This window comes from Sphingobium scionense (assembly GCF_014197035.1).
Taxonomy (GTDB): Bacteria; Pseudomonadota; Alphaproteobacteria; order Sphingomonadales; family Sphingomonadaceae; genus Sphingobium; species Sphingobium scionense.
Genome location: NZ_JACIEU010000005.1, coordinates 1 through 113,522, shown reverse-complemented (window position 1 = coordinate 113,522; position 113,522 = coordinate 1). Strand labels below are relative to the sequence as shown.

At 64.3% G+C, this 113,522-nt stretch carries 113 protein-coding genes, 2 tRNA genes and 1 pseudogene (1 of these 116 running past the window's edge); 40 read left to right on the top strand and 76 right to left on the bottom strand.

What is annotated here, in order from left to right:
- The 3 genes and pseudogenes from GGQ90_RS07080 to GGQ90_RS07070 form a co-directional block, all read right to left on the bottom strand.
- Positions 1-437, bottom strand: partial view of a CHAP domain-containing protein gene (locus GGQ90_RS07080; protein WP_188081477.1) — the 5' portion only. Its footprint begins 319 nt before the window's first position; only the first 437 of its 756 coding nucleotides appear in the window; the start codon lies at positions 435-437; its stop codon lies beyond the left edge, outside the window.
- A 45-nt stretch (positions 438-482) separates the two neighbouring features.
- Positions 483-786: pseudogene (locus GGQ90_RS07075) on the bottom strand (integrase core domain-containing protein); the annotation flags it as partial.
- Positions 787-1,002: 216 nt separating this feature from the next.
- Positions 1,003-1,092 (bottom strand) — tRNA-Ser (locus tag GGQ90_RS07070).
- A 147-nt stretch (positions 1,093-1,239) separates the two neighbouring features.
- Between GGQ90_RS07070 and hspQ the strand changes: the two genes are divergently transcribed.
- From hspQ to GGQ90_RS07040, 6 genes are all read left to right on the top strand, one after another.
- Positions 1,240-1,611, top strand: a complete 372-nt coding sequence (gene hspQ, locus GGQ90_RS07065; RefSeq protein ID WP_188081476.1) for a heat shock protein HspQ — start codon at positions 1,240-1,242, stop codon at positions 1,609-1,611.
- Complete coding sequence (locus tag GGQ90_RS07060) at positions 1,568-2,344, top strand: GDSL-type esterase/lipase family protein (protein ID WP_188081475.1); 777 nt, start codon at positions 1,568-1,570, stop codon at positions 2,342-2,344. The genes hspQ and GGQ90_RS07060 overlap by 44 nt, the downstream gene beginning before the upstream one ends.
- A gap of 120 nt (positions 2,345-2,464) precedes the next feature.
- Complete coding sequence (locus GGQ90_RS07055) at positions 2,465-4,402, top strand: OPT family oligopeptide transporter (protein WP_223178143.1); 1,938 nt, start codon at positions 2,465-2,467, stop codon at positions 4,400-4,402.
- A 170-nt stretch (positions 4,403-4,572) separates the two neighbouring features.
- Positions 4,573-7,365, top strand: a complete 2,793-nt coding sequence (locus tag GGQ90_RS07050) for a TonB-dependent receptor (RefSeq protein WP_188081473.1) — start codon at positions 4,573-4,575, stop codon at positions 7,363-7,365.
- A 77-nt stretch (positions 7,366-7,442) separates the two neighbouring features.
- Positions 7,443-8,843 (top strand): purple acid phosphatase family protein, encoded by a 1,401-nt coding sequence (locus GGQ90_RS07045; RefSeq protein WP_188081472.1) that lies wholly within the window; start codon positions 7,443-7,445, stop codon positions 8,841-8,843.
- An 8-nt stretch (positions 8,844-8,851) separates the two neighbouring features.
- A complete protein-coding gene (locus GGQ90_RS07040; RefSeq protein WP_188081471.1) occupies positions 8,852-9,925 on the top strand; it encodes a phytase in 1,074 nt (357 codons plus the stop codon).
- A 114-nt stretch (positions 9,926-10,039) separates the two neighbouring features.
- Here GGQ90_RS07040 and GGQ90_RS07035 read toward each other — a convergent pair whose 3' ends face one another.
- The gene (locus tag GGQ90_RS07035; RefSeq protein WP_188081470.1) at positions 10,040-12,688 is read right to left on the bottom strand and encodes a M1 family metallopeptidase; all 2,649 of its coding nucleotides are present in this window, start codon (positions 12,686-12,688) and stop codon (positions 10,040-10,042) included.
- Positions 12,689-12,939: 251 nt separating this feature from the next.
- The gene (gene queF, locus GGQ90_RS07030) at positions 12,940-13,392 is read right to left on the bottom strand and encodes a preQ(1) synthase (protein WP_004210067.1); all 453 of its coding nucleotides are present in this window, start codon (positions 13,390-13,392) and stop codon (positions 12,940-12,942) included.
- A 109-nt stretch (positions 13,393-13,501) separates the two neighbouring features.
- Between queF and GGQ90_RS07025 the strand changes: the two genes are divergently transcribed.
- From GGQ90_RS07025 to GGQ90_RS07000, 6 genes are all read left to right on the top strand, one after another.
- The gene (locus GGQ90_RS07025) at positions 13,502-14,788 is read left to right on the top strand and encodes a hypothetical protein (RefSeq protein ID WP_188081614.1); all 1,287 of its coding nucleotides are present in this window, start codon (positions 13,502-13,504) and stop codon (positions 14,786-14,788) included.
- Positions 14,789-14,855: 67 nt separating this feature from the next.
- On the top strand, positions 14,856-15,704 hold the full coding sequence (locus GGQ90_RS07020; protein WP_188081469.1) for a sulfurtransferase: 849 nt from the start codon (positions 14,856-14,858) through the stop codon (positions 15,702-15,704).
- Positions 15,701-16,909 (top strand): cystathionine beta-lyase, encoded by a 1,209-nt coding sequence (gene metC / locus GGQ90_RS07015; RefSeq protein ID WP_188081468.1) that lies wholly within the window; start codon positions 15,701-15,703, stop codon positions 16,907-16,909. The genes GGQ90_RS07020 and metC overlap by 4 nt, the downstream gene beginning before the upstream one ends.
- Positions 16,906-18,201: a mechanosensitive ion channel family protein gene (locus GGQ90_RS07010; RefSeq protein ID WP_188081467.1), complete on the top strand. Its 1,296-nt coding sequence runs from the start codon at positions 16,906-16,908 to the stop codon at positions 18,199-18,201. The genes metC and GGQ90_RS07010 overlap by 4 nt, the downstream gene beginning before the upstream one ends.
- Positions 18,202-18,472: 271 nt before the next feature.
- Complete coding sequence (locus GGQ90_RS07005; protein ID WP_188081466.1) at positions 18,473-19,225, top strand: TorF family putative porin; 753 nt, start codon at positions 18,473-18,475, stop codon at positions 19,223-19,225.
- Between the two features lie 115 nt (positions 19,226-19,340).
- Entirely contained in the window at positions 19,341-19,841 is a 501-nt protein-coding gene (locus tag GGQ90_RS07000) for a sterol desaturase family protein (protein ID WP_188081465.1), read from the top strand.
- Positions 19,842-19,862: 21 nt separating this feature from the next.
- Here the strand turns inward: GGQ90_RS07000 and GGQ90_RS06995 are convergent, their stop codons facing one another.
- The gene (locus GGQ90_RS06995; protein ID WP_188081464.1) at positions 19,863-20,537 is read right to left on the bottom strand and encodes a DUF2490 domain-containing protein; all 675 of its coding nucleotides are present in this window, start codon (positions 20,535-20,537) and stop codon (positions 19,863-19,865) included.
- Between the two features lie 275 nt (positions 20,538-20,812).
- Here GGQ90_RS06995 and GGQ90_RS06990 point away from each other — a divergent pair, with 275 nt between their 5' ends.
- Positions 20,813-22,918, top strand: coding sequence for a TonB-dependent siderophore receptor (locus GGQ90_RS06990; protein ID WP_188081463.1), 2,106 nt, complete (start codon positions 20,813-20,815; stop codon positions 22,916-22,918).
- 19 nt (positions 22,919-22,937) lie between these two features.
- Here the strand turns inward: GGQ90_RS06990 and GGQ90_RS06985 are convergent, their stop codons facing one another.
- From GGQ90_RS06985 to GGQ90_RS06975, 3 genes are all read right to left on the bottom strand, one after another.
- Positions 22,938-24,908, bottom strand: a complete 1,971-nt coding sequence (locus tag GGQ90_RS06985; RefSeq protein WP_425506104.1) for an alpha/beta hydrolase family protein — start codon at positions 24,906-24,908, stop codon at positions 22,938-22,940.
- Between the two features lie 75 nt (positions 24,909-24,983).
- Entirely contained in the window at positions 24,984-27,107 is a 2,124-nt protein-coding gene (locus tag GGQ90_RS06980) for a sodium-translocating pyrophosphatase (RefSeq protein WP_188081461.1), read from the bottom strand.
- Positions 27,108-27,343: 236 nt separating this feature from the next.
- Positions 27,344-28,303, bottom strand: coding sequence for a 2-hydroxyacid dehydrogenase (locus tag GGQ90_RS06975; protein WP_188081460.1), 960 nt, complete (start codon positions 28,301-28,303; stop codon positions 27,344-27,346).
- A gap of 75 nt (positions 28,304-28,378) precedes the next feature.
- Here GGQ90_RS06975 and metX point away from each other — a divergent pair, with 75 nt between their 5' ends.
- On the top strand, positions 28,379-29,509 hold the full coding sequence (metX, locus tag GGQ90_RS06970) for a homoserine O-acetyltransferase MetX (RefSeq protein ID WP_188081459.1): 1,131 nt from the start codon (positions 28,379-28,381) through the stop codon (positions 29,507-29,509).
- On the top strand, positions 29,506-30,099 hold the full coding sequence (gene metW / locus GGQ90_RS06965) for a methionine biosynthesis protein MetW (protein ID WP_188081458.1): 594 nt from the start codon (positions 29,506-29,508) through the stop codon (positions 30,097-30,099). The genes metX and metW overlap by 4 nt, the downstream gene beginning before the upstream one ends.
- An 8-nt stretch (positions 30,100-30,107) precedes the next feature.
- Here metW and GGQ90_RS06960 read toward each other — a convergent pair whose 3' ends face one another.
- Positions 30,108-30,719 carry a DJ-1/PfpI family protein gene (locus GGQ90_RS06960; protein WP_188081457.1) on the bottom strand — a complete coding sequence of 204 codons (612 nt, stop codon included), beginning with the start codon at positions 30,717-30,719 and terminating at the stop codon, positions 30,108-30,110.
- Between the two features lie 164 nt (positions 30,720-30,883).
- Between GGQ90_RS06960 and GGQ90_RS06955 the strand changes: the two genes are divergently transcribed.
- Positions 30,884-32,494 (top strand): GMC family oxidoreductase, encoded by a 1,611-nt coding sequence (locus GGQ90_RS06955; protein WP_188081456.1) that lies wholly within the window; start codon positions 30,884-30,886, stop codon positions 32,492-32,494.
- Positions 32,495-32,509: 15 nt separating this feature from the next.
- Here GGQ90_RS06955 and GGQ90_RS06950 read toward each other — a convergent pair whose 3' ends face one another.
- Positions 32,510-33,331, bottom strand: a complete 822-nt coding sequence (locus GGQ90_RS06950) for an SDR family oxidoreductase (RefSeq protein ID WP_188081455.1) — start codon at positions 33,329-33,331, stop codon at positions 32,510-32,512.
- Between the two features lie 61 nt (positions 33,332-33,392).
- Positions 33,393-34,319, bottom strand: a complete 927-nt coding sequence (gene bla / locus GGQ90_RS06945) for a subclass B3 metallo-beta-lactamase (RefSeq protein ID WP_188081454.1) — start codon at positions 34,317-34,319, stop codon at positions 33,393-33,395.
- Positions 34,320-34,426: 107 nt separating this feature from the next.
- Between bla and GGQ90_RS06940 the strand changes: the two genes are divergently transcribed.
- A complete protein-coding gene (locus GGQ90_RS06940; RefSeq protein WP_188081453.1) occupies positions 34,427-35,299 on the top strand; it encodes a LysR family transcriptional regulator in 873 nt (290 codons plus the stop codon).
- A 100-nt stretch (positions 35,300-35,399) separates the two neighbouring features.
- Here the strand turns inward: GGQ90_RS06940 and greB are convergent, their stop codons facing one another.
- Both greB and GGQ90_RS06930 read right to left on the bottom strand, forming a co-directional pair.
- Entirely contained in the window at positions 35,400-35,885 is a 486-nt protein-coding gene (gene greB / locus GGQ90_RS06935; RefSeq protein ID WP_188081452.1) for a transcription elongation factor GreB, read from the bottom strand.
- 20 nt (positions 35,886-35,905) lie between these two features.
- Positions 35,906-37,978: a lytic transglycosylase domain-containing protein gene (locus GGQ90_RS06930; protein ID WP_188081451.1), complete on the bottom strand. Its 2,073-nt coding sequence runs from the start codon at positions 37,976-37,978 to the stop codon at positions 35,906-35,908.
- A 99-nt stretch (positions 37,979-38,077) separates the two neighbouring features.
- Here GGQ90_RS06930 and dapA point away from each other — a divergent pair, with 99 nt between their 5' ends.
- From dapA to recA, 6 genes are all read left to right on the top strand, one after another.
- Positions 38,078-38,956, top strand: a complete 879-nt coding sequence (gene dapA, locus GGQ90_RS06925) for a 4-hydroxy-tetrahydrodipicolinate synthase (RefSeq protein WP_188081613.1) — start codon at positions 38,078-38,080, stop codon at positions 38,954-38,956.
- Positions 38,957-39,000: 44 nt separating this feature from the next.
- Entirely contained in the window at positions 39,001-39,483 is a 483-nt protein-coding gene (smpB, locus tag GGQ90_RS06920; protein ID WP_188081450.1) for an SsrA-binding protein SmpB, read from the top strand.
- Positions 39,484-39,486: 3 nt separating this feature from the next.
- The gene (locus GGQ90_RS06915; protein ID WP_188081449.1) at positions 39,487-40,080 is read left to right on the top strand and encodes a DUF2062 domain-containing protein; all 594 of its coding nucleotides are present in this window, start codon (positions 39,487-39,489) and stop codon (positions 40,078-40,080) included.
- An 83-nt stretch (positions 40,081-40,163) separates the two neighbouring features.
- Entirely contained in the window at positions 40,164-42,548 is a 2,385-nt protein-coding gene (locus GGQ90_RS06910) for a hybrid sensor histidine kinase/response regulator (protein ID WP_188081612.1), read from the top strand.
- A gap of 84 nt (positions 42,549-42,632) precedes the next feature.
- Positions 42,633-42,989: a response regulator gene (locus tag GGQ90_RS06905; RefSeq protein ID WP_188081448.1), complete on the top strand. Its 357-nt coding sequence runs from the start codon at positions 42,633-42,635 to the stop codon at positions 42,987-42,989.
- 113 nt (positions 42,990-43,102) lie between these two features.
- Positions 43,103-44,173, top strand: a complete 1,071-nt coding sequence (gene recA / locus GGQ90_RS06900) for a recombinase RecA (RefSeq protein WP_188081447.1) — start codon at positions 43,103-43,105, stop codon at positions 44,171-44,173.
- A 177-nt stretch (positions 44,174-44,350) separates the two neighbouring features.
- Here recA and GGQ90_RS06895 read toward each other — a convergent pair whose 3' ends face one another.
- From GGQ90_RS06895 to aspS, 5 genes are all read right to left on the bottom strand, one after another.
- Positions 44,351-44,536, bottom strand: coding sequence for a hypothetical protein (locus GGQ90_RS06895; RefSeq protein WP_188081446.1), 186 nt, complete (start codon positions 44,534-44,536; stop codon positions 44,351-44,353).
- 89 nt (positions 44,537-44,625) lie between these two features.
- Entirely contained in the window at positions 44,626-45,954 is a 1,329-nt protein-coding gene (locus tag GGQ90_RS06890) for a methyl-accepting chemotaxis protein (RefSeq protein ID WP_188081445.1), read from the bottom strand.
- An 81-nt stretch (positions 45,955-46,035) separates the two neighbouring features.
- Positions 46,036-46,821: a polyphosphate kinase 2 family protein gene (locus GGQ90_RS06885; protein WP_188081444.1), complete on the bottom strand. Its 786-nt coding sequence runs from the start codon at positions 46,819-46,821 to the stop codon at positions 46,036-46,038.
- A gap of 65 nt (positions 46,822-46,886) precedes the next feature.
- Complete coding sequence (locus GGQ90_RS06880) at positions 46,887-47,963, bottom strand: DUF5694 domain-containing protein (RefSeq protein WP_188081443.1); 1,077 nt, start codon at positions 47,961-47,963, stop codon at positions 46,887-46,889.
- Positions 47,964-48,081: 118 nt separating this feature from the next.
- Entirely contained in the window at positions 48,082-49,866 is a 1,785-nt protein-coding gene (gene aspS / locus GGQ90_RS06875; protein WP_188081442.1) for an aspartate--tRNA ligase, read from the bottom strand.
- A gap of 128 nt (positions 49,867-49,994) precedes the next feature.
- Between aspS and rnd the strand changes: the two genes are divergently transcribed.
- A complete protein-coding gene (rnd, locus tag GGQ90_RS06870) occupies positions 49,995-51,161 on the top strand; it encodes a ribonuclease D (RefSeq protein ID WP_188081441.1) in 1,167 nt (388 codons plus the stop codon).
- A gap of 11 nt (positions 51,162-51,172) precedes the next feature.
- Positions 51,173-51,490, top strand: coding sequence for an I78 family peptidase inhibitor (locus GGQ90_RS06865; protein WP_188081440.1), 318 nt, complete (start codon positions 51,173-51,175; stop codon positions 51,488-51,490).
- Between the two features lie 16 nt (positions 51,491-51,506).
- Here GGQ90_RS06865 and GGQ90_RS06860 read toward each other — a convergent pair whose 3' ends face one another.
- The 6 genes from GGQ90_RS06860 to GGQ90_RS06835 all read right to left on the bottom strand — a co-directional run bounded on the left by GGQ90_RS06860 (position 51,507) and on the right by GGQ90_RS06835 (position 55,553).
- Positions 51,507-52,478 carry a PAS domain-containing protein gene (locus GGQ90_RS06860; protein ID WP_246428156.1) on the bottom strand — a complete coding sequence of 324 codons (972 nt, stop codon included), beginning with the start codon at positions 52,476-52,478 and terminating at the stop codon, positions 51,507-51,509.
- 136 nt (positions 52,479-52,614) lie between these two features.
- Positions 52,615-53,028, bottom strand: a complete 414-nt coding sequence (locus tag GGQ90_RS06855; protein WP_188081439.1) for a hypothetical protein — start codon at positions 53,026-53,028, stop codon at positions 52,615-52,617.
- Positions 53,029-53,062: 34 nt separating this feature from the next.
- On the bottom strand, positions 53,063-53,446 hold the full coding sequence (locus tag GGQ90_RS06850) for a hypothetical protein (protein ID WP_188081438.1): 384 nt from the start codon (positions 53,444-53,446) through the stop codon (positions 53,063-53,065).
- Positions 53,447-53,511: 65 nt separating this feature from the next.
- Entirely contained in the window at positions 53,512-54,021 is a 510-nt protein-coding gene (locus GGQ90_RS06845) for a helix-turn-helix domain-containing protein (RefSeq protein ID WP_188081437.1), read from the bottom strand.
- Positions 54,022-54,257: 236 nt separating this feature from the next.
- Positions 54,258-54,941, bottom strand: coding sequence for a hypothetical protein (locus GGQ90_RS06840; RefSeq protein WP_188081610.1), 684 nt, complete (start codon positions 54,939-54,941; stop codon positions 54,258-54,260).
- Positions 54,942-55,166: 225 nt separating this feature from the next.
- Positions 55,167-55,553, bottom strand: a complete 387-nt coding sequence (locus tag GGQ90_RS06835; protein WP_188081436.1) for a PH domain-containing protein — start codon at positions 55,551-55,553, stop codon at positions 55,167-55,169.
- Between the two features lie 147 nt (positions 55,554-55,700).
- Between GGQ90_RS06835 and GGQ90_RS06830 the strand changes: the two genes are divergently transcribed.
- Together GGQ90_RS06830 and GGQ90_RS06825 are read left to right on the top strand one after the other, a co-directional pair.
- Complete coding sequence (locus GGQ90_RS06830) at positions 55,701-56,255, top strand: nuclease (protein WP_188081435.1); 555 nt, start codon at positions 55,701-55,703, stop codon at positions 56,253-56,255.
- A gap of 134 nt (positions 56,256-56,389) precedes the next feature.
- Positions 56,390-57,433, top strand: a complete 1,044-nt coding sequence (locus GGQ90_RS06825; RefSeq protein WP_188081434.1) for an acyltransferase family protein — start codon at positions 56,390-56,392, stop codon at positions 57,431-57,433.
- A 36-nt stretch (positions 57,434-57,469) separates the two neighbouring features.
- Here the strand turns inward: GGQ90_RS06825 and GGQ90_RS06820 are convergent, their stop codons facing one another.
- Entirely contained in the window at positions 57,470-58,240 is a 771-nt protein-coding gene (locus tag GGQ90_RS06820; protein WP_188081433.1) for a CsgG/HfaB family protein, read from the bottom strand.
- Between the two features lie 152 nt (positions 58,241-58,392).
- Here GGQ90_RS06820 and lepA point away from each other — a divergent pair, with 152 nt between their 5' ends.
- On the top strand, positions 58,393-60,198 hold the full coding sequence (lepA, locus tag GGQ90_RS06815) for a translation elongation factor 4 (RefSeq protein WP_188081432.1): 1,806 nt from the start codon (positions 58,393-58,395) through the stop codon (positions 60,196-60,198).
- Between the two features lie 72 nt (positions 60,199-60,270).
- Here the strand turns inward: lepA and GGQ90_RS06810 are convergent, their stop codons facing one another.
- From GGQ90_RS06810 to rpsL, 28 genes are all read right to left on the bottom strand, one after another.
- The gene (locus GGQ90_RS06810; RefSeq protein ID WP_188081431.1) at positions 60,271-60,822 is read right to left on the bottom strand and encodes an SRPBCC family protein; all 552 of its coding nucleotides are present in this window, start codon (positions 60,820-60,822) and stop codon (positions 60,271-60,273) included.
- Between the two features lie 38 nt (positions 60,823-60,860).
- A complete protein-coding gene (locus GGQ90_RS06805) occupies positions 60,861-61,517 on the bottom strand; it encodes an adenylate kinase (protein ID WP_188081430.1) in 657 nt (218 codons plus the stop codon).
- A 46-nt stretch (positions 61,518-61,563) separates the two neighbouring features.
- Positions 61,564-62,910: a preprotein translocase subunit SecY gene (secY, locus tag GGQ90_RS06800; RefSeq protein ID WP_188081429.1), complete on the bottom strand. Its 1,347-nt coding sequence runs from the start codon at positions 62,908-62,910 to the stop codon at positions 61,564-61,566.
- 195 nt (positions 62,911-63,105) lie between these two features.
- On the bottom strand, positions 63,106-63,636 hold the full coding sequence (rplO, locus tag GGQ90_RS06795) for a 50S ribosomal protein L15 (RefSeq protein WP_188081428.1): 531 nt from the start codon (positions 63,634-63,636) through the stop codon (positions 63,106-63,108).
- 136 nt (positions 63,637-63,772) lie between these two features.
- Positions 63,773-63,952 carry a 50S ribosomal protein L30 gene (rpmD, locus tag GGQ90_RS06790; protein WP_188081427.1) on the bottom strand — a complete coding sequence of 60 codons (180 nt, stop codon included), beginning with the start codon at positions 63,950-63,952 and terminating at the stop codon, positions 63,773-63,775.
- 5 nt (positions 63,953-63,957) lie between these two features.
- Entirely contained in the window at positions 63,958-64,677 is a 720-nt protein-coding gene (gene rpsE, locus GGQ90_RS06785; RefSeq protein ID WP_188081426.1) for a 30S ribosomal protein S5, read from the bottom strand.
- A 2-nt stretch (positions 64,678-64,679) separates the two neighbouring features.
- Positions 64,680-65,045: a 50S ribosomal protein L18 gene (gene rplR / locus GGQ90_RS06780; RefSeq protein ID WP_188081425.1), complete on the bottom strand. Its 366-nt coding sequence runs from the start codon at positions 65,043-65,045 to the stop codon at positions 64,680-64,682.
- 1 nt (position 65,046) lies between these two features.
- Positions 65,047-65,580 carry a 50S ribosomal protein L6 gene (rplF, locus tag GGQ90_RS06775; protein WP_188081424.1) on the bottom strand — a complete coding sequence of 178 codons (534 nt, stop codon included), beginning with the start codon at positions 65,578-65,580 and terminating at the stop codon, positions 65,047-65,049.
- Positions 65,580-65,975: a 30S ribosomal protein S8 gene (gene rpsH / locus GGQ90_RS06770; RefSeq protein WP_188081423.1), complete on the bottom strand. Its 396-nt coding sequence runs from the start codon at positions 65,973-65,975 to the stop codon at positions 65,580-65,582. The genes rplF and rpsH overlap by 1 nt, the downstream gene beginning before the upstream one ends.
- 12 nt (positions 65,976-65,987) lie before the next feature.
- Positions 65,988-66,293 carry a 30S ribosomal protein S14 gene (gene rpsN, locus GGQ90_RS06765; protein ID WP_004208708.1) on the bottom strand — a complete coding sequence of 102 codons (306 nt, stop codon included), beginning with the start codon at positions 66,291-66,293 and terminating at the stop codon, positions 65,988-65,990.
- Between the two features lie 51 nt (positions 66,294-66,344).
- Positions 66,345-66,917, bottom strand: coding sequence for a 50S ribosomal protein L5 (rplE, locus tag GGQ90_RS06760; protein WP_188081422.1), 573 nt, complete (start codon positions 66,915-66,917; stop codon positions 66,345-66,347).
- Positions 66,917-67,228 (bottom strand): 50S ribosomal protein L24, encoded by a 312-nt coding sequence (gene rplX / locus GGQ90_RS06755; RefSeq protein WP_188081421.1) that lies wholly within the window; start codon positions 67,226-67,228, stop codon positions 66,917-66,919. Before rplX ends, rplE begins: the two co-directional genes overlap by 1 nt.
- Positions 67,228-67,596, bottom strand: a complete 369-nt coding sequence (rplN, locus tag GGQ90_RS06750; RefSeq protein WP_004208712.1) for a 50S ribosomal protein L14 — start codon at positions 67,594-67,596, stop codon at positions 67,228-67,230. Before rplN ends, rplX begins: the two co-directional genes overlap by 1 nt.
- A gap of 167 nt (positions 67,597-67,763) precedes the next feature.
- Positions 67,764-68,027 carry a 30S ribosomal protein S17 gene (gene rpsQ, locus GGQ90_RS06745; RefSeq protein WP_004208713.1) on the bottom strand — a complete coding sequence of 88 codons (264 nt, stop codon included), beginning with the start codon at positions 68,025-68,027 and terminating at the stop codon, positions 67,764-67,766.
- A 12-nt stretch (positions 68,028-68,039) separates the two neighbouring features.
- Entirely contained in the window at positions 68,040-68,243 is a 204-nt protein-coding gene (gene rpmC, locus GGQ90_RS06740) for a 50S ribosomal protein L29 (RefSeq protein ID WP_004208714.1), read from the bottom strand.
- Positions 68,244-68,246: 3 nt separating this feature from the next.
- On the bottom strand, positions 68,247-68,678 hold the full coding sequence (gene rplP / locus GGQ90_RS06735; protein WP_188081420.1) for a 50S ribosomal protein L16: 432 nt from the start codon (positions 68,676-68,678) through the stop codon (positions 68,247-68,249).
- A gap of 21 nt (positions 68,679-68,699) precedes the next feature.
- Positions 68,700-69,395, bottom strand: a complete 696-nt coding sequence (gene rpsC / locus GGQ90_RS06730) for a 30S ribosomal protein S3 (RefSeq protein ID WP_188081419.1) — start codon at positions 69,393-69,395, stop codon at positions 68,700-68,702.
- A 4-nt stretch (positions 69,396-69,399) separates the two neighbouring features.
- Positions 69,400-69,786, bottom strand: a complete 387-nt coding sequence (rplV, locus tag GGQ90_RS06725) for a 50S ribosomal protein L22 (RefSeq protein WP_004208717.1) — start codon at positions 69,784-69,786, stop codon at positions 69,400-69,402.
- Positions 69,786-70,064 carry a 30S ribosomal protein S19 gene (gene rpsS / locus GGQ90_RS06720; RefSeq protein ID WP_007686576.1) on the bottom strand — a complete coding sequence of 93 codons (279 nt, stop codon included), beginning with the start codon at positions 70,062-70,064 and terminating at the stop codon, positions 69,786-69,788. Before rpsS ends, rplV begins: the two co-directional genes overlap by 1 nt.
- Before the next feature lie 5 nt (positions 70,065-70,069).
- Positions 70,070-70,906, bottom strand: coding sequence for a 50S ribosomal protein L2 (rplB, locus tag GGQ90_RS06715; RefSeq protein ID WP_188081418.1), 837 nt, complete (start codon positions 70,904-70,906; stop codon positions 70,070-70,072).
- Positions 70,907-70,916: 10 nt separating this feature from the next.
- On the bottom strand, positions 70,917-71,231 hold the full coding sequence (locus GGQ90_RS06710; protein ID WP_188081417.1) for a 50S ribosomal protein L23: 315 nt from the start codon (positions 71,229-71,231) through the stop codon (positions 70,917-70,919).
- On the bottom strand, positions 71,224-71,847 hold the full coding sequence (gene rplD / locus GGQ90_RS06705) for a 50S ribosomal protein L4 (RefSeq protein WP_188081416.1): 624 nt from the start codon (positions 71,845-71,847) through the stop codon (positions 71,224-71,226). Before rplD ends, GGQ90_RS06710 begins: the two co-directional genes overlap by 8 nt.
- 3 nt (positions 71,848-71,850) lie before the next feature.
- Positions 71,851-72,603 carry a 50S ribosomal protein L3 gene (gene rplC, locus GGQ90_RS06700; RefSeq protein ID WP_004208723.1) on the bottom strand — a complete coding sequence of 251 codons (753 nt, stop codon included), beginning with the start codon at positions 72,601-72,603 and terminating at the stop codon, positions 71,851-71,853.
- 283 nt (positions 72,604-72,886) lie between these two features.
- The gene (gene rpsJ, locus GGQ90_RS06695; RefSeq protein ID WP_004208724.1) at positions 72,887-73,195 is read right to left on the bottom strand and encodes a 30S ribosomal protein S10; all 309 of its coding nucleotides are present in this window, start codon (positions 73,193-73,195) and stop codon (positions 72,887-72,889) included.
- A 206-nt stretch (positions 73,196-73,401) separates the two neighbouring features.
- On the bottom strand, positions 73,402-74,592 hold the full coding sequence (gene tuf, locus GGQ90_RS06690; RefSeq protein WP_188081415.1) for an elongation factor Tu: 1,191 nt from the start codon (positions 74,590-74,592) through the stop codon (positions 73,402-73,404).
- Positions 74,593-74,729: 137 nt separating this feature from the next.
- Positions 74,730-76,802: an elongation factor G gene (gene fusA, locus GGQ90_RS06685; RefSeq protein WP_188081414.1), complete on the bottom strand. Its 2,073-nt coding sequence runs from the start codon at positions 76,800-76,802 to the stop codon at positions 74,730-74,732.
- A gap of 157 nt (positions 76,803-76,959) precedes the next feature.
- A complete protein-coding gene (gene rpsG, locus GGQ90_RS06680) occupies positions 76,960-77,430 on the bottom strand; it encodes a 30S ribosomal protein S7 (protein WP_093020440.1) in 471 nt (156 codons plus the stop codon).
- 15 nt (positions 77,431-77,445) lie between these two features.
- Complete coding sequence (gene rpsL, locus GGQ90_RS06675) at positions 77,446-77,817, bottom strand: 30S ribosomal protein S12 (RefSeq protein WP_004208728.1); 372 nt, start codon at positions 77,815-77,817, stop codon at positions 77,446-77,448.
- Between the two features lie 357 nt (positions 77,818-78,174).
- Here rpsL and GGQ90_RS06670 point away from each other — a divergent pair, with 357 nt between their 5' ends.
- The 3 genes from GGQ90_RS06670 to GGQ90_RS06660 all read left to right on the top strand — a co-directional run bounded on the left by GGQ90_RS06670 (position 78,175) and on the right by GGQ90_RS06660 (position 82,176).
- Positions 78,175-80,451: an EAL domain-containing protein gene (locus GGQ90_RS06670; RefSeq protein WP_188081413.1), complete on the top strand. Its 2,277-nt coding sequence runs from the start codon at positions 78,175-78,177 to the stop codon at positions 80,449-80,451.
- A gap of 167 nt (positions 80,452-80,618) precedes the next feature.
- The gene (locus GGQ90_RS06665) at positions 80,619-81,809 is read left to right on the top strand and encodes a M23 family metallopeptidase (protein WP_188081412.1); all 1,191 of its coding nucleotides are present in this window, start codon (positions 80,619-80,621) and stop codon (positions 81,807-81,809) included.
- Positions 81,790-82,176: a bactofilin family protein gene (locus GGQ90_RS06660; RefSeq protein WP_188081411.1), complete on the top strand. Its 387-nt coding sequence runs from the start codon at positions 81,790-81,792 to the stop codon at positions 82,174-82,176. The genes GGQ90_RS06665 and GGQ90_RS06660 overlap by 20 nt, the downstream gene beginning before the upstream one ends.
- 4 nt (positions 82,177-82,180) lie before the next feature.
- Here GGQ90_RS06660 and GGQ90_RS06655 read toward each other — a convergent pair whose 3' ends face one another.
- The 3 genes from GGQ90_RS06655 to GGQ90_RS06645 are packed head-to-tail and all read right to left on the bottom strand — an operon-like array spanning position 82,181 to position 85,526.
- Complete coding sequence (locus GGQ90_RS06655; RefSeq protein ID WP_188081410.1) at positions 82,181-83,689, bottom strand: YifB family Mg chelatase-like AAA ATPase; 1,509 nt, start codon at positions 83,687-83,689, stop codon at positions 82,181-82,183.
- A 47-nt stretch (positions 83,690-83,736) separates the two neighbouring features.
- Positions 83,737-84,411 (bottom strand): RlmE family RNA methyltransferase, encoded by a 675-nt coding sequence (locus GGQ90_RS06650; RefSeq protein ID WP_004208734.1) that lies wholly within the window; start codon positions 84,409-84,411, stop codon positions 83,737-83,739.
- Positions 84,408-85,526, bottom strand: coding sequence for a Ppx/GppA phosphatase family protein (locus GGQ90_RS06645; RefSeq protein WP_188081409.1), 1,119 nt, complete (start codon positions 85,524-85,526; stop codon positions 84,408-84,410). Before GGQ90_RS06645 ends, GGQ90_RS06650 begins: the two co-directional genes overlap by 4 nt.
- Before the next feature lie 335 nt (positions 85,527-85,861).
- Here GGQ90_RS06645 and GGQ90_RS06640 point away from each other — a divergent pair, with 335 nt between their 5' ends.
- The 3 genes from GGQ90_RS06640 (at position 85,862) to GGQ90_RS06630 (ending at position 91,593) form a co-directional block, all read left to right on the top strand.
- Positions 85,862-89,335, top strand: coding sequence for an autotransporter domain-containing protein (locus GGQ90_RS06640; RefSeq protein WP_188081408.1), 3,474 nt, complete (start codon positions 85,862-85,864; stop codon positions 89,333-89,335).
- A 123-nt stretch (positions 89,336-89,458) separates the two neighbouring features.
- A complete protein-coding gene (locus GGQ90_RS06635) occupies positions 89,459-91,042 on the top strand; it encodes a Na+/H+ antiporter (protein ID WP_188081407.1) in 1,584 nt (527 codons plus the stop codon).
- Positions 91,043-91,059: 17 nt separating this feature from the next.
- Positions 91,060-91,593 (top strand): nucleotidyltransferase family protein, encoded by a 534-nt coding sequence (locus GGQ90_RS06630; protein WP_246428155.1) that lies wholly within the window; start codon positions 91,060-91,062, stop codon positions 91,591-91,593.
- On the opposite strand, the gene GGQ90_RS06625 is transcribed toward GGQ90_RS06630, so the two are convergent.
- Genes GGQ90_RS06625 through yajC form a run of 4 tightly spaced genes read right to left on the bottom strand, consistent with a single transcriptional unit; the run spans position 91,594 to position 94,941 of the window.
- The gene (locus GGQ90_RS06625) at positions 91,594-91,938 is read right to left on the bottom strand and encodes an MTH938/NDUFAF3 family protein (RefSeq protein ID WP_188081609.1); all 345 of its coding nucleotides are present in this window, start codon (positions 91,936-91,938) and stop codon (positions 91,594-91,596) included.
- 53 nt (positions 91,939-91,991) lie between these two features.
- The gene (secF, locus tag GGQ90_RS06620; protein ID WP_188081405.1) at positions 91,992-92,975 is read right to left on the bottom strand and encodes a protein translocase subunit SecF; all 984 of its coding nucleotides are present in this window, start codon (positions 92,973-92,975) and stop codon (positions 91,992-91,994) included.
- Between the two features lie 21 nt (positions 92,976-92,996).
- Positions 92,997-94,598 carry a protein translocase subunit SecD gene (gene secD / locus GGQ90_RS06615; protein ID WP_188081404.1) on the bottom strand — a complete coding sequence of 534 codons (1,602 nt, stop codon included), beginning with the start codon at positions 94,596-94,598 and terminating at the stop codon, positions 92,997-92,999.
- A 7-nt stretch (positions 94,599-94,605) separates the two neighbouring features.
- A complete protein-coding gene (gene yajC / locus GGQ90_RS06610) occupies positions 94,606-94,941 on the bottom strand; it encodes a preprotein translocase subunit YajC (protein WP_188081403.1) in 336 nt (111 codons plus the stop codon).
- 244 nt (positions 94,942-95,185) lie between these two features.
- Between yajC and GGQ90_RS06605 the strand changes: the two genes are divergently transcribed.
- Positions 95,186-95,262, top strand: a tRNA-Pro gene (locus GGQ90_RS06605).
- A 205-nt stretch (positions 95,263-95,467) separates the two neighbouring features.
- Here the strand turns inward: GGQ90_RS06605 and GGQ90_RS06600 are convergent.
- From GGQ90_RS06600 to GGQ90_RS06550, 11 genes are all read right to left on the bottom strand, one after another.
- Complete coding sequence (locus GGQ90_RS06600; RefSeq protein WP_188081402.1) at positions 95,468-96,013, bottom strand: hypothetical protein; 546 nt, start codon at positions 96,011-96,013, stop codon at positions 95,468-95,470.
- Between the two features lie 114 nt (positions 96,014-96,127).
- A complete protein-coding gene (locus GGQ90_RS06595) occupies positions 96,128-96,310 on the bottom strand; it encodes a hypothetical protein (RefSeq protein WP_188081401.1) in 183 nt (60 codons plus the stop codon).
- A gap of 39 nt (positions 96,311-96,349) precedes the next feature.
- Entirely contained in the window at positions 96,350-96,799 is a 450-nt protein-coding gene (locus tag GGQ90_RS06590; RefSeq protein WP_188081400.1) for a DUF1003 domain-containing protein, read from the bottom strand.
- A 270-nt stretch (positions 96,800-97,069) separates the two neighbouring features.
- On the bottom strand, positions 97,070-97,492 hold the full coding sequence (locus GGQ90_RS06585; RefSeq protein WP_188081399.1) for a nuclear transport factor 2 family protein: 423 nt from the start codon (positions 97,490-97,492) through the stop codon (positions 97,070-97,072).
- A complete protein-coding gene (locus GGQ90_RS06580; protein WP_188081398.1) occupies positions 97,492-98,253 on the bottom strand; it encodes an SDR family NAD(P)-dependent oxidoreductase in 762 nt (253 codons plus the stop codon). The genes GGQ90_RS06585 and GGQ90_RS06580 overlap by 1 nt, the downstream gene beginning before the upstream one ends.
- Positions 98,254-98,280: 27 nt before the next feature.
- Positions 98,281-99,153 carry a sugar phosphate isomerase/epimerase family protein gene (locus GGQ90_RS06575; RefSeq protein ID WP_246428154.1) on the bottom strand — a complete coding sequence of 291 codons (873 nt, stop codon included), beginning with the start codon at positions 99,151-99,153 and terminating at the stop codon, positions 98,281-98,283.
- A gap of 5 nt (positions 99,154-99,158) precedes the next feature.
- Positions 99,159-99,572 carry a nuclear transport factor 2 family protein gene (locus tag GGQ90_RS06570; RefSeq protein ID WP_188081396.1) on the bottom strand — a complete coding sequence of 138 codons (414 nt, stop codon included), beginning with the start codon at positions 99,570-99,572 and terminating at the stop codon, positions 99,159-99,161.
- Entirely contained in the window at positions 99,569-101,245 is a 1,677-nt protein-coding gene (locus GGQ90_RS06565; RefSeq protein ID WP_188081395.1) for a class I adenylate-forming enzyme family protein, read from the bottom strand. Before GGQ90_RS06565 ends, GGQ90_RS06570 begins: the two co-directional genes overlap by 4 nt.
- Before the next feature lie 3 nt (positions 101,246-101,248).
- Positions 101,249-102,232: an acrylyl-CoA reductase (NADPH) gene (acuI, locus tag GGQ90_RS06560; RefSeq protein ID WP_188081394.1), complete on the bottom strand. Its 984-nt coding sequence runs from the start codon at positions 102,230-102,232 to the stop codon at positions 101,249-101,251.
- 42 nt (positions 102,233-102,274) lie between these two features.
- Positions 102,275-102,955 carry a TetR/AcrR family transcriptional regulator gene (locus GGQ90_RS06555; protein WP_188081393.1) on the bottom strand — a complete coding sequence of 227 codons (681 nt, stop codon included), beginning with the start codon at positions 102,953-102,955 and terminating at the stop codon, positions 102,275-102,277.
- A gap of 214 nt (positions 102,956-103,169) precedes the next feature.
- The gene (locus tag GGQ90_RS06550; protein ID WP_188081392.1) at positions 103,170-105,599 is read right to left on the bottom strand and encodes a TonB-dependent receptor; all 2,430 of its coding nucleotides are present in this window, start codon (positions 105,597-105,599) and stop codon (positions 103,170-103,172) included.
- A 246-nt stretch (positions 105,600-105,845) separates the two neighbouring features.
- On the opposite strand from GGQ90_RS06550, the gene GGQ90_RS06545 reads away from it, so the two are divergent.
- Positions 105,846-106,658, top strand: a complete 813-nt coding sequence (locus GGQ90_RS06545) for an SDR family NAD(P)-dependent oxidoreductase (protein ID WP_188081391.1) — start codon at positions 105,846-105,848, stop codon at positions 106,656-106,658.
- A gap of 60 nt (positions 106,659-106,718) precedes the next feature.
- Here the strand turns inward: GGQ90_RS06545 and GGQ90_RS06540 are convergent, their stop codons facing one another.
- From GGQ90_RS06540 to GGQ90_RS06525, 4 genes are all read right to left on the bottom strand, one after another.
- The gene (locus GGQ90_RS06540) at positions 106,719-107,102 is read right to left on the bottom strand and encodes a VOC family protein (protein WP_188081390.1); all 384 of its coding nucleotides are present in this window, start codon (positions 107,100-107,102) and stop codon (positions 106,719-106,721) included.
- Between the two features lie 95 nt (positions 107,103-107,197).
- Positions 107,198-107,665, bottom strand: coding sequence for a VOC family protein (locus GGQ90_RS06535; RefSeq protein WP_188081389.1), 468 nt, complete (start codon positions 107,663-107,665; stop codon positions 107,198-107,200).
- Positions 107,666-107,668: 3 nt separating this feature from the next.
- Positions 107,669-108,820: a sulfotransferase family protein gene (locus tag GGQ90_RS06530; protein ID WP_188081388.1), complete on the bottom strand. Its 1,152-nt coding sequence runs from the start codon at positions 108,818-108,820 to the stop codon at positions 107,669-107,671.
- Positions 108,821-108,948: 128 nt separating this feature from the next.
- Complete coding sequence (locus GGQ90_RS06525) at positions 108,949-109,815, bottom strand: helix-turn-helix domain-containing protein (protein ID WP_188081387.1); 867 nt, start codon at positions 109,813-109,815, stop codon at positions 108,949-108,951.
- A 151-nt stretch (positions 109,816-109,966) separates the two neighbouring features.
- Between GGQ90_RS06525 and GGQ90_RS06520 the strand changes: the two genes are divergently transcribed.
- The 4 genes from GGQ90_RS06520 to cysD form a co-directional block, all read left to right on the top strand.
- Positions 109,967-110,788: an SDR family NAD(P)-dependent oxidoreductase gene (locus GGQ90_RS06520; protein WP_188081386.1), complete on the top strand. Its 822-nt coding sequence runs from the start codon at positions 109,967-109,969 to the stop codon at positions 110,786-110,788.
- 21 nt (positions 110,789-110,809) lie between these two features.
- Complete coding sequence (locus GGQ90_RS06515; protein ID WP_188081385.1) at positions 110,810-111,823, top strand: zinc-dependent alcohol dehydrogenase; 1,014 nt, start codon at positions 110,810-110,812, stop codon at positions 111,821-111,823.
- Positions 111,820-113,079, top strand: a complete 1,260-nt coding sequence (locus GGQ90_RS06510; protein ID WP_188081384.1) for an alkyl sulfatase dimerization domain-containing protein — start codon at positions 111,820-111,822, stop codon at positions 113,077-113,079. Before GGQ90_RS06515 ends, GGQ90_RS06510 begins: the two co-directional genes overlap by 4 nt.
- 24 nt (positions 113,080-113,103) lie before the next feature.
- On the top strand, positions 113,104-113,522 hold a 419-nt coding region (gene cysD / locus GGQ90_RS06505), incomplete at its 3' end, for a sulfate adenylyltransferase subunit CysD (protein WP_188081383.1).

Here is a 113,522-nt window from a genome sequence, read left to right as displayed (position 1 = left end):
GCCGGATAGATGAAGCCGAAGGTAGGATTGGTGCGGGCGCCCATCTGCCCGGTCGGGCTGTGCCAGACGCGCACCTGGCTCCAGTCGCCCGCGTCCGACACGTCGATCGCCAGCACATCCTCCTCGATCGCGCCGGGCGACGACCAGTTGGCATGGCGGATCAGCACGCGGCGATCATCCAATATCCGGCTGACCACGGCGACATGGCCGAGCGTCATCGGCCCAACCGGCCGGAAGGCCAGCACCGCGCCCTTTTTGGGCCTGTTGCCACGCTTGTAATGATCCTGCGCCTGGTCCCACCAGGTCAGCGCGTCACCATAGATGTCGACACCGGAAACGACGCGCGCATAGGGCACGCATTGCAGCGCCGTGGCGGCCATTACAGGGGCTGCCGTCAGACTGGACAGCAAAGCCATCCAGCGAACATATCGAAACATTATTGCGACCTCTAAGCGTCGAGAATCGCCCAACCGCGATCGACCCTAGATGTTTAGTCCCGGCATCTGGTGGATTGGGTTAACGATGAGCCGTTCTGGCTCTGCCGTCCAGATTTTGGTGATGTATTCGTAGAGTGTGAGACCGCTCAGCGTCTTGAGCCGACGGGCAAAGTTGTAGGCGGCCATGAAGTCGGCGAGATGCGTGCGGAGTTGGTCTTGGCTCTCATAGTGGAAGCGCTTGACGGTCGCCTCCTTGATGATCCGGTTCATCCGCTCGACCTGACCGTTCGTCCACGGGTGGTTTGGTGAGCCGGTGCTCGATGCCGTTTGCGTCGCAGACCATGTCGAAGCGCATTTGGCGTGACCATGCGGTGTTCCGGTTGCGCGGCTGCTCGGCGAATTGGATGCATTGTCGGGACGGTCATACGGACCTCGAAACCACCATCTGTGGTCGCCCGGAGATATGTCATCGATCTCATTCTGTAGCACCGTTGTATAGCGATTGAACGCTCGGCAGCCCAGAATCAGGGAAGAACCTTTTTATCTCATAATCTTATGAGATAAGTGGCGGAGAGGGAGGGATTCGAACCCTCGGTACCCTCTCGGGCACGCCGCATTTCGAGTGCGGTGCATTCGACCACTCTGCCACCTCTCCGCAGAAGACCGGAAGCACTGAACCGCAAGGGAAAAATGCCGGACCGATCGGGTCGAGGGGCGCCCATTAGCGAATGATTCTCCGCTTGCCAAGCGCCCTTTTCAGTATTTTTCTTGTCTCCCTGCGCAGGCTCCCTAAATTGGTCATATGAAAGTCACGATTCAGAATATCGGTACCAGCATAATTGCCCCGCCGGTCGTCCATGCCCGCTTCAGCATCGGCGATGTGCTCAAGCATCGCAGCTTCGGCTTTCGCGGCGTGGTGTTCGATATCGATCCGGTCTTCGCCAACAGCGAGGAATGGTATGAATCGATCCCCGAACATGCCCGGCCCGACAAGCAGCAGCCCTTCTATCACCTGCTCGCCGAAAATGGCGAGAACAGCTATGTCGCCTATGTGAGCCAGCAGAATCTGGTGGCCGACGACAGCGAGGAGCCGGTTGACCACCCGGCGATCACCGGCCTGTTCGGCGATTATGCGGATGGCAAATATCAGCTGCGCCCGCGCCACCGGCACTGAGCCGCACTGGCAGGCCGCGATCGGCATTGCCCTGTGGCTCGTTGCGGGAGGGGCGCTGCACGCGGCCCCGCCGCCGACGCAGGACAAGGTCGCGGTACCCAATGCCGATCCGACCTTCCCCTTCTCCAACGAGATCGCCGCCTTTGCCAAAGCCGAGGCGGCCGGCCCGCCGATCGCCGACGCGACATTGTTCCTGGGCAGTTCCAGCATTCGCCTGTGGGACATCAAGGGCAGCTTCACCGATATCGGCACGGTCAATCGCGGCTTTGGCGGTGCGACCACGCCCGACGTGCTGCATTATTACAAGCGCTTGCTGCCCAAGGCGAAGCCGCGATCGATCATCGTCTATGTCGGCGAAAATGATCTGGCTGCCGGTGCCACTCCTGACAAGGTCGCCCAGGACATCCTGACCCTGCTGCGCCAATTGCGCGCCGACTATCCCAGGGCACATATCGCCTATCTCTCGCTAAAACCCAGCCCGATCCGCTGGACGCTCTGGCCCCAGATGGCGGCGGTCAACATGATCGTTTCGGCGCGCAGCAAGACGATGAAATTCGACTATCTCGATGTCGGCCGCCCCTTGCTCGCCACCGACGGCCTGCCCGACGCATCGCTGTTTCGCGCCGATGGTTTGCACATGAATCCGCGCGGTTACGAACGCTGGACCAGACTGGTCGACGCCTATCTGGACCATGCCGTGCTGGCTGACGCCGGCGCTGGCCGCGATTCCTGACCGCCCTGTCGGCCAGTTTAAGATTGATCCAAGCGCCAGCAACATTATTACCGACCGCTTGATCGATCGACTGGCGAAGGGAAAAGAGCAGTGACAACCGATTCGGCCAAGGCCGTGCCGATGGCGGAGCTGACGCTACGCGGCGTCATTCTTGGCGCGCTCATCACCCTGCTGTTCACCGCCGCGAACGTCTATCTCGGCCTCAAGATCGGCCTGACCTTCGCCACGTCGATCCCCGCCGCAGTCATCTCCATGGCGGTGCTGCGCCTGTTCGCGACCGGCACGATCCTGGAAAACAACATCGTCCAGACCATCGCTTCGGCCGCCGGCACGCTGTCGGCGATCATCTTCGTGCTGCCGGGCCTGGTCATCATCGGCTGGTGGCAGGGCTTCCCCTATTGGCTCTCCGCCTTCACCATCGCGCTAGGCGGCATATTGGGCGTCATGTATTCGGTGCCACTGCGCCGCGCGCTGGTCACCGGATCGGACCTGCCCTATCCCGAGGGCGTCGCCGCCGCCGAAGTGCTCAAGGTCGGCGCCGGTTCGCGCGAGGGCCTGGAAGAAAATAAGCGCGGCCTGGCCGCCATCGTCATGAGTTCGCTCGCCGCCGCCAGCTTCTCGATCATCGCCAAGACCAAGATCCTGGCCGAGGAGGCCGCCACCTTCTTCAAGCTGGGTGCCGGCGCCAGTTCGGTCTCGACCAGCTTCTCGATGGCGCTGATCGGTGTCGGTCATCTCGTCGGTATCTCCGTCGGCGTCGCGATGTTCGTCGGCCTGCTCATCAGTTGGGTGGGCATCGTCCCCTATCTCACCAGCCCGCTGCCGGCTGGTGCAGACCTTGCCGACCTGGTCGGCACCACCTTCCGCATGAAGGCCCGCTTCATCGGCGCCGGCACGATCGGCATCGCCGCGATCTGGACGCTGCTCAAGATCCTCGGCCCGATCATCAGCGGCATCCGCTCTGCCCTCAATGCCGCCAAGGTCCGCAAGTCGGGCGATGCCGGCATGCTGGACATCACCGAGCGCGACCTGCCGATCGGCATCGTCTTCGGTACCATCCTCGCCTCGCTGGTACCGATCGCGGTGCTGCTGTGGGTGTTTGCCCAGGGCGGCCCGATCGCCGCCAATCCGGTACCGATCATCGGCCTGACGTTGGCCTATATCCTGGTCGCCGGCATCGTCATCGCGTCGGTCTGCGGCTATATGGCCGGCCTCATCGGCGCGTCGAACAGCCCGATTTCGGGCGTCGGCATTCTCGCCGTGCTGGGCGCCTCGCTGATCCTCGCTGCCATCTACGGCTCGGGTGGCAACCCGGAACAGAGCCAGGCGCTGATCGCCTATGCGCTGTTCACCACCGCCATCGTGTTCGGTGTCGCCACCATCTCCAACGACAATCTGCAGGATTTGAAGACCGGCCAGCTGGTCGGCGCGACGCCGTGGAAGCAGCAGATCGCGCTGGTGCTGGGCGTGTTGTTCGGCGCGCTGGTGATCCCGCCGGTGCTCGACCTCTTGAACAGCGCCTTCGGCTTTGCCGGTGCGCCCGGCGCCGGTCCCAACGCCCTGCCCGCACCGCAGGCCGCGCTGATCTCCGCGCTCGCCAAGGGCGTGCTGGGCGGCGATCTCGACTGGGGCCTGATCGGCTTCGGCGCCGCCATCGGTGTCGTCATCGTTGCGCTCGACGAGCTGCTGGGCAAGGCGGGCAAGCTGCGCCTTCCGCCGCTCGCGGTCGGCATGGGCATCTATCTGCCGATGGCGCTGACCCTGCTGATCCCGGTCGGCGCGGTGATCGGTCATGTCTACAATCGCTGGTCGCTGCGCCAGGCGAACCCCGAATTTGCCGAGCGCATGGGCGTATTGATGGCGACCGGTTTCATCGTCGGCGAAAGCCTGTTCGGCGTCGCTTTCGCCGGTATCGTCGCCTCGACCGACAGCGACGCGCCGCTTGCGCTGGTCGGCGAAAGCCATTGGGCGGTGCCGCTGTCGGTGCTGATCTTCGCCGGCGTGATCGCCGCCCTCTATGCGCGCCTGCGCCGCTGGGCCACCGCACCGCTAGGCTGACAGGCGTCCGGGGCGGCCGACATCGGGGCGCCCCAGCCCGCCCAAGTCATGTGGCCCTTGCGCCACGTCACATAAGTTACATTTTTCAGACTTTTATCTGCAATCATACTGCCATGAAGCCGTAAGGACTCATCGCCAATGGCCTCCCCAACCGAAGGGGAGCATTCACCATGAAGACCTTGTTCCGTGGCGCGAGCCGCGCCGCGATCATCCTTGCCACCGCCATGCCCGCCGCCGCCTTCGCCGGGACGATCACCGGCACCGTGTCCGACGGCACCGGCACCCGCGCGCTGCAGTCGACCCAGTTGCGCATCGTCGAAAATGGCCGCGTCGCCGAAGCCGGTCGCGATGGCTCCTATCGCTTTCCCGATGTTGCGCCGGGCACCTACACGATCGAGGCCCGCTATGTCGGCGCCGATCCGGTCCGCACCACCGTCGTCGTGCCCGCCACCGGTGACGTCGATGCCGATATCCGCATCGGTTCGAACATCGATGCGTCGATCATTGTCGTCGGCCAGGTCGCCAACCAGGCATCGACGCTGTCGCGCCAGCGCGCGGCCGACGGTGTCGAAAGCGTCCTGACCCGCGACGCGATCGGCCAGTTCCCCGACCAGAATGTCGCCGAATCGATCCGCCGCCTACCCGGCGTCAACATCCTGAACGACCAGGGCGAAGGCCGCTTCGTGTCGGTCCGCGGCCTGGACCCGGAACTCAATGCCGCCTCGATCAACGGCACCCGCGTGCCGGCGCCGGAAAGCGACGTCCGATCGGTCGCGCTGGACGTCATCCCTTCGGAACTGATCGAATCGATCGAAATCAAGAAGTCGCTGACGCCGGACATGGACGGCGACACGATCGGTGCCTCGATCGAAATCAACACCACCAGCGCCTTCGACCGCAAGAAGGACCTCTACTCGGTCAAGTTGGAAGGCAGCTATAACGACTATGCCGACGCGCTGACGCCCAAGGGCAGCGTCGATTTCTCGACCCGCATCACCGATCGCTTCGGCATCGCCGGCGGCTTCAGCTATTACAAGCGCAAGTTCGAGAGCGACAATATCGAGGCGGCCGACTGGAACCAGACGGACGATGGCATCGCCTATGCCGAGGAAATCCAGTATCGCGACTATGACGTGCAGCGTAAGCGCCTCGGCGGTTCGCTCAGCCTCGACTGGCTGGCGACCGACACGACCAAGCTCTACGCCCGCGGCCTCTACAGCCAGTTCGAGGATCAGGAATATCGCGGCGACGTGATCTTCATCATGGATGAAGAACCCGCATCGGGCACTGCCACTTCGGCCCAGTTCAGCGATGAGGACGGCCGCATCGAAGTGCGTCGCCGCATGAAGGACCGGTTCGAAAAGCAGCGCATCAAGTCGCTGACCCTGGGTGGCGAAACCAACACTGGTCCCTGGAAACTGACCTATGCGGGCAGCTGGTCGGAAGCCAGCGAACGCGAGAACGGCTCGATCGACCCTACCCGCTTCCGCGCCCGCTTCGACGGCGACGGCGTCAATGTCGGCTTCGACTATTCGAACCCGATGAAGCCGACCTACACCGTCACCGGCAATACCGACGCTTTCTACGATCCGTCGGAATATGGCTTCAACGAGCTGGAACGCACCACGCTGTCGGACTCGAAGGATCGCGAATATACGATCAGGGGCGACATCAGCCGCGCCTTCGCCACCGATGGTGGCACCTTCACCGTCCAGACCGGCATGAAGGCACGCTGGCGCAAGAAGAGCTATAATCTCCAGTCGGACGTCTATGACGGCTATGATGGCGACTATACGCTCGCCGACGTGCTGGGCGGCCAGACCTATCGCATTCAGGATATCCTGCCGCAGGCGAGCCACACCGGCCCGACCAATTTCTTCTACGCCAACCAGGCCAATTTCGAGCGCAACGATTTCGATTCGCTGCTCAACTCGACCACGTCCGATTATTCGGTGACCGAGGATATCCTCGCCAGCTACCTGATGGGCCGCTGGGACAGCGACACGCTGCGCGTCATCACGGGTGTCCGCGTAGAACAGACCCGCAATGACATCCGCGCCTTCCAGACCCTGGCGACCGGCGACGAGGTCGAGGATATCACGATCACGCCGACCCGCTTCGTGCGCAACTATACCAACTGGCTACCCAGCCTGACGGTGCGTTACGAACCCGTCCGCAACCTCGTCTTCCGCTTCGGCGGCTACAAGAGCCTGGTGCGTCCCAAGCTGTCCAACCTGGCCCCGCGCTTCGACATCAACGAAGATGGCGAAGCCACGCTCGGCAACCCGAACCTGAAGCCCTATGATGCCTGGAACATGGACGTGTCGGCCGAATGGTATTTCGGCACCAACGCCGCCCTGACCGGTGGCTTCTTCTGGAAGTCGATCAAGGACTTCGTCGTCGAACAGACGATCGAGGAACCGGGCACCATCTATGGCGTCGACTATAATCAGCTGACCACCTACATCAATGGCGACAAGGCGAAGATCAAGGGCTTCGAACTGTCCTACAGCCAGGTGTTCAGCTTCCTGCCCGCACCGTTCGACGGTCTGCTCTTGAACGCCAACTATACCTACACCGACGCCAAGGGTACGGTGCTGACGGATGGCGACATCGCCGATCCCCGTACCGTCCCGCTGGCCTCTTCGTCCAAGAACACGTTCAACCTCGTCCTGGGCTATGAGAAGGGACCGATCTCGCTGCGCGCGGCGGGCACCTATCGTGACAAATATCTGGATGAGCTGGGCGGCAAGGCCGAGGATGATCGCTATGTCGACGATCATTTCCAGCTCGACCTGAGCGCGAAATATCGCGTCGCGCCGGGCGTCCGGGTCTTTGCCGAGTGGATCAACGCCACCAACGAACCCTATTTCGCCTATCAGAACTATGCCGGTGCCAAGCGCCTGCTGCAATATGAGGAATATAACTGGACCGCGAAGTTCGGCATCACCGCCAGCTTCTGATCCCGTTCGTTTTTCCCCTGCTTGCCGGTCGCGCCCTTGCGCGGCCGGCAAGTCCCGTTTTCCCGGAAAGGACGCCCATGTCCCGACTGTTCCTGACCATGCTGCTGATGGCGAGCGCTGCGCCGCTCTCCGCCCAGCCGGCCGCCGCCCCGTCCGTGCCCCGCTCCGCCGGCACGCCCTATGCGGCGCGCAGCCTGCCCGACCGGATCATGCTGACGCCCGCCGCCGATCCGTCGCGCGGCATGGCCGTCGCCTGGCGCACCGACACCGCCCAGGCCGCCAGCGAAGCGCAGATCGCCATCTCGGTCGACGGCCCGACGCTGGAGGAGAAGGCCAGGACCGTGACCGGCCCCGTCGGCACCGCGAAGGATAGCGCCAATGGCCCGGCCCTCTACCACCAGATCCGGTTCGACAATCTGACGCCCGACACCGTTTATGCCTATCGGCTGAAGGGCAGCGCGGGCTGGAGCGAGTGGCTGCAATTCCGCACGGCGGCGGCTGAAGCCAGGCCCTTCCGCTTCCTCTATCTGGGCGACATCCAGAACGGCATCCTCACCTATGCCAGCCGCGTCATTCGTCAGGCCTTCCACGCCAATGGCGGGATCGAACTGGTCGCCCATGCCGGCGATCTCGCCGCCCAGCGCGACGACCTCGACCATGACGACGAATGGGGCGAGTTCAACCAGGCCGGCAGCTATAACTGGTCTATCGTCCCGCAACTACCCGCGACCGGCAACCATGAATATGTCGATGTGGTGAAGCCCGACGGCAGCGAGAGCCGCAAGCTCGGCCCCTATTTCCCGCTGCAATTCGCCCTGCCCGACAATGGCGTGCCGGGCCTCAAGACCACCTATTTTGTCGATTATCAGGGCGTGCGCTTCATCATCCTCGACGGCACATCGGCCATCGATCTGGGCACCATGGCGCAGCAGACCGCATGGCTGGACGCCACCCTCGCGTCCAGCAAGGCCAAATGGAACGTCGTGCTGTTCCACCAGCCTGTGTTCACATGCGCCCGACCGCAAGATACGTCGGAAGTGAAGGCCGCTTGGAAACCCGTCTTCGACAAGCGCAAGGTCGATCTGGTGCTGCAAGGCCATGACCATTGCTACAGCCGCCTGACGTCCGAGGCCGGTCGCGAAGCCTCCGCGCAGGCGCGCAAGGATGGTGCAATTCAGGGACCAGTCTATCTCGTCTCCGTCACCGGCTCGAAAATGTACGGCCTCAACGACCGCGCCCGCACCCAGCCGGACAAGACGGCCGAGGCGACCGAGCTTTATCAGGTCGTGGACGTGGACGGCGATCGCCTGAAATTCCGCACCTATACCGCATCGGGCAAACTCTATGATGGCTTTGATCTGGAGAAGCGGGCGGACGGCAATCACCTGACCAACACCAGCGAGCCCACCATCGCGGTACGCACCTGCACCGGCAATATCGGCCCCGACGGCGGCAAATGCGTCGCGCGCGGCAAGTGAGGACCATCATGACGAAGCGTCTCGCCCTTTCCCTGACCAGCCTGCTTGCACTTGCTGCCTGCGCCACCGCAGAACAGGAAGTGCCGGTCGCCGTGCGCATCGCCAATGCGACCCCGGCGGTCAACGTCACCGCGCGCGGCGAGACCACCCCGGTCGGCACGCCCAATGCCGATGCGGCCGATGATCCGGCAATCTGGCGCAATGCCGCCGATCCGGCCGCCAGCCTGATCGTCGGCACCGACAAGAAGGCCGGCCTCTATGTCTATGGCCTGGACGGCAAGACCCGCGATTTCCTGGACGCCGGCCGGGTCAACAATGTCGACCTGCGCGATGGCGTGGCGGTGAACGGCCAGACCGGCATCCTGGTCGTGGCGTCGGACCGCAATGATGTGGCGAACGCCAAGCTGGCCCTGTTCCGGCTCGACAGCATGACAGCGAAGCTGACGGCCCTGGGCAAGATCGATGCCGGCAAGGGCGAGGCCTATGGCATCTGCCTGTACAAGGCACCGGAGGCGACCTACGCCTTCATCGTGCTGAAGGACGGCACGATCAACCAGGTCGCGCTCGATGCGTCCGGCGCGACGCCCACCGGCAGGATTGTCCGCACCATGAAACTTGGCACCCAGTCGGAAGGCTGCGCCGTCGATGACCGCACCGGCATTCTCTATGTCGCGGAGGAAGATGTCGGCCTGTGGCGCTTCGACGCGCGCGCAACCGGCTCCGCCACGCCAACCAAGATCGCGGCGGCCGACGGCAAGAATCTGGTGATGGATGCCGAAGGCGTCGCCATCGCCCCGATCGGCGAGAAGGACGGCTATGTCCTCGTCTCCAGCCAGGGGGACAATGCCTATGTCGCCTATCGCCTGTCCGACGACAGCTATGTCGGCCGCTTCCGCGTCGTCGACGGCGCGATCGGCGGGTCGGAGGAAACCGACGGGATCGAGCTGATGCTGGGTGATTTCGGCCCGGCCTATCCCGGCGGGCTGTTCATCGCGCAGGATGGCCATAACGCGGCGGCGGCGCAGAATTTCAAGCTGGTCGCCTGGGACGACATCGCCAAGGCATTGGGCCTGCCCCGATAAACAGCCTTGTTCCCCTCCCTTCCAGGGAGGGGTTAGGGGTGGGTAGCCTCCGAAGGAGGCTCGCTTTCGCTCGCCCCCCCCCGCCCCCTCCCTGGAAGGGAGGGGAGACAGGCGTTACTTCTTGCCCGCGAACCAGGCGGCTGTCGGCGCCTTCAACCGGCTGCGCGTCTCGATCCGGGTCTTGATCGCGGCAATCGAGCGGTCGACCACCTTGCGCGATTCCGGCGTCAGATACTGGGTCGCATAGGCGTCCAGCTTGGTCACCATCGCCGGGTCGGCCGATCCGCCGCCCAGACGGGCCAGCGCCTGGCTGCGCGCCGATACGTCGATCAGCGCCTCATATTGCGCCTTGTGCGCCAGCACATAGTCGACCGCCTGCATCGGATGGGCGACGCCCACCTGGCCGATGATCGCGGCGCTGGTGGTCTTGCCCGGCTCGTCGGTCAGGGCGAGATCCAGGGCTTGCTGGCTGAGCTTCTCGTCCTTCGCCTTGCCGAGCAGCGCATAGAGCGTGCTCTTTTCGAGGTCGCTCTGCGCGCCCTTGGCCATGACGCGCAGCTTGTCCCAGGTCGCCTGATCGGCATTCTGGGCGATGATGCCCAGCCACACATTGCGCAGCGGCCCGTCGAGCGCGGCCGGGTTGGTCGCCAGCGCGGCGAAGCGGCGGTTGGCCTCGGCCACCACGCCCTTGTCGCCCATGCTGCCCAGCGTCGCGACCAGGCTGGTGCGCAGCACCGGCACCTGCGGTCCTTCGCCGGCCTTGGCATCATAGCCGATGGCCGTCAGCGCCGGGGTCAGCTTGGCCGAGGCATAGGCCGCGACCTTCGCCTGGGCGGCGGCATCGCCCTCCAGCATGTCATAGCTGCTCTTCAGGTAACCGGGCACTTCGGCCAGCACGGCCGGGCTGCCATTGACCGGCACCGCGTCGACCAGGTCGAGTGCCAGGCCGATCGGCTGGTATCCACCCAGCGCCAGCTGGAAATTGTCCGCCATCAGGCCGGTCTGGTCCATGCTCGACAGCTGGCTGAATCCCTTGGCCAGCGCCTGGATATTGGCGGCGGGATAGAGCGAGCGATAATAGCCGGTCTGGCCCGCATTGATGACATAGGCGCCACAGCCCGGCAGCGTGATCTGGCCATTGCCCTGCAGGATCAGGCGCTGCGCCTCGCCGCCCTGCACCTGCGCCTTGACCGGCACATTCCACTTGAGCGGCGCCTTGTCCTTGGCGTCGCGACTAAACTCGCCCTGGCTCAGCGTCAGGATGGTGTTGCCGCCCTGGCACTGGGCGCTTTCCACCTTGACCAGCGGGATACCCGGCTGGCTGGTGAAATCATGGGCAATGCTGACCAGGCCCTTGGCACCCGCGCCCTCGACGGCCTTCCACAGGTCGTCGGTGACGGTGTTTCCGTAAGCGTGGCTCTTCATGTAGGACTGGATGCCCGCCTTCCACGCATCTTCGCCGGCATAGCCTTCGAGCATGGTGATGACCGCCTCACCCTTCTGATAGGTGATGGCGTCGAACGCCTGGTTCACCTGATCGACGGTGGTGATCTTCTGCACGACCGGGTGGGTGGTCTTGAGCGCGTCGAGGCTCATCGCCCGCTCGCGGCCATCGACGCGCGACAGCAGGGCTTCCCATTCCGGGTTCAGCTTGTCGGTGACCTTGGTCGCCATCCAGCTGGCAAAGCCCTCGTTCAGCCACAGATCGTCCCACCAGGCCATGGTGACGAGATCGCCGAACCACTGATGCGCCATTTCATGCGCGGCCACTTCATAGATGGCGCGCTTGGTCTCTTCGGAGGTGAAGCGCGGATCGACCAGCAAGGTGCGTTCGAAGGTGAAGATCGCGCCCCAATTCTCCATCGCGCTGAAGAACTGGCTCTGGCCCGGACCCGCGACATTGTCGAGCTTGGGCAGCGGGAAGGGCACGCCGAAATACTCATTATAATAGGGCAGGATCGCCGCCGACGCATCGAGCGCCAGCTGCGCCTTGCCGGTATTGCCCCGGCCGGTGATGACGCCGACTTCGGTATTGCCCGCCATCTTGGTCGCGCGGTCCAGTTCGCCCAGGCCGAAGAAGAGCAGGTAGGAGGACATTTTGGGGCTGGTGCCGAAGGTCACCAGCTTCTTGCCGCTGCCGATGTCCTTGGTCGCCTTGACCGGCATGTTGCCGACCGCCAACTGGTCCGCCGGGACCACAGCGGAGAGGTCGAACGTCGCCTTGTAGCTCGGCTCGTCGAAGCTCGGCACGAAGCGGCGGGCGTCGGGTGCCTCGAACTGGGTGAAAAGCGCGCGCTTCGCGGCGCCGGCATTGTCCGTATAGTCGAGCGCGAACAGGCCGTTCGCCTGTTGGTTGATGATGCCGGCATAGACCATGGTCAGCTTGTAGCTGCCCGGCTGGACCGGCTTGCCGAAGTCGAGGCTGACGGTCTGAGCATCGGCATCCACCTTGGCCGTGCCGGTGATCGCCTTGCCCTTGGCCGGGGTCAGGGTGACGCTGGAGACGGTCAGGTCGGCCGCGTTCAGCACCAGTGCCGGCATGGCAGTGGCGACGGTAACGTCGATCGTCACCTTGCCGGTGAATGTGAGGTTCGCCGCATCGGGCGTCACTTCGATCGCATAATGGCTGGGCGCGGCGCCACGGGGCAGCTGGGTGGTGACGCCGGCGGCGGGGCCGGCAGGCGCGGTCTGGGCCAGCGCGGGCACGGCGATCGCCAGCGGCGCGGCCGCCATCAGGAACGGCAGGATTTTCGACAAGGGCATGGGGGAAGGAACTCCGATACGGCTTGGATGGCGCAATGAGACATAGTCACGCGCAACATGCAAACCGGATCGGCCGTTTCCCCCCAGGGGTCAAGTGAACTATCCGCAAGAGAATGTCGTTGGTCGAAGCCTGTTGTGCGTTCGTCCAACAAGAAGGCGGGCCAGCACCCTCCTCCGTTCGCTTCGAGCCCAGTCGAGAAGCGACAAGCGCCTCCGTTTCTCGACAAGCTCGAAACGAACGGCTGTATGGCTCAGCCGCGGCCGCGATAGCCCGGCACGTCCTGCGGCGGCAGCCACAGGCCGGCGGGCGGTTCGCCCGATTGCCAGAAGACGTCGATCGGGATGCCGCCACGCGGATACCAATAGCCGCCGATGCGCAGCCAGATCGGCTGCATTTCGGTGAACAGCCGCTCGCCGATGCCCACGGTGCAATCCTCATGGAAGCCGGCATGGTTGCGGAAACTGCCCAGGAACAGCTTGAGCGCCTTGGATTCGACGATGGTCGCACCGGGCGCATAGTCGATCACCAGATGAGCGAAGTCCGGCTGGCCGGTCACCGGGCAAAGCGAGGTGAATTCGGGCGCCGTGAAGCGCACCAGATAGGGCTTGCCCGGACGGGGATTGGGGACATAGTCGAGGACGGCGTCCTCGGGCCGCTGCGGCAGGGTGCTGGCGCGGCCGAGATGGAGCGGGGTATCGGTCATGAGGGCGCATGTAGTCGATTACACGCAATTTGTCATCGGTCCGGCGCGCGCGCGCTTCCGTTCATCTGGCGTTCAGCAAAATTTCTGCCTTGGCAGGGCCATGGGGTCTATGCGTCTGTTCCTTTCCGTCCTGCCGCTGCTGGCAGTCACGCCCGCGCTGGCACAACAAGCCACCGGCAGCGATCCGGTCGTCAATCTGCAGCGTGCCGCGCCGCCGCCACCGGCCGATGACCCGCGCCGCCAGGGGCCGGAACTGGATGTGTTCCGTGGCACGACGACGCCCACGCCTACACCGACGCCGTCGCTGCCGCCGATCATCGCGCCGACCGTGACGCCCGCGCCGACCCAGCGCGCGCCCGCGACCACGCCTGCCCCCGCATCGCAGCGCCCGACACCGACGCGAACCGAAACGCCACGCAACGCGCGCACGACGCCCACGCCCGCCCCCACCGAACGCCCGGCCGCGCGCGACACCATAGCAACTCAGCCCAGCCCGGCGCCCGCCGTGGCGGAACCGGACAATGCCGCCAACGCGGTGGAAACGCCGCCGCCGGCCGCCCTGCCCTCACCCGAGCCGGTCATGGCCGACAACAGCGTCACCACTGTCGAACCCTCGCAGGAAGCCGAAGCGCAGGGGTTGAGCTGGCCCTGGATCGCCGCCGCAATCGCCGCGCTGGCGGTGATCGCCGGATTCCTGCTGATGCGTCGCCGTCATGTGGCGAAAGCCCCGCAAGTCGATGCCGCACCAGTGCCGGCAGCACCCCGACCAGCCCAGGCGCCTGTCGCACCGCCTCCGCCCGCCCCCGCAGCAGCAGCGCCACCACCAGCGCCTGCCCCCGAACCCGTGGCATCGGCTCCGGCCAGCGACGCCGGGGACCGCCCCTGGGTCGAGATGGGCCTCGACATCAGCCTCGCCCGCTCCTCGCTGATCGGCGTGACCATCGGCTATACGCTGTTGCTCCACAATCGCGGCGAGCGCCCGGCCCGCGACATCATGGTGCGCGGCCTGTTGGGCAATGCGGGCGCACAACAGGATGAATTGCTGCGCCATTTCTTCGGTGGCGAGACCGGCATGCCGCTGCATTCGATCGTCTCGATCGCGCCGGGCGAAACCGTGCGCATGACCAACGAACTGCGCCTGGCCCAGGACGAGATCGTGCCGGTGACGATGGGCGAGCGGTCGCTGCTGGTGCCGATCGCCGCCTTCGACGCCCATTATCGCTGGGGCGAGGATGAGGAAGCGCCCGAAGGCACCGGCCGCACCGGCCGCGCCTTCATCGTCGGCCAGGAACAGGAACCGCCCGCCGAGCGCCTGTCGCCCTTCCGCCTCGACCAGGGGCCGCGCCAATATCGGCGGCCAGCCGCCCGCGCCGCCGCCGAAGTGCCGCCGGCCTGAGCATTTCCCTTTCCTGTCCGGCAGGCCGCTCCTAAGATAACCGCCTGACAAGGTTAAAAGGGGCCGCATGGATATTCTCGTTTCCACCGACTGGCTGGCCGGCGAAATCGGCAAGGCCGATCTCGTCATTCTCGACGCCAGCCTGTTCCTGCCCGGCACGCCGCGCGACCCGCGCGCCGAGTTCGACGCGGCCCATGTTCCCGGCGCCGCCTATATGGACCTGCCGAGCCTGAGCGACCCCGCCGATCCGGTGCCGGGCCAGTTGCCGCCCGACGCGTTGATGACGCAGCGCATGCAGGCGCTGGGCGTCAACGCCGACAGCCGTATCGTCATCTATGACAACAGCCCGACCCACAGCGCGGCGCGCGGCTGGTGGATGATGCGCGTCTATGGTTTGGGCGCATCCGCCGCGATCCTGGACGGCGGGCTGCCCAAATGGGTTGCCGAAGGCCGCCCGGTCGAAAGCGGCACGCCCGCCATCGTGCCCGGCGATGCCGTCGCCAGGCTCGACCGGACGCAGGTTCGCACCAAGGCGGATATCCTCGCCAATCTCGACAGCGGCACGGCGCAACTACTCGACGCGCGGGGCGCGGGGCGCTTCACCGGCGCCGAGGCCGAACCCCGCCCCGGCATGGCGTCAGGCCATATTCCCGGCAGCCGCAACATCCCCTCCTCCGCCTTCTTCGCCGCCGACAACAGTCTGAAGCAGGGCGAGGAACTGCGCCGCCTGCTGATCGACGCCGGCACCGATCTCGACCGGCCGATCATCACCACCTGCGGCAGCGGCGTGACCGCAGCGATCATCCTCGCCGCCCTCGAAACGCTCGGGAAGCGCGACATCAGCCTCTATGACGGCAGTTGGTCGGAATGGGGGTTCGACCCCGCCACCCCCAAGGCGACCGGACCCGCCGCATGAGCGACGACAGCAGAAGGCCGCTGACCAGGCTGGCCCAGGCCGGCCGCCGCGCCGACTGGACCGGCATGCCGGGGCAACCCGGCGCGATCGTCAGTCCGGGCGTGTGGCGCGCCTCCACCATCCTCTATGACGATGTCGCCCATCTGCGGAAGGCAGCGGGCAGCAGCACCCATGAGCGGCTGTTCTACGGACGCAAGGGCACGCCGACGAGCTGGAGCCTGGCCGATGCGCTGACCGAGATGGAGCCGGGCGCGGAGGGCACGATGCTCTTCCCTTCGGGCGTGGCGGCGATCGCCTGCGCGCTGATGGCGGTGCTGCGGCCGGGCGACCAGTTGCTGATGGTCGACAGCGCCTATGACCCGACCCGCAATTTCTGCGAACAGGTGCTGAAACCCTTCGGCATCGAGACGCTCTATTATGACCCGACCATCGGCGCCGGCATCGCCGATCTGGTGACCGATCGCACCCGCGCCATCTTCCTGGAATGCCCCGGCAGCCTGACCTTCGAGGTGCAGGATGTGCCGGCGATCACCGCCATCGCGCGCGATCGCGGCATCACCACCCTGCTCGACAATACCTGGGCGACGCCGCTCTTCTTCCCGGCGCTGGCCCATGGCGTCGACATCGCGATCCTCGCCTGCACCAAATATATTGTCGGCCATAGCGACGTGATGATGGGGTCGGTCACTGCCACACCGGCGCTGTTCCCGAAGGTCCGCCAGTCCGCCTATCTGTTCGGCCAGATGACCAGCCCCGACGATGCCTGGCTCGCCAGCCGTGGCCTGCGCACGCTCGGCGTCCGCCTGGCCCAGCATCAGGCGAGCGCGCTGGAGATCGCGCATTGGCTGACCGAGCAGCCAGACGTCGCCCGCGTGCTGCACCCCGCTTTGCCCGACTGTCCCGGCCATGAATTGTGGGCGCGCGACTTCAGCGGCTCGACCGGGCTGTTCAGCTTCGTGCTGCAGGGCGGGGACGAGGCGGCCCGTGCCGCGCTGATCGATGGCCTTGCCCATTTCGGCATCGGCTATAGCTGGGGCGGGTTCGAAAGCCTGGCCCTGCCGGTCGATCCGGCCCGCTATCGCACGGCGACCGTATGGCAGGCGGAAGGCCCGGTCATCCGGCTGCAGATCGGTCTGGAGGATCCCGCCGACCTGATCGCCGACCTTGACGCCGGCCTCGCCCGCTTCCGGGCGACACGCGGATGACGCAGATGTCCGCATGGCTGGCCCGGTTGCCGGGCAATGCGGACATCACCCAGCCGCTGATCGCGGTCGGCATCTCGCTGCTACTCTATGCCATTGCCCATAGCGTGGCACGCCTGCTGGCCCCGCGCGTGAAGGACAGCCTACCCGCGCTCAGCGATCTGGTTTCCACCCATGTCCGTCCGATGCTGCGCCATGCGATCAGCGTACCGCTGTTCGCGACGGCGCTGGCGCTCTGGCCGGCGGACAGCATCGCCCATCTGATCCTGGGCACCGCGCTCGCCTGTGCCGTCGCGCTGCTTGCGCTGCATCTGCTGCAAGCGCTCAGCTTCCCCCGCTGGGCGATCACGCCGCTCGCCCTGCTGCTGTTCGTGATGGTGATATCGGGCAGCAGCGGCGGAATCGCGCCGGTCGGGTCGATGCTGGATGACGTCGCGCTGACGCTGGGCAAGCGCCGCATCAGCCTGCTCGACATCCTCTCGATCGCCGCGACACTGGTCGCGCTGCTCGCCGGTATCCGCCTTGCCAACCGGCTGATTCGCCGCAGCATCCAGAAGGCGCCCGATCTCGACCCGACCCAGAAATTGCTGGGGCAGAAGCTGGCCGGAATCGCGGTGCTCATCGCCGCCTTCTTCATCGGCATCGACATATTGGGGATCGACCTTACCGCCTTCACCGTCTTTTCCGGCGCGCTTGGCCTCGCGGTCGGCTTCGGCCTGCAGAAGACGGTGGGCAATCTGATCGCGGGCATCATCCTGCTGATGGACCGGTCGATCAAGCCGGGCGACGTGATCGCGGTCGGCGACAGTTTCGGCTGGGTCAGCAAGATCGGCGTGCGCGCCGTGTCGATCATCACCCGCGACGGCAAGAAGCATCTCATCCCCAACGAAATCCTGATGACGCAGGAGGTGGAGAACTGGTCCTATTCCGATCGCAATATCCGCGTCCGCATTCCGGTGGGCATCAGCAACGACAGCGACATTGCGCTGGCCCAGCAATTGATGCTGGAAGCGGCACAGGAAAGCCCGCGCGCACTCAAGCAACCCGAGCCCAAGGTGTGGCTGACGGCGCTGGGCCAATATCGGCTGGAGCACGAGATTCGCGTCTGGATCAGCGACCCGGAAAATGGCGTGGGCGGCGTGACGTCCGACGTTCTGATGCGGGTGCTGGACAAGTTCAAGGCGCGCGGCATCATCGTCCCCTATCCGCGCCACGTCGTCGAACTGCGGCAACCGCAGCATAGACATGATTCAGCAATGAATGAGCCAGACGAGCCGGATCGTTCACGATCCTGAGCGGCCGCAGCAACGCCACTAAATCCGATAAATCGCGCATTATCAGATATATATTCCCGCCGTCCGGCGAATGCAGCATCGCGCCTTGTTGCGTAGTAGCAACAATAAAAGACGTAAAAGACATCAAATAGCAATAATATCTTGTGCGGCGCAGCGCGCGCGGGCATGCCCGGAAGCGTTGAGGCAAGCCGGCCCATTTCCCTTGGGGGAAGCATAGAGGCAGGCGCCTGGACGCAGGCGGGACGATCGCAGAACCATCAAGGGGATCAACATGCGTAAGTCCATTCTCGGCCTCTCGGCCTCCCTTCTCACCGCCGCTTTCGCTGCGCTGTCGGCACCGGCCATGGCCCAGGATGAGCCGGCTCCTGCGGTGACCGTCACCGGCAATGCCGCCGTCGTCAGCGACTATCGCTTCCGCGGCATTTCCCAGACCAACAAGAAGTTCGCGCTACAAGGTGGCATCACCGTTGCCCATGAATCGGGCTTCTATGTCTCGACCTGGGGCAGTTCGATCGACGAATATGTCGCCAACGGCTCGGACCAGGAACTCGACCTGATCGGCGGCTATTCGACCACGGTCGGCGGCGCGACGATCGACGTTGGCGTCCTCTATTATTACTATCCGGGCAATGCCGGCGCGAACACCGACTTCGTCGAGCCCTATGCCTCGATCAAGGGCACGTTCGGCCCCGCCACCGCCAAGCTGACCGCCAACTACGCCCCCAAGGCCAAGGCGCTGACCGTCGGCAATGGCAAGGAAGATAATCTCTACCTCGCCGGCGACGTCTCGGCCTCGATCCCCAACACCCCGCTGGGCGTGTCGGCGCATCTGGGCCACAGCTTCGGCCCGAGTTACCTGACCATCGGCAAGGAATATACCGACTGGAACATCGGCGCGACCTACACCTGGGGTCACCTGACCTTCGGCGTGTCCTATGTCGACACCGACAAGTCGCTCTATTCGTCGGCAGGCCACAATATCAGCAAGGCCGGCGTGCTCGGTTCGCTCACCGCCTCCTTCTGATCCGCTTTCCCTTCGGGGATGAACAGGGCCGCGCTCTCCAAAGGGGATCGCGGCCCTTTGCCATATGCGGTCTTTACGGGTCGCCTTGGCCCGCGCCGCTGCCTATAAGGCGCCCATGCCTCCGATTGCCCTCCTACTGCTCTTCGTCGTCACGATCGCGCTGATGGAGGGTTTTGCCTATGTGATGCACCGCTGGGTGATGCATGGCCCCGGCTGGTTCCTCCATGCCAGCCACCACCGCCCCCGCACCGGCTTCTTCGAGGCCAATGACCTCTATTTCGTGATCTTCGCCATGCCCTCCATCCTGCTGCTGCTGGGCGGGGTGCAATGGGGCTGGGGCAATTGGGCGACGGCCGTCGGCGCCGGCGTCGCCGCCTATGGCGCCATCTATCTGGGCTTCCACGACATCATCGTCCACCAGCGGGTACGCCACCGCTATGTCGCCCGATCCCGCTACATGAAGCGGATCGTCCAGGCGCATCGGCTGCACCATGCGGTCGAGACCAAGGAAGGCACGGTCAGCTTCGGCTTCCTGATCGCCCCCCATCCCGCCGCGTTGAAGCGCGCATTGGCCGGCCGCGCTGGCCTGCGCGCGGCCAGGGGGCATCGGGAATAGGCGTCACCGACCAGATGCCGTTCAGAAGCTGAAACTGAGCGAGAGCGAGGCGACATTGTCGTTGCTGTCGTCGGCATCGGGGCGGAATCCATGCTGGTGGAGATAGCCGATCTCCGCATTCACATTCTTTGCCAGCGGCGTGGTGATCGCGATCAGGTTGCGCATCCGCTCCTCGCCCTGGACGCGCTGGAAATTGGTCTTGTTGAGATCGATGAAACTCTCATGGCTCAAAATCAGTGCGGTCTTGCCGCCTTCCCTGAAGGGCATGGTCAGCTTCACATAGGGCCGCAGGCGCCAGGCCGTGCCGTCAATCCCTTCGCGCCAGCGCTGCTCCATCCGCATCCGCGCGCTGACCGACACCGGGCCGAGCTTGAGGATATTGTCGAACGTCACCTGTTCGCGGGCGCGATGCTCCATCACGGTGAAATCGCCGCCGGCATATTGCGGGTCATGGGTGTACCCCGCCCAGACCGTCACCTGCTTGTCGAGCTTGTAGCCGACCAGCGTGTTGCTCTCGATCTCGTACAGGCCATTCCGATCATTGCTGAAGCGGGCGACGATCTCCTGCTGGAGGCGCCAGTGATCGGACAGCTTCACCGTCGCGCTGGTGGTAGTCCAGAGTTGCTCATCCTCGCTGGCATGGGCAGTCGCGGGCAGCGCCATCAGGGCGAAAAGACAGAGGGACAGGCGGCGCATCGGGCATTGCTCTCCAACAGGGTTGGCGGGCCTCTATGACGATTCGATTACATGACAGCGTCAGTTTGATTGCTATTTTGTGACGGTTCAGTCCGGATCATTGCTGACGTCCGCGCGCGCAGCGCGGCGTCGGATGGGCCGTAGCAATATAAAGGCAAATCAGCATGTTACATATTGCAATATACTCGCAATATCATTAGCCGAGGCAATATTGGGGAGAGGCCAGAAGGAGCGAACCGGCTCCATTCCTTGTCCATTTCAACGGGATCGCCGCCTTGCCCAGCCTCCGCCTTTGCGCCCTGCCCTTTTTGTTCGCGCCGCTGCCCGTGCTGGCGCAGGTTCCAATCGACGCGGCCGCCGGCAACAGCGACATTCTGGTCACCGCCCGCGCGCAGAAACTTTATCGCGTCGAAGATAGCGAAATCGGCAAGATTCCCGCCGACCCGATGGACATTCCCCAGTCGGTGCAGGTCATCACCAGCGAACTGATCCGCGACCAGGGCGCACGCGACATCACCGACCTTTATCGCAATGTCGCCGGCGTCAGCGCCAACCAATATGCCACCGTTACCTATCGCGGTTTCCGGCAGGAATCGATGTTCTATGACGGGCTGCGCGGCGATCCGTTCCAGGGCTTTGCCGTGCCGAACCTGTTCAGCATCGACAGGGTCGAGTTTCTCAAAGGACCGGTCGGCATGCTCTATGGCGCCAGTTCGCCGGGCGGCATGGTCAATTATGTCACCAAGAAGCCACAGGACGAATTCGCCGCGTCGGTGCGCGCGGTGGTCGGCAATTATGACCGCTATGGCGCGTCGGGCGAAGTGACCGGGCCGATCGACGCCAATGGCGTGGTCGCCGGGCGGGCCGGCCTGTTCTACGAAAGCTTCGACACGGTGCAGCGCTTTTCCGGCAGCCGCAGCCTGGTCGCGGACGGCGGGCTGAAGTTCAAGCTGGCGCCCGACACCAGCCTGACGGTGCAGGCGACCCGATACGACCAGGATCTGCCGGGCAACCGGCTGCGCGGCGTGGCGATCGATGCGGAGGGGCATTTCCTGGCCGACCGCAACTGGACCCATAATGAAAAGACCGACAAGCTGAGCCTGAAGGGCACGGTGCTGCAGGCGCGGCTGGACAGCCGGTTGTCCGACGCGGTCAGCGTCAATGCATCGGGCCGCTGGTTCCGCTACACCGAATATCAGCGCTATCATGAACCGCTGGGGCCGATCGACACCGATGGCGATGGCGTCTTCGATACCCAGCCGCGCGAATTTCGCTCACAGCATGGCACGATCGAGGGCGCGAGCCTGGCGAGCAACATGATCGCCAGACTGGAGACCGGCGGGATCAAACACACATTGCTGGTGGGCGCCGACTGGTATCGCGAGACGCAGGATTTCAGCGGCGTGACGATCAAGGGCGTGCCGGGCCTGTCGCTGAGCAATCCCGTCTATGGCCTGAGCAATCCGACCGAGGCGGACCTGGCCGGCCTGACCCCGGAAGTGAATGCGTCGCGCGCCCATCGCTATGGCGTCTATGCCCAGGAACAGGCGGATATCGGCGAGCATGTCATCCTGGTCGGCGGCGTGCGCCACGACTGGTTCGACGACAAGGACAAGATTGGCGGTGCCTATGCAGATGGCGGTCGCTGGAGCTGGCGCGTCGGCGGCATCTACAAGCCGGTTCAGTCCATCTCCCTCTATGGCAGTTATGCGCAGAGTTTCGAACCGCAAAGCCCCGGCAACCAGAATCCGGCGGTCGGCGGCCCCTTTGCGCCGATCGCCAGCCGCCAGTTCGAGGTCGGCGCCAAGGGCGAACTGATGCAGGGCAAGCTGCAGCCGACCCTCGCCCTCTACCATATCATGCGCAACGGCATCGTGCAGGTCGATCCCGATCTGGAGCCGATCAATGGTCTGGACCAGCTGTCGCCGGTCGGCGAGGTGACCAGCAAGGGGATCGAACTGACGCTGGCAGCCGATCTCAGCAAGAATTGGGTGCTGACCGCCAATTACGCCTATAATGACGCGCGCATCACCGACAGTGCGGAGGGCGCGACGATCGACAATGCGGTCGGCGGCCGCTTCCCCAACGCCCCGCATCATCAGGCCGGGCTATGGTCCCGCTATCAGATCCCCACCTGGGGCACGGCGCTGGCGCTGGGCGGCCAATATGTGTCGGGCCAGATCGACCGGCGCGGCGCCCATATTCCCGGCTTCACCGTGTTCGACGGCAGCATCACTCAGGATCTGGGCTTTGCCGAGGCGATGATCCGCGTCGAGAATATCTTCGACAAGACTTATGCCGTCGCCACCTTCGATGCGCGCAAGGGGGCCTTTGTCGGCCGGCCGCGCACGGTCTTCCTGGAATTGCGGCGCGACTTCTGACGGTCGCGCCGCGGGCCGCTCAGGCGGGGTTATGCGCCTTCAGAAAGGCTTCGAGCTGCTGGAGAAATTCCAGCCGGTCGGCCTGGCGCGAGAAGAAATGGTCGGCCAGCGGCTGCTCGACATAGATATAGTCGCGGCCGCTTACCTTGCCGGCGGCCTTGAGCTTCTCCGCCATCTCGCGGGACTGACCCACCGGTACGCGCCGGTCCTTCTTGCCGTGCATCAGCAGGATCGGCGTCGAGAAGCCGGCGGCATAGTTGATCGGCGAGACGACGCCGAAGTCGGGCGCCTGTTCCTTCAGCCAGTCGCCGCTGGCGCCGGAATTGAGGAAGCGCCGGTCATAGCGCATCATCGCGCCCAGATCCGACACGCCGGCATAGGAGACGGCGCAGCGATAACGGCCGCCGTCGCGCTGCGCCGCGCGCATCGCGGCATAGCCACCATAAGAGGCGCCAACGACGCAGACCCGCTTGGCGTCGGCAATGCCCTGCTTCACCGCCCAGTCGACCGCGTCATTGAGGTCATCCTGCATGGCACGACCCCATTGGCCCTCGCCCTTGGCCGCGAATTCCGTGCCATAGCCCGACGAGCCGCGATAATTGGGCTGGATCACCGCATAGCCGCGATTGGCCAGGAACTGCACCCACCAGTCCCACGTCTCCGCATCGCGGGCGAAAGGGCCACCATGGGGCATCAGGATGAGCGGCAGTTCCTTCGCCTCCTTGCCATTGGGCAGGGTCAGCACCGCTGCGATCTCCAGACCGTCACGCGCCTTGTAGCGGATCGTCTTGACCGGCGAGAGTTGCGGCCGGACGCCCAGCGTCTCGCTGACCTTGGACAGCAGCGACATGGCGCCATAGTCGGTGTCATAGAAATAATAGGCGCCCGGCTGGCTTGCCGCGCCGACATGGACGATCAGTTTCTTCAGGTCCTGGCTGGTCGAGACGATGCGCGCGCGGCGATCACCCACGGCCTTGTCGATATCGGCCTGGATCTTCGCCAGGGTCGGGTCGAACCAGTGAACGGCCGGCGCATCGGCAGTGTAGCGCACGCCCGCCATGCCGGTGCCGGCGGCATCAACCTCCAGCCCGCCAAGGTCGAAACCGGGCGCTTCATAGAGCTTCTTGCCCAGTTCCAGCGTGCCGAGGTCCAGTTCATAGAAGGCGTCAGTGCCGTCCCGATCATCGCTGGCGATCGCCTTGCCCGGGTCGGCGGTGAACAGCATCGGCACGATCAGCGATTCATGGCGACGGCGATCGGCCTTATCGACCACGCGGAAGCCGCTGCGGCCATCGGCACGATAGAGCAATTTGGATGATCGAGTGCCGTCATTATAACCCACCCCCATGCGCACCGCGCCGGTCGCATCGGCATACCAGCTGCGCACAAATTGGCGCGAGGGCACGACGGTGCGCATCTTACCGGTGCTGACGTCGACCTCGCTGACCTGCGGCCAGAAGCCGGGTTCATTATAATAGATGGACGTCTGATAGGAGAGCAGGATACGCGGGCTGCCGTCGCGCGCGACCCAGATGACATCGTCGCCATTTTGTGCGGCAACATTCTTGGCAAGGATGCTGGCCTTGGTGCCGTCCGCCTTGATGCTGGCGACGCGGCTGATCGACCAGGTATCGCCCTGAACATTGGTTTCCGCGCCGATGCCGACGATCAGCCAGTCATTATTGACCCAGCGCCACCAGTTGAGATCATTGTCGCCCAGGCCCATGTTGTGGACATTGCCGCCCTGCACTTCGGCGATCACCAGCCTCTGCTCGCCCTTGATCGCGATCCGCGCGGCGACGCGCGCGCCGTCCGGCGACAGTTCGGGCGAATCCATTGCCGGTAGCTCGGCAAAGGCTTCGATCGGCCAGATCTTGGCAGCGGTCGCCGACGCCTTGGCAGTGTCGGCCTTGGTCGCATCGGCTTGGGCAGAGACGACAGGTGCAAAAGTCGCGAGCGCGCAGGCCGCAGCGGACAAAAACGGTTTCAAACATACCCCCCAGTCAAACATGACCCCGCCCGTTGGCGGGCGGGGTCATCGTCAGTCCGGCGATTTAAAACCGGGTTAAGCGCCGTGCGCAAGCGCCGCGAGCAACAATAGTGCCACGATATTAGTGATCTTGATCATCGGGTTGACCGCCGGACCGGCCGTGTCCTTGTAGGGATCGCCGACCGTGTCGCCGGTCACCGCCGCCTTGTGCGCCTCGCTGCCCTTGCCGCCATGATGGCCATCCTCGATATATTTCTTGGCATTGTCCCAGGCGCCCCCGCCCGAGGTCATCGACAGGGCGACGAACAGCCCCGAGACGATGACACCCAGCAGCAGGGCGCCCAGCGCGGCAAAGCCGTTGGGCACGCCGGCGACCGCCGCGATGATGAAATAGACCGCAATCGGCGCCAACACCGGCAACAGCGAGGGGATAATCATCTCCTTGATCGCGGCGCGGGTGACGAGGTCGACGGTACGGGCATAATCGGGGCGCGACGTCCCCTCCATAATGCCCTTGTTGGTGGCGAACTGGTCGCGCACATCCTTGACCACGTCACCGGCCGCACGGCCGACCGCCGTCATCCCCATCGCGCCGAACAGATAGGGCAACAGCGCGCCCAGCAGCAGACCGACGATGACATAGGGATTGGACAGGCTGAAATCGACCGGCTCGGTGAGGCCCAGGGCCGTGTTGTAGAATTTCAGATCCTCCGTATAGGCGCCGAACAGCACCAAAGCCGCCAGGCCGGCCGAGCCGATGGCATAGCCCTTGGTCACCGCCTTGGTGGTGTTGCCGACCGCGTCGAGCGCATCGGTCTTCACCCGGACGCTGTCGTCGAGATGGGCCATTTCGGCGATGCCGCCGGCATTGTCCGTGACCGGGCCATAGGCGTCCAATGCGACGACCATGCCGGCCAGCGCCAGCATCGCGGTGGCGGCAAAGGCAATGCCGATCAGGCCCGCCAACTGATAGGCGACGATGATGCCGACCACGATCACGATCGTCGGCAGCGCGGTCGATTCCAGACTGATCGCCAGGCCCTGTATGACATTGGTGCCATGGCCGGTTTCCGATGCCTTGGCGATCGAGCGGACCGGGCGATAATTGGTGCCGGTATAATATTCGGTAATGACGACCAGCAGGCCGGTGACGGCAAGGCCCACCATCATCGACCAGAACAGCGCCATGCCGGTATAACCGCCGACGCCGTCGAGATCGGTACCGAACGGCGTGCTGAGATCGCCCAGCGTATAGTGGGTAACGAACCAGAGCGCCGGGATCGACAGGATCGCGGTGGTCCAGAAGCCCTTGTAGAGCGCGCCCATGATCGACTGGCTGGCACCGAGGCGGACCATATAGGTACCGATGATCGAAGTGATGATGCACACGCCGCCGACGATCAGCGGCAACGACATGAGGCGCATCAGGAAGGCATTGTCGACGCCGGTCACCAGCAGCGCGGTCAGCACCATGGTGGCGCCGACGGTGACGACATAGGTTTCGAACAGGTCGGCCGCCATGCCGGCACAGTCGCCGACATTGTCGCCGACATTGTCCGCGATCACGGCGGGGTTGCGCGGGTCATCCTCGGGGATGCCGGCCTCCACCTTGCCGACCAGATCGGCGCCGACGTCGGCCGCCTTGGTGAAGATGCCCCCGCCCAGGCGCGCGAAGATGGAGATGAGGCTGGCACCGAAGGCCAAGGCCACCAGACTGTCGATCACCAGACGGTCATCGGGGGCATGGCCGGCCGGGCCGGTCAGATACCAGAAGAAGGTGCTGATCGCGAGCAAGGCGAGGCCCGCCACCAGCATGCCGGTAATCGCGCCGGCCCGAAAGGCGACGGTGAGGCCGTTCTGCAAGGTGCCACGCGCTGCCTCCGCCGTCCGCACATTGGCGCGGACCGAAATGTTCATGCCGATGAAGCCGGCCGCGCCCGACAGGATCGCGCCGATCAGGAAACCGACGGCAGAGGTTATCCCCAGGAACAGGAAGACAAGGACGGCGACGACGATGCCGACCATGGCAATGGTGGTATATTGGCGGCCGAGATAGGCTTTCGCCCCTTCCTGGATTGCCCCCGCGATCGCCTGCATGGTTTCATTCCCCGCCGGTGCGGCGAGCACCTGGCGACTGGTGAAAAGCCCATAAAGCACGGCCAGCAGGCCGCACCCTATGGCGATATAGACTATCTGCATGCTTGTTCCTCTCCCCCTATTGTTGCTGTCATCGATCGCTCCGCAGGGAATGACGGGCGGGCGAAGGGCGCAACCGCGGGCAGCCGGACAGGCAAGGTCCGGCATCGGGCACCGCGTCAATCAGCAACAGGACGATGCGCATCGGGCGCTCCAACCGGCTGAGAATAGGGTGATGCAAAGCTACAGCGCGGGCGGCGCGCGTCAAGCCGTCCTTGTGCGCCCCGCCAGCGTCCGACCTACACGACCGGCGTCAGCAAGGCCTCCCCGGCAAACCAGGCGTCCAGATTGGCGACCACCAGATCGGCCATCGCCTTGCGGGTATGGACGGTGGCGCTGCCCTGATGCGGTTGCAGCACGACATGGTCCATCGCGAACAGTGCTTCGGGCACATGCGGTTCGTGCGCGAACACATCCAGCCCTGCGCCGGCGATGCGCCGGTCGGCCAGCCGCTCGACCATCGCCGCCTCGTCGATCACGCCGCCCCGGCTGATATTGACGATCACGCCATCCGGCCCGAGCGCGTCCAGCATCGCGCCGTCGACCAGCTTGGCCGCTTCCGGCCCGCCCGACGTGGCGACGATGATCACATCGCTCTGGCGCGCAAAGTCGATCGCGTCGGCGACATAGCGATAGGCCGTATCCGCCGCCGGCTTGCGGTTATGATAGAGGATCTCGCCCGCCACCGGCTCCAGCCGCCTGGCTATGGCGCGGCCGATCCGGCCCAGCCCCAATATGCCGATGGTCGCGCCGGTCACCCGGCCCGCCAGCGCCGGCTTCTCGCCCCGCGCCCAGCCGCCCGACCGCACCAGCCGGTCATTGGCGGCGATGTTGCGCACCGTCGCATAGAGAAGGCCGACGGCCAGGTCCGCGACATCGTCGGTCAGCACGTCGGGCGTGTTGGTGACGCGGATGCCCTTCGCCCGCGCATGGTCGACATCGACCTTGTCATAGCCGACCGAGAATAGCCCGATCATCTCCAGCTTCGGCAGCGCGTCCATGATGGCGGCGGGCGCCCCGACCGATCCGAAGCTGACCAGCGCGCGCGCCTCCAGCACATCAGCCGGCAGCGCGGACATATCCGCGTCCGCCGCCACGGCGTGGACGGTGAAGCGCTGCTCCAGCTGGTCGGTCAGATAGGGATAGAGCGGGCCATAGGCGACGATGGTCGGACGGGTCTGATCGGTCATGCTCTCCATCTAGGCACGGCGCAGGCCGATCGCCACCCCGCCCCGCCAATTGACAGCCTCTTTCCCTCGTCTTAGCCCGATGTCATGGCCAGCGTTTCCCCTGACACACGTTTCGGCCTGCGCCGCCAGGCCCGCCTTCCCGGCCCGCTGCCGCTATCGAGCGGCGCCAGCCTGTCCCCGGTCGACATCGCCTATGAAAGCTATGGGCAGATGAATGCGGACAAATCCAACGTCATCCTGATCTGCCACGCGCTGACCGGCGACCAATATGTCGCATCGGACCATCCCGTCACCGGCAAGCCGGGATGGTGGTGGCGGATGGTGGGCGAAGGCCGGCCGGTCGACCCGGCGCGCCATTTCATCATCTGTTCCAACGTCATCGGCAGCTGCATGGGATCGTCCGGTCCCGCCAGCATCGACCCGGCCCTGGGCGATCCCTATGCGATGCGCTTCCCGGTGCTGACCATCGCCGACATGGTGCGGGCGCAGGCGATGCTGCTCGACCATCTGGGCGTTAATCGGCTGGCCGCGGTGATCGGCGGGTCGATGGGCGGGATGCAGGCGCTGACCTGGCCCACCCTCTTCCCCGACCGGGTCGAACGCTGCGTCGTGATCGCCTCGACCGCGCGGCACAGCGCGCAGAATATCGCCTTCCACGAGGTCGGGCGCCAGGCAATCATGGCCGATCCGCTCTGGCGCGGCGGCGACTATTATGCCGATGGCAAGGTGCCGAGCGCCGGCCTCGCCGTGGCGCGGATGGCGGCGCATATCACCTATCTCTCCGAAGCGGGCCTGACCGAGAAATTCGGCCGGCGGCTACAGGGCCGTGACGCCAAGACCTTCGGCTTCGACGCGGACTTCCAGGTGGAGTCCTATCTGCGCCATCAGGGGCTGAGCTTCGTCGAGCGGTTCGACGCCAATAGCTATCTCTACATCACCCGCGCCATGGACTATTATGACATAGCCGAGGATCATGGCGGATCGCTGGCGCGGGCCTTCACCGCGACGCGGGCGCGCTTCTGCCTGGTCAGCTTCGATACCGACTGGCTCTATCCCACCGCCGAATCCCGCGCGATCGTCCATGCACTCAACGCCTCGGGCGCGCAGGCGAGCTTCGTCGAACTGTCCAGCCCCTTCGGCCATGACGCCTTCCTGCTCGAAAGCCCGGAATTGAACCGGGTAGTCGATGGCTTCCTGCGCGGTGGCCGGGCATGAGCGATCTCCTCCGCCCCGATCTGGCGCTGATCGCCCGCACCGTGCGGCCGGGCACACGGGTGCTGGATGTCGGCTGCGGTGACGGCGCGCTGATGGCGGCGCTGCGCGACACCAGCCAGGTCGATGCGCGGGGGCTGGAGATTGACGGTTCCAATGTCGCCGCTGCCGTCGGCCGCGGCCTGTCGGTGGTGCAGGGCGACGCCGACACCGACCTTAGCTATTATCCCGACGCCAGTTTCGACTATGCGATCCTCAGCCAGACGTTGCAGACGACCCGGCGGCCCGACCTGGTGGTGGAGGCATTGCTGCGCATCGGCCGCCAGGCCTTCGTCTCCTTCCCCAATTTCGCCCATTGGCGCGGCCGCCTGTCGCTGCTGTGGGGCGGGCGGATGCCGGTGACGCGGTTATTGCCCGACACCTGGTATGACACGCTCAACATCCATCATGTGACGGTCGATGATTTCCGCGCGCTGGTGAAGGATCGCGGCTGGACCATCGACGGCCAGTGGTTCCTGAAAGGGGACAAGGAAACCACCCATGCGAACGCCAATCTGTTCGCCGAACATGCGGTGTTCCTGCTGCGCAGATAGCCCGCCCATCAGGCCGGCACCGCTTCCACGAATGGCGCGATCACCGCCCGTGCCCGCGCGACATAGTCCGCCTTCTCGCCCACCGGCGCGACATAATGGAGCGCCGCTTCGGCATCCGTCATCGATCCGCCCCGCGCGATCATCCAGGCGGCGAGATAGGGCGCCGACAGGCAGCCGCCGGCCGTCGCGACATTGGCATGGGCGACGAAGGGCGCATCGATCACCCGCACCCCCGCCTCCACTACCCAGGGCTTGGTGGTAAGGTCGGTGCAGGCCGGCAGATCACCGATCAGGCCCAGCTTCGCCAGCAGCAACGTGCCCGAACATTGCGCCCCGATCAGCTGGCGCGCCGGGTCCAGCGCGATCCGCTCCAGCATGGCGGCATCGGCCGCAATCTCGCGCGTGCGGATGCCGCTGCCGATCAGCACCGCATCCGCTTGCGCCGCAAAGTCCAGCGGCCGCTGCCGCTGCACCGTCACCCCGTTCATCGACGTCACCGTCTCTTTCGGTGCGGTGATATAGGCAGCCCAGCCCTGCGGCTTCATCCGGTTGAGGATGGCGGCGGCGATGAAACTGTCCAGTTCGTTGAATCCCTCGAACGTCAGTATCGCAATCTGCATGGCCATCCTCCTGCGCCGTCACCCGCCTGCCATAGCCCCTTGCCCGCCCGCGCCCATGGCCAGTTTGCAGGCCATGGCCCGGCCAGATATCGCCACCGCGCCCGTCCTGCCCCTTTACGCCCCCGCCTCCGCCGGGCCATGCTCCGCGCACAAGAGGAGAGGCGATGGACCGGGATTATGGCCGCTGGGATTATATCATCCTGGGCGCGGGCAGCGCGGGATGCGTGCTGGCCAGCCGGCTGAGCGCCGATCCGCGCAACCGCGTGCTGCTGCTGGAGGCCGGCGGCAAGGACGACTGGCTGTGGATAAAGATCCCGGTCGGCTATCTCTATTGCATGGGCAATCCGCGTACCGACTGGTGCCTGAAGACCGAGGCGGAGGCCGGCCTTGGCGCCCGCGCCATCGCCTATCCGCGCGGCCGGGTGATCGGCGGCAGCAGCTCGATCAACGGCATGATCTACATGCGTGGCCAGGCGGCCGATTATGATGGCTGGCGCCAAGCCGGCAATATCGGCTGGGGCTGGGACGATGTGCTGCCCTATTTCGTGCGGGCGGAGGATCATCAGGACGGGGCCAGCGCCACCCATGGCGCAGGCGGCGAGATACGGGTCGAGCGGCAAAGGCTGCGCTGGGATCTGCTCGACCGCTTCCGCCAGGCCGCCAGCCAATATGGCGTGCCCGAAACCGCCGACTTCAACGGCGGGGACAATCTGGGGTCGGGCTATTTTCAGGTGACGCAGCGGCGCGGCCGGCGCTGGAGCGCCGCCGACGCCTTCCTGCGCCCGGCGATGAACCGCCCCAATCTGCGCATCATTACCGGCGCGACGATCGACCGGGTGACGATCGCACAGGGCCGCGCCACCGGCGTGCGCTTCCTGCTGGATGGCGACGCCTGCACCGCGCAGGCCGATGGCGAAGTCATCCTGTCGGCCGGGTCGATCGGCAGCCCCGCCATCCTCCAGCGATCGGGTATCGGCGACGGCGCAAAGCTGGCCACGCTCGGCATCGACGTCCTGGCCGACCGGCCGGGCGTCGGCGAAAATCTGCAGGATCATCTCCAGATACGCTGCGCCTATCGGGTGAACGGCATCGCCACGCTCAACGGCCGCGCCGGATCATGGCTGGGCAAGGCGTGGATGGGCCTGCACTATCTCGCCAGCCGCTCCGGGCCGCTGTCGATGGCGCCCAGCCAGCTCGGCATGTTCGTGAAATCCGATCCGCGCCATGCCACCGCCAATCTCGAATATCATGTCCAGCCCTTGAGTCTGGCCGCGTTCGGCGGCGCGCTCGACGCCTTTCCCGCCTTCACCGCCAGCGTCTGCAACCTGCGCCCGCACAGCCGGGGCGATGTGTGGATCAATTCCGCCGATCCGCTCGCCCCGCCCGCGATCCGGCCCAATTATCTGTCCGCCGCCGAGGACCGCCAGGTCGCGATCGAAGCGGTGCGCGTCACCCGCGCGATCGTCGGCCAGCCGGCCCTCGCCCCCTATGCGCCGCAGGAATTTCGCCCAGGGCCGGAGCGGCAGGATGATGCCGCCCTGCTCGAAGGGATCGGCGCGATCGCCAGCAGCATCTTCCATCCCGTCGGCACCGCCGCCATGGGCAGCGGCCCGCGCGCGGTGGTCGACCCGCAACTGCGCGTCCATGGCATCGGCGGACTGCGCGTCATCGATGCCTCGGTCATGCCGACGATCACGTCCGGCAACACCAATGCGCCGACCATGATGATCGCGGAAAAGGGCGCGGAGATGCTTCTCTCCGCCGCCCGATCCTGAGCATTTGCGCCTGATTCAGCGCCCGGTCGCCGACGCCCCCGTGCGATAGCCCGGCTGGGCCGGTTCGCCGAACGCCGCCAGGATCGCGTCGAACCGGCGGGCCAGGTCGTCGCGATATTCGGGATGGGTGATGATATGGGGCTGGTCCTGCTCGACCGCGCGCACCACCGCTCGGCCCAGCCAGATCGGCTCCATCATGTTGGCGCGAATCTGCGCCAGCCGCGCCGGGTCCATCGCGCCCGGCCCGACCATGTCGGATTCCGACATGCGGCTGCGGGTCAGGCCGGGAAACAGGGTGGAGACGCCGACGCCATGGGGGGCCAGTTCCTGCCGCAGCGAATCCGACAGGCCCAGCACGCCGAACTTGCTCGCCGAATAGGCGGCGAACAGGCCGAAGGGGTTGAGCCCGTTCATCGACGATGTGTTGACGATATGCCCCGCGCCCCGGTCGACCATCGCCCGCGCGAAACAGGCGATGCCATTATAGACGCCGGTCAGGTTGACCGCGACCAGCCGGTCGAAATCGGCCGGGTCCATGTCGATCAGCGGCGCAAAGCCCGACGCGATCCCGGCATTGTTGCAGAGGATATCGACAGGCCCGAAGCGCGCTTCCGCCGCTGCCCTGGCCTGCGCCCAGCTATCGCGACGGGTGACGTCGATCGGCAGCGCCAGCACGTCCGCCCCCGCCGGCAGCTTCGCCGCCTCCGCCGCAGCAAAACCCGCATCAATATCGGCCAGGATGATGCGCCCGCCCTGCTCGGCAAAGGCCTGCGCCATCCCCCCGCCAATGCCGCCGCCGCCCCCGGTGATGAATATCGTCCTGCCCGCGATCTGCATCCTGCTCTCCTTTATATTTACGACAATAGTGTCGCAAATTAAGGCCGGCAGGGAAAGGGGGCTATTGGCCCCGGCTGTAACTGCGCGTTTCCCATTCCGCCGCCAGCTTCTTGTCCAGCATCCCGGCGGCGCGGTCGGCATAGCGGCGGCAGGCGGTCGGATCGACGAAGGGATGGGGCACGCGCTTCGCCCGCAAGCGCGCCAGCTTCGCCGGGTCGGCCGGATCGGGATGGGCGGTGATCAACAGGTCGCAATCCATTGCGCCGACCTTGGCGAAAGTCGCGCGAAAGGCGTCGACCACCGGCCGGTGCGCCGGATCGGAAAAGCTATAGCCATCGGCCGCGATCGGATTGAGGCTGGAGCCGAAGACCATCGTCGCGCATTGCCGCCCCTCGCAGCTTTTCCAGCGCCAGCTCATGCTGCCCATCGTGTGGCCCGGCGTCGCGACGGCGGTGATGACCGTGTCGCCCAGCCGGATCTCCTCGCCATCCTTGACCGCGCGCAGCCGGCGAACGGCGGGGAAGCGTTCCAGCCAGGCCGCCTGCGGATCGGCCGGATCGATGCCGCCGGTGCGCAGCACCGCGGTCGCCGGCGCGCTCGCCACCACCGTCGCGCCGCTGTCGCGGGCCAACGCGGCCAGCCCGCCGGCATGGTCGAAATGCGGTTCGGTGCTCAGGATCAGCTTCACGTCGCGGATCGAGAAGCCCAGCGCCTTGATGTTCGCCTCCACGTCGCGCACCGCCTGCGGCACGGCGCCGTCGATCAGGATCAGGCCGGCATTGGTCCTGACAAGCGCGATATTGAGGCCGCCGAACCCGACCAGATAGGTTTGGCCATGCAGCCGGATCGGCGCCTGCGGCGCCAGCCAGCGTTTGGAAGAGGCGAGCGCGATCGGCCGCAGCAGCGGATCATCCGCCGCCTTCGTCCAGGCCGGGCCACCCAGAAACATCGTAGCCATACTGATACCTACGCCGATCCAGTTGCGCATCGCCCTACCCCTATATGCTTGGTGATGGACAGAGATTGCGGGAGATACGGGCTTGCGACAAAGCATCAATTCTCGACACAGCCATTAGCTGATCTTATGCTATGACCATGGATCGCGCCCAACTGCCGCTCAACGCCCTGCGCGCCTTCGAGGCGGCGGCCCGGCATCTCAGCTTCACCCGCGCCGGCCTCGAACTCTGCGTCAGCCAGGGCGCGGTCAGCCAGCAGGTCGCGCAGCTTGAGGCGCGGATCGGCGCGCCGCTGTTCCGCCGCCTGCCGCGCGGCCTCGCCCTGACCGACGAGGGGCTGGCGCTGCTCCCGGTCCTGGCCGATGCGTTCGACCGGGTCGGCGGCACGCTGGAGCGGATCGAGGGCGGCCGGCTGCATGAAGTGCTGACGCTGGGCGTGGTCGGCACCTTCGCCGGCGGCTGGCTGCTGCCGCGCCTTGCCGATTTCGCCCGTGCCTGCCCCCATGTCGATCTGCGGCTGATGACCAACAATAACCGCGTCGACCTGGCCGGCGAGGGGCTGGACCTGGCGATCCGCTTTGGCGAGGGCGCCTGGCACGGCACCCATGCCCAGCCGATCCTGCGCGCACCGCTCGCACCGCTCTGCACGCCCGCCCTCGCCGCCCGCCTGGCCGATCCCGTCGCGCTCGCGCGCGAGCCGCTGCTGCGCTCCTATCGCGCCGACGAATGGCCGCGCTGGTTCGCCGCCGCCAGCGCCCCCTGCCCGCCGCTGCGCGGGCCGATGTTCGATACCTCGCTGCTGATGGTGGAGGCGGCGCGGGCCGGCCTTGGCGTCGCCCTCGCCCCGGTCGCGATGTTCGCCGCCGATCTGCAGGCCGGGCGGCTGGTCCAGCCTTTCCATGAGAGCGTCGATGTCGGCGGCTATTGGCTCACCCGCCTGCTGTCCCGCCCCGACAGCCCCGCCATGGCCGCCTTCCGCGCCTGGCTGGCGGATGCTGTCCTACAGGGCTGATCCCCCCTATAAAGGGGGCGACCCGCGTAACGATGTTACGGGGGTTGGAAATTCTATGTCGAAATGTGCGGGAAATATGGGAAGTTAAGCGATCATAATCCTATTGCGGATAGCTGATCGCCATCACCTCATATTCCTTCTCGCCGGCGGGCAGATGCACCCGGCGCAGGTCGCCGATGGCCGCCCCGCGCAGCGCACGGGCGATCGGTGATCCCCAGCCGATCCGGCCGGCGCCGGCATCCGCCTCGTCATTGCCGACGATCGTCACGGTGCGCGACACGTCATCCTCGTCGGCGATGGTGACGGTGGCGCCGAAATAGACCCGGCCCTTGTCGGGCTGCTGGCGCGGGTCGACGACCTTGGCGTCCTTCATCTTCTTCGACAGGCGCTTCAACTGGCCGTCGATCTCGCGCATCCGCTTGCGGCCATAAAGATAGTCGCCATTTTCGCTGCGGTCGCCATTGCCCGCGGCCCAGCTCACCACCTCGACGATGCGCGGCCGCTCGACGCCCAGCAGATGGTCATATTCCGCGCGCAGCTTCGCAAAGCCCTCGGGGCTGATATAATTGGGATAGGGGCCGGTCATCGCCGCTCCCTAGCGCAGTTTCAACCCGGTGTCTGCTTGCCCAGATAGCGGCTCAGCACCGCATTGCTGCCCTTGAACTTGGCCCGCTCCGGATTCATCGCCTCATAGACGACGGCATTTTCCAGCACCCGCTGCACATAGTTGCGCGTCTCGAAGATCGGGATCTGCTCGATCCAGCGCAGCATGTCGGCGCCCGGCAGGCGCGGGTCGCCATTGGCCTTGACCCAGCGATTCACATTGCCCGGCCCGGCATTATAGGCGGCCACGGCCAGCGGATAGCTGCCGCCATAATAGTCCAGCATGCGCTGGAAATAGCCCGAGCCCAACATGATGTTGTAGCTGGGATCATTGAGCGAACCGGCGTCATAGCTCAGGCCCAGCTTGCCCGCCTGCTCCCGCGCCGTGCCGGGCATCAGCTGCATCAGGCCGCGCGCGCCGGCATGGCTGACGATCTGCTTGTCGAACTGGCTTTCCTGCCGCGCGATCGCATGGACCATGGTCCAGTTATATTGCGCCGTCGGCGGCACCGGCACGCGCGGGAAGGCGCTGGCGCCATAGCCGGTCAGGCCGTTGGACACAGCCCGGCGACCGACCATCACGCCCATGTCGGGACGGCCCAGATTCTGCGCCAGCTCGGCGGCCAGGAAATGATCGCCATCGCTGTCCGCGCCGTTGGCGATGGCGCGCACAAACTTGCTCTGGTCCTCCCAATAGCCCATCTGGCCCAGCGCCCTGGCGGCGCGCACCACCGACCGGTTGTTGAACTCGCTACGCTCGGCGGCCGAGATCGACACCGCCCGTTCGGGCGGCGGCGGCACCGGCCGGCCCAGCCGCTCCAGCGCCAGCTGGCCATAATATTGATCGGGGAATTGCGCCGACTGGTTGAAATAGCTGTTGGCGCTGGCGGCATCGCCCGCCTGCAGCGCCGCGCGCCCGGCCCAATAATAGCCCTTGGCCTGGACCTGGGGCGACTTGCCGCCGGTCGCATAGCGGCGGAACATCGCCACCGCATCGGTCGGCCGGTTGAGATTGTAGAAGGCGGTGGTGCCCGCCAGCCAGGCAAGGCTGGTATAATCGTCGCGCTCGCCGATCGGCCGGGTCGACACGTCCGTGCCCGGCACATAGGCGTCGTCCAGCTGGCTGGCGATGCCATAGGCAAAGCTCCACTGGCTGTCGTTCGCCGACGACCGCGCCTGGGTCAGCAGCGTCTCATACCATTTTTCGGCATTGCCGGGGCGGAAGGTCAGCGGCTGGCGATTGGCCAGATATTGGCGCCCGGCGATCCAGTTGCCGCTGTTGAGCAGCCAGGTCGCCTTGTCGGCGATGAAGCCCGCATCGCTCGCCCCGCCGGCCGGCTCGGCCGTCTGCATCTTGATCGCGGCGTCCGGCGATTTCTGGCGAAAGGCGATGCGCGCATCATAGATCGCCCGGCGCGCCGGGCTGACATAGGCCAGCATCCGCATCGCGCCGATCGTGTCATTGCTCCAGAGCAGCACGTCGGCGCGCTGGTCATGGTCGGCCACGGTAAAGCCCGATCCGAACAGCGACAAAAGCCGCGCCTCGTCGGTCGGGCTCAGCGTGCCGGTGATCCAGGCGGTGCGCGCGGCCACACGCGCCTCGTCCATCCGCCCGGCCTGCATCAGCGCCACGGCATTGCGGGCATGGCCGGTCGCGGTGCGCGCCGGGAAGCGGGCGAAGAAGGCGATCACCTGGCGCGGATCAAAGCTGTCGGGATTGATTCCGGTCTCGGCCAGCCGCCGCATCCGGTCCTCGCCCGGCCAGCCGGGATTGGCGACGATGAAGCTGGCATAGGTGGAAAAGCCCAGGCCATCGCTCTGCTGCAATGCGCGCCATTGGCTGATCGTGCCGGCGATCGAGGGATCGGACGGCATGCCGACCCGGCTTGCCGCCTGGTTCCAGGCGCTGGGCGGAGTCGAGCCCGGCTGGCCCGGCAGGGGCTGCACCATCGCCTGGGCATAGACGGTGGGGGTTTCGGTCTGGGCGCCGGCACCGGCGGTTGCGAGCAATAAAGCAATGACAGGCATGCGGATCAGGTAACTTTCGACAGTTCCGGGCTTCGGCATGCTGGACATAATCGCTATTGCATCCTTATCAGGCCCTGAATGACGCGCTATAGCGCGCCGCTTGCCCGATCATGCCCCGGTCGCCCGGAGAATTGAAGGAGTTTAATGATGTTTTCCGGGTCGATTCCAGCCCTGGTGACCACTTTCCGCGACGGAGCGGTGGACGAGGCCGCTTTTCGTGCCCTGGTCGACTGGCAGATCGAGGAAGGGTCGAGCGCGCTGGTCCCCTGCGGCACCACCGGCGAAAGCGCGACCATGACGGTCGAGGAGCATAATCGCGTCATCGCCATCTGCGTCGACCAGGCGGCCGGCCGCGTGCCGGTGATCGCCGGCTGCGGATCGAACGACACCCGCATCGCGCTGGAGCATATGTATGCGGCCCAGGCCGCCGGCGCCGACGCGGCGCTGGTCGTCGCCCCCTATTACAACAAGCCGAATCAGGACGGCGTCTACCAGCATTTCGCCTATCTGGCGCAGCGCTGCGACCTGCCGATCGTCCTCTACAACGTCCCCACCCGCACCATCACCGACATCGGCGTGCCGGTGATGCACCGGCTGGTCCAGGAATATCAGTCGATCGTCGGCGTGAAGGATGCCACCGGGAATCTGGGGCGGGTCACCGCGCAGCGTCTCGCCTGTGGTCCAGATTTCTGCCAGCTTTCGGGGAATGACGAAACCGCGCTCGGCTTCAACGCGATGGGCGGCCGGGGCTGTATTTCGGTCACCGCCAATGTCGCCCCGCGCCTGGTCGCCGATTTCCAGGCAGCCTGCGCCGCGCAGGATTGGGATGGTGCCCTGGCGCTGCAGGATCGTCTCTATCCCCTGCATGATGCCCTGTTCAGCGATTCTTCACCCGGCCCTGTCAAATATGCCCTTACCCGCGTGCGGCCCGACATGCCCGGCGAGCTTCGGCTGCCGATTACCTGGCCGTCGGAATCGAGCCGCACGGCGGTCGATCGCGCGCTGGAGATCGCCGGTCTGGTTTGACGCGCCGGCGTCCCTATATGATGAATTGAGTTAAGTAGCAGAACATGGCCCGCCCCCGCCCCGCAACCTTCGACAAGAAGAAGATCGTCGCCGAGAACCGGCGCGCCCGTTTCGATTATTTCATCGAGGACGTGTTCGAAGCCGGCATCGCGCTGCAGGGCACCGAGGTGAAGGCGCTGCGCGCGGGCGAGGGCAATATCGCCGAAAGCTATGCCGAGGTGAAGGGCAACCAGGTGTTCCTGGTGAACAGCAACATCCCCGAATATAGCCATGGCAACCGCGAGAATCACGAACCCAAGCGGGTCCGCAAGCTGCTGCTGCATGAGCGCGAGATCGAGAAGATGCACAGCGCGGTGTCGCGCAAGGGCATGACGCTGGTGCCGCTGATGATCTATTTCAACAGCACCGGGCGCGCCAAGATCGAACTGGCGCTGGCCAAGGGCAAGCAGAATCACGACAAGCGCGACACCATCAAGGACCGCGACTGGAAGCGCGACCAGCAGCGCATCATGAAAGCGCATGGCTGATCCATGGACAATCGCTTCTCCCGCTGGTGGCACGCCAACGCGCCGACCCGTGAATCGCTGGAGAAGAGCCGCGTCCTTGCCCCCGTCGCCCATCGCGTGCTGGAACCCTCGCTGTGGCGCTTCACCCGCCGGTCGGTGCCGCGCGGCGTCGCGCTCGGCCTGTTCGTCGGCATCTTCCTGCTGATCCCCGGCGTCCAGATCGCCGGCGCTGCTATCTTCGCCCTGCCCTTCCGCGCCAATATCCCGGTCGCCGCGGCGATGACCTTCCTGTCCAACCCGGCCACCACGCCGCTGATCCTGATGGCGTCGGTATGGCTCGGCAACTGGATGCTCGGCCGCAGCGCCGATGCTTCGGGCTTCATGGCCCTGGTCGACGGCCATGCCTCGATCGGCCAATGGTGTGCCTGGCTCTTTTCCGAAGCCGCCCCGGCAATGCTGCTCGGCCTCTTCCTCATCTCGCTTGCCAGCGCGGTGCTCGGCTATGTCGGCGCCGACTGGTTCTGGCGCCGCCGCATGGGCCGCAAGTGGCAGGCACGCAAATTGAGGATTGGCAAGCGCACCGAAAGCAGCGCATTGGAAGAGATTGCGCCGGTCTGACGAATGGCGTCATGGTTCCATTCTAAGGGCTTAAGGGGACGCCGGGCATGGCCGCGCGGATGAAGAGGGATGATGAGGCGTGGATGGGACAGACCCCGTCGCGCAGCTTCGTGCCCCTGCTCGCACTCGCCGCCGCCGCATCCGCCGCGATCGTCCTCTACGCGATCGGTGACTGGGCGCTCGCCGCCGGCTTTGCCGCCACCGTCGTCACCATCGCCGCCCTGCTGGCCTGGTATCGCCACCTCTATCCCCCGATCCTGTCCGATCGCGACGCAGTGCCTGACTGGACGGTCGCGCGCGCGGCCGCCGACGCATCCAGCATGGCGATCGCGGTCACCGATCGCGCCGGCCGGCTGGTCTGCGCCAGCGACCTGTTTGGCGAATGGTTCCCCGGCTACCCTTCCCCCCCGGCCGTCAATGCCGACGCCTCGCTGATCGAGGGACTCACCGCCGCCGCCCGCGCCGCCTGGCGCGATGGCGAGGCAAAGGTGGAGGCGATCGCCCATGCGACCCTGCGTCTCGACGTCGACATCGCCCGCACCGGCCGGTCGGAAGATTATCTGCTCTGGCGCTTCACCCCGGTACGCCAGCCCAGCGCCCTCGACGATGTCCATCGTGTTCTGACCGGCGAGGCCGGGCGGCAACTGGGCGAAGCGGGCATCATGGCCGTGATGATCGGTGGCGAAGGCCGTATCCGGTCGGCCAATGGCGCCTTTCTGTTACGCGCGGCCGGCCGGATCGACGCCAATATCACCGGTCGCGATTTCGCCGCCCATATGCGGGTGGACGACAAGGGCCGGCTGTTCCTGGCGCGCGAGGAAAGCGGCGGCCTGCCGCTGCGCCTGCTGCAGGTGCCGCTGCGCCGCGCGTCCCAGCCGGGCGGCGTCCAGAACGGCGCGCAGGACGGCCCGATGCTGCTGCTGCTGATTGACGAGCCGGCCGGCGGCGGCGGCACCTCGGCCCTTTCCTATATCGAGACCCTGCTCTCGCTGCTGCCCTTCGGCCTCGCCATGGCCGATCGCGACGGCCGGGTGCTGTTCGTCAACAAGGCGTTTGCCCGCGCCGCCGGGATCAAGGATGCCGAAACCCCCAGCTATCCCGGCGACCTGGTGGTGCGTGAGGATCAGGCGGCAGTAGCCGACGCCGTGCGCCGCTTCGCCGTCGGCCCGCAAATGTCGGGCGACATCGCCGTGCGCATGCGCGAACAGCCCGAGGAACCGATTGCGCTCAGCCTCGCCGGCGTCCGCGGCCTGGGCGAAGCCGCCGTGCTGCTCAGCCTCAAGGACAATAGCGAGGAATCGAAGCTCAAGCGCCAGGTCGCGCAGGCGACCAAGATGCAGGCCATCGGCCAGCTCGCCGGCGGCGTCGCGCACGACTTCAACAATATCCTGACCGCCATCATCGGCCATTGCGACCTGATGCTGATGCGCCATACGCCAGGCGACAGCGACTATGACGATATTCAGCAGATCAAGTCGAACAGCAATCGCGCCGCCGGCCTGACCCGCCAGTTGCTCGCCTTCTCGCGCCAGCAGACGTTGCGGCCGCAGGTGCTGCAACTGCCCGACATCGTCGCCGACGTGTCCAATCTGCTGAAGCGCCTGCTTGGCGAGAATGTGAAGCTCGACGTCAGCCATGGCCGCAATCTGGGTGCCGTGCGCGCCGACCCGGGCCAACTCGAACAGGTCATCGTCAACCTGGCGGTCAATGCCCGCGACGCCATGCCCGAAGGCGGCACGCTCAATATCCAGACCTATGGCGTGCCCGCGAACCGCGTGCGCGAGATGCGCCAGCAGATCCTGCCGATCAGCGACTATACCGCGCTGCGCGTGTCGGACACGGGCCTGGGCATCCCGCCCGACATTCTCTCGAAGATTTTCGAACCCTTCTTCACCACCAAGGAATTGGGCAAGGGCACGGGCCTGAGCCTGTCGACCGTCTACGGCATCGTCAAGCAGTCGGGCGGCTATATCTTTGCCGAATCCGAACTGGGCCGGGGCGCCAGCTTCGTCATCTATCTGCCGGTCTATGCCGGCGGCGACATCGAACAGGCCAAGCCCAAGACACCGATCAAGCGCAGCGAAACCTGGGGCACGGGCACGGTGCTGCTGGTCGAGGATGAGGACATGGTTCGCGCCGTGGCCGAACGCGCGCTCACCCGCCAGGGCTACAAGGTGCTGACCGCCAGCGACGGCGAGCAGGGGCTGGAGGTGCTGGGCGGCAGCGAGAAGATCGACCTGCTGATCTCCGACGTGGTGATGCCCAATATGGACGGCCCATCGATGGTGGCGCACGCGCGGCGTAGCTTCCCCGACCTGCCAGTGCTGTTCATGTCCGGCTATGCCGAGGAACAGCTTCGCAAATCGATCGATATCGCCAATGTCGCCTTCCTGCCGAAGCCCTTTTCCGTCAACCAGTTGGCCGAAGCGGCACGCGACGCGCTGGCATCCCGTCCGGCTGCGGAATGAACTTCTCGCACTCCTGGCGATTATGCTGGGCAAGGCGTTGCCCATTGGGTAGCGAAGCGGGGCAGAAGAAGGGGATTGCAGCACATGGCTGACGGCAAGTCGATCCTGATCGTCGAGGATGAAGCGATGATCGGCATGATGCTGGAGGATTATCTCGATACACTCGGCTATCGTCTGCATGCGACGGCCGCGTCAGTCGACGAAGCCTGCACGTTCGCGCGTGAAGGCGGTTTCGATGCGGCCCTGCTCGACTGCAATCTGCAGGGTGAAAAAAGCTGGCCGGTCGCCGATATCCTCGCACAGCAGGCGATCCCGTTCCTGTTCGCGACCGGGGGCATGGCCGACGACCTGCCGCCCGCCCATGCAGATCGCCCGACCCTGGCCAAGCCTTTTACCATCGGTGCGGTCGAACGCGCGCTGGGTAGGATATTGGCCGATTGACAGGTCACAGATAGGAAATTTCCGTTCCCCTCTTGTTCCATAGGAACAAAACAGATACATCATTGGCAGGCGCCGAGAGATTCGACGCGATCCGCTTGACAGGGGATAGGCCGATGACCGCTATGCTCTCACTCATCGATTCCAAGAAGACAGGCACAATGGACAGACAGAAAGCATTGGAGGCGGCGCTCGCCCAGATTGATCGCGCCTTCGGCAAGGGCAGCGCGATGAAGCTCGGTAGCCGCGAGAAGATCGAGATTGAATCGATCTCGACCGGTTCGCTCGGCCTCGACATCGCGCTCGGCATCGGCGGCCTGCCCAAGGGCCGCATCATCGAGATTTACGGCCCCGAAAGCTCGGGCAAGACCACGTTGACCCTGCATGCGATCGCAGAGGCGCAGAAGGCCGGCGGCACCGCTGCCTTCGTCGACGCCGAACATGCGCTCGACCCCGGCTATGCCAAGAAGCTGGGCGTCGACATCGACGAACTGATCGTGTCGCAACCCGACACCGGCGAGCAGGCGCTGGAAATCGTCGATACGCTGGTGCGCTCCAACGCGATCGATATTCTCGTCATCGACTCCGTCGCCGCCCTGGTGCCGCGCGCAGAAATCGAGGGCGAGATGGGCGACAGCCATGTAGGCCTGCAGGCCCGCCTCATGTCCCAGGCGCTGCGCAAGCTGACCGGTTCGATCGCGCGCTCCAAGTGCATGGTGATCTTCATCAACCAGGTCCGCATGAAGATCGGCGTGATGTACGGCAATCCGGAAACCACGACCGGCGGCAATGCGCTCAAATTCTACGCCTCGGTCCGCCTCGACATCCGCCGCATCGGACAGATCAAGGATCGCGACGAGATTGTCGGCAATTCGACCCGTGTGAAGGTCGTCAAGAACAAGGTTGCCCCGCCGTTCAAGCAGGTCGAATTCGACATCATGTATGGCGAAGGCATTTCCAAGATCGGCGAAATGCTGGATCTCGGCGTCAAGGCCGGCCTGGTCGAGAAGTCGGGTTCCTGGTTCTCCTATGACTCGGTTCGCATCGGCCAGGGTCGGGAGAACGCCAAGACTTTCCTCAAGGAAAATCCCGAAATGGCAGACCGCCTGGAAAAGGCGATCCGCGGCAAGACCGAGGAAGTCGCCGAAGGGATGATGGCCGGCCCCGAAGCGGGGGATGACGAATAAGCAGGACGACCGCGCCCGATCGGATCAACCGGGCGTCTGATCCTGCCTTTCGTCCACCTCTGGCTTCACGCTCTGAAAAGGCCCGTTGCGCGATGGCGCGGCGGGCCTTTTACTGTGGGGCGCAAGACGGTGCTGTCACCATTAGAGCGCAATCGGAGTGGAAGAGGGGAAAGACCGCTATTCGTGCGGCCGCAGGGCGCGATTGAGCGAATCCAGCACTTCGGCAATCGGTTCGGTCACAGTGATGCTGCGACCTTCGCCAAAACGGATGCGAGTGCCGTCTGTCACCGATGAGACGAAGGTCACCTGGGTAGGGTTGACCGCAGTTTCGGTGCGATCGACGCCGACGAACATGACGAGCATGATCTTCTCTCCCATTTTTCGGCCCGTGCTGGACCCATTGGCAGAAAGACTAGCCGCTTTTTACGCTGTTACCAGAGGCTTTCTGTAATTCAGCGCGTCTGGATCGCGCACAAGAAGGCGCTCGCCCGGTCATCCAGCCGGTGTGCCCCTTCGGCCAGCAGCCCTGCCGCCACGCCAATGTCATGTGCGCCGGCCGCCGCAGCGCGCGCATTGTCACTGATCTGGTGCGCACTCTGACGAATATGGTCGCTCGACGACCCGGCCTCGCAGAGGCTGGCGGCGATCGACCGGCTGAAGGCGCCATGGCGCGCCACCGCCGAAAAGACCGATGCGGACACCTCGTTCGCGGTCGCCATTGCCGCGTCCATATGCAGATGCCCTTCGGCCACCGCTTCCACCGCCAATCGGACATGACCGATGCGCTGGCTGATTTCGGCCGCCGCTTCGCGCGTCTGATTCGCCAGCGTCTTCACCTCGCGCGCAACCACGGCAAAGCCCTGCCCCGCCTCGCCGGCCCGCGCCGCCTCGATACTGGCATTGAGCGCCAACATGCTCGTCGCCCGTGCAATATCGTCGATCAGGGTGATGACTGCGCCGATCCCATCCGCCTCGACCCGCAGCGCCGCCGTCTGCTCGGCACCGACCCGCGTCTGTGCCACCGCCGCGCGGATCGCCTCGCCCGCCGCGCGCACTTGGCTTTCCATCGCCTGGAACAGCCCGCCCAGTTCCTGCCCGCCGCTGGCGATACCGTGCAGGCTGTCGGCGGTCTGGTCCGCTGCGACCGCCATGCCGGCCGCCGCCTCGCCATTGCCCGATGCCCGCTCCACCGCCTGCTCCGCGCGCGCCGACAACATGTCGGCCATGCCGACCAGATCGGCGATCAGCGCCTCGACATCCTCGCGAAATGCGCCGCTCTCGCGCGTTACATGTTCCAGCCGCCGGGTGCGGGCCAGCGCATCGCGCCTATCCCGCTCGGCCGCCAGCCGCAGCAGCAGGGGGCCGCCGACCACGCCGACATAGCAGCCGCCCTGCGTCACGATCAGTCCCTCGCAATCGCTGCCCTGCGCGGCATAGAGATCGATCAGCCGTTCGATGCTGGCGCTCTGCTCCACCATCGCGCAGGGGCGGACATGCTCGTCCAGGCGCCCTCCGAAACTGGGGTTGCGCAGCAGCGCATGACCGAATGGGTTGAACAATATCTGCCGCATGTCGCGCTCATAGATCGCGCCCACCGGTCGATCGGCGACATCTACAACCGGCAACAAGCGCAGCGCAGGATCCTCCTGGAACCGGTCGACCGCATCGCTCAGCGGCTGACCGAGACGGATCGCACGACGGCCCTGCGCAAAAGGCACAACGGTGTCGGCGGCGGCATGCGGCTCCGGATCGGGCCGATCAAGCATCTGGGGCGCGTACATGGCGCCCCGCCTAGAAGAAAAGGGTAAATGACCACTTAGTATTTCATGACGCTTTTGTTACATATCATTGTTTTTAAGTAATTATTTTGCCAGCTTATAGCCAAATGCCTCCCGCGCCAGCTTGACCACCTCGGGATCAGGCGCCGGGAAATCCATCGGCACCCGTTTCTCCAGCCGCTCCGCCACATAGGTCAGCGCCGCGATTCGCCCGGACTTGCGGTTATTATTGTCGATCACCTTCCAGGGCGCCTGCTTGGTGTCGGTCTTCTCGAACATGTCATGCATCGCATCCCAATATTCGATCCGCCTGGCCCGGTTGCGATAATCGTCCGCACCGGTCTTCCACCGCTTCCACGGCGTATCCAGCCGCTGCGCCAGTTGCTCGTCCTGCGTCTCCTGGGTGATGTGGACGAACAGTTTGATGATGTTGGTGCCGGTCTCGATCTGCTGCGCCTCGAACGCGTTGATATCCTTGTAGCCCCGCTTCCATTCCGCCTTGGCGGCATATTTCTCCACCCGCTCCACCAGCACCCGGCCATACCAGCTGCGGTCGAACAGGCCGATATTCTGGCTGGCGGGCAGCCGGGTCCAGAAGCGCCAGAGGAAATGATGGTCCAGTTCCTCGCGCGTCGGCGCGGCGATCGGGTGGACCTGATAGTAACGCGGATCCCAATCTGCCGTCATCCGCTTGATGATGCCGCCCTTGCCCGCGCCGTCCCAGCCCTCCAGCATGATGACGGTCCGACGGTTGTGCAGAATATGGGCGACCTGGATCTTCGACAGGCGATGCTGCAGCGCCAGCAGCGCCGCATCATAATCGCCCTTATATTTCGCCCCGGTCTCATAGTCCGACAGATTGATCGTCATGCACCGCTCTCCTGCAAGGGGACGGCCGATTAGATCGAACCGCGCCGCCAAGGGCAAGAGCGCTCTCAGTGCAGCACGGCGTCGGTATCGACCAGCCGCACATCGTGCATGATGTCGAGATAGGCCTGGAGATAATATTTGTGCGAGGCGCCGACGATCACCAGCATGCGCTGGCCCGGCGCGGCGGCGAACACGTCGCGGATATTGGCCGCCATGCGCAGGTTGCGCACCTCCCAATAGCCCGCATAGCCACGCCCGAACCGTTGGAGCGACGGTTCCTTGAGCGCCGCGCCGAAATCGCTGTCATAGATGGTCTGCGCCTGTTCCGGCGCATTATAGTCGCGATAGAGCGCCAGCACGCCGGACCCCGTCCTGATACCGGATTGCAGCGCCGCGTCAGCCGCCTTGCGGCGCGCGGTCGCCGCATTGTCCCATGCCTTCATGATCGCCGCGCCAGCCGCCTTCTCTTCCTCGGCATTGCGATAGGGCCGGTCTGCGCTGTGGTCGTCCATCGGTTCCAGCCGTTCCAGCCCCAGCCGGGCAGCGAGCGGCGCGGCGATCAGAAATTCCTCGTTGCGCCGCTGGCGCAGCGTTTCGAGCCGCGCCACCAGCACGGCGTCCAGCCCGTCCCCGGCATGCCGGTCGGCAGGCGCCAGACGCAGCCACTGCACCAGCGCCGATCCCTGATCCTCCGCCGCCAGGAACAGCGCGGCCAGGTGCCGCCGATCAGACGCCGTCGGTCGCTCCGGCCAGGCGGCCAGGCGCCCATCGACCTCTGCCGTGGCGGCCGGCACGTCCAGCCCGGTCGCCTTGCGCGCCGGCGTCGCATCCCAGCAATAGATTTCCACCGTCTCCGCATAACGGAACGGCGCGCGGCGTAGGGCATCGCACTGCAGGCCGGACAGGGACTCGACCGCGATCGATTGCGGCTTCCACGCCGCCAGCCGGTCGATCAACGGCCCCAGCGCCTGCGCATCGAAATCCTTTGGCCAGCCAGACAGATGGGGCGTGCCCAACACCATCACCTCATTGGGCGGCCCGGCAACCTCCTTCAAAGCGCGCGGATCGAAACCGGGACCAGTCGCCTGCACCGACGCCGCCGCAAGCCCCGCTGTCAGCATCGCCATGATCGTCCGCATCATCCGCCATCCTCCCTTGCCGACATGCGTGTTATCACAACAATACAGTAAGGCAAGCGGGCAAAGAAAAAGGCCCCTGCCCGAAGGCAGGAACCCCGTTCTGTCCAACCGATGGAAAGGCTTATGCCTTCGCTTGCGGCTCCACCACCCGGATGTTGAGTTCGCGCAGCTGCTTGAACTCGGCGGCGCTCGGCGCGCCCATCAACAGGTCTTCGGCGCGCTGGTTCATCGGGAACAGCGTGATCTCGCGCAGATTCTGCGCGCCGCACAGCAGCATCACGATGCGATCGACGCCCGCAGCCATGCCACCATGCGGCGGCGCGCCATATTGGAACGCGCGATAGAGGCCACCGAAGCGCTCTTCCACGTCCGCCTGGCTCAGGCCGACGATCTCGAACGCCTTGACCATCGCCTCGGGCGACTGGTTGCGGATCGAACCCGACGCGATCTCGAAGCCGTTGCAGACCATGTCATATTGATAGGCGTTGATCGTCAGCGGATCCTGGTTGTTCAGCGCATCCAGACCACCCTGCGGCATCGAGAAGGGGTTGTGCGCGAAATCGACCGACTTCGTATCCTCGTCATATTCATAGAAGGGGAAGTCGACGATCCAGCACAGGTCGAACCGGTCCTTGTCGATCAGGTCCAGCGTTTCGCCCACCCGGATACGCGCCAGACCCGCCAGCTTGGCCGCCTGCGATTCCTTGCCGGCGGCAAAGAAGACGCCGTCATTGGGACCAAGGCCCAGTGCCGCGATCAGCTTGGCAGTCGCTTCCTCGCCGTGATTCTTGGCGATCGGGCCGCCTGGGACGCCATCCTTGATGTTGATATAGCCCAGGCCCGAATAGCCTTCACCGCGCGCCCAATTGTTCATGTCGTCGAAAAATTTGCGGCTGCCTGCCCCCGCTCCCGGCGCCGGGATCGCGCGGATCACATTGCCGCTCTCGACCAGCGAGGCAAAGATGCCGAAGCCCGAACCGTGGAAATGCTCGGTCACGTCCTGGATGATGATCGGGTTGCGCAGGTCCGGCTTGTCGCTGCCATATTTCAGCATGGCTTCGGCGTGCGGGATGCGCGGGAAGCTGCCGGCCGGGGTGACCGGCTTGCCCTGCGCAAATTCCTCGAATACGCTCGCGATCACCGGCTCCATCGTGTTCCAGACATCTTCCTGGGTCACGAAGCTCATTTCCAGGTCGAGCTGGTAGAATTCGCCCGGCAGGCGATCGGCGCGCGGATCTTCGTCGCGGAAGCAGGGCGCGATCTGGAAATAGCGGTCGAAGCCGGCGACCATCAGCAGCTGCTTATATTGCTGCGGCGCCTGAGGCAGGGCGTAGAATTTGCCGGCATGGATACGGCTGGGCACCAGGAAGTCGCGCGCGCCTTCGGGCGAGGACGCGGTCAGGATCGGCGTCGAATATTCGGTGAAGCCGACATCTTCCATGCGGCGGCGCATGTCGCGGATGATCTTGGTGCGGGTGACGATATTGGCGTGCAGCGTCTCGCGGCGCAGGTCCAGGAAGCGGTAGCGCAGGCGGATATCCTCGGGATATTCCTGCTCGCCCGCCACGGGCAGCGGCAATTCGGCGGCGGTCGACTGCACGGTCACGCTATCGGCGACGACCTCGATCGTGCCGGTCGCCATCTTCGGATTGGTCGCTTCCGCGCCGCGCGCCACGACGGTGCCGTCGATCGTCACAACCGATTCCGCCCGCAGGCCATCCAGGATGCGCAGCGGCTCACTGTCCGCCTTCGCGACGATCTGGGTCAGGCCATAATGGTCGCGCAGATCGATGAAAAGAACGCCGCCATGATCGCGCTTGCGATGCACCCAGCCCGAAAGGCGGACGGTCGCGCCGACATCGGCTTCACGAAGGGCGCCGCAGGTGTGCGTGCGATAGGCGTGCATGGCGTTTCGATCTTTCAAATTCGTTTTACGGAAATGACAAATTGTTGCGGCCCGGCTATGGGCTTGCCTTGTCGATTATCGACCAGCCCGCAGGACGCGGGCCAGCCCATAATAAGATCGAAGACCATATGCAAATTCATCCGCTGATTACCGACAGCAAGACGCTTTCCGATTTCTGCGCCCGCATGGCCAAATCGCCCTATGTCGCGATCGACACCGAGTTCATGCGCGAGAATAGCTACTGGCCCGAACTGTGTCTGGTCCAGGTCGCTGATGCGCATGAAGCCGCCGCGATCGACCCCAAGGCGCCCGGCATCGACCTCAAGCCGCTGCTCGACCTGATGGTCGACAATGAAGATGTCTTGAAGGTCTTCCATGCCGGAGGACAGGATATCGAGATCGTCCATAACCTGACCGGCAAGACGCCGCATCCGATGTTCGACACCCAGATCGCCGCCATGGCGCTGGGCCTTGGCGAACAGATCGGCTATGGCAACCTCGTCGACGCCTGGCTCGGCGTGCAACTCGACAAGGGCGCGCGTTTCACCGACTGGGCACGCCGCCCGCTCGACAAGCGCCAGATCGACTATGCGATCGGCGACGTCACCTATCTGATCGAAATCTTCCCCAAGATGCTGGAAGAATTGCGCAAGACCGGGCGCGGCGACTGGCTCGATCAGGAGATGGAACGGATCAGCGATCCCAGCCATTATGAAAATGACCCGTCGGAGGCGTGGAAGCGCGTGCGCATCGCCAGTCGCAAGGCCGATGTGCTGGGTCGCCTCAAGGCACTGGCCGCCTGGCGCGAGAAGGAAGCCCAGGACAAGAATCTGCCGCGCGGCCGCATCGTCAAGGATGAGACTCTGGCCGACATCGCCAGCCATCCGCCACGGGTGCAGGACGATCTGGGCAAGGTGCGTGGCCTGTCCGCCACCTGGAAGACGAACGACATCGGCAACCGGCTGATGGCGGCGATCGCCAGCCACAAGCCGCTGGGCAAGGACGAGATGCCCGAACGCGATCCCAAGCGGCCGGGCCTGGGCAAGGATGGCGCCCTGGTCGCCGACCTGCTGAAGCTGCTGCTCAAGATCCGCTCGCGCGACATCAACGTCGCCCCGCGCCTGCTCGCCCGCACCGATGATATCGAGGCGCTGGCCGCCGGCGTGCGCGACGATCTCGCGATCCTGGAAGGCTGGCGCTATGACCAGTTCGGCCGGGATGCGGTAGACCTGGTCGAAGGGCGCCTTGCCTTCGCGGTCAAAAATGGCCGCCTCAAGATGACGCGGACCGAATAAGGAGACGAACGATGCGGATGCCGGTGCCAATGCCCATGACGGCAATGATGCTCCTGTCCCTGGCTGCCTGCGCCGGGACCGGCAGCGACAGCCCCGGTTCCGCATCGCCACCGGCCATGGCGCAAGGGCCGTGCAAGAATGACGGGCTCGACCGCTTCACCGGACAAAAAGCGACCGCCGAGCTAGGCGCCGAACTGCTCCAGGCATCGGGCGCCAAGACGCTGCGCTGGGGCGGCCCAAACATGGCCATGACCATGGACTTCCGGCCCGACCGGCTGACCGTCGGCTATGACGATCAGATGGTCATTACCAGCGCCCGCTGCGGCTGAAGCAAAGCGCCTCGCGCTATTCGGCGGCGCGGGGCAATTCCTGTATAGTGCTGGCGTCGAGCGCCGTGACCAGAACGACGGCTCCCTCGGTGCCATAGGCGCCCTGCAACGCAACGATCGATGCCTTCACGGCAACGGTATCGCCGCGATTGCTCAACAGCGTGGTGTGGACACATTGCGCGCCGTGGCCTTGCATCGCCCGCTCCAGCGCCTGGCGAAAGGCGGCACGCGCATGGGTTATGACCAGATCAGTTAACTGTATCCCCATCACCCGCTCCCGCGGCAGGCTGAGCATATCGGTGAAGGGGACATCGATGCTGTCGATCGTCCCCCGCACGGAGAGGCGGACATAGCCGACATCGCCATGCACGGTCATCGCCTCGATGATCGCGGCCTTGGCGTCCGCCAATCGATGGCGGCGCACATCTTCCGTAATATCGCGGAACATGATCACGGTGGACCTCCCGAGGGGAAAACTCTGCAACCGCAGCCAGGCGCCGTCTGCAAAGGGAGATGGAACATCGGCGGCGCTCGGTTCACCGCCGCTGACGGTGCGGCGCACATGGACTTCCATCAGGCTGCCGCTGATGGACGGCAGGACGGTATCCAGCATGGAACCGACCATCTGCCCAACCGGCTTGCGACAGATAGCGCTGGCAACCCGGTTGACGAAGTTGACGCGCATGTCCTGGTCACAGATGATGACGGCCTGATCGACCCAATCGGCCAAGGCGAACAATTGCTCTTCGGCCCGCTCCTGATGGGCGCTGCCCGATTGTGCCTTGAGCGCCCGGAACTCGTTGACGCCCAGCAGGACATGGGTCGCCCGACCATGATGGGTGATGTAAAGCGGCGTTCGCGTCGCCATATCGCGACATTCGGAAAAGCCCCGGACCAGATCGGCCGCGGTGACCACCGGACTCTCGGCCGGATATCCGCCTTCCCCCTCCATTCCATCACTCCCAACCGGGCTCAGATGGCGCGTCATGCGCTGCGTCATGTCCCTTGATGCCATGATTACCTGTCCTCCATCAATCGAACAAGAATGGATGCGGCAAGGCTCACACCGGACGATGACGGGTCAAGAGAGGGCGATGGCCATTTCCGCATCATATTTCCTTTGCTCAGGCCGGAAACGCATGTTTCCGGTCCATCTGCGTGCCCATGGCCATCACGACCAGTACCGGCACCGCCCATATCGTCGACATGGCGTAGAAGAATTTGGTCAGATAGGCTGGCGACACGATCACCGCGACCTGCACCGCCGTGACGTTCAACTGGAACGCGGCGACGATGATCGGCCAGCGCCGACTGCTCAGCATCGATATGATGATCTTGAACAGCAGCGATGCGCATTCGATCGCCAGGATCGTGCGGATTAATACCGCCTCCGGCCGGATGGTGAGGACCGCCGTCTGGGCCAGGATGAACCCCACCCAGACGCCGGCGATGCTCCAGCGCCCGGTCGAGCCGCCATAGCGCACCACGAAGATCGAGGTGGCCGCCAGCGCGATGGTATAGGCGAAGAAGATTTCCACGATCTAGCTGCCTATTGCCGTTGGCGGAGCCGGATCAGGCGACCAGGCGCAGGGCATCGGCCTGCTTTTCTTCCAGTGCGCTCCACGGGCTGTAGCAGCCGTCGGCGCGTTCGGCCTGGTTGGTCTTCATCCGGATCTTGGTCGCTTCCAGATGCGCGCCCAGCAGTTGCTCGCGGCTCTGCATCATCGTGTCGATGCAGCCATGGAAACGCTTGAACAGCTTCTGCCCCTGTTCAGGGGCCAGGCCGATGGTGCGGGCCGTATCGATCATGTCGGCGCTCATGCGCAGCGTATGGGCCAGGACATCGTCCAGCTTTACATAGGCATCGTGAACCTGACCGCTCAGGGCAAAGAAAGTGTCGTCCGACATGTGCATTTCGCTCTTGGCGGCGCGCTCGGCGCGGCGGGCATTGGACATGGCAAGGCTCCCTTTCAGGCCAGCGCTCGCTGGCCCATCATATGGTTTCGGATTGTTGGAGACCGTCAGCGGAACAGGTGATTGAGCCAATATCCCATCGTGATCAACGCGGCCAGGGATCCCCCTGCCCAAAGCGCGACCCGAAAGATGGTGGTCAGGATCTGCCATCTGTTCAGCCCATGCGGTTCCCCTCCCATGGTTGCCAGGATCCGGTTACCCATTTGGCGCAGTCGGCCTTTTTCCTGCCGCGTTGCGCTTGCCGGGGTGTCTCCGGTCCGGGTCGGCCTGTTTGGTGCCGACGCCTCCTTCTCACCCGCCATCGCCGGTTCAACAAGCGGCTCCGGCTTTAATTCAAATTGGTTGAATTGCTCGCTTTTCTCGGCCTCTACCAGCATACGCGCGGCCTCGCGCCGATCCCTGGCGCCCAGCGCCACGGTCGCCCGATAGACATATTGATCGACCGTTCCGGGGGTCAGCGATGTGCGCTGCGCGATCTCTTTGGAGGTATAGCCCTGTGCCACCAGCCGCAGGCATGCCCGCTGATTATCGTCCAGACTGGCAACCGCATTCGACATTCCAACCCCTCTGACCGCCCACAGGGAATCATGCCCCGGAGCGGATGTAAACTTCTTCTGTGATCAAATTTTTATGATGGCAGGCAAGTCATTGATTTATCGTATATTCACTTGATCCATATCGGTGGGACGAAAAGAGGCGACACCGCTGGGGCATCGCCTCTTTCCGTTACGGAATCCGGTATTGCAATAACCTGCGCGTCGGCACGCGACACAAAGCGCCGAATCCGTCCCGGCTACAGCTCCAGGCCGATCAACGTACCGCTGCCGATCCGGTCCACATAGCGCTTGCCATCGACCTCCAACCAGTCCGGCGTCACCTCCAGCCGGCGGCCATTGATTGTGGTACGCAGATGCTCGACCGCGATCCGGTTGCGCGCGACGATGCGCAGCACGCACAGTCCATCCCCGCGCGCCGCCATCATCGAATAGCGGTCGCCGCGCAACAGGAAATGCCAGCTGCCGTCATGCGGCTTCCATTCATTGCCGTCGATCACCTGCATCGGCGTGCCGTCGGCCGCGCCCAGCCGCACACTGATCCGCGTCGCGCCCATGCTACGGCGCGGCGGCGCAAAGATCAGGATCGGCTCCCCATCCATCGCGATCGGAATCGGCGTGTCGCGCAACGTGCGGGATCCGCCGACGATCAGATGCGGCAATTCATTGGAGAAGGGCAGCCGGTCGCGCGCGAAATGGCGCTGACGCACCACCGGATTGGCGTGGAAGCTGTGGACCTGATTCGCCGTCAGCCGCCCCTCTTCCACCAACCCGTGGCAGGTCGGGCAGAGCAGCGTCGCCCCCGGCCCGTCCGGCAGCCCCAGATAGCGATAGATGGTCACCCCGCAACGCACGCAGGCGAAGCCGCAGGACTGCCGAATCTCGGCTCGCTGATCGGCCGTCAGTTCCGGCAACAGCGGCATTACGCGCAAACCCACCATCTAGGCGCCCCTTATCTCGCGCCGCCCGCCTGATGCGGATCGACGTTGCTTGTTCCTGGCGTCCTCGTGCGGATGGAAAGCTCTGCCGGCCCCTGGGGTCCTATTGGTTAAAATAAATGCGCCCAAGTCAAGGGCCTAGACATTATGTTCGACAAGAAACTGCCGATAATCGCGTCTTTTCCGTGCGTGCCGCCGCCGGCCGACCGTTCAGCGCTGTGGCAGCAGGTCCAGGTTGCGCGCCGCCGCGATCGCCCTGATCCGACCCGGCCGCGGCATGTTCCGAACCGCGATTTCCGCTACGTCACCGGCGCTGAACAGCTCGACATTGCCGACATCGAACAGCCGCTGTCCCAGCGTCTGGGTGATGCGCACGCTGCGAATACTGGTTAGTGATATCTCGGTCCGCTGCTTGGCCAGCAGCCCGCGCTCCAGCAGCACCTCGCGTTCGCTCAACGCCAGCCGCTCGCCCTTGTGCAGCACCCACCACACCCCGATCGCCAGGATGCCGACCACCGATATGAGCAGCAGCAGGAACAGAAAGGGATGCGCCCGGACCATCGCCGGATGCTCGTCATATAGCCATGGTTCGCTCACGCCGCCTCCCTTGTCTGGCTCCAGCGATTTTCACCATGGCCCCGCTCCAGCGTCAAGGCATCGCCCGGCCTGGCACCCTGCCGGCACTGTGGTTAACCAAAAATTTCCCAATATTTACTAGCGATAGCATCCGATTGGGGATGAATCATGGCCTATAGCCTGCATGATATTGGTGACGAAGACCGGGACCGGTCGGACCATTGGCTGAATGACAAGCAGGACAAGCGCCGCGCCATCGTGCCGCTGCCCCTCGTCCTCATCGCCCTGTTGATGGGCGCGTTGCTGCTGGTCCTGATGCGCCATGTGCTGCCCACGACGGCACCATCCGCACCTTCCATCCATGCCCCCACCACCATATCCACCCGTTTTGCCGCCTGTGACGATCTGGACGGCCATGCCTGTGTCCTCGCCACCGACGCCTATGCCTATCAGGGCCGCCGCTATCATCTCGCCGACATCAGCGCGCCGCGACTCGAAGGAGCCTCCTGTCCGCAGGAAGCTGCGCTCGCCCGCGCCGGCCGCACCGCGCTGCAGGGCATGATGAACGGCGGTAGCTTCGAAGCGCATCCCGACCCGGCCGATAGCGATCCGGCCGCGCGCATCCTCGTCCGCGACGGCGTTTCGCTCGGTCAACTCCTCATTCTCAAGCGCTATGCCCGCCCATGGTCGGCCAAGCCGATTAATTGGTGCGCGGCCAGCTAGCGCCACTGTTCCGAAGGAACACCAGCAGCAGAGCGTTTCAGATTGGGACCAATGTCTCAATGCCCGCCATTTGCGGATTTTACGTTAACCAAGAAAATATCCCATTCGTTGCTCTATCATTGCTATGAAGCATCATGGTCGAAACGAAGCCGAAGCGAACAAGGCTGACGGAGCTGGACGCATTGCGCGGCATCGGCGCATTATGCGTGCTGGTCTTCCATTATTCGACCCGCTTTCACGAACTCTTCCCACAGGCCAGCCATGTGCCCTTCAGCTTTCCCGGCGGCAATTACCGGGTGCTGTTGTTCTTCACCATTTCCGGCTTTGCGATCTTCTTCACGCTGGACCGGATCGGCACGGTCGCCGACTTCATCGTCAACCGCTTCGCGCGCCTGTATCCCGCCTATCTGGTAGCGATGTTGGTGACGCTCTCGATCGAATATCTGGCGCAGGCGACCCAGTTGCTGGTCGGGCCTTTTGCGATTCTCGCCAATCTGACGATGCTCCAGGGCTTTGCTTTCATTCCCGAAGTGGACGGCGCTTATTGGACGCTGACGGTGGAGATCGCCTTCTATTTCTGCATGGTCTCGATCTGGAAATGGATCGGCCTCAGGCATCTGGAGCCGATCCTGATCGTCTGGATTCTGCTGCGCTGGGTGATGCAATTATGGCCCGACATCGTGCCCGAACGGGTCGTGATGCTGCTGGTGCTGCGCTATACCCCCTTCTTCATCATCGGCATGCTGGCCTATCGCATCTGGGCGGGGCAGCGCAGTTGGCAGCAGCAGGCACCCTATGCCGCCTTGGCCTTGCTATCGATCGCGACCATGGAAAGCTGGGACGTCACGATCGTCGGCTTTGTGCTGATGGCGACCTTTATCGCGCTGATCCGCAACCAGCTGCGCTTCCTGGCGATCCGGCCGCTCGTCTGGATGGGTGGGATCAGCTACAGTTTCTATCTGATCCACCAGCATGTCGGTTTCGTCGTCATGCTGGAGATCGCCAGGGCCGGCTACAGCCCCTGGATCGGCTTTTCGGCCGCCTTCCTCGTCGCGCTGACGCTCGGCACGCTGATCAACCGTCTGGTCGAGCGACCGGCGGGAGAGATCATTCTGCGCTGGTGGAAGAAGCGGCGACGGGCGCCAGGCCCGCTTGCGGAAATCGCGCCGAGCGGATGAGAGCGCTGCCGCAGCGGCAACGCCCCCTTATCAATCTTATTGCGCGACCGGTGCCGCAGCCGCTGCATTGTCCGGCAGGCCACCCAGCTGCGTCACCAGCTTGGTATAGGCGTCGAGATAGGCGAGCACGATCACCTGACCGATTTCGGTATTCTGATAGCCACCGCCGCCTGCACCGGCAAAGCCACCCCACCAGCTCGACCCGCCACTGGCGTTGAAGCTGAGGTCCGACTTGCGGGCATAGCCCTCGGTCAGCGCCTCTTCCTCGGTGGTGCGGGCATTGACCACGGAGAGCGTGACGTTCGCCTCGCTCTTCTTGACGTTGATGCCGCCGGCAATCCGCCCCCAGGTGCTTCCGCCCATGAAGCCGCCCAGCACGCCGCCCAGTGAGTTGCCGCCACTGTTGCGGTTGGACGAGACGATGTCGGGCTCCAGGAAATAGTCCGCCGCCTTCACCTGGCCGCGGCCCAGATTGCTGCCGGCCTGCAATTCGCCATTGTCGGCCATGGCGCGTTCCATGTTGCGGTTCGCCATCGAGCGGCCACGATTGACGAGGCCGAAGCAGCCCGACTGCTGCACGAAAATCTTCAGGATAGCCTCGGGGCTGCCCAGATTGAGTTCGCGCCACCACTGATTCTCGGGTTCTACGATCGCGACAGTGCCCAACCGCTTGGTGCAGTGCGGGATTTCCGCCTGTTTCCGCGACTGTTCCTGGCGAGCCGACGAGCCCTTTTCGGCGGCCATGGCGAGCGGTGCAATCGAGCCAAAGCAGACCGCAGTTGCAGTCAGCATCTTCAATACACGCATTTTTCTTAACCCCGTTTCTGTCTGATCGAGAGAATGTCGTGCGACCCGGGTATTTTTCAGGAGACTATCATAGTGGCAGGATAGTGTCATGTCCGCACGCCGCCATGCGCGATCCTGCTGACAGCGCCTGAAACTGCTGCTATCGGGCGCCGATGACCGACCTGTCCCATATCCGAAACTTTTCGATCATTGCGCATATCGACCATGGCAAGTCGACGCTGGCCGATCGCCTGATCCAGCGCACCGGCGGCCTGACCGACCGTGAGATGAGCGCGCAAGTCCTTGATAACATGGACATCGAGAAGGAGCGCGGGATCACGATCAAGGCGCAGACCGTGCGCCTCGACTATACCGCAAAGAATGGCGAGACCTATGAGCTCAATCTCATGGACACGCCGGGCCATGTCGACTTCGCCTATGAAGTGTCGCGCAGTCTCGCCGCGTGCGAAGGTGCGCTGCTGGTCGTCGACGCCGCGCAGGGCGTGGAAGCGCAGACACTGGCCAACGTCTATCAGTCGATCGAGCATGATCATGAGATCGTGCCAGTGCTGAACAAGATCGACCTGCCCGCCGCCGAGCCGGAAAAGGTGCGCGCGGAAATCGAGGAAGTGATCGGCCTCGATGCGTCGGAAGCGGTGCTTGCCAGTGCCAAGTCGGGCATCGGCATCGACGATATCCTGGAAGCGATCGTCAACAAGATTCCCGCGCCTAAGGGCGACCGCAACGCGCCGCTGGAGGCGATGCTGGTCGACAGCTGGTACGATCCCTATCTGGGCGTCGTCATCCTCGTGCGCGTCGTCAACGGCGTCATCAAGAAGGGCCAGGCGGTCAAGTTCATGATCGGCGGCACCGAACATCTGATCGACCGTGTCGGCTGCATGCGCCCCAAGATCGAGGCGCTGCCCGAACTCGCCGCCGGCGAGATCGGCTTCATCACCGCGCAGATCAAGGAAATCGCCCAGACCCGCGTCGGCGACACGATCACGACCGTGAAGAATGGCGCGACCAAGCCGCTGCCGGGCTTCAAGGAAGTGCAGCCGGTGGTGTTCTGCGGCCTGTTCCCGGTCGATGCCAACGACTTCGAGAAGCTGCGCGAATCCATCTCGAAGCTGCGCCTCAACGACGCCAGCTTCTCGTTCGAGATGGAAACCTCGGCCGCGCTCGGCTTCGGCTTCCGCTGCGGCTTCCTGGGCCTGCTACATCTGGAAATCATCCAGGAGCGCCTCAGCCGCGAATATGATCTGGACCTGATCACCACGGCGCCGTCGGTGGTCTATGAGATGCACATGAAGGACGGGTCGGTGCTGCATCTGCACAACCCGGCCGACATGCCCGATCCCAACTATATCGAGATGATCGAAGAGCCCTGGATCGAGGCGGTGATCTATTGCCCCGACGAATATCTGGGCAGCATCCTCAAGCTCTGCCAGGACCGTCGCGGCATCCAGAAGAACCTCACCTATGTCGGCGGTCGCGCCCAGGTGACCTATGAACTGCCGCTCAACGAAGTGGTGTTCGACTTCTATGATCGCTTGAAGAGCATCAGCCGCGGCTATGCCAGCTTCGATTATCACCAGATCGGCACGCGCGAGGGCGACCTCGTCAAGATGAGCATCCTCGTCAACAATGAGCCGGTCGATGCGCTGTCGATGATCGTCCACCGTTCGGCCGCCGAAGCGCGCGGCCGCCACATGTGCGAGCGCCTCAAGGATCTGATCCCCCGCCACCTGTTCAAGATCCCGATCCAGGCGGCGATCGGCGGTAAGGTGATCGCGCGCGAGACGATCGCGGCGATGCGCAAGGACGTCACGGCGAAATGCTATGGCGGCGACATCACCCGGAAGAAGAAGCTGCTGGAGAAGCAGAAGGAAGGCAAGAAGCGGATGCGCGAATATGGCAGCGTCCAGATTCCGCAGGAAGCCTTCATCGCCGCCCTGCGCATGGGCGACGAGAACTAAACAAGATCCATCGGGGTGGAGGCCATCAGGCTTCCGCCCCGATTTCCTTCCGCCTGCGGGCGCAGGCGCCCTTCAGCCCTTGCTATCTGCAGCCCGCTTATACCCGTCGAGCTGCTCCACAAGCACCTTGTCGACCATCGGCGCAATCGGCGCCAGGCCACCGCGCATATAACCGCCAACGGAATAGGTCAGCGTCACACGGCTGCCGCCCGGCGCGGCCGTAATGGCGAAGTCCAGCACGCCGGTCACCGCTTCGCTCTGCAACGGCCCCAGCGCCCCGCTCAGCCGCAACCGCTGGCCCGGCGCGGCATAGATGACCCGCGCATGTTCGATGCTGCCGGAGGCGCCCTTTCCGCTCTTGTCGAGAAGAGTCTCGCAGAAGCAGCCTCCGGCCTTCGCCTCCAGCACCATGTTGCGCGCATCGCCGCTATAGGTGTGGGCGCTGTTCCACCAGCGCCCCGGCTCTGCCAGCAGCGCATAGGCCGCGTCGGGCGCCGCCGCCACGTCCACGCTCGCCTGCACGACAAAGCCGGCATCGCTGCTGGCAACCACCCCACCCTGTCCGGGCGCGGCCGCCAGCGCCATGCCGGCGCCTGTCAGTATCGATGTGATTGGATAGGCCATATCCCCTCCCCGCCTTGTCGTCGGGGAGGGAGAATAGCTCAGGCCGGAACGCCGTCCAAGATGGCGACGATGGCGCCGCTGACGTCGTTCATGTCGGCCATGCCATCGACGCGGCTGACGATGCCGCGCGCTTCGTAGATCGGCAGGATCGGTGCGGTCTTGGCACGATATTCGGCCATGCGGGTGCGCACCGTTGCCTCATTGTCGTCCGGACGACGCTTGAACTCATGCCCGCCGCACTTGTCGCACGTGCCCTCGACCTTGGGCTGCTTGAAGGCATCATGATAGCCTTCGCCGCAGGTCGCGCAGGTGAAGCGGCCGGTGATGCGCTCGACCAGCGCATCCTCGTCCACTTCCAGCTCGATCACATGATCCAGCGTGCGGCCGCGATCGGCCAGGATCGTGTCGAGCGAATGAGCCTGGGCCTCTGTCCGCGGATAGCCGTCGAAGATGACGCCGGTATCGGCCGACAGCGCATCGAGCGCTTCGCCGATGATGCCCGACACGACCTCGTCCGGCACCAGTGACCCCGATTCCATCAGCGCCTTGGCCTGCAGGCCGACCGGCGTCCCCGCCTTGACCGCCGCCCGCAGCATGTCTCCGGTCGACAGTTGCACCATGCCCCGACTGTCGACGAGTCGCGTGGCCTGGGTACCCTTGCCGGCACCTGGAGGACCAAGCAGAATGATATTCATTGCGCGCATTCTCCCCTTGTACTTGCGCTAGCCTGCATGCGCCCCCTTAGCGCATGCGGCCCTTGAGCTTCGCCTTCTTGATCAGATCCCCATATTGATGGGCGAGCAGATGGCTCTGGATCTGGGTCACGGTATCGACCGTAACATTGACCACGATCAGCAGGCTAGTCCCACCAAGGTAGAAGGGAATTCCCGCCCGGGCGATGACGAACTCCGGTACCAGGCAGATGAAGGCCAGATAGGCGGCGCCGATCACCGTGATCCGGGTCAGCACATAGTCGAGATAATTCTCGGTATTCTTGCCCGGACGGATACCCGGAATGAAGCCGCCATTACGCTTCAGATTGTCGGCCGTCTCTTCCGGATTGAACACCACGGCAGTGTAGAAGAAGCAGAAGAAGACGATGCCCAGCCCATAAAGGGCCATGTAGAACGGGCTGCCATGCGACAGATACTGGTTGATCGTCAGGATCGCGCTGCTCCAGCCATTCTCTTCATCGGCCTTGACGCCCATGAACTGCGAGATGGTCAGCGGCAGCAGCAGAAGCGAGCTGGCAAAGATCGGCGGGATCACACCCGCCGTGTTGACCTTGAGCGGCAGGTGGCTGCGATCCGCCTGCATCAGGCCCTGACGCGTCTGACGCTTGGGATACTGGATCAGCACCCGGCGCTGCGCCCGCTCCATGAAGCAGATGAAGGCAATCAGACCAAAGCCCAACACGACGACGAGGAAGATGGCCAGGCCAGAGACCGACCCTTCGCTGCCCGACTTGAACAGGTTGCTCAACGTCACCGGCAATTGGGCGACGATACCGGCCATGATGATCAGCGAGGTGCCGTTACCGATACCGCGCGAAGTGATCTGCTCACCCAGCCACAACAGGAACATGGTGCCGCCGATCAGCGAAATGATCGCCGAGACGACGAACAACATGCCCGGATCCACGACCACGCCCTGTGCCTGCCAGTTGGCGGCGGCGGCATAGCCCTGCACCGCGGTCAGGCCGACGGTACCGTAGCGGGTATATTGGTTCAGCTTCTTGCGACCGCTCTCGCCTTCCTTCTTGATCGCCGCGAGCTGCGGCGAGAGGGAGGCGGCCAGCTGCACCACGATCGACGCGGTGATGTAGGGCATGATGCCGAGCGTGATGAGGCTCGCGCGCGACAATGCACCACCCGAGAAGGTGTTGAAGATGTCGAGAATGCCGCCAGCCGACTTCTGCGACCAGGCTGCGAGCGCGGTGGGATCGATACCCGGCAGCGGCACGAAGCTGAGAAAGCGGAAGACGATCAGCGCGCCGAGCGTGAACCACAGGCGCTTCTTGAGGTCGGTCGCCTGGCTGAACTTCGCGAGGCTGAGATTGGATGCGAGCTGGTCGGCTCTCGATGCCATTGTGGCTGCCCTTCAAATCATTCTTGCCGGGGCCATAAGCCCCCTTGGCGGAATCGCTACCCCCTTAGCGGGGCGGGAAGACCATGTCGAACGGGAGTTGCCGCCATTGCGACGAACATATGCTCCCCCCGATACACATAGCCCCGCCAACCCATATCGGGCAGCGGGGCCGTGCTTGCAAGTCTCAGGCGAGACTTAGGCCTTGGCGGCCTTCTTGGCGGCAAGGGCGGTGCCCTTCTTCGCCTTGGCCTTCTCGGCAGCCGGGACGACCTCGATCACGTCGAGCTTGCCACCAGCCTTGGCGACTGCTTCGACAGCACTCATCGAGGCACCGGCGACCAGGAAGCTGACCTTGGCGGTCAGTTCGCCCTTGGCGAGAACGCGGACGCCATCCTTGCCACCACGGGCCAGGTTGGCCGCCTTCAGCGCAGCATGGTCGATCACGGCGGCAGCGTCCAGCTTGCCGGCGTCGATCGCAACCTGCACTTCACCCAGGTTCACGATCGCGTAATCGTTCGCGAAGATGTTGTTGAAGCCGCGCTTCGGGATGCGCATGTGGAGCGGCATCTGGCCACCCTCGAAGCCGTTGATGCTGACGCCCGAGCGTGCCTTGGCACCCTTCTGGCCGCGACCGGCAGTCTTGCCCTTGCCCGAGCCGATACCGCGGCCGACGCGCATACGGCCCTTGCGGGCACCGGCAATGTCGTTGATTTCGTTCAGTTTCATGTTCGCACTCGCTTTCGCTTTTGTCGCGCTGATCCCTTGTGGGATCATCTAAAGGAAGCGCCCGTTAGCGCTTCCGCTAAAAAAACGAAAGAGGGGTCGCCCCCTCTTTCGCTTCATTTCGTCGGATCGAAAGGGCTTAGCCCTCGACCACTGCCACCATGTGGGGGAGCTTCTTGATGGCACCGCGGACTTCCGCCGTGTCTTCCAGCTCGACCACGCGATGCATCTTGCCAAGGCCCAGGCCGATCAGAATCTTCTTCTGGCTTTCGGGGCGACGGATCGGCGAACCGATCTGCTTGATCTTGATCTTCGCCATGTCAGTTACTCCGCAATCGCTTCGGCATCAGCCTGCGCGACTTCGGCCGAAGCACCACCGCGACGCAGAAGGTCAGCGACCTTCTTGCCACGACGCTGCGCCACCGACTTCGGGCTGGTCTGTTCGCCCAGAGCCGCGAAGGTCGCACGGATCATGTTGTAGGGGTTCGAGGTGCCGTTCGACTTGGTCACGACGTCAGCGACGCCGAGGCTTTCGAACACGGCGCGCATCGGACCGCCGGCGATGATGCCGGTACCGGCCGGAGCCGAACGGACAGTCACCTTGCCAGCACCGAAGTGGCCGAGGCCATCATGGTGCAGGGTGCGGCCTTCCTTCAGCGGAACGCGAACCATCGCCTTCTTGGCCGAAGCAGTCGCCTTGCTGATGGCTTCAGGCACTTCGCGCGCCTTGCCATGACCGAAACCGGCGCGGCCCTTGCCGTCGCCGACGACGACCAGAGCAGCGAAACCGAAGCGCTTACCGCCCTTGACGGTCTTCGAGACGCGGTTGATGTGAACCAGCTTCTCGATCAGCTCTTCGCCCTGCTCCTCGTCGCGGTTGCCGCGACGATCGTCACGACGGCCACGGCCACCGCGCTCACCGCGGTTGCGATCGCCACCGCCACGGTTGCCACGGCCACGACCGGGACCACGACCTTCGGTCGGTGCAGTCGCTTCGGCACCCTCGACGGGCGCGACGACTTCATTGGTGTTTTCATCAGCCATGATCAGAACTCCAGCCCGCCTTCACGGGCGGCATCGGCCAGCGCCTTGACGCGGCCATGGAACAGGAAGCCACCACGGTCGAACACGACCTGGGTGACGCCGGCAGCGGTCGCCGCAGCGGCAACGCGCTTGCCGACATCGGCAGCGGCTTCAGCGCTGGCGCCGGTCTTGCCCAGAGCCTTGGAACCCACGTCCTTGTCCAGGGTCGAAGCGGCGGCGACGGTGGTGCCGGCGACGTCATCAATGACCTGGGCGTAGATGTGGCGGCCCGAACGATGGACGCTGAGGCGCGGACGGGTGCCCGAAACAGCCTTGAGCGCGGTGCGAACGCGGCGACGACGCCGCGCGAAGAGGGAAAGCTTAGCCATCTTACTTCTTCTTCCCTTCCTTGCGGAAGATGAATTCGCCGGCGTACTTGATGCCCTTGCCCTTATAGGGTTCGGGCTTGCGCCAGCGGCGGATCTCGGCGGCGACCTGGCCGACCTTCTGCTTGTCGATGCCGCTGATCTCGACCGTGGTGTTATCCGGGGTCTTGATCTCGATGCCTTCCGGAATCTCGAAATCGACGTCGTGGCTATAGCCGAGCTGCAGCTTCAGGGTTTTGCCCTGCGAGTTCGCACGGTAGCCAACACCGGTGATCAGGAGCTTCTTGGAGAAACCCTCGGTCACGCCGGTGATCAGGTTCTGGATCAGGGTACGCTGCATGCCCCAGAAAGCGCGAGCGCGCTTGCCGTTATTGGCGGGCTGCACAGCGATGCTGCCTTCTTCGACGGTGTAGGTCACCTCGTCTGCCAGCGGAATGGCGAGGGTGCCCTTGGGGCCCTTCACCGACAGCTGACCGTCAGCGATCGACGCGGTCACGCCCGACGGGACGGAGACCGGCTTTTTGCCAGTGCGGCTCATCAGAACACCTCCGCCAGCACTTCGCCACCGACATTCTGCTCACGCGCTTCGGCGTCAGACAGAACACCCTTGGGCGTCGAGACAATGGTGATGCCCAGGCCGTTGCGGATCACCGGCAGTTCCTTGGAACCCGAGTAAACGCGGCGGCCAGGCTTGGACACGCGGGCGACATGCTTGATCGCCGGCTGGCCCTCGAAATATTTCAGCTCGATGCGCAGGCCGGGGTGATTGCCAAGGGCTTCCTCGGAATAACCACGGATATAGCCTTCGCGCTGCAGAACGTCGAGCACGCGGGCACGGAGCTTGCTGGCGGGGGACACAACGCTGTCCTTCTTCGCCTGCTGTCCGTTACGGATGCGGGTGAGCATATCACCCAGGGGATCGGTCAATGCCATCTCAAATGATCCTTACCAGCTCGACTTGGTGACGCCGGGGATCAGGCCCTTGTTGGCCAGATCACGCAGCTGCACGCGGCAGAGACGGAATTTACGGTAGTAAGCGCGCGGGCGACCAGTCAGTTCGCAACGATTGCGAATGCGGGTCGGATTGCCGTTGCGGGGGACTTCCGCCATCTTCAGACGCGCGATCAGACGCTCGGTGTCGTCGAGTGCAGTATCAGCTGCGATCGCCTTGAGCTTCGCATAGCGGCCGGCATACTTCTTCACCAGCTTCTTGCGGCGCTCGTTCTTGTTGATCGAACTCAGTTTCGCCATGACTTAAGTTCTCTTCCTTAGCTTAAGCGTTAGGGAGAGAAGCGGGACCTATCAGGCCGCCTGCTTCTCTTCGAGCGGGAAGGGGAAGCCGAAGAGGCGCAGCAGTTCGCGCGCTTCATCGTCCGTCTTCGCCGTGGTGGTCACGATGATATCCATGCCGCGCACCTTGTCGACGCGGTCATAGCTGATCTCCGGGAAGATGATCTGCTCCTTGATACCAAAGGCATAGTTGCCACGGCCATCGAAGCTCTTCGGATTGAGACCACGGAAATCGCGCACGCGGGGCAGAGCGATGTTGATCAGGCGATCAACGAACTCGTACATGCGCTCGCGGCGCAGCGTGACCTTCGCACCGATCGGCATGCCTTCACGCAGCTTGAACTGCGCGATCGACTTCTTCGCCTTGGTGATAACCGGCTTCTGGCCAGCGATCAGTTCCATTTCCTCGGCGGCCGAAGTGACCTTCTTCTTGTCCTGGGTGGCTTCGCCCACGCCCATGTTGAGCGTGATCTTCTCGATCTTGGGCACTTCCATGACGTTCGAATAACCGAACTTCTCGGTCATCGCCTTCGCGATTTCGGCGTCATAGACGGCCTTCGAGCGCGGGATATACTTGTCGGCCATTACAGCACCTCACCGGACTTGACGGCGACACGGACCTTCTTGCCGTCGCGATCCTCGAAACGGACGCGGGTCGGCTTGCCATCCTTGTCGGCGACAGCGACGTTCGAAATGTGCAGCGGCGCCGGCTTGCGATCGATGCCACCCTGCGGGTTGGCCTGATCGGGCTTGCGATGACGTGCATGCACGTTGATGCCTTCGACGAGGACCTTGTCGGCCTTCGGCAGCACCTGGAGGACGGCGCCGGTACGGCCCTTGTCCTTGCCAGCCAGGACGACGATCTTGTCGCCCTTCTTGATCTTAGCAGCGCTCATTACAGCACCTCGGGAGCGAGCGAGATGATCTTCATGTGCTTCTTGGCGCGCAGTTCGCGAACGACCGGGCCAAAGATACGGGTGCCGATCGGCTCCTCGTTCTTGTTGATAAGCACAGCGGCGTTGCCGTCGAAGCGAATCACGCTGCCATCAGCGCGACGCACGTCCTTGGCGGTGCGCACGATGACGGCGCGATGCACGTCACCCTTCTTCACCTTGCCACGCGGAGCAGCTTCCTTGACGGAGACGACAATGATGTCGCCCACGCCGGCGAAACGCCGCTTCGAGCCGCCCAGCACCTTGATGCACTGGACGCGCTTGGCGCCGCTGTTGTCAGCGACGTCAAGATTGGATTGCATCTGGATCATGGATCCGGTTCCTTCTTATTTGGCCTACCGGGACTATCCCGGCGGTTCCGAATTTCGTGTATCGACCCGGGGAACGAAATGCACGAAGCGCGGGCCTGTACCCTTTCCCGAAGGAAAAGGCCAGCCCCGCGTCCGAACTTTTTCGACCCTAGGGTCAGTAACTGCCCTTAGGCCGCCGATTCCGGCGACTTGTGGGTGTCTACCCGCTCGATGACCTTCCAGGTCTTGAGCTTGGAAATCGGAGCGGTCTCTTCGATGCGGACCGTTTCGCCTTCCTTGTAGACATTGCCCTCGTCATGGGCATGGTACTTCTTCGAGCGGCGGATGATCTTGCCGTAGAGCGCATGCTTAACCTTGCGCTCCACGCGAACCACCACCGTCTTGTCGGTCTTGTCGGAAACCACCGTTCCCGTCAGCACGCGCTTGGGCATCGTGTGTTTCCTTTACTTCGCGGCCGAGCGCGAACGCTCGGTCTGCAGGGTCTTGATCTGCGCGATCGAACGACGGACTTCACGAACGCGGCTGGGCTTTTCCAGCTGGTTGGTGGCCGCCTGGAAACGCAGATTGAACTGCTCGCGCTTCAGGTTGTTCAGCTCGGTCGACAGCTCGTCGTCCGACTTGGTCTTGAGGTCTGCAACGTTGGCCACAGCTTAACCCTCCAGGTGCGAGGTGTCGCCGAGGCGGGCAACGACCTTCGTCTTGATGGGCAGCTTCATCGCGGCGCGCGAGAAGGCCTCTGCTGCGAGCGGACCGGGAACGCCGTCCAGTTCGAACAGGATACGGCCGGGAGCGACGCGAGCCGCCCAATATTCGACCGAACCCTTGCCCTTGCCCTGGCGGACTTCAGCCGGCTTCTTGGTGACCGGAACGTCGGGGAACACGCGGATCCACAGACGGCCCTGACGGCGCAGGTGGCGCTGGATCGCGCGGCGAGCCGCTTCGATCTGGCGCGCGGTGATCCGCTCAGGCTCCATGGCCTTGAGACCATAGGCGCCGAAGTTCAGCGCAGTGCCGCCCTTCGCATCGCCCTTGATCCGACCCTTGAAGGTCTTGCGGAACTTCATCTTCTTCGGTTGCAGCATGACGCTATTACCTTCTTATTCTCAGCGCGCCGGGCGCACGCCGGAGGTCTGAGCCTCCAGCATCAGCCGGTCGGTAGCCATCGGATCATGGCCGAGAATCTCGCCCTTGAAGATCCAGACCTTGATGCCGCAAACGCCATAGGCGGTGTGCGCCGTGGCTTCGGCATAGTCGACGTTCGCACGCAGGGTGTGCAGCGGAACGCGGCCTTCGCGATACCATTCGACACGCGCGATCTCTGCACCGCCCAGACGGCCGCCGCAGGTGATCTTGATGCCTTCGGCGCCCAGACGGAGAGCCGACTGCACCGCACGCTTCATGGCGCGACGGAAAGCAACGCGGCGTTCCAGCTGGTCAGCGATGCCCTGTGCAACGAGCTTCGAATCGATTTCCGGCTTGCGGATCTCGACGATGTTCAGCGACACGTCCGACGAGGTGAAGGCACCCAGCTTCTTGCGAAGCTTCTCGATGTCCGCACCCTTCTTGCCGATGATGACGCCCGGACGGGCAGCATAGATCGACACGCGGCACAGCTTGGCAGGACGCTCGATCACGACCTTCGAGATCGCGGCCTGCGGCAGGGTCTTCATGATGAACTGGCGGATCTTGAGATCCTCCAGCAGCAGGCGACCATAGTCGGCACCTTCCGCGAACCAGCGGCTGTCCCAGGTGCGGTTGATCTGCAGACGCAGACCAATCGGGTTGCTCTTGTGACCCATGTGCTTACGCCTCCGCTTCTTCGCCAGCTTCACGCACGACGATGCGCACGCGGCTGAAGGGCTTGAGGATCCGGGTCGACTTGCCGCGACCGCGAGCGTGGAAGCGCTTCAGGGTGAAGCTCTTGCCCACCGATGCTTCCGCCACGACGAGTGCGTCGACGTCCAGATTGTGATTGTTTTCCGCGTTGGCGATGGCCGAAGCCAGCACCTTGCGCACGTCCACAGCCATCGCCTTCTTCGAGAAAGCGAGGATGTTGAGCGCGTCCTCGACCTTGCGGCCGCGGATCAGCGTAGCGACCAGGTTCAGCTTCTGGGCCGAACCACGGATCTGCGTGCCGACGGCGAGCGCTTCATTGTCGGCGACGCGACGGGGAGCCTTTTCCTTGCTCATTAGCGCTTGCCCTTCTTGTCGGCAGCGTGACCAGGGAAATAGCGGGTCGGGGCGAATTCGCCCAGCTTGTGACCCACCATGTCCTCGTTCACCGAGACCGGCACATGCTTGCGGCCGTTATAGACGTTGAACGTCAGGCCAACGAACTGCGGCAGGATGGTGGAACGGCGCGACCAGGTCTTGATCGGACCCGAACGGCCACCGGCGTCCTGCGCCACTTCCGCCTTCTTCAGAAGGCTGAGGTCCACGAACGGACCTTTCCAGACGGAACGAGCCATCTCGCTTACCTCTTCTTCTTCGCGTGGCGGCTACGGATGATGAACTTGTCCGTTGCCTTGTTGTGACGGGTGCGTGCACCCTTGGTCGGCTTGCCCCACGGGGTAACCGGGTGACGGCCGCCCGAAGTCCGGCCTTCACCACCGCCATGCGGGTGATCGACCGGGTTCTTCGCCACGCCGCGCGTCAGAGGACGGATGCCGTTCCAACGGTTGCGGCCTGCCTTGGCCAGGTTGGTGTTGGCGTTGTCGGGGTTCGACACGGCGCCGACGGTGCCCATGCAGTCCGAACGGATGTAGCGCTGCTCACCCGACGACAGACGGATCATGACCATGCCGCGATCACGGCCGACCAGCTGGGCATAGGTGCCCGCCGAACGGCAGAGCTGCGCACCCTTGCCCGGCTTCATCTCGATGTTGTGGATGATCGTGCCGACCGGCATCTGACCCAGCTCCATCGCATTGCCCGGCTTCACGTCGGTCTTCTTGCCCGCGATGACCTTGTCACCGGGCGCCAGACGCTGCGGCGCAATGATGTACGCCTGCGTACCGTCGGGATAGTTGACCAGCGCGATGAAGGCGGTGCGGTTGGGGTCATATTCCAGACGCTCGACCGTGCCTTCAACGTCCCACAGGCGACGCTTGAAGTCGATGATACGATAGCGCTGCTTGTGACCGCCACCGATACCACGCGAGGTCACATGACCCTTGTTGTTACGACCACCGGTCTTGCGCTTGCCTTCGGTCAGCGCCTTGACGGGCTTGCCCTTGTGCAGGCTCGACTTGTCGACGAGGATCAGGCCACGCTGGGCCGGGCTCGTCGGGTTATAGTGCTTGAGTGCCATCTATCTCGCCTCAAATACCGGTGGTGACGTCGATGGACTGGCCTTCGGCCAGCGTGACGATCGCCTTCTTCACGTCGTTGCGCTTGTAGGGCTTGCCCTTCCAGCGCTTGACCTTGCCCTTCTGCACCAGCGTGTTGACCGCCTTCACGGTCACGCCGAACAGGGCTTCGACAGCCGCCTTGATCTCCGGCTTGGACGCGTCGTTCGCGACCTTGAAGACAACGGCGTTGTTTTCCGAGAGCAGAGTCGACTTCTCGGTGATGACCGGCGCGACAACCACGTCAAAATGACGGTTGTCGACGGTCGCTGCTTCTTTCTTAGCCATTGAAACGGGCCTCCAGCTTTTCGACCGCGGCGCGGGTAAGCACCAGCGAATCGGCCTTCAGGATGTCGTAGACGTTCGCACCAACGGCCGGCAGCAGGTTCACGCCGATGATGTTGGCCGAAGCCTTGGCGAAGCTGACGTTCACGGCGTCGCCGTCGATGAACAGAACCTTGTTCAGGTTCAGCTTGGCGAGGCTGGCGACCAGCGCCTTGGTCTTGCCTTCGGCAACGTCGAGATTGTCGAGGATGATCAGCGAACCGTCCTTGACCTTCGACGACAGCGCCATCTTCAGACCCAGCGCGCGAACCTTCTTGTTCAGCGAGGGGTTGAAGTCGCGAACGCGGGCACCGTGAGCCTTACCACCGCCGATGAAGACGGGAGCGCGGCGATCGCCGTGACGGGCGGTACCGCCGCCCTTCTGGCGACCGAACTTCTTGCCGGTGCGGGCGACATCCGAACGCTCGCGGGTGCCGCGGGCAGTGCCACGACGCTTCTCGAGCTGCCAGGTGACGACGCGGTGCAGAATGTCAGCGCGGGGCTCGACACCGAACACGGCATCGTTGAGCTCCAGGTCGCCGGCGGCCTGCGCGTCGAGGGTCTGTACATTGACCTTCATGGTTTAGCCCTCCTGGCCTTCAGTCGCTTCGGGAGCGGCCGCTTCCGCGGGCGTCTCGGCCGGAGCGGCGTTGCTGTTTGCAGCCTGCTTCAGGCTGGCGGGATAGGGCGCGTCGGCGTGACGGGGAACCTTCACGGCGTCGCTGACGGTCAGCCAGGTGCCCTTGGCGCCCGGAACCGAACCCTTGACGAACAGCAGACCGCGCTCGACGTCCGTGCGGACGATCTCGAGATTCTGCTGGGTCCGCTCACGATCACCCATGTGACCAGCCATCTTCTTGTTCTTGAAGACGCGGCCCGGATCCTGACGGTTACCGGTCGAACCATGTGCACGGTGGCTGATCGACACGCCGTGGGTGGCGCGCATACCGCCGAAGCCCCAGCGCTTCATAGCACCGGCAAAGCCCTTACCCTGGGTGTGACCGGCAACGTCGACCAGCTGGCCAGCGACGAAATGGTCAGCGGCGATTTCAGCGCCGACGTCGAGGAGCGCATCCTCGGCGACGCGGAATTCAACCAGACGCGCCTTCGGTTCAACTTCCGCCTTGGCGAAATGACCGCGCTGCGGCTTGGCGACATTCTTGGCCTTGGCAACGCCAGCGCCCAGCTGAAGGGCAACATAACCGTCGCGCTCAACTTCCTTACGTGCAACGACCTGCGTACCCTCAAGGCTGAGGACCGTGACGGGGACGTGACGTCCATCGTCCTGGAACAGGCGGGTCATCCCGACTTTCTTAGCGATCACGCCTGTGCGCATCACTGATTACTCCCATAGAGGCCCGCCATAGCAGCGGGCGTATCCAACGAAAAAACCGCTCAGCATCTCTGCTTCGCGGCCCAACCCAATGTATAGATCACCCCGTCCGGGTTGGATGCCGATCCCGCCAGGGAAAGGCGACGGGGGACCAGGACCACGCGCCTTGGCCGGTTCACCGGCAGGCCGTGCGGTATCCCTTGTGTCGTGTGAGCTTTCAGCAACCCACAGGGTCGCGAAATGCCCGATACCCTGCCAACCTTGCGGATGGCAGGGACTTGCCGGCTTAGGCCAGCTTGATCTCGACGTTCACGCCGGCAGCCAGGTCCAGCTTCATCAGCGCGTCGACCGTCTGCGGCGTCGGCTGCACAATGTCAAGCATACGCTTGTAGGTGCGGACCTCGAACTGCTCGCGCGACTTCTTGTCGATGTGCGGACCACGGTTGACCGTGAACTTTTCGATGCGCGTCGGAAGAGGAATCGGACCGCGAATAAGGGCGCCGGTGCGGCGGGCGGTTTCGGCGATGTCGCCGGTCGCCTGATCGAGCACGCGATGATCGAACGCCTTGAGGCGAATGCGGATGTTGCTGTCCATTGTTCCTGTACCGATGCGAAAGAGCCAATAACCAGCGCATTTTCATGAATCAGCCGGAGCAGCCGTTGATTTACGAAAACACGCCAACAAAAAAATATCCGCCCCGTTTTGCCCTTCTAGCTCATTCGAGCCGGAGAAAGGCGATCCGGGGCGGGTAAAAACTTCAGCGGCGCGAATCAGGCGATTCGCGCCGCTGCGGTCCTATATTACTTCGAGATCGTGCCGACAACCCCTGCGCCGACGGTACGACCGCCTTCACGAATGGCGAAGCGCAGACCCGAGTCCATGGCGATCGGAGCGATCAGCTTGACGCCGAGCTTCACGTTGTCGCCAGGCATGACCATCTCGGTGCCCTCGGGGAGGATCACTTCGCCGGTCACGTCGGTGGTGCGGAAGTAGAACTGCGGACGATAGTTGGCGAAGAACGGGGTGTGACGGCCGCCTTCTTCCTTCGACAGCACGTAGACTTCGGCGTCGAATTCGGTGTGCGGGGTAACCGAACCCGGCTTGGCCAGAACCTGACCACGCTCAACGTCTTCACGGCCAACGCCACGGATCAGCGCGCCGATGTTGTCGCCGGCCTGACCCTGGTCGAGCAGCTTGCGGAACATTTCGACGCCGGTGACGGTGGTCTTCTTGGTGGGACGGATGCCGACGATTTCGACTTCTTCACCAACCTTGACGATGCCGGTTTCGACGCGGCCGGTCACAACCGTACCACGACCCGAGATCGAGAACACGTCTTCGATCGGCATCAGGAAGGGCTTGTCGACCGGACGGTCGGGCTGCGGGATCCAGCTGTCGACGGCAGCCATCAGCTTCAGAACGGCGTCATGGCCGATTTCCGGAGTCTTGTCCTGCAGGGCAGCAACAGCCGAACCCGGGATGACGGGGATGTTGTCGCCGTCGAAGTCATACGAGCTCAGCAGCTCGCGGATTTCCAGCTCGACCAGCTCGAGGATTTCGGCGTCGTCGACCAGGTCAACCTTGTTCATGAACACGACGAGCTGCGGCACGCCGACCTGCTTGGCGAGCAGGATGTGCTCACGGGTCTGCGGCATCGGGCCGTCGGTGGCCGAAACGACCAGGATCGCGCCGTCCATCTGGGCGGCACCGGTGATCATGTTCTTGACGTAGTCAGCGTGACCCGGGCAGTCGACGTGCGCGTAGTGACGAGCTTCAGTCTCATACTCGACGTGAGCGGTCGAGATGGTGATGCCACGCTCGCGCTCTTCGGGAGCCTTGTCGATGTTGTCGTACGAGGTGAAGGTCGCACCGCCGGTTTCGGCGAGAACCTTGGTGATCGCCGCGGTCAGCGAGGTCTTACCATGGTCAACGTGACCGATGGTGCCGATGTTGCAGTGCGGCTTATTCCGCTCAAACTTAGCCTTAGCCATTTTATCCTACCTTCTAATCAAAATCAGCTTGGGTCTGACCGCTCGGCCGCGCCTCGCGAAGGCGCGTCCATAGCAGCAAATTCACAGATTACCAGCCCCTATCCGAGCCGCATGCACGGCCCGGACAGGGAAACTCGTCAGGCCATCTTCGCCTTGACCTCGTCCGCAACATTCTGCGGCACTTCGTCATAGTGCGAGAAGATCATCGAGTAGTTCGCGCGGCCCTGGGTGAAGGAACGCAGCGAGTTCACATAGCCGAACATGTTGGCCAGCGGGACCATTGCCTCGACCACCTGCGCGTTACCGCGCGTATCGGTGCCCTGGATCTGGCCACGACGGCTGTTCATGTCGCCGATGACGTCACCCAGGTATTCTTCCGGGGTCACGACTTCGACCTTCATGACGGGCTCGAGCAGGGTGATGCCCGACTTCTGCGCCGCTTCACGCATGGCAGCGCGGGCACAGATTTCGAACGCCAGCGCCGACGAGTCGACGTCATGATAGGCGCCGTCATACAGCACGATCTCGAAATCGATGATCGGGAAGCCGATCAGCGAACCGGTCGCTGCCGTTTCGCGGAAGCCCTTTTCGATCGCGGGGATATATTCCTTGGGAATATTGCCGCCCTTGATCTCATCCTTGAACAGGATGCCCGCACCGCGCTCGCCCGGCGTCAGCTTCACCTTGACGCGGCCGAACTGGCCAGTGCCGCCCGACTGCTTCTTGTGGGTGTAGTCGATGTCGACCGGCTTCTTGAGATACTCGCGATAGGCCACCTGCGGCGCACCGACGTTCGCCTCGACCTTGAACTCGCGCTTCATGCGGTCGACCAGGATTTCGAGGTGAAGTTCGCCCATGCCCTTGATGATGGTCTGGCCCGATTCGTGATCGGTCGTGACGCGGAACGAGGGATCCTCGGCGGCCAGGCGGTTGAGGGCGACGCCCATCTTTTCCTGGTCGGCCTTGGTCTTGGGTTCCACCGACAGTTCGATAACCGGCTCGGGGAATTCCATCCGCTCCAGGATGATCGGCTGGCGCTCGGCGCACAGCGTATCACCGGTGGTCGTTTCCTTCATGCCCGCCAGCGCGACGATGTCACCAGCATAGGCGGTATCGATGTCCTCACGCGAGTTCGCGTGCATGAGGAGCATACGGCCGATCTTTTCCTTCTTGTCCTTCACCGAGTTCAGGTAGGTGCCCTTGGTCAGGGTGCCCGAATAGATGCGCAGGAAGGTCAGCGAGCCGACGAACGGGTCGTTCATGATCTTGAACGCCAGGCCCGAGAAGGGCGCTTCGTCCGAGGTCGCACGGCTGTCCGGAGTTTCGCCGTCCATCTTGACGCCCTGGACGTCTTCGATGTCCAGCGGGCTCGGCAGATAGTCGACAACGGCGTCGAGCAGCGGCTGAACGCCCTTGTTCTTGAATGCCGAACCGCACAGCACCGGCACGAATGCATGACCCAGCGTACCCTTGCGGATCAGCTTCTTGAGCGTCGGCACGTCGGGCAGATTGCCTTCCAGATAGGCTTCCATCGCCTCGTCGTCCTGTTCGACGGCGAGTTCGATCAGCTTTTCGCGATATTCGGCAGCCTTGTCGGCGAGATCGGCCGGAATTTCTTCATAGAAGAATTCGGCGCCCAGGCTCTCATCCTTCCAGATGATCGCACGGTTCTCGACCAGGTCGACCAGACCGCGGAAGTCCGATTCCGCACCGATGGGCAGATAGAGGACAGCGGGAACGGCACCCAGGCGATCGATGATCGTCTGCACGCAATAATAGAAGTCGGCACCGGTGCGGTCGAGCTTGTTGATGAAGCACATCCGCGGAACCTTGTACTTGTCCGCCTGGCGCCACACGGTTTCCGACTGCGGCTCAACGCCGGCAACGCCGTCGAACGCGGCAACCGCACCGTCGAGCACGCGCAGCGAACGCTCGACTTCGATGGTGAAGTCGACGTGGCCGGGGGTGTCGATGATGTTCAGGCGGTGGTCGTTCCAGATGCAGGTCGTTGCGGCCGAGGTGATGGTGATACCACGCTCCTGCTCCTGCTCCATCCAGTCCATGGTCGCGGCGCCGTCATGGACTTCGCCGATCTTGTAGGACTTGCCGGTGTAGTAAAGGATACGCTCGGTCGTGGTGGTCTTGCCGGCGTCGATGTGCGCCATGATACCGAAATTGCGATAGCGTTCGAGCGGATGGCTGCGGGCCATGATGCTTCTCCGTTGCCGGCGCGCCGGCGGTTGGGGATTCGTTAAATCTGCGCGTGGCCCCTAAACCAATCCGTTCGCCATGGGTAGCCACCCATGACGAACGGACCGATTTTGGCAGGCCAATGTCGAAGCGGGCACGGTTGCGCCCGCCCCGCCATTACCAGCGGTAGTGCGAGAAAGCGCGGTTCGCTTCCGCCATGCGGTGCGTATCTTCGCGCTTCTTGACCGCATTGCCGCGGTTGTTGGCGGCGTCCAGCAGCTCACCCGACAGACGCGCTGCCATGGTGGTTTCGCTGCGGTTGCGCGCGGCCGTGATCAGCCAGCGGATCGCCAGAGCCTGCGAACGTTCGGGACGAACTTCGACAGGAACCTGATAGGTCGCACCACCGACACGGCGGCTGCGAACTTCGATACCGGGCTTCACATTGTTGAGGGCGTCATGGAACAGACCGATCGGGTCCTTCTTGGCGCGGGTCTCGACGGTGTCGAGAGCGCCATAGACGATCGATTCGGCGACGGCCTTCTTGCCGTCCTGCATGATGCTGTTCATGAACTTCGACAGCACGATATCACCGAACTTGGGATCCGGCAGGATAACGCGCTTTTCGGGGCGACGACGACGTGACATATTACTGTTCTCCCCTTACTTCGGACGCTTGGCGCCGTACTTCGAACGGCTCTGCTTGCGATCCTTGACGCCCTGGGTATCCAGAACGCCGCGAAGAACGTGATAGCGCACGCCCGGAAGATCTCGCACACGGCCGCCACGGATCAGCACGACGCTGTGTTCCTGGAGGTTGTGGCCTTCACCCGGGATGTAGGTGATGACTTCGCGCTGGTTGACCAGACGCACCTTCGCCACCTTACGCAGAGCCGAGTTCGGCTTCTTCGGGGTCGTCGTGTAGACGCGGGTGCAAACGCCACGCTTTTGCGGGTTCGCATCCATGGCAGGGACCTTGGACTTGGTCTTCTGCAGTTCGCGGCCCTTGCGGACCAGCTGGTTGATTGTTGGCATGAAGCCCTTCACCTTTTCAGTTACTTTACCAGACGCCACCTGCGTTCCCCGCCGCCTGGAGCCAATGACTCCAAACAGCAAAGGCCCCGACGGAAACAATCCGCCCGGAGCCGCAAGGACAGCCGATAATGTTCAGCTCTAGTGCTTGCCCCGGCAAGCGATGGAAGAACGAGTCTTCCTGACACAGAACGCGGGGCAGCGGCCCTATAGCGATGGGGGACGAAAGGGTCAAGCGCAGGACCGGGAGGACCATTGCGGCGCATGTGCCCACATAGTGAATGACATTTTATCATTTTGCTAACATGCTGCGCAGTATGGGATCTTCCCCCGCAGCCCCCATATCCAGATGGACCAGTCGTGATTGCACTTTCCCGCATTAGCGGCGAGTTCCACAGCCCGGAGCGGGAGGCCGCCTTTCAGGCCGATCGACTGCCCGAATCGCGTCGCCACGCCCATCTACTCTTCGCCTTGTCAGCGCTGCTCAACACCCTCTTCCTGCTGAGCGACTGGCGCTTTGCCGGCACGGCCCATTTCTGGGTCGCAGTGCCCGCGCGCCTCATCGTGGTCTTCTGGTCGCTCGTCAGCTTGGGGCTGTGCCGCTACATGCACAGTTTCAAGGCGGTCGAACGCATCTGCTTCGCCTGGCAATGCGTCACCGCCATCGGCGTCGCCTTCCTCGTCTCCTCGCGCAGCGACATCGCCATCTTCGTCCTGGTGATGCTGCCGCTTGTCTTCTACCTCGTCGTGCCGACCAGCTTCCGCGGCAATGTCGGCGGAGGCCTGGGCTGCGGCGTCGCCCTGCTGATCGGCTATCTGGCCCCTGCCCCCTTGTCGCCAACCATGCCCGGCATGATCATGGCAGTGCTGATGCTCCATTGCGGCATGTGGATCGCGATCGCCCGCACCAACCGGCTGCAGCGGCTGGAATGGACCGCCAGCCAGGATGCACAGGCTGCTCGCGTCGCCCTGGCCGCCAATGGCGAAGCGCTCGAACGGCTGTTCATGACCGTGCCCCTGCCCCTGATCGTCATCCGCGTCGACGGCACGGTCCTGCGTACCAACGATTCCGCCGCACGCAGCCTGGGCACGGCAGAGGATGTCGCCCGGCTGGCACTCATCGTCGACCACGCCCCGCCACTGCGCCTGCTCGACCGACTGACGCGGGGCGACAGCATCGACAATGAAGAATGCTGCCTCGCCAATGACGAAGGCATCATCCGCGACGTCCTGCTGGGCGCCCGCCCGATCCTGCTGGCCGGCGAACAATGCATCCTCGCCAGCATCGTCGACATCACCGACCGCAAGCAGGCCGAACGCCATCTCGCCCATCTGGCGATGACCGACGCCCTGACCGGCCTCGCCAACCGATCCCATTTCATGGCCAGCCTGATGCAGGCGGCCCAGTCGACCGAACGATCCGGCGGCCAGATGGCGGTCGTGCTGATCGACGTCGACGAATTCAAGCGGATCAACGACAGCGCCGGCCATGACGCCGGCGACGCCCTGCTGTGCGCCGTGGCCGAACGGCTACGCGACTCGGTGCGCCCTGCCGACATGATCGCCCGCATGGGCGGCGACGAGTTTGCCGTCATCCTCACCCGGCTGCGCGGAGTCGCGGATCTGGACGCCATCCTTAACCGCATGATCGGCCGCCTGCACATGCCGCTGCGCCATGGCGGGCGGGACATTGATTGCCGCGTCAGCATGGGCGTCGCCCTCTATCCCGACCATGCCGGCGACATGATCGACCTGATGAAGCATGCCGACATCGCCCTGTATGAGGCGAAGAATAGCGGGCGCGGACGCGCCTGCCTGTTCGAACCGGGCCTGCTGGAAAGCTGGCAGACCGAGGCGCGCATGCTGGAGCGGGCGCGCGATGCGCTGGCCCATGCCCAACCCGTGCCCTGGTACCAGCCCAAGATCGACCTGCAGGATGGCCGCGTCATCGGCTTCGAAGCGCTGCTGCGCTGCGTCCGCCCGGACGGCACCCTGATGATGCCCGACCAGATATTGGCCGCCTTCGAACATCCCGAGCTTGGCCGCAAGATCACCGAGCGGATGATCGACCAGGTGCTCGTCGATTGCCGCGCCTGGATCAGCGCCGGCATCGATTTCGGCCATGTCGCCGTCAATGTCCCCGGCGTCGAACTGCACGACCGCGCCTTCCCCGACCGACTGCTCGCCCGCCTCGCCCATGCCGAGGTTGAGCCGCGCCGGATCGAGCTGGAAGTCACCGAATCCGTGTTCCTCGGCCGTAATGTCGATGTCGTGGAACGCAATCTTCAGCGCCTCAGCCAGGCCGGCATGGCCATCGCCCTCGACGATTTCGGCACCGGCTACGCCTCGCTGTCCCACCTCAAGCAGTTTCCGATCGACGTCATCAAGATCGACAAGGGCTTTGTCCGCGACCTGGAAACCGACCCGGATGATGCCGCCATCGTGCGCACCGTGCTCAACCTTGCCTACAGCCTGGGCGTAAAAACCGTCGCCGAAGGCGTCGAAACGATTGAACAGCTGGAATATTTGCGTTCGGGTGGTTGCCATTATGGCCAGGGCTATTATTGGAGCGCTGCCGTTCCGGCATCGCAATTACCCAGCTTTCTTGAGCCCTCCCGCTTCGCCCGTCGAAGCTGAAGCGCATCGCGAAAAATATTTTCAAAGCCAGGGAACCAAATGGGACGACGATCATTTCGTCCCGGTTTAGCTTCGACTCGTCACGAGTCTGCGGCTGTGGATTCGCGCGTCCGATCTTCTTTTGCTACCGGCCCGACTCACCGAAATAAATAGTTACGGGGTCGCAATTGTCGCAGCGCAAGAAGAAGGGGGTCGCCACCCTCTGGGCCAGGCTCAGTGCCTTGTGCCCGGAGCGGGAAATCTTCCTGCGCTCGGGCGGCCAGGTAAAGTTCATCCGCATTTCCAAGCGCGCTCAGCTCATGGCTCTCGGCATCCTGTCGACCGGCCTGGTCGGCTGGGGCGCCGTCACCGTGTCGATGCTCGCCAGCAGCGCCGCCGTCGCCCATGACCGCGCGATGCTGGATGCCAAGGGCGCGGCCGTTGCCAGCAAGGCGCGCAAGGTCGACGGCTATCGCAAGTCGGTGAACGACCTCGCCCATGACCTGGAAGCGCGCCAGGATTTCATCGACGATCTCTACAAGACCCATTTCGGCGAGCCTGGCGACGCTGCGGCCAATGCCCCGGTCGGCAAGGCGGACGCCGCCACCGAAAAGGCCGGCCAGGGCAAGCTCGACGCCAAGATCAGCATGGCGCCGGAAGCCGCGCCGCTGATGCAGGTCGATGCCCGCCAGCGCCGTTTCGCTGCCCTGCTGACCAGCGCCGTGGAAGCCCGCACGCAAAAGGCCGCCGCTGCGATCCGTAGCTTCGGACTCAATCCCGACGCGCTCGCTCGCAACGCGGCCCGCGCCCAGGGCGGTCCGTTCGTCCCCTGGCATGGCGATGAAGATGCAATGCCGGCCGAGCTGGAAAGGCTCGCCACCGCCCTCTCCCACATGGAATTTCTGGAAACCAGCCTGCTGCGCATTCCTTCGGGCCAGCCGACCGGCACGCCGATGCTCAGCAGTTCCTATGGCTATCGCCGCGATCCCTTCAACGGGCACGCCGCCTTCCATGCCGGACTCGACTTTCCCGGCCGCTATGGCCAGCCGATCCTGGCCGCCGCCCCCGGCAAGGTCAGCTATGTCGGCCAGCGCAGCGGCTATGGCAATGTCGTGGAAGTCACCCATGGCAATGGCATCATGACCCGCTACGCCCACCTGTCCGGCTATAACGCCCGTGTCGGCCAGCAGGTCGCACGCGGCGACCAGATCGCCCGCATGGGTTCCACCGGCCGCTCGACCGGCACGCATCTTCATTTCGAGGTGCGCGTGAACGGCGATCCCATCAACCCCCGCCGTTTCCTCGAGGCCCGCAAAGATGTTCTCCAAGTCCAGCAAATCGCCACGGCCCGTCTCGCCGATGTCGGCAACCGGGGCTAAGCACACCCCCTTCTCGCTGATCGGCAGCGATGTGACGATCACCGGCAATCTTGCCGCAACCGTCGACCTGCATGTCGACGGCGTGATCGACGGCGACATCAGCTGCGCCTCGCTGGTCCAGGGTCCCGACAGCCGGATCATCGGCCATGTCACGGCCCAGAGCGCGCGCCTTGCGGGACTCGTCGACGGATCGATCAGCGCCGAGGAACTGGTGGTTGAAAGCACCGCCAGGATAACCGGCGACGTGACCTATGAACGGATCACGATCGAGGCCGGCAGCCGGGTCGAAGGCCGTTTCGCCCACAAGGACAATGGGCCGGTCGCGGCCGCCGACCTCAAGCTCATCACCAGCGACAGCGCGGCGTAATCGTTCAATTGACCGGCGCGCGGCGGCGGTAGCTCAGCGCCTCGGCAACATGCACCCGGCCGACCTGCTCCACGCCGGCAAGGTCGGCGATGGTGCGCGCTACCCGTAATACCCGCGTATAGCCGCGCGCCGACAGCTTCATTGCGGCGGCGGCCTGCGCCAATAATTGCCGCCCGGCCTCATCCGGCCCGGCCACATCCTCCAGCCGCTCGCCATCCACCTCGGCATTGGTCCGCACCTTGCTGCCGGCATAGCGGCGGGTCTGCAGCGTGCGGGCTGCCGCAACCCGCGCCGCCACCTCCGCCGATCCCTCGGCGGGCGGCGGCAGCACCAGGTCGGCCGCCGTCACCGCCTGCACCTCGACATGCAGGTCGATGCGATCGAGCAGCGGCCCCGACACCTTGGCCTGATAGTCGCTGGCACAGCGCGGCGCGCGCGAACAGGCCAGCGCCGGGTCGGACAGATGGCCACAGCGACAGGGATTCATCGCCGCGATCAACTGGACCCGCGCCGGGAAGGTCACGTGGGCATTGGCCCGCGCCACACTCACCTCGCCGCTCTCCAGCGGCTGGCGCAGCGAATCCAGCACCACGCGCTGGAATTCCGGCAGTTCGTCCAGGAACAACACGCCCAGATGGGCCATACTGACCTCGCCCGGCCGTGCCTTCAGGCCACCGCCGACCAGAGCCGCCATCGATGCGCTATGGTGCGGATTGCGAAATGGCCGGGCGCGGCTGATCCGTCCGCCCTCCAGCGTGCCGGCGACACTGGCGACCATCGATGTCTCCAGCGCCTCGGTCGGCGTCAGCTCGGGCAATATGCCGGGCAAGCAGCTGGCCATCAGCGACTTGCCCGCCCCCGGCGGCCCGACCATCAGCAGATTATGGCCGCCTGCCGCCGCGATCTCCAGCGCCCGCTTGGCGCTTTCCTGCCCCTTCACCTGGCGCAGGTCGGCCGCCCGCAGCGGCGGCTCGACCGCGCCGGGCTGCGGCGGCGACAGTGCAGCCGTGCCCTTGAAATGATTGAGCAGGCTCAGAAGATCGGGCGTCGCCACGACCTCCACCTGCCCCGCCCAGGCCGCCTCGCTCCCCTGCGCAGCGGGACAGACCAGCCCCAGATCCTGCTCACCGGCATGCAGTGCCGCCAGCAGCACGCCGGGCGACGGTGCGGTGCGTCCATCCAGCCCCAGTTCGCCGACGACGATATAGCCCGCCAGCGTCTCGGCATCGATCACCCCCATCGCGCCCAGCAGCGCGATCGCGATCGGCAGGTCGAAATGCGATCCTTCCTTGGGCAGGTCGGCGGGGGATAGATTGACGGTAATCCGCTTGGGCGGCAGCGACAGGCCGATCGCGGCGATCGCATTGCGCACCCGCTCGCGGCTTTCGGCCACCGCCTTGTCGGGCAGGCCGACGACGATGAAGGCGGGCAATCCCGGAACAAGCTGGCACTGCACCTCGACCGTGCGCGCTTCCAGGCCCAGATAGGCCACCGTCGAAACCGTCGCTACCAATGGCCCGCCCCCTCTTCCCCGTGAAGGCGGCCGATCGCTTGTCCCCGTTATTCCTGCGCGTCCGGCCGTCCCTTGAATCCCTGCGCCACGACATACCATTCGACGCTGCCCTTGCGGCTCGCCGGCGGCTTGGCATGCTTGATCGTGGTGAAATGCTTCTTGAGCACCGCCAGCAGTTCCGCATCGGTGCCACCGGCAAAGACCTTGGCAACGAAGGTGCCGCCCTTGCGCAGATTCTGCACGGCGAAATCCGCCGCGGCCTCGACCAGCCCCATGGTGCGCAGATGGTCGGTCTGGGCATGGCCCACCGTATTGGCCGCCATGTCGGAAATCACCAGGTCCGGCTCCTGCCCCAGCGCCTCGCGCAGCAGGTCGGGCGCCTTGTCGTCCATGAAGTCCATTTCGAACAGGGTGACGCCGGGAATCGGATCGACCGGCAGCAGGTCGATGCCGACCACCGCCGCCTTGGGCGCCATCTTGCGGATCACCTGTGCCCAGCCGCCCGGTGCCACGCCCAGATCGACGACCGCGCGCGATCCCTTCACGAAATGGAATTTCTCGTCCAGCTCGATCAGCTTGAAGGCGGCGCGGCTGCGCCAGCCTTCCTGCTTGGCCTTGTGGACATAGGGATCGTTGAGGTGCCGCTCCAGCCAGCGCACCGACTGCGCGGTGCGCCCCTTGGCGGATTTCACCCGGACCTTGCCTGCGCCAGAACCCCTCACGTCGTTGCTCCATGGCGGTCCATCAGGCCGCGCAATATGCCCTCGCGAATGCCGCGGTCGGCGACGCCCAGTCGCTCGGCCGGCCAGATGTCGAGGATCGATTCCAAAATGGCACAGCCCGCGACCACCAGGTCGGCGCGCTCGGTGCCGATACAGGGCAATCGCTGCCGATCCGCCAGTGCCATGGTCGACAGCCGTTCGGAAATCGCGCGCATCGAACTGCTCGGCACGATCAGCCCATCGATCGCCTGCCTGTCATAGCGCGGCAGGTCAAGGTGCAGGCTGGCCAAAGTCGTCACCGTGCCCGATGTCCCCAGCAGCCTGATGCCAGTTTCGCCCTGCGGCAGGCGCCGGGCGAGCGGCGCAAACGCCTCGGCCACGCGTGCCCGCATCCGGCCATAGGCGGCCAGCCGCTCGGTCGGATTGGCATGGTCGAACAATTCGCTCTCGGTCAGGGACACGACGCCCCAGGGCGCACTGACCCAATCGACGATGCGCGGCGCGCCGTCGCAATGGGAATCGACCAGCACCAGTTCGGTCGATCCGCCACCAATGTCGAAGATCAGCGCCGGGCCATGGCCCTCCTCCAGCAGCGCATGGCATCCCAGCACCGCCAGCCGCGCCTCTTCCTGTGCGCTGATGATGTCGAGCGCGATCCCGGTCTCGCGATAGACGCGCTGGATGAATTCGGCGCCGTTGCTCGCCCGCCGACAGGCCTCGGTCGCGACAGATCGGGCCAACGTCACATGGCGGCGGCGCAGCTTGTCGGCACAGACCGACAGCGCGGCAATGGCCCGGTCGATCGCCGCATCGCTGATCCGCCCGGTGGCCGCCAGCCCCTCGCCCAGACGCACGATCCGGGAAAAGGCATCGACCACAATGAAACCGTCTGCCGATGGCTTGGCGATCAGCAGCCGGCAATTATTGGTGCCCAGATCGATTGCCGCATAGGATCGGCGGTCGCGCGCCGTGTAGGGATAAAGGCCCCGCTGCTTCGTCGGGGGCGGAATGGCCGCAGCCTTGCTCCCATTGCCCGGACCGGAACGGGTAGACTTTCCCGTGGAATGGCCGGTCAGGCCGGAACTCTGCGGCGATGGGCGGCTATGCTGCACCAAGGCCGTATCTCACTTCATCAATCGCCGATCGCGCAAATCCGATCGGAACTTGCCTTCATGCTTAAGCGGAACCGCCCACTTCCGCAAGTGGGCGGGAAATCAGCCGATAATCCAGGACATTCCCTCCCATGGTGCATTTGCATAAATTACATAATTAATATCGCTAACATCGGCAAAAACAGGATCGCCAAATGAATCAATCAAGATGAGAAACTCATAACGCAAAGAGAACATTGTGTCTTTTTGGATACATGACAGAAACTTTCATTTTTGGGCAATTGTCTTGCGCGCGATAGCTGCATAGCCTCGCCAACGGTCTTTGGGGAGTTTACATCATGCGCATTCGTAAGAATGGCGCGGGCCTGTTGGCGCGCGCCGGTCGTTCAGCCCTTATGGCATCGGCCGCTCTGTCCGCTCTGAGCATCGCACCGGCAGCCCATGCCGTCGTGCCGAACGACAATAATACGCCGGCCGACATCGTCGATGGCACCGACGTCACCGGTGTTGGCATCATGTATCGCGACGATGGCTATGTCTGCACCGGGACGCTGATCAACCCGCGCACCGTCATTTTCGCCGCCCACTGCGTCAATGACTATGACCCCAGCACCTACAGCACGGTGAATGGCGGCATTCCAGTCGCCTTCGCGTTCCAGAGCGACGCCCGGCCCGGCCTGATCGACTGGATCAGCAACGGCTATCGCACCAATACCGCGCTGAGCGTCTACAACGTCAATAACATCGCTTATAATCCGGACTCGCTCGATCCGCCGGCGCTGAGCTTCCTCTATGGCGACACTGCCATCGCGACCTTGGACACACCGGCCAGCGACGTCCCTACCTGGGCGATGCTCTTTTCCGCCCTGCCCGCACCGGAAACGATCAGCGACACGACCGGCACCGGCTATCATGTGACGATCACCGGCTATGGCCGCAGCGGCAGCGGCACCACCGGCAACAGCTATGGCATCGATTTCCGTCGCAAGGTGGCCGAGAATTTCCTTGGCCTGCTCGGCTCGCTTGACGATGTCGATACCTTCCTGTTCGGTGGCGGCAGCGGCTACAGCCAGAATCTCTACCAGCTCGACTTCGACGATCCGACCCGCACCAACGAGTTCGACTTCAATGTCTTCAAGGATGATGCGCTTCCCAATGAAGGCAATACCGCCGGCGGCGACTCCGGCGGCCCACTGATCCTCGACCAGACCTTCGATAAGAAGGTGGTTCTGGGCGTATTGTCGGGTGGCAGCCGCTACTTCCTGGAACAGCCGCAAAGCGCCTATGGCGGTTCCGCCTTCTATCAGCCACTCTATCTTTTCTGGGACTGGATCGCGCAGAATAATCCCTATCGCTACGCCACCGCGAATGCAGGCGATGGCAAATGGAGCGACGCCAGCCACTGGGTGACCGCGCTCGACCCCAATTACATGATCATCGACAGTAATGGCTCGCTGGTGAACGGCGTGCCGACCACGCCCGGCGCCGGCGCCTTTGGCGAGGACGACGCCCAGAAATTCGGCCAGATCTGCTATCAGCCCAATGATGGATCGGACGACGCCTGTTACGATGTCGGCACCGACACGCTGCTGATCAACGGCGAGCCAGTCGAGGCAACCGACGCGACCACCACCAGCGGCAGCAAGACGGTCGGCAACAACAAGGGTAAGGTCGAGATTGCCGAGCGCAGCCCATCCGACGGCACCCCCAGCCTGGCGGACGAGACCATCGTCGAGGCCCAGGCGGAAGGCGATGCCGCCCTGCCCGCCGCGACCCTGGCAAACGGCCTGCCCGGTGCCACCAATTTCGTGCCGAACAATATCGACCCGGTCGCCGCGCAGGGCGTCGTCGGCCGCTATTATGACGTGACGCTCAGCGCAGCCGGCAAGACCACGCTCGACATCGACGCCACCGTCGATCGCTTCACCATCTCGGGCACCGGGTCGACGCTCGACGTCACCAGCGCCGGATCGCTCACCAGCCTGATGGACATCAATCATCTGGCCGGCGTGGTGAATGTCGACGGCACGGTCGAAACGCCTGGCGACTATCTGCTGTTGTCGGGCCTGCTGTCGGGCAAGGGCACATTGCGCACGGCCTATTTCACCAACATCATGGGCGTTGTCGCGCCCGGCGGCATCGGATCGGTCGGCACGCTGACGGTCGAGGGCAATGCTCTGCTGAGTTCGGGCAGCACCCTGCATATCGACCTGGGTGCCAACGGAACCTCCGACCTGCTCGCCGTCAAGGCAACCCAGTTCGTGCCGGAAGATGAAGGCGGCGAAGGCGAAGTCATCGCCCCGACCGAGGGCGGCAATGACAATGCACAGAGCGCCGTCGCCAGCATCACAGCGGCGGAAGCTGATGGCGACGTGTCGCTGCTGGCCGCCGGCGATCCGATCGACGGTATCGCGGCTCTGGGCGGCAAGGTCGTGTTCGGCGCGGCCACCGGTGCCAAGCTGCGCTATGGCAACCGATATACATTCCTGACCGCCGAAGGCGGCATCGATGGCAGCTTCGAAACGCCAACCAACATCAGCGCCATCCTTAAGCCCGTGCTGACCTATGGCGCCAATTCGGTGACCGTCACGCTCGATGCCGGTACCTATGCCAGCGTCGTCAACGGCAATTCTCAGATCCAGACCAGCTTTGCCCAGCTGCTCGATCAGAATCGCGGCCTCTACGGCAATTATGCCGCACTTTATGGTGAGGCCGACTTGCTGAGCGTAGCAGGTATCCAGGCGTCGCTCGAAGCCATGGCCCCGCGCACCGAAGCGCTTCGCACATCCATGTCCGAAGTGCTGAACGACAATATGGCCCGCTTCTATCGCGACCGCCTGACCCGCGTCAGCGGTGGCGGCATGGGCGGTACGCTGACCATGACCGGCCAGCCGCTCCAGCTCGCCGCGCTCAGCATGAACAATCTTAACCTGGGCATGGATCAGGGCGGCGGTAACGAAACCGTCACCCAGGAAAATGCCCTGCCCGACGACGTCAGCGCCTTCATCGCCGGCGGCTATATCGACGGCAAGAGCGATCCGATGCGGGGCGCCATCACCACCGGCCGCGACAAGTTCGACGGCTGGTATGGTGCGGCCGGCATCGAAAAGATGATCGGCGACGACGCCGTGATCGGCCTCGCCGCATCCTATAGCGAACTGAAGGGCAATACCGGTATTGGTGATACCGCCCGTGCCCGCCTCTACCAGGCCACCGTCTATGGCAATTGGGATCTGGGCGGCGTGGTCCTGGATGGCGTCGGCAGCGCCGGTACGCTCACCAGCAAGACCAAGCGCGCCTTCGCGGTCGGCACCACCCCCTACACGTTGCGCGGCAGTGACCAGCAGCTGGCCCTGTCGGGTGAGATCGGCATCGGCGCGCCGCTGGGTGGCGACGCCTTCACCATCACCCCCCGCGCCTCGCTGCGCGGCGCCTATATCAGCGGCGGCAACCTCGCTGAATATGGTGGCGACGCCGCGCTGGTGATCCATCACCATGCGATCCAGAGCGCGCAGGGGCGCCTCGGGGCCACGGCAAAGATCGATGTCGGCGGGTTCAGGCCCTATCTGACCGCCAATTATGTCCATGAGTTCCGCGATCAGCCCGCCTATTTCCTGGCCAATTTCGTCGGCGGCACCGGATCGCTCGCGCCCTTCGCGCTGGGCGGATCGGACAAGAATTGGGGCGAAGTGGGCGGTGGCCTCACCCTCAGCACCGGCAATGTCGACATCAGCCTGTCGGCAGACACCACCGCCTGGCGCGGCAACCTCAGCTATCAGAGCTATCGCGCCTCGCTCAAATTCCGCTTCTGAGGGTCGCACTTCAGCAGCACAGGAAAGGGCCGCCTCGCAAGGCGCGGCCCTTTCTCCATCCGCCCCTGTTGGACAGACGGAGCGCGCAAGTTAGGGTAGCGTACCGAAACAGGGACCAGGCCGATGCATCCGGTAGAATTGTTCGAACTGCTGGTGGCAATGCTGCTTGCGATCATCGCGCTTCATTATGTCGCGCATCGGCTGGGCCTGCCGCCGGCGGTCGCGCTGTTGACCGGCGGCACGTTGCTCGCCTTCGTGCCCGGCCTGCCGGTCATTTCACTCGACCCCGAACTGGTCCTGGTCATCTTCCTGCCGCCGCTGCTGATGGATGGCGCCTGGTTCATCGCACTGGGCCATCTGCGCCGCCACCTGATCGGCATCCTATCGCTGGCCATCGGCGCGGTGATCTTCACCACGCTGGTCGTCGCCGCCGTCGCTCATGCCCTCATGCCATCGCTGCCCTGGGCCGCCTGTGCCGCGCTGGGCGCGATCGTCTCGCCGCCCGACGCCATCGCCGCGCGCGCCGTGCTGCAACGCGTCCATCTTCCGCGCCGCCTGTCGGTCCTGCTGGAGGGCGAAAGTCTGTTCAACGACGCCAGCGGCCTGGTCCTCTTCCGCTTCGCCATCGCCGCCGTCGCAACCGGCAGCTTCAGCGCGGTGGCCGGCCTCGAAAGCTTCATCCTGCTTGCGGTCGGCGGGCTGGTCGTCGGCGGCGCGATCGGCGCCACCTGGGTGCTGCTGGTCCGGCGGCTGGGCGACGATTATCTGATGATCGCCTCCTCCATGCTGGTGCCATGGTCCGCCTATCTGCTCGGCGAAGCCTTCCATGTCTCCGGCGTCATCGCCACCGTGGCCGCCGGCCTCATCTGTGGCTGGTATCAGCATATTGTCTGGTCGGCCTCGGTGCGGATGCGCGGCACCGCCTTCTGGGCGGTGATGATCTTCCTCATGGAAGCGACCGTCTTCATGCTGATCGGCTCCTCGCTGCGCGGCGTGGTCGACCGGGTCGGCGGCTTTACCGTCGTGCTCGACAATATGGCCGTGCCGGTCCTGCTCATCCTGCTCGCCCTTACCGCCGCCCGCTTCGTCTGGGTGTTCGGTTCGGACGCGATCATCATGCTGCTGCGCGCACTCGGCCTGCGTCGCTACAGTCCGATCGGCCCGCGCGGCGCCACGGTAGTCGGTTGGGCCGGGATGCGCGGCGTGGTGACGCTGGCGGTGGCGCTCTCCGTGCCAGAGGGCTTTCCCGGCCGCGACTTTCTGTTGGTTGCGGCCTTCGGCGTGATCCTGGGCACCGTCCTCATCCAGGGCACAACGCTCGGCCTGCTGATCCGCTGGGCGGGCCTCTCCGACCCGATTCATGATCGCCCCCGACTCAGCATGAGCGATGCCGAAGCCGCCATCGCCAAGGTCCAGGCCGTGCGCGTCGAACAGCTTGCCTATGACGAGGCCGGCGAGTTGATCCACCCGCAACTGCTCGAACGTTATCAGCGCCGCGCTGTCCTCTCGAAAAATTATGCCGGGCAGGAAGAACAGTTCGCCGACCGGCTCCACGCCCATTTCGACCTGGTGCTGGAGGCGATCGCCGCCGGCCGCGTGGAACTGCTGCGCCTCCACCGGGCCGGGGACATTGACGAACATGTGCTGCAGGAACTGGAACGCGACCTAGACCTGGAGGAGCTGACTGCCTGGTCGATGAAGTCATAGCGCGCATGGAGAGCCGATTGCGCGATCTGCTCAGCGCCGATCCCTGGCGCATGGAGATGCTGCACCTGCTCCGTTCGCTTGCCCTGCCCGACAGCTGGATCGCGGCCGGCTTCGTGCGCGATGCAGTCTGGGATCATCTGCACGGCCACGCCCCGTCGGCGCCCACCGGCGATATCGACATCATCTGGTTCGATCCGGCCCGGACCGATCCGGCGCTCGATCGACAGATCGAAGCGCAACTGGCGCTGCTTCGCCCGGACGCCGACTGGTCGGTCAAGAATCAGGCGCGGATGCATCTGCGCAATCGGGATACGCCCTATGCCGATGCCGCCGACGCGATGCGCCACTGGACCGAGACGGCGACCGCCATCGGCGTCCGCCTGACAGCCGACGAGCGGCTGGAGATCAACACCCCCTTCGGTCTGGATGATCTGTTCGGCTTGCGGCTGGTGCCCGGCCCGGGCTTTCTCGGCGCACGTCGGGCGATCTTCGAAGAGCGGGTATGCGCCAAACGCTGGCCAACGCGCTATCCGCTTCTTCAGCTCGGCTGATCAGAGCGGCAGCAGCGCGCCCACGATCCAGCGTTCCTCGGCCCGCAATACGCCCCAGGCGCGGGCAGCGGCGCGGCTGTCCATCGCCTCGACACCGATACCACGCGCTTCCAGTTCCCGCACAAAGGGGCGGGGCGGCTGTTGCAACCCGCTGCCGGTGCCTAGCAGCAGGAATTCGGGCTTCAGCTCCAGATGGTCGAACAGGTCACCCAGCGCCGCGACACTCATCGCCGACACCACCGGAGCCTGCATCCAGGCCAGCGCCCGGACGGGGCTGAGCAACAGCCCGTCCGGGAAGACATCGTCCTTCACCCGAAAGCCCCGGCCCTGAAAGCCAGTAACGATCGGACCCTGGCCGCTATCGTCGCGGCGCAGTTCGATTCCGGTTTTACGGTCGCTCAGGGCTGGGCTCCATCACGCGGCCCCATACGCTCGGCCTGGGCAGCGATACCACCCTTCTTCTCCTTCTTCTCGGCGGTCTGCGGGCTCAGGCCCAGCGAGATCAGCAGAGAAGAGGAGACATAGACCGACGAATAGGTGCCGACGATGATGCCCAGCATCATGGCCGCGGTGAAGCCGCGCAGCACATGGCCGCCCAGCAGCAACAGCGCGCCCAGCGCCAGCAGGATGGTCATCGACGTCATCACCGTGCGCGGCAGCGTCTCGTTGACCGACAGGTCGATCAACGACTTCATGTCCATCTTGCGATATTTGCGCATATTCTCGCGGATACGGTCGTCGATCACCATCTTGTCGTTGATCGAATAGCCCACGATGGTCAGCACGGCGGCGATGATGTTGAGGTCGAACTCCATCTGGGTGATCGCGAAGAAGCCCAGCGTCATCAGCACGTCGTGGACGATCGCGACGAAGGTCGAGACGCCGAACTGCCATTCGTAGCGGAACCAGGAGAAGATCGCGATGCCGACGATCGCCAACACGACGGCCAGCACGCCATTCTGGATCAGTTCGCCCGATACCTTGCCCGACACCGTGTCATAGCGCGAGAAGGTGACACCGGGGAATTGCGCTTCCATCGCCTTGCGGGTCTTTTCGACCACGGCGTTGGCCGCGCCGGCACCGCCCTGTTCGGGCAGCGGCAGGCGGATCTGCACGGTCTTGGGATCGCCGAACTGCTGCAGCGAGCTTTCGCCGACCCGCAGGCCCGCAATGGTGTCACGCACCTTGTCGGTCTGCACCGCCTGCGGGAACTTCGCCTCGATCATCAGGCCGCCGACGAAATCGACGCCCAGGTTCAGGCCCTTGTGGAAGGTCGCACCGACCGCCAGCACCGTCAGCAGCAGCGTCAGGCCAAAGGCCCAGTGCCGCAACTTGACGAAGCCGATATTGGTGTTGTCGGGGACGAGCTTGAGAAGTTTCATGGGTTGTTCCTCCCGCCCCTCTTAAATGTGGATGTCGGTCGGACGGGTGCGACGCACCCAGCCCGAGACGAGAACGCGCGTGAAGGTCACGGCGGTGAACACGCTGGTCGCGATACCGATCAGCAGCACGATGGCGAAGCCCTTGACCGGGCCGGAACCCAGCGCGAGCATGATGCCACCGGCGATCGCGTGGGTCACGTTCGCTTCAAAGATGGTGCGGCTCGCCTCCTTATAGCCATGCTCGATCGACTGGACGACATTGCGCCCGCGTCGCCGCTCTTCGCGGATACGCTCGTAGATCAGCACGTTGGCATCGACCGCCGTACCGATGGTCAGCACGAAGCCGGCAATGCCCGGCAGCGTCAGCGTAGCGCCCAGAATGCCCATCACGCCCAGGATCACCAGCACGTTGATGGCGACGGCGATATTGGCATACATGCCGAACCGGCCATAGCTCACGAACATGAAGGCGGCGACGGCCACGACCGCGACGATCGAGGCAGTCAGGCCGGCGCGGATCGAATCGGCGCCCAGGCCCGGACCGACGGTGCGTTCCTCGACCACGATGAAGTTGACCGGCAGCTTGCCCGACCGCAGCGCGATCGCCAGCTGATTGGCGCCCTCGACGGTGAAGCTGCCCGAAATCGTCGCCGACCCGCCCAGGATCGGCTCCTTGATGTCCGGTGCCGACAGCACCTTGCCATCCAGGATGATGGCGAAGGGGCGGTTGACATTTTGCGACGTCACCTGCCCGAACTTGCGACCGCCTGCACCATTGAAGCGGATGGTGACATTGGGTTCGTTGGTCTGCTGGTCGTAGGTCTGCTGCGCATCGGTCAGCTCTTCGCCCGACACCATCACCTGGCGGTGGACGGCGATCATCGGCGGCCCGGCCGGATTGGTCGGATAGGGCAGGACTTCGCTGCCCACCGGCGCGCGGCCCTGGGCCACCTCGCTCGGATTGGCGCTCATGTCGACCAGCTTGAATTCCAGCTTTGCGGTCTGGCCCAGAAGATCCTTCAGCGCCTTGGGATCCTGCAGGCCCGGCACCTGCACGACGATGCGGTTGCCACCCTGCTGCTGGATGGTGGGTTCGCGCGTGCCCATTTCGTCGATACGCTTGCGAATGACTTCGGTCGCGACCTGCATCGTGCTCTTGACCGCATTGTCGATTCCCGCCTGGGTCGGCGTGATGACGATGGTCGAGCTGTTGACCACCTCGACATTGAAGTCACGCTGGCCGGTCAGGCCCGCCCCCTGGGTCAGCGGGCGGATGCGCTCGACGGCGCCATCCACTTCGCTGGGGTTGCGGACCATGAAGCTGAGCTTCCCGTCTCGGCTGGAAATGTCACCGATCGCGATCTTGTTCTCGCCCCGGCGCAGTTCGGTGCGAACCTGCTCCTCCATATTGGCGAGCCGCTGTCTGGCCATTTCCTGCGTCGACGCTTCCAGCAGCAAATGACTGCCGCCGGCAAGGTCGAGGCCCAGATTCACGCGTGTCTGCATGAAGGGGGGCAGCTTCGCCACCGTCGAATCGGGCAGGAAGCTCGGGACGGCGCAGACGATGCCGATGATCAGCGGCAACAGGATGCCGGCAACGGCCCAGCGCGAGAAGTTCAGCATCGTTGGATCAGTCGTTCGCGGGCTTGGCGGTGGTCGGGTCGATCACGTCGGCCAGGGTCGACTTGACCGCCTTGACCTTCATGCCCGGTGCCAGCTCGATATCGACATAGATGTCGTCGACGCGCGCGACCTTACCGACCAGGCCACCTCCGGTCACGACCTGGTCGCCCTTCTGCACGGCGTCGATCTTGCCCTTATGCTCCTTCATCTTCTTCTGCTGCGGACGGATCAGCAGGAAGTAGAAGACGACGAAGATGAGGACCAGCGGTGCCATCTGCACCAGGACACCGGCGCCGGAGGCTTGCCCGCCCGCGGTCTGGGCAAAGGCTGGAGTAATGAACATGATGGGACTTTCGCCTTGTTTTTCGGTCTCCCCAACCCGCAGGGCGCGGGCATGGGATCAAGCGCGGGCGGCTAACACAGATGGCCGGGGCAAGGCAACATGCTTGGCTTTTCGCGCCGGGAATGGCGGGCTTTGAAAGGGGTCGGCAACGGACGCGAAAGCCGCTCATTTGCACGCCTCGCAAAAAGCCTGCATCGAATCCCTTGCAACTTCCATTTCATCCCTCTATTGGGCGCCCTCCGGTCGGGACGTAGCGCAGCCTGGTAGCGCATCACACTGGGGGTGTGGGGGTCGGAGGTTCGAATCCTCTCGTCCCGACCAAAAATACCAGCAAAAGCAATGGGTTAAGCAAGCGTCGCTGCATCTAGCAGCGCCACCCATTGGCGTCGTCTAGCGCATATCTAACAGCGCCCCTGAAAACCAGCGTTGGGGCAACCCGTCCGAGGGGCGAATCCCACCTCTTCCGCCATCGCCGTCATGGCAGCCCCCCCCGCCTAAGGCTGGAGGGGTGCTGCTGACCTTAAAATCAGTCCTTACTGTGAGCGACAGCATAAGCGTTCATGGCCAGCCGCTTTACACCGGGTATCGCCAGCGGCTCCATGGACTCAGTCCGCTTGATACGATTCCCCTCAAAATCGATAAACATTACGATCTCAGGACTTTCGCGAAACGTATAATACGCCGCGATAGGAGCATCGTGATCCACTCGGCAAACCCAATTAAGTTCCACCCAATTTCTGCCCTCATCATATGAAAGAGGACCATCGCAGCTATCTAATAGCGCGCGGATGAAATTCGCATTTATCGGTTCATGCTTAGGGGGCCGCGGGGAAGCATAGGTGCTCAATTCCAGTTTGGCATTTTCGACCAGAAAAGCATCAAATGCCTGTTGACCACCCTCCTTCGCAGCAAAGAATGCCTCCCGAGCGCGCTGGAACAGCGGCCCATTCCTGTAATGAGATGAGTTCACATTGGCGATCGACTTTGGCACTTCCGGCCGCTTGTCAGGCACAGGCGTTTGCGCAGTGACGGGCGAGGTTGCCAAGATAATTAAGCCGACCGCAAGCGACATCGTTCGATACATCCCGATTACTCTTCCCCCAAATCCTACAGCACCAAACGCTGGCCCTGCATCACTATGGCCGATTTACCGTTCCAGCAACGCTACAGCTACGCTGTTACACTGTCAGGCCGCATTCCACGTTCCGTCCCGTTCCCAGCGGCGCAGGCCAGCGACAACGGCAATCATATCCCGCCGGTCCAGCGCACCGCCCTCAATGCCAGGCAGCACATCGTGCTCGACCCAAGCATCAAACAAACCGAACAGGGTTGTGAACGGGGACGGCTTCGGCTTCTCCGCTTCCTCCATCCGTGTGATGCTGCGTTGAAGGGCGCGGATGCCGGGCGCTCAGCCCGCCGCCCCTGCCGCATCCTCCCTCTCCCCCGCCATCGCCAGCAGCAGGTCGATCTTGTCGTGCAGGCTGGCGATCTGCGCTTCCGAGCGCAAATTGGTCTCATAGTCGAGCCGCGCCTCCAGCCGGTCCTTCGCCGCCTGGCGGTTCTGGCTCATCATGATGATCGGCGCCTGCAGCGCGGCCAGCATCGACAGCATCAGATTGAGGAAGATGAAGGGAAAGGGATCGAAGGCGTGGCGCGCCAGCACCAGCGTGTTCAGCAGCGCCCAGAGGACCAGGAACAGGCTGAAGCCGATGATGAAGCGCCAGGAGCCGCCGATCGCCGCGACGCGGTCGGCCAGCCGCTCGCCATAGGTCTGGCCGTCATCGAACAGGCGGTTGAGATCAGGGGCCTGAGGCCCGCGGCGCAGGGAGCCGACGAGAAAACGGATGGCTGCATTCATGGATCACCTCGTGCGACCGCGCCTTCGAGGCGGGCGGGTGATCCGAACCTGTCAGTTCGCCCCCATGCCCGAACGCGCGGTCTTTCGACTATGGTCGTTGTCGGACATGATTTCCTCGAAAGGATGGGCGGAATATTCCGGTTGGAACAGGGTGGCAGCTAGACCCGGCACCGCGCCGGATCAATCCGCGCGATCATGAAATCTTGGTCATGTTGGACGCACGCCAAACGGGACAACGCCCTCCCCCATTGCCGCCCTTTGCCTGCCTGTTCAGGCTGGCGGCGCCTTCATCTCGATCGCCAGCCGGGTGAGGCGGGATTGGGCAATCCGCCAGTGGCCGTCTTCCCGGCGATAATCTTCATGATAATGGCCATGGCCGATCAGGCTACGCCCATCGGGCCAGACCAGATGGTCCTGCATCGCCCAAATGGCGGTCGCGATATCGCCGTCGATGGCGATTTCGGGCGAATGGACATGATGGACGGTCCTCGCCGCGTCGATCGAGGCGCGGACGCTGGCGATCGCAACGTCGCGCCCCTCCAGCAGCGGCCCGCCCGATCCGGTCGCGTCGAGCCGGAAATCGGGCGTGAACAGCGCGGCGAACCCCTCCCAATCCTTGGTATCGAGCAGGCGGCAATAACGCGCCTTCACATTGGCAATGGCCAGCCAGTCGGCAAAATCGGGCGCGGCCATCAGAAGCGGAAACCGCGCATCTGGTTGCCGCCGTCGCACAATATCACCTGATTGTTGATGAAGCTGCCCTCGTCGGAGGCGAGGAACAGGCCGAGATTGGCGATATCCTCGGCCGTGCCCTGGCGCTTGACCGACTGCATGCTCTTCAGCCGTTCCCAATTGTCGGCGGCGACCCCATCCTGCGCCGCCTCGGTCGCCATCAGGCCGGGGGCGATGCCGACACAGCGTATCTCATCCTGGCCGAACTGCATCGCCATCGCATGGGTGAAGATGTTGAGCGAGGCCTTGGTGATGCCATAGGCGGTGGCCGGATTGTAGCTCGCCATCGACGACTTGTTGATGATGACGCCCTTCGCTTTCGCCAGCGCCGGTCGCAGCGCTTCGGCCAGCAGCAGCGGGCCGATGGTGTTGACCGCAAAATAATGCTGCCATTTGGCCTGGCCCAGGCCGAAGAAACCGCGCGCAATCTCCCCGGCATGGAGGCCGGCATTGTTGATCAGCACGTCGAGGCGCTCATGCGCGGCCAGCACATTGGTGGCGAAGGCCTGGATATCGGCCTCGTCGCTCATGTCGACGCGGTGGACGGCGGCGGTGGCACCAAGCTGCTCGACCAGCGCCTTGCTCTCCGCCAGCCCCGCTTCGTTGATGTCGGCCAGGATCAGATGCGCCCCCTCGCCACCGAAAGCGAGGGCATAGGCGCGCCCCAGACCCGCCGCGCCGCCCGTCACCAGCACGGTCTTGCCCACGAAACGTCCCGCCATCCTCTGCCTCCTGTCCTGATTGAAATCCTATCGCCCGCGCAGATAGGCCATGGCGGCGCGTGCGGCGGCCAGCCCATCTTCGGGATTGTCGACCTCGACATAGCCGGTCGCGCGGGTCAGCCGGGCGATGCGCGGCATCAGCGCGGCATAATCCATCTCGCCACTGCCGGGCGTGACCGCATGGTCGGTGATTGCCGTGCCATGAGTCCGGTCGATGTCCTTCAGATGCATCGACACCACCCGCGGTTCCAGCGCCGCCAGCAGATCGAGCGGCGCCACGCCGGCATACCAGGCCCAGGCCAGGTCGACCTCGAACGAGAGCAGGTCCGGCGCGATCCGGCTGGCCATCAGGTCGAGCGGCCGGTCGCCGTCGATCGGCATCAGATCATACCAATGATTATGATAGGCGAGCGTCAGCCCGACCGCCTTCGCCTTTTTCCCCAGCGCCGCAAGCTGCGGGATATAGGCGTCGAGCGCGGCGCGCGTCGTCTGGCCCAGGGTGCGGCTGGCGATGAAGATCGGCGCGGTGGTCAGCGCGACGATGTTCGCGCCGATCGCCGCCGCCTGATCGAACTGCCGGTCATAGTCCGCGCCACGCACGCCGAGCCGGACGACGCCCACCGTCATGCCGGCATCGCGCACCATGCGGGCCTTGTCCTGCGGCGTGGGTTCGGACGGGTCATTGGCGACATAGGAAGCGAGGCGGAAACCGAACAGGCCATAACCCATCGCCGCCGCGGCGCGCAGTGTGCCGGCATAGTCGCGTGCCAGTTCCTTGCGGACGGTCGTGTCGGCCAGCCCCAGCGTCGGGCCATGCAGCTTTGCCGGGGCATGGCCGGCCAGCATCAACGCTGCAGCGCCGCCCAACAGCAGCGAGCGACGCCCGAGAGGATCAGTCATCCCGGTCATTCCACCCGCGCGAAGGTGACGCGGGCGATACGCCAGCCCGCCGGGGTCAGGCGGAAGCCATCGGCATAGCGCCCCATCACAGTGTCGACCGCGCCGCCACCGCGCCGCTTCAACTTGACCAGCACGGTCCAGTCACCAGTTGCACCGTCCCCGTCAATCTCGATCCGGGGCGAATGGAGCATATGCAGCACCCATTGGCTGTTTCCGGCGATAGCGGTGCAGAGGAAATCGATGATCGCGGCCGCCCCGAGCAACGGCGTCAGGCCATAATCACCCACGAAATCGTCGGTGAAGATGTCGGCGAACAGCGCCCTTGCCCGGTCCGGCGCCTGCGCCGCCAGATCCGCCGCCGCGCAATAGCGCGCCTTGAGATTGGCGATCGCCATGGCCTGCCCGGCCGGGTCGGTCACGCCGCCTCGACCTCCAGCCGCTTGACCACCAATGCCTTGAGGTCGGCGGTCTTGATCTTTGCGCTGCCAGTCAGTTCCAGATCGCTCTCGGCAAAGAAGAGGACGCGGCGGGGCACCTTGAAGCTGGCAAGCTGTTCCTTCGCGAAACCGCGAATGCCGTCCTCATCCAGTATGGCGCCTTCGTGCGGGACGATGCAGGTCACCACCAGTTCGCCCAGCGTCTCATGCGGCACGCCCACGGTCTGGGTCACCTTGACGCCCGGACAGGTCTTGATGATGCTGTCGATCTCGATCGGCGAGACATTGGCGCCGCCGGTCTTGATGATGTCGTTGAGCCGCCCTTCCCAGTGCAGCCGCCCTTCGGTGTCGAACCAGCCGCCGTCGCCGGTGCGGAAGAAGCCTTCGCCATCGACCGAATCATCGAGCGGGATGCCGACATAGCCCAGCATCAAGGTCGGCCCCTTGACCGCGATCTCGCCCCGTTCACCGAGCGGCACGACCGCGCCGGTCAGCGGGTAGACGATCTTGAAGATGTTGCCGGGCAGCGGCGCGCCATGGCTGCCGGCGATCCGCTCCTCGGGCGTGCCCGACGGAAAGATCGAGCTGATGGTGAAGGTTTCGGTATTGCCATAGGCGGCCATCGGCTCCTGCCAGTTTGTGCTGACGGTCGGATGGCGGCCGAGCGGATTGGCCGGGTTCACATAATAGAGCGAGGACAGGTCGACATCGCCCCAATTGGGTGCAGCTTCGAGCTGCGCCCATTGATGTGGCCAGGCGAAGGCCATGGTCGCCTTTTCTTCCTCCATCAGGCTCAGCGCCTCAGCCGGCTGGAACGTCTGTTGCAGGATCAGGCTGCCGCCGCCGGTCAGCGCGCCGCCGATCGCCATGCAAAAATTGCCCGACCAGAAAAAGCCATTGGCCGACCAGGCGCGCGCATCGGGCTTGGCCTGAAGAAAACGCTTCCAGCGCCAGAGCTGGAGCGTCGGGCCGCGATGGGCGCTGATGATGCCCTTGGGCTTGGCGGTGGAGCCGGAGGAGAAGAAGAGCACGCCCGGATCGGCCGGCATGACGGTGGCGGCGATCGCATCGACCAGCGCCTGATCGACCGCATCACCGCGCGCCAGGAAGTGGCTCCAGCCCTCGATCCGCCCCATCGCCCCGTCGACGGTGACGAGATGGCGCAGGAAGGGGAAGCGGGTGGAGACCAGCCGGCCGTCGCCCGCGACCCCGATCGCCGGCTCCAGATCGGCCAGGATCGCGCCGAAATCCTTCTTCAGCACCGCGCGTTCGAGCAGTAGGACGGAGCAGGCGGAGGACTGGACCAGATGGTCGAGTTCGGCCGGGGTCGAGAAGGTGCTGAGCGTCGCGGCAACGCCGCCGGCGAGCGCCACGCCGAACACGGCCGAGAGAAATTCCGGCCGGTTGGTCATCAGCACGCCGACGCGCGTCCCTTTGCCGACGCCACAGGCGACCAGCGACCGGGCGACCGCATTGGCCTGCGCCCACAGATCGTCATGGGTCCAGCGGACCACGCCATCGGGTCCGTGGAAGACCAGCGCCTCCCGCCCGGCATGGGCCTGCGTGACTTCCCGCAGCCAGCCGCCGAGCGTCAGCGTGCCTAGGCCCTCCTCTTCAGAGAGAGGCGGGCCGGCGACGATCGAGAGCGCAGCCATCGGTTAGCGATTGACGTCGACGATGACGCGACCGCGCACCTTGCCGGCGAGCAGATCGGCGGCGACGCCGATCGCATCGCCCAGGCTGATTTCCTGCGCGATCACCTCCAGCAGCACCGGGTCGAGATCGCGCGCCAGCCGCGCCCAGGCGGCGAGGCGCACGGGCTTGGGCGCCATCACGCTGTCGACGCCGAGCAGGCGCACGCCACGCAGGATGAAGGGCATAACGGTCGCCGGGAAATCGGCGCCTTGGGCAAGGCCACAAGCCGCCACCGCGCCGCCATAGCGGGTCTGGGCGCAGGCATTGGCAAGGGTGAAGCTGCCGACCGAGTCGACCACCCCGGCCCAGCGTTCCTTCTGCAGCGGCTTGCCCTTTTCCGACAATTCGGCGCGGTCGATCACACCGTCGGCGCCCAGCGTCTTGAGATAGTCGCCTTCGGCCGACTTGCCGGTCGAGCCGATCACGGTGAAGCCCGCCTTCTTGAGCAAAGCGACGGCAACGCTGCCGACGCCGCCGGTCGCGCCAGTGACGAGGATTTCGCCCTGGTCTGGGCTCACGCCCGCCTTCACCAGAGCCTCGACGCAGAGCGCCGCCGTGTAGCCGGCGGTGCCGATCGCCATCGCCTGTTTGGGCGTGAAGGCGCCGGGCAGCGGCACCAGCCAGTCGCCCTTCAACCGGGCAACCTGGGAGAGGCCGCCCCAATGGCCCTCGCCCACGCCCCAGCCGTTCAGCACCACCTTGTCGCCGGCCTTCCAGTCGCCATGGTCGGAACTGCGGACGGTGCCGACCAGATCGATGCCCGGCACCATCGGGAATTTGCGCACCACCGGCGAGGCGCCGGTGATCGCCAGACCATCCTTGTAGTTCAGCGTCGAATAATCGACGTCGATGGTGACATCGCCCTCAGGCAGCTGCGCCTCATCGACCTGGGCGAGCGAGACGCTCTGCTTGTCGTCGGTCTTTTCGATCAGGATGGCGGAAAACATGCGGTCGGTCCTTCTTGAAGAGAGAAAGGGAAATCGGGCAACCTATCCCTGGGCGGCCTTGGGAAACGGAGCGAGCGGACGGCCAAGCCGTTCGGCGATGTCGGGAAATTTGTCGCTACGCATCGATCCGAACATGCACAGACGCAGGCATTCCTGGGCGAGGCGGCGGCCGAGCGCGCGCCGCTCGCCCTCTTCGCGCGCATGGCTGCGCGCCCAGATCGGCCAGAGAAAGGCGCCGGCCAGCATCAGCACCGACAGGACTTCGGCATCGACATGATCCTCGGCCATGTCGCTGTTGGCGAAACGCTGGAGCGACCCTTCATATTCGCGCCAGAAAGGATCCGACATCGGGTCGGGCGAGGCCAGCAATTGCAGCAGCCAGATGCGGCAAAGCTCCGGATTGTCCATCGCGAATTGTGCCAGACGATCGGTCGTGTCGGCAATGTCGACTTCTTCCACCCGGCGCTCGCCAATGGTCTCGGGATCGCCGAACACGGAACGAAACATGCGCTCCGACACCCAGTCTGCGGTCGCCTCGATCAGCTTCTCGCGCGTCTCGAAATGCTGATAGGCGGTACCGCGATTGACCCCGGCGAGATGGGCGACTTCCGACAGGCTGACGCCATCCGGGCCATCCTTGGCCAGCAGCGCACGGGCTGCTTCCAATATGGCCTCGCGGGTCGCCACGGGATCGCGGGCGCGCCTTTTCCGAATGTCCGTCATGCTGCCTCACCTAGGTTGATCGTTCAGAGCCTATAATGATCAGCCCTGTTGATCGGCTCCATCCCTGCCCGCTCCGGGGCCAGAGTCAATCGCTGCGGCCCGGCGGCCGCACCCTCATCGCTCCCGCGAAGGTGTGGGGAGGCCTCAAACGCCGATCGGCCGGACAACCCCCTGGGGCTGCCCGGCCGATCGTCTGGCCCTTGGCGCGGATGGATCAGCGCGAACCGAAGGCGAAGCGAAGGTTGATGCCGATCTCGCGCGGCGGGGTGACCGTGGCACCGGTATAGGTGCTGGTATAGGTCGCAGCCGCCGTGGTCGCCCCCGTCGCCGTGAAGCCGGTGATCTGCTGATAGCCGGTGAAGAGCGGCGTGGTCCGCGTCAGCACCTTGGTCGTGTCGAACAGATTCTTGGCGAACAGCGAGATTTCCCAGCCGCCATCCGGATCACGCAGACCGGCATAGAGGTTGACCAACGCATAGGCGCTGACATCGTCATAATTATTGCCCGGATCGCCCTTCGACTTGCCATTATAGTTGAGCAGACCACGGATGAAGCCGTCGGTCTTGCCCGAAATGGCAGTATGGAATTCACTCTGCAGCGTGGCGGTGATCGGCGGCAGGAAGGCCGCGCGCTGGCTCACGGCGCAAGCCGACAGATTGTCGGCCCCGACCGCGCCCTGCAGTTCCGCCAGGCTCGGCGCATTGCCGACCGGATCGGGGATGCCGTCACCGTTCAGATCATTGCACGGAATGGTGCCGTTCTTGATCTTGCCGAGCGAATAGCTGCCGGTCAGGTTGACGTTCCAGCTGCGCGTGATGTCGAAGCCCAGTTCGCTTTCCACGCCGTTCACCTCGACCGGGACGGCGCCCACGAAGTTGAACGAGCCGACCTGCTGCGCGGTGCCGGTCACCTGGCCGGCCGCATTGCGGACGGCGACGGTGTTCACATAGTAAACGCCGTTGTTCGGCACGCGATAGGGGAAGTTCTTGTACTTCTGATGATAGGCGGTGACGTTGAAGCGCATCCGCCCGCCCATCAGCGTGCTCTTGAAGCCCAGCTCATAGGATTTGGAGGTTTCAGGCGGCAGGTCGAGGAAGGAACGCTCCAGCGCCGACGGCGCGATATTGAAGTCGCCCACCACGTTGATGCCCGGACGGAAGGAACTGCCGGTGGCGGCATAGACCAGGAAGTCCGGCGTGAAATTATGCTTGAGCGACGCGCTGTAGATCAGCTTGTCGGCATCCTGCGAGTCCGCGGCGATGGTGTTGCCGTTGACCGCCAGATAATTGTTCGACTTGTATTTGATCTGGCGCAGGCCACCCGCCAGTTCGGTCGCTTCGCCGAAATGCGCGGTCAGGTTACCGAAGAAGGACTGCTCGTGCGCCTTGCCCGTGCGGTCGATCTCGGTCTGAACGACAGAGGCGATACGACCGCCCAGGGCAGCCGGCAAACGCACGATGGTCGGCGAGGTCAGATGGGTCGGCGGGTTGAGCTTGTCGTCGAAGAAGCCGATGACATAGTCGAACATGTCGAACACACGTTCTTCATTCTGCAACCGGATTTCGTGCGAGGTTTCCTTCGCCACCGTGTCGGTGACCTGGTTGACATCGCGGCCGACGAAGAAATTGCCGTCATCGACATTGTCGGTCGAATGGAACTTCTGCTTGGTATACATGCCCTGATAGATCAGCCGCTGGCCGGCAAAGGCCAGTTCCGACCGCCAGTTGAAGATGTCGAAGCGCTGGTTGATGATGCGCGGCTGCTCCTGGATCGACAGGCGATCCTTCGCCGTGATCAGCACCGGGCTGGGCGTGGCATTGGGATTGGCCTCGCTGAAGGAAATCGCCTGGTCATAGGTCCGCGCATCACGGTCCATATATTGATAGGTGCCCTCCAGCTTCAGCCAGTCGGTCGGCTCGATCGTGCCGACGATCCGGGTGCTCTTGGTACGCGACCAGGGGCTCGGTCCGCCGCTGAGCGGGCGGACGCGATCGGCATCATCCTCGTTCCAGACGCCCGATACCCGGATGCCGGCAATCCCTTCGATGATCGGCAGGTTCAGCGCGCCCTTGAAGTTCAGCGTGCCGATATTGTTGCCGGTCCAGTCGATGGCGCCACCGAACTGATTGAGGTCGGGCTTGCGGGTGGTGATGGTGATCGAACCCGACGGCGAAGCACGGCCGCGCAACGTGCCTTGCGGCCCGCGCTGCACTTCGATCTGGCCGATGTCATACATCTGCTGCAGCACCGCGCCCGGCGACAGGGGCGCGTCGTTGAAATAGAATTGGATCGTGCCGCTGTTGCCGCTGGCATTGGCGTCGAAATTCACGCCGCGCAGGCGCGCATTGCCGCCGATGCCGTTGGCATTGTTGGTCAGCTCAAGGCCCGGCGCCAGCGCCTGAACCTCGTTGAAGGTGCGGATGTTGAGGTTGCCGATCGCCTGTTCGGTGACCGCGTTGACCACCGCCGGCACGTCCTGAATGTCTTCGCCGCGACGACGCGCCTCGACGATGATGATCTGCGGATCGAACCCGGCGTTGGCGGCAGCCGCCTGCTCCTCGGGCGCCTGGGCAAGAGCCGGCGTCGCGATGGTGAGTGCCGCGACACTCGCGCCGATCAAATAATAGGCCGACATGCGATTCATAATAGAAGCCTCCCCAAATAAACATCATGTTGACTATTGAGTCACCATTGATGCAGTGATCTTTTTTGCTTTGGTTGATTCTCGTTATGCCTGATATCGGCGCCCCGAGAAGCCCGCCCCTCCCGAAAACGACGACATATCGCCATCGCGATTCCACCTGATCGCCACTGATCCCCGGGGCGATTTGCCTCCCCCCTTTTCCCCTGCATGATGGCCAGCCGATGGCCGATGAGGGGGGCGAACGCAATGGACATGCAACTGACGGGAAGAGTCGCGATCGTCACCGGGGCGACCGCCAATATCGGCCGGGCCATCAGCCTGGGGCTGGCGGCCGAAGGCGCAGCGCTGGTCGCAGTCGGACGCGATGTGGATGCGGGCGCCCGGCTGGTGGACCAAGCCATCGCCGCCGGTACGGAAAAGGCGCGCTTCGTGGCGGCAGATCTTGGCGACCCCGCCGCACCGGCGCTCATCATGGCGGCGGCATCGGAACTGGGCGATGTCGCCATCCTCATCAACAATGTCGGTGGCAATGTCGGCGCAGGCTTCTTTGCCGACTCCGATCCGGCGAGCTGGGCCGGTGACATCGACCTCAACCTGGGCACGATGCTGCGCATGACCCATGCGGTGCTGCCCGACATGATCGCACGCAAGACAGGCGCGATCGTCAATATCGGGTCGACGGCGGGACTCGTCGGCGACTATATGTTGCCGGTCTATTCGGCCGCCAAGGCGGCAGTCCATGGCTTTACCAAGGTGCTGGCCAAGGAGGTCGGCCAGCACGGCGTGCGTGTCAATTGCGTCGCCCCCTATGGCACGGTCTCGCGCGACCCCGCCGCCTTCAGCAAGGGCAGCCGATTTCACCCCGACAGCAACTTCTTTGGCAGAGCCTTTGCCAGCACCAGCCCGAAAGACATGGAAAAAAGGTCGCGCCAGACGGTGCTGGGCCGCCCCGTCGCCTATGCCGAGGAGGTTGCCTCACTCGCCGTCTATCTGGCGTCGGACCAGGCCGGCTTCATCACCGGCCAGGTCTATCCGGTGGATGGCGGCAGCCTGCTCTGACGCAAAAAGGCCCGGCCTCTTGATGGGGCCGGGCCTTTTGACCAAGTCGTCCGGCGCGGATCAGACCTCGGGCGGTCCGAAGCGGAAGATCGTCATCTTGTTGCCGTCGAGGTCACGGAAATAGGCGCCGTAGAAGCCGTTGGGGTCATCGCCGCGGATCCCCGGCTTGCCCTCGCACTTGCCGCCCAGTTCGAGCGCGCGCGCATGGACCGCATCGACCTGCGCCCGGCTATCCGCCTGGATGCCGACCTGATTGCCATTGCCCGGCGTCGCATCCCCCGCGAACGGAATGCCGATCAGCAGCATGCCGCCCTCGGCCGTCTTGTAGGCGACCAGATCGGGCCGGTCATAGGCGCGCACCGCGCCCAGCAGTTCGGCAATGCCATCATAGAATGTTTTCGCGCCGTCGAGGTCGCGGGTGCCGAAACGGGCCATGCTGATCATATTCGCTCTCCCTTTCAAAGCATCGCGCGCAAAAGTAGGAACCGGTTTTGCGCAACAGCGATGCGACAACAAAGACCTGGAGCGCGCAGCGCGCTCTAGAGGCCGCCCATGCCTTTCCAGCGGTCCGACCCCATCCACACATATTCGACATAATGGCCCAGCCAGGGCCTTGTATCGAGATAGACGAATTCCAGCATGCCCGGCGTCCCGCCCTTCAGCACCACCGGATAAGACTGCTGCTCGACCCGCGCCATGAAGGCGGCCCAGTCGTCGACCCGGTTGCAGATGTGATGGAAGACCAGCCGATCGTCGTCGGGCAGCGCGTCGCGATAAAGCGCCAGCACATCGCCCGATATCGGCTGGATCAGTTCGAACTGCATGTCGTCGACCCAGACGAAGGCAAGCTTCTGCACCCCCTGCCCCTCGCCGTGCGGCGTCCAGAGCTGCACCGGCACCTCGATCTCCGACAGGGAGCGGACGTCCGCCTGATCGCGGAACTGGGCGACGGCCTTGTCGACATTGCGGGTGACATAGGCGTTCTGGAAATGATGGCCGGTCAGCATGGCTCAACCCTCCCGCGCGACGTCATGGCGCGCCAGATAGCGCTCGAAATGCGGCGTCAATTGTTCGACCGACAGGCCATATTGGGCGAGCTTATAGTCATGACTGCCAAATTTTCCCTGCGGATTATCGTCCAGCCAGGCCTGCATCGCGACCTCTGCCTCCGGCGTGAAATCGTCGCCCAGCGCCGCATAGAGCCGCCGCATCGTGCCGATCGGATCGATGGTGAGGTCGGCATAATGGACGTCGACCATGCTGTCCTCGCCCAGCCGCTCGCGCGCATCCATGATGCGGTCGGCATGCAGCTTCGCCTGATAGGTGCAATTCTCCGCCAGCCACTCGCCGTCGACTCGGCCGGTAAAGGCCATCTGTCCCAGGCTGATGATCGAACAGAAACTGCCCATGGCGGTATAGGGATCGCGATGGGTCCAGATGAAGCGCGCATCGGGATAGATTTTGCGGATCGTCTCGATCCACAGGCTGTGGCTCGGCATTTTGAGGTTCCACACGCCCGGCGCATCGGCCTGCAGCAATTGCAGGAAGCGTTTGTGATACTCGTAAGCCGACGTCATGTCGGTGGAGAAGAGCCAGTCGCGATAGTTGGGCAGTTTGCCCCGCGATTCCAGCGCCAGCGCCTTGAAATCATGCGCCATGAAGAAGATGCATTCATTGGGATAGACGGCCGAATTGCGATAATATTTGCCCATGTCCGGCCGGGCGGCGAGCATCGCCTTTTCCTGTTCCAGCCGGGCGATGGCGCGCGGATCGCTCTTGAGCGTCGCGCTGGTCGCCGGCGGCACCGGCTCGTCAATCTCCCAGGTCAGGGGCGATCGCCGGGCCGGATCGCAGGCCAGCAGATTGCTCAGCAGCGTCGTGCCGGTGCGCGGAATGCCGAAGACGAAGACCGGCCGCTCGACCGGCCGCTCCAGCAGTTCGGGCCGCTGCGCCAGATAGTCAGTGGTCCTGAGGCGATTGGACAGGAGGTCGACGACATTGGCCTCCATCCGCGCATGGCCGCCGTCGGACAGGCCGGCCTGGTTCGCGTCGGCGAGCAATATGTCCAGCCCTTCGCGATAACTGTCGGAATCGAAGCGATCGAGGCCGGTGGCCTTGATCGCGCGGTCGATCAGCGCGTCGGCAACCAAAGCTGCGCCCATGGCATATCTCTCCTGATGGTCTTTTGCCGCCATCATGGGCGGCAGGGCGACAGGCGCCAATGCCACCCGATGAAGCGGCCCGGCCGCACTATCGATATCGGGCCATATCAGAAGAATGGCGTCCGCCCCTATCGCGGGCGCGATGTCAGATGCTGGCGAAACTGGCGCGGCGTCGCCCCGGTGGCGCGGCGAAAGGCGAAGGCGAAGCTGGAGGGCGAGGCGAATCCGAGCGCGAAGGCGATTTCCTTGATGCTCTCGCTCGACCCCAGATAGCGTTTGGCGACATCGATCCGGCACTGGACGATATAGTCGCCGATCGAACAGCCCCGGCTGGCGCGAAAGCCGCGCGTCAGTTGCCGCACCGACAGGTTGCACAGTGCCGCCAATTCCTCCAGCGAGGGCGCAGCCCCGCCCAGTTGCAGCCGCTCGTCGATCCGCCGCAACCGCCAGGTGGCAAGGCCCCCGGTCGCCGGTCCCTCGGCGATCGCCTGGCAATAGCGCGCCACCTCGATCGCCAGTTGCCCGGCGATCAACTCGGCCAGCACGATGCTGCCCGCCCCCGGCCGGTTCACCTCCTCCGCCAGGCGGAACAGGCAGGCACGCATATGCGGATGGGCGATGTCGAGACAGGCGGCGAGGCGACTGTCGGTCCATTCGATCGGCCCGTCGAGCCAGCGGTCGATCCCCTCCGCCTTGATCTCGCACACGACCGAAGACTGGCGACCCTCTCCTTCGGTCCGCAACCGCAACGCCTGCCCCGGCGGCACCAGGAAAATCTCGCCCAGTCGCTCATAGCGATGCGGCCCCCAATGGTCGGCATAGCAGCCGCGCACTCGCTCGGGCCGGGGGGTCAGGCACATGTCGAGCCAATAATGGCGCTCGCGCCGGAAAATGCGGTCGGTCGGCCCGGCCAGGTCGAGCCGCATGATGCGCGCCTGCGCCTGTGGCACCGCAATCTCGGCCTCGAAAACCGACCTGGCATAGGATTCCGGCATCGCTCCCCCGCTCCCTGGCCATGTTTGGCCCTATCGCAGCACTATGTCCCATTCTCGATACTCTGGTCAATTGCATCGGCGCCGGAGTCGCCCCCATCCTTGAGCCATCAGGCAAGCCGCCAACGATGCGGTACCCTATGGAGAGAGATGAATGGCACAGGGTCTTTTCGACTGCACAAGCAAGGTCACGCTGGTCACCGGCGGCAATGGCGGCATTGGCCTGGGCTTCGCGATGGGCGTCGCCAAGATGGGCGGCGACATCGCGATCTGGGCGCGCAACGCGGACAAGAACGAAGCCGCCGCCGCCGCCCTGCGCGAAGCAGGCGCCGGCCGGGTCGAAACCTATCAGGTCGATGTCGCGTCGGAAGAAGCGATCGTCGACGGCTATGCCAAATTGCTCGCCGATTTCGGCCGCATCGACTGCGTCTTCGCCAATTCGGGCCGCGCCTCGCGTTCGCGCTCGGTGCTGACGCTGGATTCGGCCGAATGGCATGACCTGCTGGCGGTCAACCTGCACGGCGCCTTCTTCACCCTGCGCGAAGGCGCCAAGGCGATGGTCGCCCGCGCCGAAGCTGGCGAGCCGGGCGGCAGCCTGGTCTATTGCGGCAGCCTGTCGATGTTCCACGGCATTGCCGGGATCAACAATTATGCCGCGTCGAAGGGCGGCATGGGTGCGGCCGTGCGCGGCATGGCGGCGGAACTGGGCAAGTACGAGATCCGCGCCAACAGCATCGCGCCGGGCTATATCAAGACCGGCATCGGCGGGGATGGCGAGATGAGTCCGGAGATGCAGGCCCGCATGGCCGCCGTCGACGCCCATTTCTCGGCCAAGACGCCGATTCACCGCCCCGGCGCGATCGAGGATTTCGAGGGCATCGGCGCCTATCTCGCGTCCGACGCCTCGCGTTACCATAGCGGCGACACGATCGTCATCGACGGCGGCAGCCTGGTCTACCCGCCCTACGCCTTCTGAGTTGATCGAAGGAGCGATCCGATGCACCTGCTCAACATCCATGATGTGAACGATGTCCGGCTCGACGCCTATCAGCGGCCCGAGCCGGGTCCGAAAGACGTCGTCGTGAAGATGAAGGCCTGCGGCATTTGCGGCAGCGACCTCAGCTATATCAAGAATGGCGGCATTCCCGGCCCCGGCAAGCTGACCGCGCTCGGCCATGAAGGCGCGGGCGAGATCATGATCGTCGGCGATGAAGTGGCGGGCGTCAGCGTCGGCCAGAGCGTCATCATCAACCCGATGATGACCCCCAGCTTCATCGGCAGCGGCGGACCGGAAGGCGCCTTTACCGAGGAATTGCTGGTCCGCGACGCGCGGCTGGGCGACAGCCTGCTGCCGATCCCTGACGGCATCCCCTATGACGTCGCCGCCATGTGCGAGCCGCTGTCGGTGGCGATGCACGGCGTCAACCGGGCGCAGGCCAAGGCCGGCGACAAGGTGGTGATCTTCGGCTGCGGCCCGATCGGCCTTGGCATGGTGCTCTGGGCGATCGACCGGGGTTGCCAGGATGTGATCGCGCTCGATCTGGCCGAGGAACGGCTGGAGCGCGCCCGTGCGCTCGGCGCCCACACCATCAACCCGGCCAAGGAGGATGTGATCGCCCGGATCAAGGCGATCCACGGCACCACCACCGTGTTCGGCCGCGAAAAGTCGCAGACCGACGCCTATATCGACGCCGCCGGCGCGCCCTCCATCCTGTCCGACGTGATCGCCATGGCCAAGACCCATGCCCGCCATGTCATCACTGCTGCCTATATGAAGCCGATCGAGCTGCCCGCAGGCCCGATGCTGACGACGGAAATGACGATCACCACGGCGGTCGGCTATCCGACCGAAATGCCTGATGTGATCGCCGCCATGCCGCGCCTGAAGGACAAGATCGCGGCGCTTATCAGCCACAAACTGCCCTTTGCGCGGGTGCTGGAGGGCCTGGACATCGCCGCCCGTCCGCAATCCGCCAAGGTCATGATCGAGTTTGAGGGAGCCGTCGCATGAGCACGCCATCCACCGCAGAGAAGCCGCAGACACCGTTGGGCGCTTTGGTCATGGCCGGACAAGGCCAGACCGACGCGGAAGCGATCACCGATACCATCTTCATGGTGAAGGATATTTCCAACGCCTATCTGGTGACGACGGCCGATGGCGACCTGCTGGTCAATACCGGCTTCCTGGGCAATGGCGCGCGCAACAAGGGGCTGTTCGCCCCGCACCGCACCGGCGCGCTGAAACGCATCATCGTCACCCAGGCCCATCCCGACCATTATGGCGCCCTGCCCGACCAGCAGGAGCCGGGCACGGAGGTCATCACGGGTGTCAACTTCGTCGACACGGAAGATTATTTCGACCGGCTCGGCCCGTTCCTCGGCATCCGCTCGGGCAAGCTCTGGGCATCGATGACCCGGCGCGATGGCCCGCCGCCCAAGCCGCCCCGCATCATTCCTGATCGCATGGTCGAGACTGTCCATGCCTTCGAACAGGGCGGCCGCAAGTTCGAGGTGGTGAAGACGCCGGGCGGCGAAACGCTCTGCTCGGTGTTCGTCTGGATGCCCGAGGAAAAGACGATCTTCACCGGCAATCTGTTCGGCCCGGTGTGGCGCTCCATGCCCAATCTGGTGACGATGCGCGGCGATCGGCCCCGGCTAGTGCGCGCCTATCTCCAGTCGCTGGAACATGTCCGGTCGCTCCAGCCCGAACTGGTCATCACCGGCCATGGCGATCCGATCCGCGGCGCGGACACGATCCGCGCCAATCTCGACCAGATGCACGCCGCCGTCACCTATATCGAGCGCGAGACGATCGCCGGCATGAATGCCGGCCGCCATGTCCAGGATCTGATGCGCGAAATCATTCTGCCCGAGGATATCCGCATCGGCGAATTCCATGGCAAGACCAGCTGGGTCGTCCGCGCCATCTGGGAGGAAAATGCCGGCTGGTTCCATTATGAGGATGGCACCACCGCCCTTTATGGCGTGCCGCGCCCGGCCGTCTATCCCGACCTTGTCGAACTGGCCGGTGGCGCCGGGGCACTCGCCGCCCGCGCCCATGTCCATGCTGCGGCGGGGCGCCCGCTCGAAGCGCTGCACCTGCTCGATATCGCGCTGGGCGTCGCGCCCGACCATGAGGCAGCGCTGACCATCAAGAAGGCCGCGCTCGAACAATTGCTCGCCCGCAGCGGCGGCACCAACCTGTCCGAAACCATGTGGCTGAAGGCGGAAATCGCCGACGCCGAAAAGCGGCTCCCGGCCGCCTGACCCCCATTTTCAGGAAGCACAATCATGGCACGCAGTCTTACCCATTTGGAGCGCCTGGAGGCGGAGAGCATACATATATTGCGGGAGGTGGTGTCGGAGGCGGAGCGGCCTGTGATGCTCTATTCGGTGGGCAAGGATTCGGCGGTGATGCTGCATCTGGCGAAGAAGGCCTTCTATCCCTCGCCCCCGCCCTTCCCGCTGCTCCATGTCGACACCACCTGGAAGTTCAAGGCGATGTACGACCTGCGCGACAAGGCTGCGCGCGACGCGGGCATGGAGCTGCTGGTCCATCATAATCCCGAGGCGCAGGCGCGCGGCATCAACCCGTTCGACCATGGCGCGCTCCATACCGACATGTGGAAGACGGAGGGGTTGAAGCAGGCGCTCGACAAGTTCGGCTTCGACGCGGCCTTTGGCGGCGCGCGCCGCGACGAGGAGAAGAG

Bases quoted from the DNA above. Each gene is read 5' to 3' on its own strand.
- hspQ (WP_188081476.1), top strand. From the start codon at position 1,240: ATGAAAGTCACGATTCAGAATATCGGTACCAGCATAATTGCCCCGCCG.
- GGQ90_RS07060 (WP_188081475.1), top strand. From the start codon at position 1,568: ATGCGGATGGCAAATATCAGCTGCGCCCGCGCCACCGGCACTGAGCCG.
- GGQ90_RS07055 (WP_223178143.1), top strand. From the start codon at position 2,465: ATGGCGGAGCTGACGCTACGCGGCGTCATTCTTGGCGCGCTCATCACC.
- GGQ90_RS07050 (WP_188081473.1), top strand. From the start codon at position 4,573: ATGAAGACCTTGTTCCGTGGCGCGAGCCGCGCCGCGATCATCCTTGCC.
- GGQ90_RS07045 (WP_188081472.1), top strand. From the start codon at position 7,443: ATGTCCCGACTGTTCCTGACCATGCTGCTGATGGCGAGCGCTGCGCCG.
- GGQ90_RS07040 (WP_188081471.1), top strand. From the start codon at position 8,852: ATGACGAAGCGTCTCGCCCTTTCCCTGACCAGCCTGCTTGCACTTGCT.
- GGQ90_RS07035 (WP_188081470.1), bottom strand. From the start codon at position 12,688: ATGCCCTTGTCGAAAATCCTGCCGTTCCTGATGGCGGCCGCGCCGCTG.
- queF (WP_004210067.1), bottom strand. From the start codon at position 13,392: ATGACCGATACCCCGCTCCATCTCGGCCGCGCCAGCACCCTGCCGCAG.
- GGQ90_RS07025 (WP_188081614.1), top strand. From the start codon at position 13,502: ATGCGTCTGTTCCTTTCCGTCCTGCCGCTGCTGGCAGTCACGCCCGCG.
- GGQ90_RS07020 (WP_188081469.1), top strand. From the start codon at position 14,856: ATGGATATTCTCGTTTCCACCGACTGGCTGGCCGGCGAAATCGGCAAG.
- metC (WP_188081468.1), top strand. From the start codon at position 15,701: ATGAGCGACGACAGCAGAAGGCCGCTGACCAGGCTGGCCCAGGCCGGC.
- GGQ90_RS07010 (WP_188081467.1), top strand. From the start codon at position 16,906: ATGACGCAGATGTCCGCATGGCTGGCCCGGTTGCCGGGCAATGCGGAC.
- GGQ90_RS07005 (WP_188081466.1), top strand. From the start codon at position 18,473: ATGCGTAAGTCCATTCTCGGCCTCTCGGCCTCCCTTCTCACCGCCGCT.
- GGQ90_RS07000 (WP_188081465.1), top strand. From the start codon at position 19,341: ATGCCTCCGATTGCCCTCCTACTGCTCTTCGTCGTCACGATCGCGCTG.
- GGQ90_RS06995 (WP_188081464.1), bottom strand. From the start codon at position 20,537: ATGCGCCGCCTGTCCCTCTGTCTTTTCGCCCTGATGGCGCTGCCCGCG.
- GGQ90_RS06980 (WP_188081461.1), bottom strand. From the start codon at position 27,107: ATGCAGATAGTCTATATCGCCATAGGGTGCGGCCTGCTGGCCGTGCTT.
- GGQ90_RS06975 (WP_188081460.1), bottom strand. From the start codon at position 28,303: ATGGAGAGCATGACCGATCAGACCCGTCCGACCATCGTCGCCTATGGC.
- metX (WP_188081459.1), top strand. From the start codon at position 28,379: ATGGCCAGCGTTTCCCCTGACACACGTTTCGGCCTGCGCCGCCAGGCC.
- metW (WP_188081458.1), top strand. From the start codon at position 29,506: ATGAGCGATCTCCTCCGCCCCGATCTGGCGCTGATCGCCCGCACCGTG.
- GGQ90_RS06960 (WP_188081457.1), bottom strand. From the start codon at position 30,719: ATGCAGATTGCGATACTGACGTTCGAGGGATTCAACGAACTGGACAGT.
- GGQ90_RS06955 (WP_188081456.1), top strand. From the start codon at position 30,884: ATGGACCGGGATTATGGCCGCTGGGATTATATCATCCTGGGCGCGGGC.
- GGQ90_RS06950 (WP_188081455.1), bottom strand. From the start codon at position 33,331: ATGCAGATCGCGGGCAGGACGATATTCATCACCGGGGGCGGCGGCGGC.
- bla (WP_188081454.1), bottom strand. From the start codon at position 34,319: ATGCGCAACTGGATCGGCGTAGGTATCAGTATGGCTACGATGTTTCTG.
- GGQ90_RS06940 (WP_188081453.1), top strand. From the start codon at position 34,427: ATGGATCGCGCCCAACTGCCGCTCAACGCCCTGCGCGCCTTCGAGGCG.
- greB (WP_188081452.1), bottom strand. From the start codon at position 35,885: ATGACCGGCCCCTATCCCAATTATATCAGCCCCGAGGGCTTTGCGAAG.
- GGQ90_RS06930 (WP_188081451.1), bottom strand. From the start codon at position 37,978: ATGTCCAGCATGCCGAAGCCCGGAACTGTCGAAAGTTACCTGATCCGC.
- dapA (WP_188081613.1), top strand. From the start codon at position 38,078: ATGTTTTCCGGGTCGATTCCAGCCCTGGTGACCACTTTCCGCGACGGA.
- smpB (WP_188081450.1), top strand. From the start codon at position 39,001: ATGGCCCGCCCCCGCCCCGCAACCTTCGACAAGAAGAAGATCGTCGCC.
- GGQ90_RS06915 (WP_188081449.1), top strand. From the start codon at position 39,487: ATGGACAATCGCTTCTCCCGCTGGTGGCACGCCAACGCGCCGACCCGT.
- GGQ90_RS06910 (WP_188081612.1), top strand. From the start codon at position 40,164: ATGGGACAGACCCCGTCGCGCAGCTTCGTGCCCCTGCTCGCACTCGCC.
- GGQ90_RS06905 (WP_188081448.1), top strand. From the start codon at position 42,633: ATGGCTGACGGCAAGTCGATCCTGATCGTCGAGGATGAAGCGATGATC.
- recA (WP_188081447.1), top strand. From the start codon at position 43,103: ATGACCGCTATGCTCTCACTCATCGATTCCAAGAAGACAGGCACAATG.
- GGQ90_RS06895 (WP_188081446.1), bottom strand. From the start codon at position 44,536: ATGCTCGTCATGTTCGTCGGCGTCGATCGCACCGAAACTGCGGTCAAC.
- GGQ90_RS06890 (WP_188081445.1), bottom strand. From the start codon at position 45,954: ATGTACGCGCCCCAGATGCTTGATCGGCCCGATCCGGAGCCGCATGCC.
- GGQ90_RS06885 (WP_188081444.1), bottom strand. From the start codon at position 46,821: ATGACGATCAATCTGTCGGACTATGAGACCGGGGCGAAATATAAGGGC.
- GGQ90_RS06880 (WP_188081443.1), bottom strand. From the start codon at position 47,963: ATGATGCGGACGATCATGGCGATGCTGACAGCGGGGCTTGCGGCGGCG.
- aspS (WP_188081442.1), bottom strand. From the start codon at position 49,866: ATGCACGCCTATCGCACGCACACCTGCGGCGCCCTTCGTGAAGCCGAT.
- rnd (WP_188081441.1), top strand. From the start codon at position 49,995: ATGCAAATTCATCCGCTGATTACCGACAGCAAGACGCTTTCCGATTTC.
- GGQ90_RS06865 (WP_188081440.1), top strand. From the start codon at position 51,173: ATGCGGATGCCGGTGCCAATGCCCATGACGGCAATGATGCTCCTGTCC.
- GGQ90_RS06860 (WP_246428156.1), bottom strand. From the start codon at position 52,478: ATGACGCGCCATCTGAGCCCGGTTGGGAGTGATGGAATGGAGGGGGAA.
- GGQ90_RS06850 (WP_188081438.1), bottom strand. From the start codon at position 53,446: ATGTCCAATGCCCGCCGCGCCGAGCGCGCCGCCAAGAGCGAAATGCAC.
- GGQ90_RS06845 (WP_188081437.1), bottom strand. From the start codon at position 54,021: ATGTCGAATGCGGTTGCCAGTCTGGACGATAATCAGCGGGCATGCCTG.
- GGQ90_RS06840 (WP_188081610.1), bottom strand. From the start codon at position 54,941: ATGCCGCTGTTGCCGGAACTGACGGCCGATCAGCGAGCCGAGATTCGG.
- GGQ90_RS06830 (WP_188081435.1), top strand. From the start codon at position 55,701: ATGGCCTATAGCCTGCATGATATTGGTGACGAAGACCGGGACCGGTCG.
- GGQ90_RS06825 (WP_188081434.1), top strand. From the start codon at position 56,390: ATGGTCGAAACGAAGCCGAAGCGAACAAGGCTGACGGAGCTGGACGCA.
- GGQ90_RS06820 (WP_188081433.1), bottom strand. From the start codon at position 58,240: ATGCGTGTATTGAAGATGCTGACTGCAACTGCGGTCTGCTTTGGCTCG.
- lepA (WP_188081432.1), top strand. From the start codon at position 58,393: ATGACCGACCTGTCCCATATCCGAAACTTTTCGATCATTGCGCATATC.
- GGQ90_RS06810 (WP_188081431.1), bottom strand. From the start codon at position 60,822: ATGGCCTATCCAATCACATCGATACTGACAGGCGCCGGCATGGCGCTG.
- GGQ90_RS06805 (WP_188081430.1), bottom strand. From the start codon at position 61,517: ATGAATATCATTCTGCTTGGTCCTCCAGGTGCCGGCAAGGGTACCCAG.
- secY (WP_188081429.1), bottom strand. From the start codon at position 62,910: ATGGCATCGAGAGCCGACCAGCTCGCATCCAATCTCAGCCTCGCGAAG.
- rplO (WP_188081428.1), bottom strand. From the start codon at position 63,636: ATGAAACTGAACGAAATCAACGACATTGCCGGTGCCCGCAAGGGCCGT.
- rpmD (WP_188081427.1), bottom strand. From the start codon at position 63,952: ATGGCGAAGATCAAGATCAAGCAGATCGGTTCGCCGATCCGTCGCCCC.
- rpsE (WP_188081426.1), bottom strand. From the start codon at position 64,677: ATGGCTGATGAAAACACCAATGAAGTCGTCGCGCCCGTCGAGGGTGCC.
- rplR (WP_188081425.1), bottom strand. From the start codon at position 65,045: ATGGCTAAGCTTTCCCTCTTCGCGCGGCGTCGTCGCCGCGTTCGCACC.
- rplF (WP_188081424.1), bottom strand. From the start codon at position 65,580: ATGAGCCGCACTGGCAAAAAGCCGGTCTCCGTCCCGTCGGGCGTGACC.
- rpsH (WP_188081423.1), bottom strand. From the start codon at position 65,975: ATGGCATTGACCGATCCCCTGGGTGATATGCTCACCCGCATCCGTAAC.
- rpsN (WP_004208708.1), bottom strand. From the start codon at position 66,293: ATGGCGAAACTGAGTTCGATCAACAAGAACGAGCGCCGCAAGAAGCTG.
- rplE (WP_188081422.1), bottom strand. From the start codon at position 66,917: ATGGCCGACAAGTATATCCCGCGCTCGAAGGCCGTCTATGACGCCGAA.
- rplX (WP_188081421.1), bottom strand. From the start codon at position 67,228: ATGAGCGCTGCTAAGATCAAGAAGGGCGACAAGATCGTCGTCCTGGCT.
- rplN (WP_004208712.1), bottom strand. From the start codon at position 67,596: ATGATCCAGATGCAATCCAATCTTGACGTCGCTGACAACAGCGGCGCC.
- rpsQ (WP_004208713.1), bottom strand. From the start codon at position 68,027: ATGCCCAAGCGCGTGCTGACGGGAACGGTGGTTTCCGACAAGACCGAC.
- rplP (WP_188081420.1), bottom strand. From the start codon at position 68,678: ATGCTGCAACCGAAGAAGATGAAGTTCCGCAAGACCTTCAAGGGTCGG.
- rpsC (WP_188081419.1), bottom strand. From the start codon at position 69,395: ATGGGTCACAAGAGCAACCCGATTGGTCTGCGTCTGCAGATCAACCGC.
- rplV (WP_004208717.1), bottom strand. From the start codon at position 69,786: ATGAGCAAGGAAAAGGCTCCCCGTCGCGTCGCCGACAATGAAGCGCTC.
- rpsS (WP_007686576.1), bottom strand. From the start codon at position 70,064: ATGGCTCGTTCCGTCTGGAAAGGTCCGTTCGTGGACCTCAGCCTTCTG.
- rplB (WP_188081418.1), bottom strand. From the start codon at position 70,906: ATGGCACTCAAGCACTATAACCCGACGAGCCCGGCCCAGCGTGGCCTG.
- GGQ90_RS06710 (WP_188081417.1), bottom strand. From the start codon at position 71,231: ATGGCTAAGAAAGAAGCAGCGACCGTCGACAACCGTCATTTTGACGTG.
- rplD (WP_188081416.1), bottom strand. From the start codon at position 71,847: ATGAAGGTCAATGTACAGACCCTCGACGCGCAGGCCGCCGGCGACCTG.
- rplC (WP_004208723.1), bottom strand. From the start codon at position 72,603: ATGCGCACAGGCGTGATCGCTAAGAAAGTCGGGATGACCCGCCTGTTC.
- rpsJ (WP_004208724.1), bottom strand. From the start codon at position 73,195: ATGGACAGCAACATCCGCATTCGCCTCAAGGCGTTCGATCATCGCGTG.
- tuf (WP_188081415.1), bottom strand. From the start codon at position 74,592: ATGGCTAAGGCTAAGTTTGAGCGGAATAAGCCGCACTGCAACATCGGC.
- fusA (WP_188081414.1), bottom strand. From the start codon at position 76,802: ATGGCCCGCAGCCATCCGCTCGAACGCTATCGCAATTTCGGTATCATG.
- rpsG (WP_093020440.1), bottom strand. From the start codon at position 77,430: ATGTCACGTCGTCGTCGCCCCGAAAAGCGCGTTATCCTGCCGGATCCC.
- rpsL (WP_004208728.1), bottom strand. From the start codon at position 77,817: ATGCCAACAATCAACCAGCTGGTCCGCAAGGGCCGCGAACTGCAGAAG.
- GGQ90_RS06660 (WP_188081411.1), top strand. From the start codon at position 81,790: ATGTCGGCAACCGGGGCTAAGCACACCCCCTTCTCGCTGATCGGCAGC.
- GGQ90_RS06640 (WP_188081408.1), top strand. From the start codon at position 85,862: ATGCGCATTCGTAAGAATGGCGCGGGCCTGTTGGCGCGCGCCGGTCGT.
- GGQ90_RS06635 (WP_188081407.1), top strand. From the start codon at position 89,459: ATGCATCCGGTAGAATTGTTCGAACTGCTGGTGGCAATGCTGCTTGCG.
- secF (WP_188081405.1), bottom strand. From the start codon at position 92,975: ATGAAACTTCTCAAGCTCGTCCCCGACAACACCAATATCGGCTTCGTC.
- secD (WP_188081404.1), bottom strand. From the start codon at position 94,598: ATGCTGAACTTCTCGCGCTGGGCCGTTGCCGGCATCCTGTTGCCGCTG.
- yajC (WP_188081403.1), bottom strand. From the start codon at position 94,941: ATGTTCATTACTCCAGCCTTTGCCCAGACCGCGGGCGGGCAAGCCTCC.
- GGQ90_RS06600 (WP_188081402.1), bottom strand. From the start codon at position 96,013: ATGTCGCTTGCGGTCGGCTTAATTATCTTGGCAACCTCGCCCGTCACT.
- GGQ90_RS06595 (WP_188081401.1), bottom strand. From the start codon at position 96,310: ATGGAGGAAGCGGAGAAGCCGAAGCCGTCCCCGTTCACAACCCTGTTC.
- GGQ90_RS06590 (WP_188081400.1), bottom strand. From the start codon at position 96,799: ATGAATGCAGCCATCCGTTTTCTCGTCGGCTCCCTGCGCCGCGGGCCT.
- GGQ90_RS06585 (WP_188081399.1), bottom strand. From the start codon at position 97,492: ATGGCCGCGCCCGATTTTGCCGACTGGCTGGCCATTGCCAATGTGAAG.
- GGQ90_RS06580 (WP_188081398.1), bottom strand. From the start codon at position 98,253: ATGGCGGGACGTTTCGTGGGCAAGACCGTGCTGGTGACGGGCGGCGCG.
- GGQ90_RS06575 (WP_246428154.1), bottom strand. From the start codon at position 99,153: ATGACTGATCCTCTCGGGCGTCGCTCGCTGCTGTTGGGCGGCGCTGCA.
- GGQ90_RS06565 (WP_188081395.1), bottom strand. From the start codon at position 101,245: ATGGCTGCGCTCTCGATCGTCGCCGGCCCGCCTCTCTCTGAAGAGGAG.
- acuI (WP_188081394.1), bottom strand. From the start codon at position 102,232: ATGTTTTCCGCCATCCTGATCGAAAAGACCGACGACAAGCAGAGCGTC.
- GGQ90_RS06555 (WP_188081393.1), bottom strand. From the start codon at position 102,955: ATGACGGACATTCGGAAAAGGCGCGCCCGCGATCCCGTGGCGACCCGC.
- GGQ90_RS06550 (WP_188081392.1), bottom strand. From the start codon at position 105,599: ATGAATCGCATGTCGGCCTATTATTTGATCGGCGCGAGTGTCGCGGCA.
- GGQ90_RS06545 (WP_188081391.1), top strand. From the start codon at position 105,846: ATGGACATGCAACTGACGGGAAGAGTCGCGATCGTCACCGGGGCGACC.
- GGQ90_RS06540 (WP_188081390.1), bottom strand. From the start codon at position 107,102: ATGATCAGCATGGCCCGTTTCGGCACCCGCGACCTCGACGGCGCGAAA.
- GGQ90_RS06535 (WP_188081389.1), bottom strand. From the start codon at position 107,665: ATGCTGACCGGCCATCATTTCCAGAACGCCTATGTCACCCGCAATGTC.
- GGQ90_RS06530 (WP_188081388.1), bottom strand. From the start codon at position 108,820: ATGGGCGCAGCTTTGGTTGCCGACGCGCTGATCGACCGCGCGATCAAG.
- GGQ90_RS06525 (WP_188081387.1), bottom strand. From the start codon at position 109,815: ATGCCGGAATCCTATGCCAGGTCGGTTTTCGAGGCCGAGATTGCGGTG.
- GGQ90_RS06520 (WP_188081386.1), top strand. From the start codon at position 109,967: ATGGCACAGGGTCTTTTCGACTGCACAAGCAAGGTCACGCTGGTCACC.
- GGQ90_RS06515 (WP_188081385.1), top strand. From the start codon at position 110,810: ATGCACCTGCTCAACATCCATGATGTGAACGATGTCCGGCTCGACGCC.
- GGQ90_RS06510 (WP_188081384.1), top strand. From the start codon at position 111,820: ATGAGCACGCCATCCACCGCAGAGAAGCCGCAGACACCGTTGGGCGCT.